The 115,343-nt window shown below is 59.9% G+C and carries 97 protein-coding genes, 2 tRNA genes, 1 pseudogene and 1 riboswitch (2 of these 101 cut by a window edge); of the genes and pseudogenes, 63 read left to right on the top strand and 37 right to left on the bottom strand.

The annotated features are described in order from the left end of the window. Positions 1-636, top strand: the end of a protein-coding gene (gene purF / locus DTI93_RS00515) for an amidophosphoribosyltransferase (protein WP_043560928.1). Its footprint begins 807 nt before the window's first position; the window shows 636 of its 1,443 coding nt (coding positions 808-1,443); its start codon lies beyond the left edge, outside the window; the stop codon is at positions 634-636. Positions 637-1,590: 954 nt separating this feature from the next. Here the strand turns inward: purF and DTI93_RS00520 are convergent. Next, entirely contained in the window at positions 1,591-1,833 is a 243-nt protein-coding gene (locus DTI93_RS00520) for a hypothetical protein (RefSeq protein WP_249079304.1), read from the bottom strand. A gap of 394 nt (positions 1,834-2,227) precedes the next feature. On the opposite strand from DTI93_RS00520, the gene DTI93_RS00525 reads away from it, so the two are divergent. The 3 genes from DTI93_RS00525 (at position 2,228) to DTI93_RS00535 (ending at position 8,354) form a co-directional block, all read left to right on the top strand. Then, positions 2,228-6,079 (top strand): autotransporter outer membrane beta-barrel domain-containing protein, encoded by a 3,852-nt coding sequence (locus DTI93_RS00525; RefSeq protein WP_249079306.1) that lies wholly within the window; start codon positions 2,228-2,230, stop codon positions 6,077-6,079. 614 nt (positions 6,080-6,693) lie between these two features. After that, the gene (locus tag DTI93_RS00530) at positions 6,694-8,028 is read left to right on the top strand and encodes a GH32 C-terminal domain-containing protein (RefSeq protein WP_249079308.1); all 1,335 of its coding nucleotides are present in this window, start codon (positions 6,694-6,696) and stop codon (positions 8,026-8,028) included. Positions 8,029-8,039: 11 nt separating this feature from the next. Further along, a complete protein-coding gene (locus DTI93_RS00535; RefSeq protein ID WP_249079311.1) occupies positions 8,040-8,354 on the top strand; it encodes a hypothetical protein in 315 nt (104 codons plus the stop codon). 118 nt (positions 8,355-8,472) lie between these two features. Here the strand turns inward: DTI93_RS00535 and DTI93_RS00540 are convergent, their stop codons facing one another. The 10 genes from DTI93_RS00540 to ccmC form a co-directional block, all read right to left on the bottom strand. After that, positions 8,473-9,879 carry a lyase family protein gene (locus tag DTI93_RS00540; protein WP_086441324.1) on the bottom strand — a complete coding sequence of 469 codons (1,407 nt, stop codon included), beginning with the start codon at positions 9,877-9,879 and terminating at the stop codon, positions 8,473-8,475. A gap of 40 nt (positions 9,880-9,919) precedes the next feature. Further along, a complete protein-coding gene (locus DTI93_RS00545) occupies positions 9,920-11,587 on the bottom strand; it encodes an NAD-dependent malic enzyme (RefSeq protein WP_249079313.1) in 1,668 nt (555 codons plus the stop codon). Positions 11,588-11,666: 79 nt separating this feature from the next. Next, on the bottom strand, positions 11,667-12,035 hold the full coding sequence (locus DTI93_RS00550; RefSeq protein ID WP_052349162.1) for a hypothetical protein: 369 nt from the start codon (positions 12,033-12,035) through the stop codon (positions 11,667-11,669). After that, positions 12,032-12,493 (bottom strand): c-type cytochrome biogenesis protein CcmI, encoded by a 462-nt coding sequence (gene ccmI / locus DTI93_RS00555; protein WP_248630349.1) that lies wholly within the window; start codon positions 12,491-12,493, stop codon positions 12,032-12,034. Before ccmI ends, DTI93_RS00550 begins: the two co-directional genes overlap by 4 nt. A gap of 3 nt (positions 12,494-12,496) precedes the next feature. Further along, positions 12,497-12,949, bottom strand: a complete 453-nt coding sequence (locus DTI93_RS00560) for a cytochrome c-type biogenesis protein (RefSeq protein WP_081562931.1) — start codon at positions 12,947-12,949, stop codon at positions 12,497-12,499. After that, complete coding sequence (locus DTI93_RS00565; RefSeq protein WP_249079315.1) at positions 12,946-13,548, bottom strand: redoxin domain-containing protein; 603 nt, start codon at positions 13,546-13,548, stop codon at positions 12,946-12,948. The genes DTI93_RS00560 and DTI93_RS00565 overlap by 4 nt, the downstream gene beginning before the upstream one ends. Next, complete coding sequence (locus tag DTI93_RS00570; RefSeq protein WP_408902095.1) at positions 13,539-15,545, bottom strand: heme lyase CcmF/NrfE family subunit; 2,007 nt, start codon at positions 15,543-15,545, stop codon at positions 13,539-13,541. Before DTI93_RS00570 ends, DTI93_RS00565 begins: the two co-directional genes overlap by 10 nt. Positions 15,546-15,564: 19 nt before the next feature. Beyond that, complete coding sequence (gene ccmE, locus DTI93_RS00575; protein WP_052349160.1) at positions 15,565-16,113, bottom strand: cytochrome c maturation protein CcmE; 549 nt, start codon at positions 16,111-16,113, stop codon at positions 15,565-15,567. A 33-nt stretch (positions 16,114-16,146) separates the two neighbouring features. Then, positions 16,147-16,338: a heme exporter protein CcmD gene (gene ccmD, locus DTI93_RS00580; protein WP_043560918.1), complete on the bottom strand. Its 192-nt coding sequence runs from the start codon at positions 16,336-16,338 to the stop codon at positions 16,147-16,149. Then, positions 16,335-17,084 (bottom strand): heme ABC transporter permease CcmC, encoded by a 750-nt coding sequence (ccmC, locus tag DTI93_RS00585; protein WP_043560916.1) that lies wholly within the window; start codon positions 17,082-17,084, stop codon positions 16,335-16,337. Before ccmC ends, ccmD begins: the two co-directional genes overlap by 4 nt. A 201-nt stretch (positions 17,085-17,285) precedes the next feature. Between ccmC and DTI93_RS00590 the strand changes: the two genes are divergently transcribed. Both DTI93_RS00590 and DTI93_RS00595 read left to right on the top strand, forming a co-directional pair. Further along, a complete protein-coding gene (locus DTI93_RS00590; RefSeq protein WP_081562934.1) occupies positions 17,286-17,705 on the top strand; it encodes an EVE domain-containing protein in 420 nt (139 codons plus the stop codon). Between the two features lie 57 nt (positions 17,706-17,762). Next, positions 17,763-18,578, top strand: a complete 816-nt coding sequence (locus DTI93_RS00595) for an EcsC family protein (RefSeq protein WP_043561605.1) — start codon at positions 17,763-17,765, stop codon at positions 18,576-18,578. A gap of 79 nt (positions 18,579-18,657) precedes the next feature. Here DTI93_RS00595 and DTI93_RS00600 read toward each other — a convergent pair whose 3' ends face one another. Next, positions 18,658-18,855, bottom strand: coding sequence for a hypothetical protein (locus tag DTI93_RS00600; protein ID WP_248630354.1), 198 nt, complete (start codon positions 18,853-18,855; stop codon positions 18,658-18,660). Between the two features lie 32 nt (positions 18,856-18,887). Between DTI93_RS00600 and aat the strand changes: the two genes are divergently transcribed. The 8 genes from aat to DTI93_RS00640 all read left to right on the top strand — a co-directional run bounded on the left by aat (position 18,888) and on the right by DTI93_RS00640 (position 30,244). After that, the gene (gene aat / locus DTI93_RS00605) at positions 18,888-19,562 is read left to right on the top strand and encodes a leucyl/phenylalanyl-tRNA--protein transferase (protein WP_081562935.1); all 675 of its coding nucleotides are present in this window, start codon (positions 18,888-18,890) and stop codon (positions 19,560-19,562) included. A 35-nt stretch (positions 19,563-19,597) separates the two neighbouring features. After that, positions 19,598-20,515 (top strand): hypothetical protein, encoded by a 918-nt coding sequence (locus DTI93_RS00610; RefSeq protein WP_249079319.1) that lies wholly within the window; start codon positions 19,598-19,600, stop codon positions 20,513-20,515. A 4-nt stretch (positions 20,516-20,519) separates the two neighbouring features. After that, complete coding sequence (locus DTI93_RS00615) at positions 20,520-21,035, top strand: peroxiredoxin (protein ID WP_249079320.1); 516 nt, start codon at positions 20,520-20,522, stop codon at positions 21,033-21,035. Between the two features lie 102 nt (positions 21,036-21,137). After that, positions 21,138-24,431 carry a DUF3971 domain-containing protein gene (locus DTI93_RS00620; RefSeq protein ID WP_249079322.1) on the top strand — a complete coding sequence of 1,098 codons (3,294 nt, stop codon included), beginning with the start codon at positions 21,138-21,140 and terminating at the stop codon, positions 24,429-24,431. A gap of 43 nt (positions 24,432-24,474) precedes the next feature. Further along, positions 24,475-25,860: a replication-associated recombination protein A gene (locus DTI93_RS00625; protein ID WP_373364564.1), complete on the top strand. Its 1,386-nt coding sequence runs from the start codon at positions 24,475-24,477 to the stop codon at positions 25,858-25,860. Next, positions 25,857-26,828 carry an RluA family pseudouridine synthase gene (locus DTI93_RS00630; protein ID WP_192847982.1) on the top strand — a complete coding sequence of 324 codons (972 nt, stop codon included), beginning with the start codon at positions 25,857-25,859 and terminating at the stop codon, positions 26,826-26,828. Before DTI93_RS00625 ends, DTI93_RS00630 begins: the two co-directional genes overlap by 4 nt. Positions 26,829-26,897: 69 nt before the next feature. After that, positions 26,898-29,510 (top strand): AsmA family protein, encoded by a 2,613-nt coding sequence (locus DTI93_RS00635; protein WP_249079324.1) that lies wholly within the window; start codon positions 26,898-26,900, stop codon positions 29,508-29,510. Positions 29,511-29,530: 20 nt separating this feature from the next. Next, positions 29,531-30,244, top strand: a complete 714-nt coding sequence (locus DTI93_RS00640; protein ID WP_249079327.1) for an ATP12 family protein — start codon at positions 29,531-29,533, stop codon at positions 30,242-30,244. Between the two features lie 99 nt (positions 30,245-30,343). On the opposite strand, the gene ispF is transcribed toward DTI93_RS00640, so the two are convergent. The 3 genes from ispF to metZ form a co-directional block, all read right to left on the bottom strand. Continuing rightward, positions 30,344-31,567, bottom strand: a complete 1,224-nt coding sequence (gene ispF / locus DTI93_RS00645) for a 2-C-methyl-D-erythritol 2,4-cyclodiphosphate synthase (RefSeq protein ID WP_052349156.1) — start codon at positions 31,565-31,567, stop codon at positions 30,344-30,346. Positions 31,568-31,593: 26 nt separating this feature from the next. Further along, positions 31,594-32,070: a Co2+/Mg2+ efflux protein ApaG gene (gene apaG, locus DTI93_RS00650; protein WP_154981641.1), complete on the bottom strand. Its 477-nt coding sequence runs from the start codon at positions 32,068-32,070 to the stop codon at positions 31,594-31,596. Between the two features lie 161 nt (positions 32,071-32,231). Continuing rightward, positions 32,232-33,443, bottom strand: coding sequence for an O-succinylhomoserine sulfhydrylase (metZ, locus tag DTI93_RS00655; protein WP_043560889.1), 1,212 nt, complete (start codon positions 33,441-33,443; stop codon positions 32,232-32,234). 78 nt (positions 33,444-33,521) lie between these two features. Further along, positions 33,522-33,602, bottom strand: a riboswitch (SAM riboswitch). 168 nt (positions 33,603-33,770) lie between these two features. Here metZ and DTI93_RS00660 point away from each other — a divergent pair. Beyond that, positions 33,771-33,844, top strand: a tRNA-Gly gene (locus DTI93_RS00660). A gap of 32 nt (positions 33,845-33,876) precedes the next feature. Here the strand turns inward: DTI93_RS00660 and DTI93_RS00665 are convergent. The 8 genes from DTI93_RS00665 to DTI93_RS00700 all read right to left on the bottom strand — a co-directional run bounded on the left by DTI93_RS00665 (position 33,877) and on the right by DTI93_RS00700 (position 44,436). Next, complete coding sequence (locus tag DTI93_RS00665) at positions 33,877-35,253, bottom strand: cytosine permease (RefSeq protein ID WP_154981639.1); 1,377 nt, start codon at positions 35,251-35,253, stop codon at positions 33,877-33,879. Between the two features lie 39 nt (positions 35,254-35,292). Further along, positions 35,293-37,743 carry a TonB-dependent receptor plug domain-containing protein gene (locus DTI93_RS00670; protein WP_408902096.1) on the bottom strand — a complete coding sequence of 817 codons (2,451 nt, stop codon included), beginning with the start codon at positions 37,741-37,743 and terminating at the stop codon, positions 35,293-35,295. A 102-nt stretch (positions 37,744-37,845) separates the two neighbouring features. Beyond that, the gene (locus DTI93_RS00675; RefSeq protein WP_249079331.1) at positions 37,846-38,826 is read right to left on the bottom strand and encodes a homocysteine S-methyltransferase family protein; all 981 of its coding nucleotides are present in this window, start codon (positions 38,824-38,826) and stop codon (positions 37,846-37,848) included. Positions 38,827-39,160: 334 nt separating this feature from the next. Further along, complete coding sequence (locus DTI93_RS00680) at positions 39,161-39,709, bottom strand: hypothetical protein (protein ID WP_052349154.1); 549 nt, start codon at positions 39,707-39,709, stop codon at positions 39,161-39,163. A 78-nt stretch (positions 39,710-39,787) separates the two neighbouring features. Beyond that, positions 39,788-40,525 (bottom strand): 2OG-Fe dioxygenase family protein, encoded by a 738-nt coding sequence (locus DTI93_RS00685; RefSeq protein WP_249079333.1) that lies wholly within the window; start codon positions 40,523-40,525, stop codon positions 39,788-39,790. Positions 40,526-40,761: 236 nt separating this feature from the next. Beyond that, positions 40,762-42,024: an NAD(P)/FAD-dependent oxidoreductase gene (locus tag DTI93_RS00690; protein WP_192847990.1), complete on the bottom strand. Its 1,263-nt coding sequence runs from the start codon at positions 42,022-42,024 to the stop codon at positions 40,762-40,764. 234 nt (positions 42,025-42,258) lie between these two features. Beyond that, complete coding sequence (argJ, locus tag DTI93_RS00695) at positions 42,259-43,494, bottom strand: bifunctional glutamate N-acetyltransferase/amino-acid acetyltransferase ArgJ (protein WP_043560878.1); 1,236 nt, start codon at positions 43,492-43,494, stop codon at positions 42,259-42,261. 3 nt (positions 43,495-43,497) lie between these two features. Further along, positions 43,498-44,436 (bottom strand): peptidylprolyl isomerase, encoded by a 939-nt coding sequence (locus tag DTI93_RS00700; RefSeq protein ID WP_249079334.1) that lies wholly within the window; start codon positions 44,434-44,436, stop codon positions 43,498-43,500. Positions 44,437-44,779: 343 nt separating this feature from the next. Between DTI93_RS00700 and secA the strand changes: the two genes are divergently transcribed. The 15 genes from secA to glmM all read left to right on the top strand — a co-directional run bounded on the left by secA (position 44,780) and on the right by glmM (position 61,295). Continuing rightward, positions 44,780-47,437, top strand: coding sequence for a preprotein translocase subunit SecA (gene secA, locus DTI93_RS00705; protein ID WP_249079335.1), 2,658 nt, complete (start codon positions 44,780-44,782; stop codon positions 47,435-47,437). A gap of 101 nt (positions 47,438-47,538) precedes the next feature. Further along, a complete protein-coding gene (locus DTI93_RS00710; protein ID WP_043560868.1) occupies positions 47,539-48,288 on the top strand; it encodes a YebC/PmpR family DNA-binding transcriptional regulator in 750 nt (249 codons plus the stop codon). Then, positions 48,285-48,791 carry a crossover junction endodeoxyribonuclease RuvC gene (ruvC, locus tag DTI93_RS00715; RefSeq protein ID WP_043560866.1) on the top strand — a complete coding sequence of 169 codons (507 nt, stop codon included), beginning with the start codon at positions 48,285-48,287 and terminating at the stop codon, positions 48,789-48,791. Before DTI93_RS00710 ends, ruvC begins: the two co-directional genes overlap by 4 nt. Then, entirely contained in the window at positions 48,788-49,426 is a 639-nt protein-coding gene (gene ruvA, locus DTI93_RS00720) for a Holliday junction branch migration protein RuvA (protein WP_043560863.1), read from the top strand. Before ruvC ends, ruvA begins: the two co-directional genes overlap by 4 nt. Before the next feature lie 29 nt (positions 49,427-49,455). Continuing rightward, the gene (gene ruvB / locus DTI93_RS00725; RefSeq protein WP_373364562.1) at positions 49,456-50,505 is read left to right on the top strand and encodes a Holliday junction branch migration DNA helicase RuvB; all 1,050 of its coding nucleotides are present in this window, start codon (positions 49,456-49,458) and stop codon (positions 50,503-50,505) included. A gap of 24 nt (positions 50,506-50,529) precedes the next feature. Next, a complete protein-coding gene (locus tag DTI93_RS00730; protein ID WP_043560860.1) occupies positions 50,530-50,964 on the top strand; it encodes a YbgC/FadM family acyl-CoA thioesterase in 435 nt (144 codons plus the stop codon). A 127-nt stretch (positions 50,965-51,091) separates the two neighbouring features. Then, positions 51,092-51,823 (top strand): protein TolQ, encoded by a 732-nt coding sequence (gene tolQ / locus DTI93_RS00735; RefSeq protein WP_043560857.1) that lies wholly within the window; start codon positions 51,092-51,094, stop codon positions 51,821-51,823. A 5-nt stretch (positions 51,824-51,828) separates the two neighbouring features. After that, a complete protein-coding gene (gene tolR / locus DTI93_RS00740; RefSeq protein WP_043560856.1) occupies positions 51,829-52,263 on the top strand; it encodes a protein TolR in 435 nt (144 codons plus the stop codon). Between the two features lie 11 nt (positions 52,264-52,274). Further along, complete coding sequence (locus tag DTI93_RS00745; protein WP_052349152.1) at positions 52,275-53,300, top strand: hypothetical protein; 1,026 nt, start codon at positions 52,275-52,277, stop codon at positions 53,298-53,300. 25 nt (positions 53,301-53,325) lie between these two features. After that, positions 53,326-54,693 (top strand): Tol-Pal system beta propeller repeat protein TolB, encoded by a 1,368-nt coding sequence (tolB, locus tag DTI93_RS00750; RefSeq protein ID WP_043560854.1) that lies wholly within the window; start codon positions 53,326-53,328, stop codon positions 54,691-54,693. 151 nt (positions 54,694-54,844) lie between these two features. Continuing rightward, positions 54,845-55,327 (top strand): peptidoglycan-associated lipoprotein Pal, encoded by a 483-nt coding sequence (pal, locus tag DTI93_RS00755; protein WP_043560851.1) that lies wholly within the window; start codon positions 54,845-54,847, stop codon positions 55,325-55,327. A gap of 131 nt (positions 55,328-55,458) precedes the next feature. Next, the gene (locus DTI93_RS00760) at positions 55,459-56,403 is read left to right on the top strand and encodes a tol-pal system YbgF family protein (protein ID WP_166651626.1); all 945 of its coding nucleotides are present in this window, start codon (positions 55,459-55,461) and stop codon (positions 56,401-56,403) included. A gap of 5 nt (positions 56,404-56,408) precedes the next feature. Next, on the top strand, positions 56,409-57,698 hold the full coding sequence (tilS, locus tag DTI93_RS00765; protein ID WP_249079338.1) for a tRNA lysidine(34) synthetase TilS: 1,290 nt from the start codon (positions 56,409-56,411) through the stop codon (positions 57,696-57,698). Positions 57,699-57,847: 149 nt separating this feature from the next. After that, a complete protein-coding gene (gene ftsH / locus DTI93_RS00770) occupies positions 57,848-59,734 on the top strand; it encodes an ATP-dependent zinc metalloprotease FtsH (protein ID WP_043560846.1) in 1,887 nt (628 codons plus the stop codon). A gap of 196 nt (positions 59,735-59,930) precedes the next feature. Beyond that, the gene (gene glmM / locus DTI93_RS00775; RefSeq protein ID WP_043561575.1) at positions 59,931-61,295 is read left to right on the top strand and encodes a phosphoglucosamine mutase; all 1,365 of its coding nucleotides are present in this window, start codon (positions 59,931-59,933) and stop codon (positions 61,293-61,295) included. 101 nt (positions 61,296-61,396) lie between these two features. On the opposite strand, the gene DTI93_RS00780 is transcribed toward glmM, so the two are convergent. From DTI93_RS00780 to DTI93_RS00800, 5 genes are all read right to left on the bottom strand, one after another. Beyond that, positions 61,397-62,140 (bottom strand): response regulator transcription factor, encoded by a 744-nt coding sequence (locus tag DTI93_RS00780; RefSeq protein ID WP_248630366.1) that lies wholly within the window; start codon positions 62,138-62,140, stop codon positions 61,397-61,399. 483 nt (positions 62,141-62,623) lie between these two features. After that, the gene (locus DTI93_RS00785) at positions 62,624-63,076 is read right to left on the bottom strand and encodes a hypothetical protein (protein WP_249079340.1); all 453 of its coding nucleotides are present in this window, start codon (positions 63,074-63,076) and stop codon (positions 62,624-62,626) included. Positions 63,077-63,098: 22 nt separating this feature from the next. After that, positions 63,099-64,337, bottom strand: coding sequence for an aminopeptidase (locus tag DTI93_RS00790; RefSeq protein WP_043561572.1), 1,239 nt, complete (start codon positions 64,335-64,337; stop codon positions 63,099-63,101). A gap of 44 nt (positions 64,338-64,381) precedes the next feature. Further along, a complete protein-coding gene (hisC, locus tag DTI93_RS00795; RefSeq protein WP_086431155.1) occupies positions 64,382-65,446 on the bottom strand; it encodes a histidinol-phosphate transaminase in 1,065 nt (354 codons plus the stop codon). Then, a complete protein-coding gene (locus DTI93_RS00800; RefSeq protein ID WP_043560832.1) occupies positions 65,443-65,946 on the bottom strand; it encodes an ankyrin repeat domain-containing protein in 504 nt (167 codons plus the stop codon). The genes hisC and DTI93_RS00800 overlap by 4 nt, the downstream gene beginning before the upstream one ends. A 371-nt stretch (positions 65,947-66,317) precedes the next feature. Between DTI93_RS00800 and tkt the strand changes: the two genes are divergently transcribed. From tkt to DTI93_RS00835, 7 genes are all read left to right on the top strand, one after another. Further along, positions 66,318-68,369 (top strand): transketolase, encoded by a 2,052-nt coding sequence (gene tkt / locus DTI93_RS00805; protein ID WP_232086305.1) that lies wholly within the window; start codon positions 66,318-66,320, stop codon positions 68,367-68,369. Between the two features lie 20 nt (positions 68,370-68,389). After that, positions 68,390-71,239 carry a bifunctional transaldolase/phosoglucose isomerase gene (locus DTI93_RS00810; RefSeq protein WP_249079720.1) on the top strand — a complete coding sequence of 950 codons (2,850 nt, stop codon included), beginning with the start codon at positions 68,390-68,392 and terminating at the stop codon, positions 71,237-71,239. 2 nt (positions 71,240-71,241) lie between these two features. Then, positions 71,242-72,246, top strand: a complete 1,005-nt coding sequence (gnd, locus tag DTI93_RS00815; protein WP_043560825.1) for a phosphogluconate dehydrogenase (NAD(+)-dependent, decarboxylating) — start codon at positions 71,242-71,244, stop codon at positions 72,244-72,246. A 71-nt stretch (positions 72,247-72,317) separates the two neighbouring features. Further along, the gene (locus DTI93_RS00820) at positions 72,318-73,154 is read left to right on the top strand and encodes a Cof-type HAD-IIB family hydrolase (RefSeq protein ID WP_081562948.1); all 837 of its coding nucleotides are present in this window, start codon (positions 72,318-72,320) and stop codon (positions 73,152-73,154) included. A 21-nt stretch (positions 73,155-73,175) separates the two neighbouring features. Then, positions 73,176-73,916 (top strand): 6-phosphogluconolactonase, encoded by a 741-nt coding sequence (pgl, locus tag DTI93_RS00825; RefSeq protein WP_043560822.1) that lies wholly within the window; start codon positions 73,176-73,178, stop codon positions 73,914-73,916. Continuing rightward, entirely contained in the window at positions 73,913-74,602 is a 690-nt protein-coding gene (rpiA, locus tag DTI93_RS00830; protein ID WP_043560820.1) for a ribose-5-phosphate isomerase RpiA, read from the top strand. Before pgl ends, rpiA begins: the two co-directional genes overlap by 4 nt. Continuing rightward, positions 74,599-75,159, top strand: a complete 561-nt coding sequence (locus tag DTI93_RS00835) for a gluconokinase (protein ID WP_043561569.1) — start codon at positions 74,599-74,601, stop codon at positions 75,157-75,159. The genes rpiA and DTI93_RS00835 overlap by 4 nt, the downstream gene beginning before the upstream one ends. Before the next feature lie 142 nt (positions 75,160-75,301). On the opposite strand, the gene DTI93_RS00840 is transcribed toward DTI93_RS00835, so the two are convergent. Both DTI93_RS00840 and DTI93_RS00845 read right to left on the bottom strand, forming a co-directional pair. After that, positions 75,302-76,771, bottom strand: a complete 1,470-nt coding sequence (locus DTI93_RS00840) for an ATP-binding protein (RefSeq protein WP_086431152.1) — start codon at positions 76,769-76,771, stop codon at positions 75,302-75,304. Further along, positions 76,768-78,009 carry a TIGR03862 family flavoprotein gene (locus DTI93_RS00845; RefSeq protein ID WP_081562950.1) on the bottom strand — a complete coding sequence of 414 codons (1,242 nt, stop codon included), beginning with the start codon at positions 78,007-78,009 and terminating at the stop codon, positions 76,768-76,770. The genes DTI93_RS00840 and DTI93_RS00845 overlap by 4 nt, the downstream gene beginning before the upstream one ends. Positions 78,010-78,147: 138 nt before the next feature. Between DTI93_RS00845 and panC the strand changes: the two genes are divergently transcribed. The 3 genes from panC to DTI93_RS00860 all read left to right on the top strand — a co-directional run bounded on the left by panC (position 78,148) and on the right by DTI93_RS00860 (position 80,627). Beyond that, a complete protein-coding gene (gene panC / locus DTI93_RS00850) occupies positions 78,148-78,978 on the top strand; it encodes a pantoate--beta-alanine ligase (RefSeq protein WP_248630369.1) in 831 nt (276 codons plus the stop codon). A gap of 284 nt (positions 78,979-79,262) precedes the next feature. Continuing rightward, positions 79,263-80,381, top strand: a complete 1,119-nt coding sequence (locus DTI93_RS00855; protein ID WP_081562951.1) for a glycerol dehydrogenase — start codon at positions 79,263-79,265, stop codon at positions 80,379-80,381. Between the two features lie 87 nt (positions 80,382-80,468). Beyond that, positions 80,469-80,627 carry a hypothetical protein gene (locus DTI93_RS00860; protein WP_249079341.1) on the top strand — a complete coding sequence of 53 codons (159 nt, stop codon included), beginning with the start codon at positions 80,469-80,471 and terminating at the stop codon, positions 80,625-80,627. Between the two features lie 11 nt (positions 80,628-80,638). Here DTI93_RS00860 and DTI93_RS00865 read toward each other — a convergent pair whose 3' ends face one another. Beyond that, entirely contained in the window at positions 80,639-82,150 is a 1,512-nt protein-coding gene (locus DTI93_RS00865) for a globin-coupled sensor protein (protein ID WP_249079343.1), read from the bottom strand. Between the two features lie 450 nt (positions 82,151-82,600). Here DTI93_RS00865 and DTI93_RS00870 point away from each other — a divergent pair, with 450 nt between their 5' ends. The 6 genes from DTI93_RS00870 (at position 82,601) to DTI93_RS00895 (ending at position 89,245) form a co-directional block, all read left to right on the top strand. Beyond that, positions 82,601-83,116: a hypothetical protein gene (locus tag DTI93_RS00870; RefSeq protein ID WP_043560806.1), complete on the top strand. Its 516-nt coding sequence runs from the start codon at positions 82,601-82,603 to the stop codon at positions 83,114-83,116. A gap of 79 nt (positions 83,117-83,195) precedes the next feature. Beyond that, positions 83,196-84,401 carry a hypothetical protein gene (locus DTI93_RS00875; RefSeq protein WP_081562953.1) on the top strand — a complete coding sequence of 402 codons (1,206 nt, stop codon included), beginning with the start codon at positions 83,196-83,198 and terminating at the stop codon, positions 84,399-84,401. A gap of 127 nt (positions 84,402-84,528) precedes the next feature. Next, positions 84,529-85,752 carry a hypothetical protein gene (locus DTI93_RS00880; RefSeq protein WP_249079344.1) on the top strand — a complete coding sequence of 408 codons (1,224 nt, stop codon included), beginning with the start codon at positions 84,529-84,531 and terminating at the stop codon, positions 85,750-85,752. 16 nt (positions 85,753-85,768) lie between these two features. Next, a complete protein-coding gene (locus DTI93_RS00885; RefSeq protein ID WP_081847739.1) occupies positions 85,769-86,905 on the top strand; it encodes an asparaginase in 1,137 nt (378 codons plus the stop codon). A 73-nt stretch (positions 86,906-86,978) separates the two neighbouring features. Next, positions 86,979-88,208, top strand: a complete 1,230-nt coding sequence (locus DTI93_RS00890) for an SMP-30/gluconolactonase/LRE family protein (protein ID WP_081562955.1) — start codon at positions 86,979-86,981, stop codon at positions 88,206-88,208. Between the two features lie 134 nt (positions 88,209-88,342). Continuing rightward, positions 88,343-89,245, top strand: coding sequence for a GIY-YIG nuclease family protein (locus DTI93_RS00895; RefSeq protein WP_086431210.1), 903 nt, complete (start codon positions 88,343-88,345; stop codon positions 89,243-89,245). On the opposite strand, the gene gpmA is transcribed toward DTI93_RS00895, so the two are convergent. Further along, on the bottom strand, positions 89,207-89,944 hold the full coding sequence (gene gpmA / locus DTI93_RS00900) for a 2,3-diphosphoglycerate-dependent phosphoglycerate mutase (protein WP_283162696.1): 738 nt from the start codon (positions 89,942-89,944) through the stop codon (positions 89,207-89,209). The genes DTI93_RS00895 and gpmA overlap by 39 nt on opposite strands. A gap of 182 nt (positions 89,945-90,126) precedes the next feature. Here gpmA and DTI93_RS00905 point away from each other — a divergent pair, with 182 nt between their 5' ends. Continuing rightward, positions 90,127-90,666 (top strand): HdeD family acid-resistance protein, encoded by a 540-nt coding sequence (locus tag DTI93_RS00905; RefSeq protein ID WP_081562957.1) that lies wholly within the window; start codon positions 90,127-90,129, stop codon positions 90,664-90,666. A 68-nt stretch (positions 90,667-90,734) separates the two neighbouring features. On the opposite strand, the gene DTI93_RS00910 is transcribed toward DTI93_RS00905, so the two are convergent. Beyond that, positions 90,735-91,793, bottom strand: a complete 1,059-nt coding sequence (locus DTI93_RS00910; protein WP_086431147.1) for an isocitrate/isopropylmalate dehydrogenase family protein — start codon at positions 91,791-91,793, stop codon at positions 90,735-90,737. Positions 91,794-92,070: 277 nt separating this feature from the next. Between DTI93_RS00910 and DTI93_RS00915 the strand changes: the two genes are divergently transcribed. From DTI93_RS00915 to DTI93_RS00925, 3 genes are all read left to right on the top strand, one after another. Beyond that, the gene (locus DTI93_RS00915; RefSeq protein ID WP_052349211.1) at positions 92,071-93,381 is read left to right on the top strand and encodes a citrate synthase; all 1,311 of its coding nucleotides are present in this window, start codon (positions 92,071-92,073) and stop codon (positions 93,379-93,381) included. 52 nt (positions 93,382-93,433) lie between these two features. Beyond that, on the top strand, positions 93,434-96,121 hold the full coding sequence (acnA, locus tag DTI93_RS00920) for an aconitate hydratase AcnA (protein ID WP_408902097.1): 2,688 nt from the start codon (positions 93,434-93,436) through the stop codon (positions 96,119-96,121). A gap of 81 nt (positions 96,122-96,202) precedes the next feature. Continuing rightward, a complete protein-coding gene (locus DTI93_RS00925) occupies positions 96,203-96,859 on the top strand; it encodes an invasion associated locus B family protein (protein WP_043560795.1) in 657 nt (218 codons plus the stop codon). A gap of 15 nt (positions 96,860-96,874) precedes the next feature. Here DTI93_RS00925 and DTI93_RS00930 read toward each other — a convergent pair whose 3' ends face one another. Then, on the bottom strand, positions 96,875-98,080 hold the full coding sequence (locus tag DTI93_RS00930) for a multidrug effflux MFS transporter (protein WP_086431146.1): 1,206 nt from the start codon (positions 98,078-98,080) through the stop codon (positions 96,875-96,877). Between the two features lie 181 nt (positions 98,081-98,261). On the opposite strand from DTI93_RS00930, the gene DTI93_RS00935 reads away from it, so the two are divergent. The 6 genes and pseudogenes from DTI93_RS00935 (at position 98,262) to DTI93_RS00960 (ending at position 105,326) form a co-directional block, all read left to right on the top strand. Continuing rightward, positions 98,262-99,530 (top strand): glutamate-5-semialdehyde dehydrogenase, encoded by a 1,269-nt coding sequence (locus tag DTI93_RS00935; RefSeq protein WP_408902098.1) that lies wholly within the window; start codon positions 98,262-98,264, stop codon positions 99,528-99,530. Between the two features lie 237 nt (positions 99,531-99,767). Further along, complete coding sequence (locus DTI93_RS00940; protein ID WP_081562962.1) at positions 99,768-100,169, top strand: hypothetical protein; 402 nt, start codon at positions 99,768-99,770, stop codon at positions 100,167-100,169. A gap of 32 nt (positions 100,170-100,201) precedes the next feature. Beyond that, positions 100,202-100,318 (top strand): annotated as a pseudogene (locus DTI93_RS00945) (NAD(P)-dependent oxidoreductase); the annotation flags it as partial. Between the two features lie 231 nt (positions 100,319-100,549). Continuing rightward, a complete protein-coding gene (locus DTI93_RS00950; RefSeq protein ID WP_249079350.1) occupies positions 100,550-101,998 on the top strand; it encodes an alginate export family protein in 1,449 nt (482 codons plus the stop codon). Between the two features lie 248 nt (positions 101,999-102,246). After that, the gene (locus tag DTI93_RS00955; protein WP_249079352.1) at positions 102,247-103,776 is read left to right on the top strand and encodes an alginate export family protein; all 1,530 of its coding nucleotides are present in this window, start codon (positions 102,247-102,249) and stop codon (positions 103,774-103,776) included. Positions 103,777-103,910: 134 nt separating this feature from the next. After that, the gene (locus tag DTI93_RS00960; protein WP_249079353.1) at positions 103,911-105,326 is read left to right on the top strand and encodes an amino acid permease; all 1,416 of its coding nucleotides are present in this window, start codon (positions 103,911-103,913) and stop codon (positions 105,324-105,326) included. 122 nt (positions 105,327-105,448) lie between these two features. Here the strand turns inward: DTI93_RS00960 and DTI93_RS00965 are convergent, their stop codons facing one another. Continuing rightward, the gene (locus DTI93_RS00965) at positions 105,449-105,877 is read right to left on the bottom strand and encodes an EamA family transporter (RefSeq protein WP_249079355.1); all 429 of its coding nucleotides are present in this window, start codon (positions 105,875-105,877) and stop codon (positions 105,449-105,451) included. A gap of 247 nt (positions 105,878-106,124) precedes the next feature. Between DTI93_RS00965 and DTI93_RS00970 the strand changes: the two genes are divergently transcribed. From DTI93_RS00970 to DTI93_RS00995, 6 genes are all read left to right on the top strand, one after another. Further along, positions 106,125-107,612 (top strand): carbohydrate porin, encoded by a 1,488-nt coding sequence (locus tag DTI93_RS00970; protein WP_081562965.1) that lies wholly within the window; start codon positions 106,125-106,127, stop codon positions 107,610-107,612. 10 nt (positions 107,613-107,622) lie between these two features. Next, on the top strand, positions 107,623-108,789 hold the full coding sequence (locus DTI93_RS00975; protein WP_249079356.1) for a hypothetical protein: 1,167 nt from the start codon (positions 107,623-107,625) through the stop codon (positions 108,787-108,789). Positions 108,790-108,799: 10 nt separating this feature from the next. Beyond that, on the top strand, positions 108,800-109,996 hold the full coding sequence (locus DTI93_RS00980) for a Dyp-type peroxidase (protein WP_249079357.1): 1,197 nt from the start codon (positions 108,800-108,802) through the stop codon (positions 109,994-109,996). Between the two features lie 193 nt (positions 109,997-110,189). Beyond that, the gene (locus DTI93_RS00985; RefSeq protein WP_249079359.1) at positions 110,190-111,047 is read left to right on the top strand and encodes a hypothetical protein; all 858 of its coding nucleotides are present in this window, start codon (positions 110,190-110,192) and stop codon (positions 111,045-111,047) included. A 21-nt stretch (positions 111,048-111,068) separates the two neighbouring features. Further along, positions 111,069-111,380 carry an STAS-like domain-containing protein gene (locus DTI93_RS00990; protein WP_249079361.1) on the top strand — a complete coding sequence of 104 codons (312 nt, stop codon included), beginning with the start codon at positions 111,069-111,071 and terminating at the stop codon, positions 111,378-111,380. A 2-nt stretch (positions 111,381-111,382) separates the two neighbouring features. Then, complete coding sequence (locus DTI93_RS00995; RefSeq protein ID WP_249079362.1) at positions 111,383-111,961, top strand: PIN domain-containing protein; 579 nt, start codon at positions 111,383-111,385, stop codon at positions 111,959-111,961. Between the two features lie 278 nt (positions 111,962-112,239). On the opposite strand, the gene DTI93_RS01000 is transcribed toward DTI93_RS00995, so the two are convergent. Then, positions 112,240-112,316, bottom strand: a tRNA-Arg gene (locus tag DTI93_RS01000). A 70-nt stretch (positions 112,317-112,386) separates the two neighbouring features. After that, positions 112,387-113,367: an alpha/beta fold hydrolase gene (locus DTI93_RS01005; RefSeq protein WP_249079364.1), complete on the bottom strand. Its 981-nt coding sequence runs from the start codon at positions 113,365-113,367 to the stop codon at positions 112,387-112,389. 97 nt (positions 113,368-113,464) lie between these two features. On the opposite strand from DTI93_RS01005, the gene polA reads away from it, so the two are divergent. Further along, positions 113,465-115,343: the 5' portion of a DNA polymerase I gene (polA, locus tag DTI93_RS01010; RefSeq protein WP_249079724.1), read on the top strand. Its footprint extends 902 nt past the window's final position; the window shows 1,879 of its 2,781 coding nt (coding positions 1-1,879); its start codon is at positions 113,465-113,467; the stop codon falls past the right edge of the window.

Raw genomic sequence — 115,343 nt, forward strand, 5'->3', positions numbered from 1 at the left:
CTGGAGGGACAGTCCGTCTATGAAGTGCGAACCCGCATCGGTGGCGAATTGGCCCGGGAGAGTGGGGTCGACGCTGATGTGGTCGTGCCTGTGCCGGATTCTGGCGTGCCTTCTGCCATCGGGTATGCTCATGAGAGTGGCCTGCCTTATGAGATGGGCATCGTGCGCAACCATTATGTGGGCCGGACGTTCATCCAGCCGACTGATCAGGTCCGTAATCTTGGCGTGAAGATGAAACACTCGGCCAATAAGGCCGTGCTGGAAGGACGCCGGGTCATTCTGGTGGACGATTCCATCGTGCGCGGCACAACATCCCGCAAGATTGTGGACATGGTCCGGGCAGCGGGAGCGAAGGAAGTGCACATGCGCATCACTTCTCCACCGACCAAACATCCCTGCTTCTACGGGATTGATACGCCCTCCGAGAAGCATCTTCTGGCCGCCCGTCATTCGCTGGAAGAGATGTGCAAGGCCATCAATGCGGACAGTCTGGCGTTCATCAGTTTCGATGGCCTCTACCGTGCCCTTGGTCATCAGGGGCGCCCGGTGGAGAACCATACAAACTGCGATGCCTGCTTCTCCGGGGATTATCCCATCACACTGGTGGACAAGGATGGCAATCTGATCCAGCAGTAAGCGAGAATTTGGCTGATTGGCTTAGGGGAAAGCCCGCATGGCGTGTCCATGCGGGCTTTTTTTGTGTGGTTGAAAAGTCACAGAATGAAATTAAGTTAACTTTATGTAAGGAATTGTCTTTCTGTGAATAGGAATGGCAATAAAATATGTATATACATAGAGTATGTCCTTTTGATTCTTTGGAGTGAGAACGGTGCCTAGGTATAATCTATTTTCTTTTAAGGGATTTGGTAATCTAGATTTTTGTTCTTCTTCTTGTAAAGGACATCATAATAAGAAAAGATATCTCGGATGTATTGGAATGTCTGTGAGCGTTCTGGCTTTGACGGTCGGGGTGATGGGTGTTGTTCAGGCTGATGTCATGCAGCCGATGGACGTTATTACGCAGGTGAATGGTCAATCTGGTACTGTAACTGTTTCAGTGCCGGTAGGGCAGGAAGTATTGTTCGGAAGTGGAAATAATAACTACGATGGACTTTCGAATAATGATTACAATAAACTGAGTGATCTTAACCTTATAAGTGGAGGGAAGAGTCCATATAATAGTTATGTGTCATACTATTCAATAAATGCTAACACTTTAAAATTAGAAGGTGGTGGCTCCCTTTCGGTAGGTGGAGGAAATATAGGATTTTCATCAAATGATATAAAAACAATAAATATAGACAATGGAATACTTATTGATATTCAGGACGGCAACAGTGGTGGGGGTGTTGCTTCTGGTTTGAAGAATTTATATCCAAACAGCAATATAAAAGAGGTGTCATATCCTGATTTGAATATTAAAGATGGAAGTTTTTTGCGCATAAATTCCGCTCAAAATAGTATTTATAATTCTTTTAATTCAATAAATGGCAGTGGAGGTATCTCTCTTATTAACACGAAGACTCCTATACAGGGAGATGGTTCTCAATTCTCTGTTGTCGGAAAATTGTACATATATGGTTCTGGGAGTCATTTTTCAGGTTCTATTAAAGGTGATGGGAACTTAGATATGGCAGGTTTCCCATCATCAAATACTAAGTACGTTTCTTCTGGTTCAAATTCGTCATATTCGGTAGTATATCCGCTTTTTTCTGTAAATTCTTCTTTTTCAGATTTTAAACAGGTAAAAATTAACAATCTTGGATTATTTGATATTTCAGGTAACGGATACCATTCGGGAGAGGATATTACGCCAAGACAGATGGGGAACACATTTCTTCACGCTGGAGCAGAGGTAGATGTTGGGGAGCTTCGGGTTGCTGGAGGGTATGATAACGGATACTTCACTGAGAGTACATCAAACGGTCCTGTATATGGTGGAGGTGGAGTTGATTCTAATAATGCAACGCTTGTTGTAAGTGATGAGGGGACGTCTTTACATACTGAACAGCTGGTTGTAGGTCAGCAGACTGGCCGTGTGCCTTCCTCCGTCATGTCTCTTTTTACGTCTAATCCTGATTTGGGTTTTACCCCGTTTTATGGGGCGTCTCATGGGACATTATGGATTGCTAATGGTGCAGCTCTTTTTGTGTCCGGCGGCGGGATTAATGGTGGTGTTTATCTCGGGAATTCAGCAGGGAATGGCCCGGATGATCGAACAAATGGCATGAATACCAATCCTTATTATTCTGAAGGTGAAGCTCATGGTGTCATTCATGTCACTGGGAATCAGGTCGGGTATGATGCGTCCGGTAATTTTGTCAATCCGGGTACGGTGGGTCAGTCTGCTCAGCTGAATCTCCAGAATGGTGGTCTCTGGATCGGCCCAGTCGATGGCGGGAAAGGGTCTGGCGACATCATCGTTGATCATGGTGGGCAGCTGAATCTGGACAGTTCCTTTGCCGTTCTGGGCGGCCAGAATGGTGCGGGTAACATAGCCATCAATCAGGGTGGTACGGCCACGGTGACGGGTATGAAGCCGCTTGGTCTCGTGCCGGAAAATCAGGGATCAACCTTCAACACGCAGCGGCAGGGCACCTTTACGGTCTCGGATGGTGGTAGCTTGAACATCGGTACGGCTACGAGTGCCGGTAGTCTGAAGCTGTATGGTGACCTGAATCTTGCCGGAGGCAGCACGACAACCTTTTATGAAGGGACGACCTCAGACAAAGGGAATAAGGGGGATGCCTATAATTCCCATGCTGAAGTCAGCGGCAATGTAACGCTGGGTGGCAACATTCAGATTGCGGGAATTGTCGGGCAGAACAGGGGGCAGAATGGTGCTGTCGATGTTGGCATCTATCATCTGATCGATTATACGGGCACGCTTTCCGGGCAGCAGCAGGCCACGCTGCTGCCAACCAGAGCCGGGCAGATGCTCAGCTACGTCCATGATGACGCAGCAAAGAGTGTTGACGTCATGGTAGCTCAGGTCACCACAGATGGGAGAGGAACAGGCGGTACAGCCAACACGTCGGGGACTGGCACGGCGACTGGTGCAGACAATACGGGTGCGGCTACGGCCCATGAGGGCACGACTGGCGGTACGGGTACGTCTGGTAGTGGGGAGAAAACACAGCAAATTACTTTGACATCATGGTCTGGTGGTGATGCCGTCATGACTTCATATGGTGTTTTTGATGGACAAATGGGTTCTCCTATAGCTCCCCCAAATTTTGTTGGATCAGGCGGGACAATTACGGTTGAAGGGAGCGGCTTGCAGCCTACTCAGGCCTCCGTCGTCAATTTCGGCTCTGGTGGCTATGCGCTGACCGGTGGGGCACTGGCAGCGGTGCCAACCAGCAATGGCCAGAACATGTTGGGCGTGAATGCCGAGGCAGGGCGTAGTGGCACGATTGCCACGTCCATCGTGGATGATGGTCCGTCCAAGACAGGCCTGATGAAAACGGGGACTGGAACCGTCACGCTGGCGGGTCGGAACGATTATGGCGGTGCCACAGGTGTGCTGGCCGGCACGCTGGACGTGGCCCGGAATGCGGTGATCTCCGACAGGAGCCAGGTTTCCGTGGCACAGGGGGCTGAGCTGGATGTGGCTGGACAGGTTGGCCGCATCGTGAACAACGGCACGCTTTCCGTGACTGGTCAGACGGGGGACGTGTCCAACAGCAGTGGTCAGGCCACCATTTCCGGTACGGGGCAGGTGGCCTCCATGACCAATATGGGCACGGTGCAGCTGAGCGGCCAGGGCAGGGTGACAGGAACGCTGGACCAGCAGTCCGGTATGGTCACGCTGGCGGACAGTGCCAGCATCGGCACGCTGAAGAGCAATGGCTCGCAGGAGCTTGACCAGGTTGCCGGACTGGACCGGACGGATGGCCGGATGAGTGCCAGCCGTCAGGCCTATGTGGAGGCGCAGCTTTCCAGAACGACAGACCCGCAGACCCGGTCCCTGCTGCTGGCGGTGCATGATAACATGACGGGAAATTCCGGAGCCGTACTGGGTGACCTGAAGGGAGCGGGAAATCTTTTCGTCGTTGCCGACAATGCGAAGGCCGGGATCGGCACCCTGACGGGCTATGGCACGGGGTATCTAGGGAACGGTTCGACGCTGACGCTGACAGGGAGCAACACCTCTTATGGTGATGCCTTGTTCGGTCAGGGCGGGCTGATCGTTCAGGGGCAGAATGTCGTCTTCAGGGGGACGAACTATTATTCTGGTGGCACGGAGATTGCCCAGGAGGCTGATGTCACGGCTGGAACGCAGTCTCTGGGCACGAACGGCATTGCCGTGGACGGTACGCTGACGGTCGAGGAGAATGGCACGGAAAGTCTCGATAATTCCCTGAGCGGTTCCGGAACCTTCAACAAGACCGGAACGGGTTTCCTGACGTTGGCCCAGTCTGTTGATGACAGTCATTTCGACGGCACGACGAACGTGCGTCAGGGCGGGCTGGCCGTGAACGGCACGCTTGGTGGTGCCACGAACGTGGCCGCCGGGGCCATGATCTCCGGCAGCGGGACGGTCCACAACCTGTCCTTGGACCCGAACGCTTCCCTTGGCGTGACGCTGGATGGCGGTAAGGGAGCAGCCACATCGCTGACGCTGGCAGGTACCGAGAACCACCTGAACGGGGCACAGGTTGCGGCTACGGTCAGCAATCTGTCCAGTATGGCCATGCGGCAGCATTACAGGACAACTATCTTGAAATTGGCCGATGGGGCCCTAGCTACCGGTAAGTTGGGTGAGAAGGCCCGGATGTCCAGCAGTGATGAGGGGGCGGTATCCCCTCTGAGCACGGCTTTCCTGAGTGGTATGGTATCGGAAGCGCAGGATGGACGCAGCTGGATTATGGATTATGTGCGTGTGGCGAATTTCAATGCCTATGCGCAGGACCGTAACGAGCGGCAAGTTGCCGGCAGTCTGGACCGGGCTGGGACATCGGCAGGCTTCATGGATGCCCTAGCCGGGTCCGCCATGCAGACGGGTGAGCAGGTCCGCGGGGCTTATAATGCCCTCTCGGGTGAGATCAATGCCAGTGCCAAGACGGCGATGGTCAATGACAGTTTCTATGTTCAGGAAACCGTGGTGGACCGTCTGGACTGTGCAGGGGATGCGCTGCGTGCCCATGCCCATGATGGCAGGGAGCAGACGAGCGGTTACTGCGATGTGGATCCGACCCGTCATGTCTCCGTCTGGGGGACGGTCTATGGACAGAAGGGTGGCCAGTCCGGTGGAGCTGCCGGTGCGGCGCATATGGGCCAGTCCAGCGTGGGCTGGATCATGGGGGCTGACACGGGGCTGAAAGGTGGCTGGCGTCTTGGCGGGCTTCTGGCCTATGGGCGTGACTGGTTCAGTGTGCAGTCAGGCCGTGGCTCTTCGGCCCATGCCAATTCCGCCACCATCGGTGCCTATGTGGGAAATGCGTGGCGTGTCGGTGGGCTGACGGACAATGCGGCCATCACCTTCAAGGGAGGCCTCAGCTATTCTTGGAACATGCTGCATACGAGCCGTCGTGTCACCTATGGTGATTATGCGGGTCGTCTGTCCTCCAACAACCGGACCGGCACGGGGCAGGCCTTTGTAGAGACGGGGTATCGCATGGTTTTTGCCAGTGAGAGCCGCCTCCCGCTTGAGGTCGAGCCTTTTGCCCGGATGACCTACCTGAACTATGACCAGACCGGCTTCCATGAACATGGAGCTGAGACGGCTCTTGCCGTGAAGGGACGCAACAGTTCCATCGGGTTCTCCACGGTCGGGGTCAAGCTGGCCACGAGCGTGAATATTGGCAGGGTTATCTTCTCGCCTCATCTGGAGGCCGGATACCGTCGGGCCTTCGGGCGGACGAACGCCTCCGTGCGGGAAGGGTTCTCCACGCTGGGTGATGGGTATGGCATGAGCGTGCAGGGGACCCCACTTTCTGTCAGTACGGCGCAGATCAACACGGGTTTTGCGGCGCATCTGACGGACCGGATCGACGTGAATGTCGATTATGTCGGTCAGTATGGCGGGCATCAGACCAGCTCTGGCGGGTCTGGGAACTTCCGTTACAAATTTTAAATTAAATGGAGGAAGGTCGTTCAGGAGGCGGCCCCTGTCTGATGGATCAAAGGGAAAGCCCGCATGGTGTGTCCATGCGGGCTTTTTCTGTAGAGGCTGGCACATGAGTATCCCTTCTGGTGGTTCATGAAAGCAATTATGAAAATTGATTTTTGTTAATATAATGTACTGTTTCATGAGTATGGGCGTTGATAGTGGTAAATTAATCTGTCAAATCATTAATTTAGAATCAACATACCAATGTTGTTTGTCATTTTATGGTCACGATTCTTATTTTTGATAATATTTGCCGTAGATGGCACAATTTTTATGGCAACGCTCTCATGAGACGGGGCCATGTGTGCCCTATCGGTACTGTCATCGGATTTTTTCGCGAAAGGTTTTTGTCTATGACGGACCTGTCCAATGTTTCGGTAGCGTATTATCCTAAGAGGCATCTGGCTCCTGTACCGGTCCCCGGCAGACACAAATGGCAGAATGACGGTCAAAACTACGTTTATGACCGGAAGGCCAGACTGTGGAGGACGTGGGCTCTGGGAAACCCGGAATGGACTCCTAACAGCGGTTTTCCAACGACGTCGTGGATTTCTTATAGCGGCCCTACCATCGATGCGATGACGTCGGATGATGATCGTGAGCCTTCCGGCAAGGATGTCTTCATCGACAAGAATAGCAGTCTTTCCGGCACGTACTGGTCCGGAAGTGTGTGGGTGGATGAAGAAGACAGGCTGGGCCGTGGTCGGGGCAGTGTCTATTATTACATATCTGGCCCGGCCCCTGTCTTGCAGGCCATATATCTCCTGGTGGCGAAGAGGCTCGGCGAGGTTCCGTACAATTTGGGGATATGCTGTTCTCCTGATCTCGTGCCGGAATCCGTGCGTGATGAGGGGCGGGACTTCAGGGACTGCCGTGTATTCTGGGATGACGATAACAGCCAGCTGGTGATGGCAACGACGATCGGAACACGATTTGCGTTCTTTCGCAGCGTTAATGGGACGTCATGGGATTTTCTTTCCAGCATGGAAGGACCAGGACCGCTGGTGGAGTGCCCCAATGTCATGAAGCTGAAAATCGTCGATGATCATGGGAATACTCTGGGACATAAGTGGGCGATACTGGGAGCCGTGCAGGGTGATTATCCTGGTGGGACCCAGTCGCATGAATGCTGTGTGGCTTGGTTGGGGGCGTGGGATGGCACGCAGTTTATTCCGGATGAGCAGGCCAAGGCCATCCCTCTGGATTACGGGCCGGATTCCTATGCGACCGTGGCAGGCCGCAATGGCAGGTCGACCTATGTGGGGTGCTGGCTGGGTAATTGGGATTACTCGCTTCTGCCTTCACCCTATAAGGGTTTCCAGAACATCCAGTCCTATCCCAGGGCTTGCTGGATACAGACTGACTACAGTGGCCGGCAGAAAGTCTACACATGTCCTGTGGAAAAAGCGGATGGTATCACTGGGATAGGGGGCCCCAGGCAGACGATAGGTGGTGAGGGCAATCCTGATTTTGCGTCAGATGAGGTAGAGACGTCGGACTGCTATCGTCTGGATGTTGTGCTGGATCAGGTTGATGGTCACTGGCCAGAGGAAGTACGCATATCCGTCAATAAGGGCCGGGTGGAAGGCACGGAGTACAGTACCGACCTGATCATCTACCGGAGCGGTCAGATCACGTTTGACAGGACCAGAGCAGGCATCCTGTATCCCGGCTATCCCAATGAACCACCTGAGGGCTGGGGAAAGACGTATTCCATTCCGGCAGGTCTGAAGAGCAATGCGACTTCCAACATGATCATCACCATCCTGATCGATACCAGCAGCCTGGAAGTGTTCATCAATGGAGGCCAGACGTCCCTGACAGGGCTGGTCTTTCCACCGAAGGGATGTACGGGGGTCAACATTACGTCAACGCAGCCTGTTCATGTGTCCGTTTCGACAAGTGATTATTGAGGTTAGGATCAATGTCTGAGATCATTACCAACACGCTCATCGTGGAGAGGGATCACATCCGTTTCAGGGTGGCTGCCGGTAACGGCGATTACATCCGGTTCCCTGTGAGTTTTCTCAGTGACAAGGTTATGGTTATTGTCCCGTCTTACTACGATGGCAATGTCTTCAATACGTGCGGTGTGACAAAAGAGCATGTCTGTGACCGTTACGGGTTCACGCTGAGCAAGCTGGCCCATAATCAGGGGCGGACTGCTTTCTGGAACAGCTCCAGAGACCCGGTTGATGTTATTGCCTATGGCCGTCTGCCTAGAAGCCATCGTGTCTGAGAGACGGATCATTCTTTTTCCTGTCGCTGCTTCATCTCGGTGACAGCAGCATGACATGGCAGAAGGGGCCTGACGGAGCAGTCCGTTGGGCCCCTTTCATTTACGTGGAGATAGATTTTCAGCCCTTGGGTGGTTTGATGTTCGGCTGGAGCATCAGTTTCGGGTCGGCCACACGGTCATACTCCTCACCCGTCATGAAGCCGAGAGCCAGCGCACTCTGGCGGGGGCTGAGACCGTTCTCCACGGCATGGTGAGCGACCTGCGAGGCTCTGTCATACCCAATGCTGGGGGACAGGGCCGTGACCAGCACAAGGGAATGGTCCAGCTGCTGGCGGATATGGTCCTCATTGGCGGTCGTGCCCTCGATGAGGAAGCGGCGGAAATTCTCCATGCCGTCATGCAGCAGGGTCAGGCTCTGCATGATGTTCTGGATCATCACGGGCTTGTAGGCGTTCATGTCCAGCATTCCGCCAGCGCCCGCCATGCCCACGACCACGTCATTACCCATGACCTGAAGGCACAGCATCGTCAGGGCTTCGGCCTGCGTGGGGTTGATCTTGCCGGGCATGATGGAAGAGCCGGGTTCATTCACCGGCAGGTTCAGCTCACCCAGCCCCGCCCGGGGTCCGCAGGCCAGCAGGCGGATGTCGTTGGCGATCTTGAAGAGGCTGCCCGCCAGCGTCCGCAGGGTAGAGGAGAGATGCACCAGAGCATCATGTGCTCCCTGCAGGGCAAATTTGTTGGCCCCGCTGGTGAAGTCCAGCTGGGTGAGGCGGGCAATCTCCTTGCAGGCCCGGGCAGCGAACTGCGGGTCGGTGTTCACGCCCGTACCAAGGGCTGTCCCCCCCAGAGCCAGCGGCAGCAGTCCGTCACGGGCCTGCTCCAGCCGCTGGAGGTTGTCTTCCAGCATCCCGGCATAGCCTTCCCATTCCTGTCCCAGCGTGATGGGCACGGCATCCTGAAGATGTGTCCGCCCTACCTTGACGATGTGCTTCCACTGTGCGGCTTTGTGGGCAATGGCCCCGTGCAGGCGTTCCAGCGCCGGGATCAGGCGGCGATGGGCCGTCAGGGCGCTGGCGATGTACATGGCACTGGGAAAGGTGTCGTTGGTGGATTGTGCCATGTTTACATGGTCATTCGGGTGCAGCGGCTTCTTGCTGCCCAGTTTCTGCCCGGTCATCTGGCTGGCCCGGTTGGCGATGACCTCATTGACATTCATGTTGAACTGCGTGCCGGAGCCAGTCATCCAGACATGGAGAGGGAAGTGCCGGTCATGCATTCCGCTCATGATCTCGTCACAGATGCGGACGATGAGCTCTGCCTTGTCCTTTTCCAGCCGTCCGCTGGCCGCATTGGCTACGGCGCAGGCCCGCTTGAGAATGGCATAGGCCTCGATCATCTCACGGGGGATGAGTTCCTGCCCGATGCTGAAATAGCGGAGTGACCGCTGGGTCTGGGCCCCCCAGAGGGCTGTCTGGGGAACGTCGATCGGGCCGAGGCCATCAGTTTCTGTACGGTTTGCCATGATGAAGAGGTCCTGCCGGAAGTAGGGTGAAAAGGGAGGGTCAGGCTGCCCGGTAGGGCTGGTAGCGGGGCCGCCAGCTCAGGGTGGAGAGGGCTTTCTGCAAGGCTTCATCATCAAGGGCAGGGCAGAGCTGTTCTTCCTGGGCCTGCCGGGCTACGGCGTGGGCAACCTTCAGGGCGACATCATGAATGGTCTCAATGGGGGGAAGCAGGTTGCTGCCCCCGGCCTGCATCGGGGAGAGGGCCGCAACAGCCTGTGCTGCGGCCATGATCATCCCCTCGCTGATGTTTTCTGCCTTGCAGGCCAGCGCCCCCAGCCCAAGACCGGGGAAGATGTAGGAATTGTTGGTCTGGTCAATGATGATGCTGCGGTCATCAAGTTCAACCGGGGAGAACGGGCTGCCCGTGCTGACGATGGCCCGTCCGCCTGTCCATGTCAGAATGTCCATCGGAGTGGCCTCGACATGGCTTGTCGGGTTGGAGAGAGGGAAGATGAGGGGATGGGAGCAGTATGACGCCATCTCCCGGATCATGGCTTCCTTGAAGAGGCCCGCCTGACCGGAAACACCAATGAGGATGGTCGGGTGATTCTTGCTGATGACCTCCGCCAGAGTCCGGCCCTGTCCATTCTGGGCTGTTTCATCCTGCCGGGCAAAGAGGGCCTGCCCTTCGCTCAGCCCGTCCATGTCATGGGTCAGCAGGCCTTGGCGGTCCACGATATAGAAACGCTTCAGGGCCTCTTCCTGCGACAGCCCTTCGGCCTTCATGGCGGCAAGGAGAAGCCCGGCAATGCCAATACCCGCCGCACCGCCGCCTGCAAAGGCAATGCACTGCTGCTCCAGTGTTTCGCCTTTGGCCTTCAGGCCGCTGAGGATGGCAGCCGTGGCAATGCCTGCCGTGCCCTGAATGTCATCATTGAAGCTGGGTATACGGTTCCGATAACGCTGGAGAAGTGGTGCGGCATTGCGTCCGGCAAAATCCTCCCAGTGCAGCAGGCAGCCCGGCCAGCGCGCCTGAAGGGCCGTTACGAATTCCTCGATGAAGTCTTCATAGTCCTGCCCTCTCAGGCGGGGGGTGCGGCTGCCGATATAGGTAGGGTCATTGCGGAGGGCGACGTTGTCCGTCCCGACATCCAGCATGATGGGCATCATCAGGGCTGGATTGATCCCGGCGCAGGCCGTGTAGAGGGAAATCTTGCCAATGGGGATGCCCATGCCATTGGCTCCCAGATCGCCCAGCCCGAGGATGCGCTCACCATCCGTGACGATGACAAGGCGGATGTCGTCATTGGGGATGGCAGCCAGCCGACCTGCCATGTGCCCACGGTCCGACCCGGAGAGAAAGAGCCCCCGTGGTTTCTGCCAGATTCTGGAGAACTCCTGACAGGCCTGCCCTACACCCGGTGTGTACACGACAGGCATGAGCTCCGTGAGATACTTCTGCAACAGGGCATAGAAGAGGGTCTCGTTCGTGTCCTGTATGGCACGGAGGCGAACATGCCGGTCCAGCATGTCCGTTTCACTCATGATGTTTTCATAGGCCTGTGCGACCTGCTCTTCCAGCGTGTGGATGCCGGGTGGAAGGAGACCATGTAGCCCCAGGGCCGTGCGTTCTTCCCAGGGGAAGGCGGTGCCCTTGTTCAGGAGGGGATCATTCAGCACTGCCATGCCACGCTGGGTGACGGGATGGGAAGATGGCGTAGCGGACATGGGTATGATCCTCCGGAATCATGCAGGCTGGAAAACGGGGCAGATGATAGGCTCATGAAGGGTGAAAAGGAACCCGCCTTCAGTCTTTGTGGAGGTGCAGCCACCGGTCTCCGGCAAAGCGGAACTGGGCAAAGATGAACCCTACGGCCAGTCCTGCCAGCATGAGCAGAATCAACCATGGGGAGAAGGGGGCGAAGAGCTGGGGAAAAAGCAGCCGGGTGAGGCCAAGGACCAGCGCCAGACCGCAGAGAGAGGAGAGCAGGACCTCCCGTTTCACAGGGCCATAATGTTTTTCGGCCCGGCAGTGCGGGCAGACACTGGCCGTGTTCTGTAGCGGCTGATGGCAGCAGGGGCAGGCACTCATGCTGCGTGGGGGCAGGCTTTGCGGGGTGCTGTCCAGACGGGTGGCCGCACTGCGTGTCAGGCGGGGGAGTGGACCGGGTTTCATGGCTGTTGGCCACTCTGGGAAGTGGATGATGGTGTCATGGTGCTGGCCGGTGGGCTGATGGGCGAGGTCCTGAAGGCGGATGCTGGAATCTGGCTGGCAGGCTGCGGTCCGAAGAAGGGCTGGCCATTGATGGCATAGAGCAGCAGGGCCAGCAGGGGGATGAGCAGCAGGGTGGCAAGGCCGATGATCTTGTGGGCATTGCCTGCACCGGAGAGGCTCTGGGGCGGGGTGGAGACATGGTTGACGATCTCCCGCTCCGTCTCGATGCGGGCTGCATCATAGGGCTGTTTTTCCAGCAGGCCGGCCTTCCGGTCCCGTTCCAGCGAATCAAGCCGACGTCTGTAGAGGGACAGGGTGGGGTCGTCCGTCTGGCTGGAGACCTTCATCCGCAGGATGAGGCTGAGGCCGATGGGCAGCCCGATGAACAGGCAGATGAGGGCAACGATCAGCAGTGACATGGGTCAGTCCTTTTTCAGCAGGCTGTCCAGAGTGCGGCGTTCTTCCGGTGTGAGGGGTGCCGGTGGCGGAGCGGGACGGTACCAGAAACGGCAGGCCAGAAGCAGGGCCACCATGAGGCCGAGCAGGGGCATGAGCCAGAGCAGCGCCGTGGCTGGCGAGAAGGCGGGGCGAAGCCGGATGAATTCTCCGTATCGCTGGACCATCCAGGCCCTGATCTCTTTTGCCGTATGTCCCTGCTGGAGCTGCTGGCGGACAGCATGGCGCAGGTCCCTGGCCAGAGGGGCAGAACTTTCCTCGATGCTTTCATTCTGGCAGACGAGGCAGCGGAGCTGCTGGCCGATCTGCTGGGCCTTCCGCTCAAGAGCCGGGTCAGACAGCATCTCATCCGGCGTGTCCACGGCCAGACAGGTCGGGCTGACGAGAAGCAGCAGGAGCAGGGTGACGGCCAGCCTCATGGTGCTGCCTCCAGATGCGGAACGACACGGGTCTGGTAGACCGCCTCCGTCAGGCCACCCGTTCCATGCCAGACAATCCGTCCGCCCATCTGCGGGTCAGGCATGATGAGAAAGGCTTCCGGCACGCCGGTCACGCCCCATTCAATGGCGGCCTGTCCATCCTGATCCAGACCAAGCCGGGTGAAAGGCTGGCCTGCCCGTTCCAGCCAGCGGGCGGCACTGGCGGGCTGGTCTTTGTAGCAGAGGCCCCAGAGGGCCAGCGGTGCATCACGCTTCTTCCGGGGAGCGGCGAGGGAGGCGGCAAGCTGGCTGATGAACGGGATTTCTTCCACGCAGGGCAGGCACCATGAGGCCCAGACAGACAGCAGGACCGGCTGCGTCATGGTCCTGAAATCTTCCCGGGTCAGCCCGGCCTGTCCGGGCAGGGAGGAGAGGGCGGGGAACTCCGGCACGGGCTGGCCCGTCAGCGGGGTGTTGATGGCTCTGGGATCAAACTGCCCCCGATCCAGTCCATGAAGCATCCTGATGAATCCAAGTCCCAGCCCGGCAGCCCCCAGGGCGGGCAGGGCGGCCAGAAGATGGCGGCGTGTCAGCGGCATGATCTGAGCTTCCCTTCCACCGGTTTCGGACGCCGCCGTGAGGGGAGCAGATGCAGCCCCCCGCCAAGGGCCATGATGATGCCGCCCAGCCATATCCATGAGGCCAGAGGATTTTCATGCAGGCGCAGGATGGCACTGTAATGGCTCTGCCCCTGTGGGTCACGCTCTTCCTTCACGCTGCCAAGGGCAGCATAGAGGTCTTCCAGCGGGCGGTGGAGGATGGCGACATGCAGTGTACGCTGCCCCTGCCGGGGGAAGAGGCGGATCTCTGGCGTCAGTTCGGTGAGAACCGGCCCGTGGGCATCGTGATGGCGGATGGTCAGGTGTGCTTCCACGGCCTCATAATTGGGGCCGTGATGGGCGGTCAGGGCGGTCAGTTCCCAGTCCCGCCCGGTCAGCGTGGCATGGGTGCCGGGTCTGGCCTCTATGAGGCGTTCCTGGCTGCCCGCCATGCCGCAGAGACCGAGGATGGTCACCCCCACGCCGACATGGGCCAGGCTGGCGGCCCAGAGACTGCGGGGCAGGCGGTGCAATTGGCGGTTGCCTTCAGGCAGGCCACGCAGACGGAGGATCAGGTCACAGAGGGCGGCGCTGATGACCCACAGGGCCAGCAGGGCCGACAGGGCCGCCAGTGGTGTGGGGAACAGCCAGAAGGCGGGCAGGATGTTTCCGGCCGTGATGAGCAGGGCCGGGGCCAGACGGGGCAGGAGCCTGTCCGCTCTGGTCTGTCGCCATGGCAGGGCCATGCTCACCCCCATGACGGCCAGAAGTGGCAGGGTGAGCGGAATGGTCGTGGCGTCAAAGAAGGGTTTGCCAACGGAGAGGGTGCGGCCAAAGAGCAGCTGCATGAAGGGGGGGTAGAGCGTCCCCGTCAGCACGACGGCGCAGAGCGTGCAGAGCAGGATGTTGTTGAGCAGCAGCGCACTCTCACGGGAGAGGGGCGAGAAACCTGCCTGCGGGGTGGGCAGGGCAGGAGCACGGATGGCGAAGAGCAGCAGGCTGCCGCCGCCATACAGGCCCAGAAGCCCCAGAATGAACAGCCCCCGGGCCGGGTCGTTGGCGAAGGCATGGACGGAATTGAGAATGCCCGACCGGACGAGGAACGTCCCGGAGAGGGAAAAGGCAAAGGTGGCAATTGCCAGCAGCAGGCAACAGACGTGCAGCAGATTGCGTTTCTCCACGACCAGAACGCTGTGCAGCAGGGCCGTGCCCGTCAGCCATGGGATGAGGGCGGCATTTTCCACCGGGTCCCAGAACCAGTATCCCCCCCATCCCAGCACGGAATAGGACCACCATGACCCGAGCGTGATTCCCAGCGTCAGCAGGGCCCAGGCACTGATGACCCACGGGCGCATGTGGCGGGCCCAGAGCGCATTAGCCCTGCCGTCCAGCAGTGCACTGATGGCAAAGGCGAAGGGCACGGCAAAGCCGACATAACCGCTATAGAGCAGCGGGGGATGCACGGCGAGGCCGGGGTCCTGAAGGAGCGGATTCATGCCCATCCCGTCGGCCGGAACGGGCCAGAGCCGCAGGAAGGGGTTGGAGGTCGTCAGGCAGAAGAGCTGGAAGCCAGCTCCCACCAGTCCCAGCAGGGCCAGAAGCCGTGCCCGCAGGCGGAGGGGCAGCCCTTCCGGCCGGGCGGCACTCTGGCCGGGGAGAAGGGCCAGCCCTGCACACCAGAGGCTCAGCAGCGTGACCCAGAGCAGGAGGGAACCCTCATGATTGCCCCAGAGACCGGCGATCTTGTAGGCCCACGGCTTGTTGATGGCCGAGGTTTCGGCAATGAGTTTCAGGGAAAAATCATTGCCCAGAGAGGCGGTGACGAGGCAGGCCCATGCGAAAAGCAGGGCAAGACATTGGCTGAGGGCCAGAGGGCGGGCCAGGGCCGTCAGGGGGCTGTCCGTCCGGCGGAGACCGGCCAGCGGCAGGACACCCTGCATGAGGGCCAGGGCACAGGCCAGAGCCAGCGCAAAATGCCCGCCCTCGGGGCAGAAGATGGTGGCCAGCATGGTCATGTCACGGTGCGGCCCCTGGCCCGGGAGGCGTGTCCGGGTGGGGCACGGTCATGCTGTTCCAGTCGGCGGCATTGGGAGGAGGGCCGAAACGGGGGTCCCACCGGCCACTTTTCTGGAGAGCATCGGCAACCTCTTTGGGCATGTAGGTTTCATCATGCTTGGCGAGAACCTCGCTGGCGGTGAAGCCGTGGCCATCATACCGGCCCAGAGCCACCACGCTCTGCCCTTCCCGGAACAGGTCCGGCAGGATGCCCCTATACTGCACGGTGACGGCAGCCTGCCCGTCCGTCACGTCAAAGCGGGCCTCTGGCGTGTCGTCGGAGGCCCTGCCAGTATGGAGGGACCCGGCCACGACCATGCCGCCCAGCCGGATGGTCCGGGTTGGTGCCGGCGGATGGGCCAGCACCTGTGAAGGAGCCATGAAGAAGACGATGGTGCTGGAAAGCGCATTGAGAACCAGCCCGACCGCCCCACCTAGGCAGAGCAGGCAGGCCAGGATGATCCAGAAACGTCCGGCCTTGCGGCGGGTGAGGGGAAATGACGCAGACATACCGTTCCCGTTTAAAGACACGAGGGCGGGCTGTTAATCCCTTTCCTGTCCGGCAGGCAGATTTGCCGTTTTCTGCTGGAGACGCTGCATGAGGGCAAGCCGCCGTTTGGCCCGGCGAAGGCGGAGCAGGCTGCTGCTGACCGTCACGGCCAGGATGACGATGACCAGCCCGTAGCTGGCCAGCACGAACCCCCAGTGCGGGGGCCAGAAGGCGGGTGCGGTCATGGTGAGATGTCCCGCAGGGCCAATGCCTGGGTGCGGCGCTCCAGCAGGGCGGCCCGGCAGCGTATGAGGAGCAGGGCCGTTCCCGTCAGTGTAAAGCCTGCCGTGCAGACGAGCAGGGGCCAGAACATGCTCATGGCCATGGTGGGGGCACCGGTCAGGGTGATGCTGTCGGGCTGGTGCAGGGTGTTCCACCACTGCACGCTGAACTTGATGATGGGCAGGTCCACCACACCGGCCAGAGCCAGCAGGGCAGCGGCCCTCTGGCCCCGCACGGGGTCGTCAAAGGCCCGGATGGTCAGGATGTGTCCGAGATAGAGGAAGAACAGCACAAGCATGGAGGTCAGTCGGGCATCCCAGACCCACCATGTCCCCCAGCCCGGCTTGCCCCAGAGCGACCCGGTGATCAGGCACAGGGCGGCGGCCGTGGCTCCCAGCGGTCCGGCTTCGAGGGCGACGATACCGGCCAGCGGATGCCGCCAGACGAGGGACAGAAGCCCGCAGGCAGCCAGCAGCACGTAACCGGCAGAAGCCAGCCACGCCATGGGGACATGCAGATACATGATGCGCACCGTCTCGCCCTGCTGCCAGTCTGCCGGGGCGAAGCCGAGGCCCCAGATCAGACCGGCAGCCAGTACCGCCAGCCCGACAAGCAGGCAGGGCAGGGCCATGGGGCGGGTGACATGCAGGAATCGGGCCGGGCTGCCTGTCCATCGTCCGGATGGTGCGGGGGAGGTGGAAAAAGACATGGGGCAAGTATGGCGGCTTCACGGAAAGAAGAGAAATGAAAAATGGTGTCATCATGGCGGCAGACGTTCCGGGAAGCTCCCGCTTTGAAAAAGCCTCAAAGTCAGGCATTGTAGAGTGGCTGGCCACACACGATATGGCCGTGGACAGATGGAGCGGAAAAACCGGGAGTGCCGCCCCGGAAAACAGGGAGATTGTGACGCATGGCCTTCTGGCTGATCAAATCGGAACCGGCCTCTTTCTCATGGGATGAGCAGGTGAAGAATGATGTCGAACCGTGGACCGGCGTACGGAACTACCAGGCACGCAACAATCTTGCCGCCATGAAGTGCGGGGACAGGGCCTTGTTCTACCATTCCGTGACGGAAAAGCGCATCGTCGGTGTGGTCGAGGTCGTGCGGGAAGCCTTTCCGGACCCGACGGCGGATGATCCCCGCTGGGTCTGCGTGGACGTGAAGGCCGATGGAGCCTTTCGCTCCCCCATCACGCTTGCGGAGATCAAGGCTGACCCGGCTCTGGAAAGCATGGCATTGCTCAAGCAGTCCCGCCTTTCTGTTGCCCCGGTGACAGAGGAAGAATTCGCCTATCTGACCCGCAAGGGCCAGTGGGAAAAAGCGCAGTAACGATGGACCCGGCCCCCTGCTGTGGTGGCCCGCTCTGGAAATGAGGAGATTCAGACCATGACGGAACAGCGTAAGGACCATGTGCCCAGTGCGAGTTTCCTGTCCCATGATCTTGATGCAGAAGCCCTGTCCCAGCTCCATGCCGTGCTGGATGGGGTGGAGAAAGGTCGGGGCACGCTGGCCCGTCTGGGTGACCTGATGGGTGGTGCTGTGGGCCGGGCAGCCCATATGGGGTTGCAGGGCCTGTCTCTGGCGCCGGGCCTTCAGGAAAAACTCCAGAAGCTGGCCAGTTCTGCGCTGGACCAGGCCTACCGTCTGGCCATTCTTGGTCTGGACCGCAAGGCAGGTGGGGCCGGGGCACGGCGTGAGAATCTGATCCAGGCCGCCGTGGCGGTTTCCGGTGCGGCGGGTGGTTTTGGTGGCTTTGCCAGCATGGTGCCGGATGTCGGGTTCACCACGCTGGCCATCATGCGGGAGATTGCCGCCATCGCTCAGGAAAATGGTGAAGACCTGCGGAGCGAGGAGACACGCCGGGCCTGTCTGGAAGTCTTCGCCCTGCGGAGCATGGGGGAGCAGAAAGGCGAGGGGGAGCTGGGCTTTTTCGCTGCCCGTGGCCTGATGCGTGGCCAGCCGCTTGTGATGCTGATGGCCGAGGTGGCGGGACATTATGGCATGGCCCTGTCCCGCAAGCTGGCAGCCCAGATGGTGCCGGTAGCCGGGGCTCTGTGCGGGGCGGCCATCAACTCGGCCTTCCTTGCTCATTATCGGGCTCTGGCCAAGGCCCATTTCACCATCCGCAGGCTGGAGCGCCTGCACGGGGCTGCTGTGCGGGATGCCGCCGAGGCGTATCGAGGTCGCAGCGCAGAAGCGTGAGCAGGGCTGTCTGCACGGCTTTCAGAGGGGCGGACTCCGGCAGGGGCCGCCCCTCTGTTTTTCTGTCCGGGTGGCGTTTTCAGCGTGGGGCCATGCGGTAGAGCTGATACAGCTCCAGTGGTCCGAAGACGAGAATACCCATGAGGGCAAAAACGCGCACGACACCCATGAGGGGAGTCAATGCAGGCCAGACCAGCTGAAGAAGGAAGGACAGGGCCAGTGCGATCGTATAGATGTAGGTCTGCGATGAAGGGCGTGAGGGAGACTGGCTGGACATGATTCGGCTTCTCTGTAGGGAAAGATTATCTGATGGAGCCTATCACATCTGACCTGCTTCTGCGTGCTTATGGGGAAGGTCTGTTCCCCATGGCACCGGATGAGCAGAGCGATGAGCTGGAATGGTTCTGCCCGCAGGAGCGGGGGATCATTCCCCTGGAGGCACCAGCCCTGCCCCGGCGGCTGATGCGGACCGTCATGGCCGGGCAGTACCGCCTGTGCAGTGATGAGGATTTCGATGGCATGATGCAGGCCTGCGCCCGCCTGACGCCCTCCCGGCCGGAAACATGGATCAGCGGGCGCATCCGCCAGCTTTATGGCGAGCTGCACCGTCTGGGCCATGCCCATTCCGTGGAGGTCCGGGACAGGGAGAGCGGAGCGCTTCTTGGGGGGCTCTATGGTGTGTCCCTGCATGGTGCCTTCTTCGGGGAGAGCATGGTGTCCCATGTGCGGGATGCGTCCAAGATAGCGCTGGTACATCTGATGGCGGCCCTGCGGCAGGGGGGATATGGCCTGCTGGATACGCAGTACGTCACCCCGCATCTGGCCAGTCTTGGCTGTGTGGGAGTGCCCTTTGCGGCTTACAGGCAGCAGCTTGCGGCGGCCATGCAGCAGCCTGCCCGATGGCCTGGAGATGTCAGCCTTGCTGCTCTGGGGCCGGAACTGGAGGCCATGGTGCAGGGCTCTGCCGGGCGGGCAGAAAGGTAACCAATTTCTCTCTGGCCCTGCTGTCATGGTCTGATATGCTTCTGCCCGTTTGCAGGCTGGGCGGTGTCCGGCGCCGGTCATGGATGGAGATGGAGGAAGACGTGCGGATGCAGTGGTGTATCAGGGAAGTCATGCCGGGGCGGGATAAGGTCGCGCGGCGGGCCGGGGGGACAGTGCTGGCGGCCCTTGGGGCTGCCGTGCTGGCCTGTGGCATTGCCGAAGCCGCTGCGCCAGCGGATCATCCCCCTCTGGCACCGATGCGGGATGCCGTGGTGACCTACCGGTTCCAGACAGAAGTGCTGCCGGGCAAGGGGAAGGAAGCCGGGCCGGAGCATCAGGTGGCGGTTTCTTTTGCTGCTTCGGGTGACCGGCTGCGGATTGATCCTGATGATGGGCAGAGCGCCACCATTCTGGACCGCCCCAACCAGATCATGACGCTCGTCAGCATGCAGGAGAGGCGCTACATCCAGTTCCGTCCCATGCATGGGCTGCACAATACGTTCCTGCTCAGTCTGGATATGACCTACCATGCTGGCGGGATGAAGCAGGTTGCTGGCGTGCCTTGCCGGGAATGGGCCATTGAAAGCCCTCGTGGCAAGGCAACGGCCTGCGTGACGGAGGATGGCCTCATCCTCGCCGAGGATGGTGTGGATGCTGATGGTCTTCAGGGCCATCTTCAGGCCGTGTCCGTGCGGTATGAGGACATTCCGGCAGACCGTTTCCAGCCGCCTGCCGGGTTTCAGAGGGTCAGTCCCTTCCTCAAGGGCAGGTCGGCATCCCAGCCGGCACAGGCCCGTCCCGTTCCGGATGCTCCACTGGATGGTACGGCGCATGGTGCCGCCCGTACCGGGGGTGAGGGCAGCAGCGTGCCGGATCAGCCACACAGCCCTGATGATTCGGTGGGAGATGGCAGTGTCTCCCATGGTGACCAGCCCAACAGTGCGGAGCAGTAAAAGCATGACACAGGCAGAAAAGGTTTCAGGTTCCGGTGAGGGGCTGGCCGTGGGGGCCCCGGTGCCCGATTTCGATCTGGCGGGGATGGGCCCCACAGGCGAGGAGAGGGTGAGCAGCCATGCCCTCCGCGGGCAGCCCTATCTTCTGTATTTCTATCCACGGGCTTCCACGCCGGGCTGCACCACTCAGGCCTGCGATCTGCGTGACCATCTGGCCGAGCTGCGTATCCCCGGTGGGGATGGTCTGCGTGTGCTGGGTGTCAGTCCCGATGGTGTGGGAGCACTGGAAAAATTCATTCTGAAACAGGCGCTCAGCTTCACCCTGCTGTCAGACCCCGATCATGCATTGGCCGAAGCCTATGGCGTGTGGGTGAAGAAGAAGCTCTATGGGCGGGAGTTCATGGGGATTGAGCGGAGCTCCTTTCTGGTCGATGCGGAAGGGCGTCTTGTCGCTTTCAAGCGGAAGGTCAGCCCCGCCAAGCATGTGGCATGGGTGCAGGAGGCTCTGTCCCGGCTCTGACAGCCGGTTTCCGCCAGTCTCCGGTCTGTTCCGGGCAGCCGCTCTCCTGTTTTTCTGTTTCAGGACATCACGGGATGTCTCTTTATCCGGGGTATCGTGGACATGACATGGCAGACAATCCTGCGCCGTGTGGCCTTGGGGCTTCTGGTGCCGCTGGTGGGGCTGCTGCTGGCGGTGGCCCTGCTGTTGGGACGGCTGGCCCAGGGGCCTCTGGATGTGACGGGGCTGTCCCATCGTTGGGGAGGGGCCCTGACCCATGCTGGTGGGGGGCGTCTCCACTGGGAGCGCATGGCCCTGTCGTGGAAACCCGGAAAGAACGGTCATTCGGCCAAGATTCTGCTCAGCCTTGAGGGTGTCCGGTATCGTGCCCTTCCAGAAGGCGGGGGGGCTGATGAGGTGGCTGCCGAAGTGCCGGAACAGCAGCTTGATCATGTCGGGGTTGTTTTCCGGCTTGCGAGCCTGCTGCATGGGCAGGTGGGCCTGCGGTCGCTGGATGTCCGGGGGCTGCGCCTTGTGGCGTTCCGGGATGCGGAGGGTCATGTCAGCCTGGGCGGTGTGAAGCCCGGGGCGCAGCATCCGGGTGGAGGCACTCTGCCACCTCTGGCTGCCATCATGCCCTGGCATCTTGATCTTCAGGATATCAGGCTGACCATAAGGGATGAGACGGCACCGGATTCTTCGCTCATTGTAACCCTGCCGGAACTGAAGGCGGATCATGACAGGCAGACCGGCTGGCAGGGGCGGATGGAGGCGTCCCTCCAGGGGGGCGGGCTGGGTGCAGGGCAGGAGGAGGCCACGGTCCATCTGGCAGGTGACATGGCTCCCGACGGAGCGGCACGGACACGCTGGCAGCTGACTGTTTCTCCGGTCCGTTTTCCGGCTCTGGCGGCCTGGCTGCCGCTGTCGCCAGCCGGGAAAAAAGGCATGGGCATCCCGAACATGCCTCTGGCGTTTCATCTGGAAGGGATTCTGGAGGGGCATGGACTGGTCGGCCATTTTGCTCACATGGCAGGGGAGGTGGACGCTGGAGCTGGCGAGATTGACCGGCCTGGCCGCATTCCGTTCCGTCTCTCATCGGGGAAGGTATCGTTCCATCTGGACCCTGCGGAGGCTGGCCAGCAGGCCCCCCTGGTTCTGGCATTGCATACGGAGCTTGCGGCACTGGACTCCCTGGGGCGGACGGTCCCTTTCATCATTGATGCCCATGGGCGGCTGGATCATCTGGACAGGCCAAAGGATGTGGAGCTGTTGGTGGATGGCCATGTGCCAACATTCGATTTTGCCACATTGGCGAGTGTCTGGCCGGATGGCACAGCCCGTGGAGCCCGTCGCTGGATGACCACCAACATGACGGCAGGACGTGGTGAGAATCTGCATCTTCAGCTTGATTTTACCAGCAATACCGGTCTCGACGGGTTGGATGTCAGGGCGCTGGGGGGTGAACTGACAGGCCATAGTCTGAGCGTGACATGGATGGAGGGTATGCCACAGGTCACGGGGGAGGATGCCTACGCCCATTTTGTGGATGATGACCGTCTGCTGATCGACGTGCAGCATGGTCATCTTGCGGATGGTCGAGGGGGCTCGGTGACCGTACCGACGGGGCATATTGTTCTGAGTGATCTTCTCAAGCGGGAGCAGACAGGTGAATTCTCGCTGGGGATGGAAGGTCCCCTGTCAGCTTTTGTGGCGGTCCTTTCCTATCCACGGCTCAATCTGCTGTCCCGTCATCCGGTCAATCCAGCCAATACGGGCGGGATGCTGAAAGGCACGCTCTCGCTGAAGCTGCCGCTCAACAGTCACCTTCTGATGAAGGATGTGGGATATGGGGCAGAGTTTGATTTCCAGAACATCTGGTTCGCTCTGCCGTCCCTGGGGCGGATACAGCAGGGGAATGGGCACTTTTCGGTCAGTGAAGCCGGACTTGCCGTGAAGGGAGGTGCCCGGTTCCGTGGCGTGATGATGACGGGCAGCTTGTTTGACAGTTTTCAGGCCAATGTGCCGGGACGCCTGATGTTGAAAGCAGATCTGCAGGCCTCATTGGGGGCAAAGGAGTTGCGCAGTCTCGGGGTTCCGGCGGGGCTGGCGCAGGACTCCATCATGCAGGGCAGTGGCGTGGGGCATGTTGTCTACAGCCAGTACGGTGGGGGCCCCGGCCATAGTCGGGGGACTGCCTCGGTGCAGGTGGACCTGAGAGGTTTGGGTGTCCGGGCCCGTTTCTGGCACAAGCCTGTTGGTGTCCCTGCGGGCTTGCAGGCAGGAGTGACATGGCAGGATGGGCAGATGATCCGTCTGGATGATGTTCGCGCCCATGGTCCCCAGCTGGCCCTTCAGGCAGAAGGGCGCATGAGGTCTGGTCAGCTGGGAGGGATCAACCTCACCCATTTCCAGTTTGGACGGACGAGCGGCAGTGCCGTGATGGACTGGCCGGTGCGGGACGGAACGGCGGATGACCGGCGGTACCAGATATCCGTGCAGGCCAGTACTCTGGACCTGACCCCCTGGTTCGGGCATCCGGCCACCGGAAAGTCACGCTCACAGCCTATTCATCCCGTGGAGAAAAAGGTCAGACGGGCACCCGGCAGCGCCAGCCAGGCATCCATCCTGCCGGAGGGGATATGGGCTATCGGGTTGCGGGCTGACAGGGTGATCTATGGAGCTGAACAGACAGCCAGCCATGTGTCAGCCAACCTTCGCTGGGCAGCGCAGCGGGTGCAGGGGGCTTTCCTGCATGTGGCCCAGCCGTCCCTCACGTTTGATCTCGCACAGGATTCCAGACGGATAGGCGTGCTGGATGTAAGGCTCATTGCTACTGATCTGGGCAGGATTCTGGCGTCTCTTGGTGTGTATGGCCAGCTGGCTGGTGGCACGGTGGACCTCCAGGGCCATTGCCAGCCCGTGGCGGCCGATGCGCATGTGACCAGTGCCGAGCGTACCATGGGGCTGGGACTGGGGCTGCCGCCCTTTGATGGCACGCTGGCCGTGGACCATCTGACGCTGAAAAATCCGCCGACGGCTCTTGTCATTGCCACGCTGGCTGCCCCTCTGCATTGGGGGCAGATTTCCCGCAAACAGTTTGAAGATGTCCAGTTGCGGGCGTCCTTCCGGGTAGCGGGGGAGCGGCTTGATCTGGCAGAGGCGCGGGCCGGCAATGCCATTCTGGGGGTGACGATGAAAGGGCAGATGGATTTCGGGCAGGCCATGATGCAGATGCAGGGCACCATCTCGCCATTCTTTGGGATCAATCAGGCTGCGGGCAGTTTTTTCGGGGCCCGGAAGGGAAGTGGCATCATGGCCATGACCTACAGGCTGGATGGCAGTTTGGCCAAGCCACAGATGCATGTTAACCCTTTCTCCGCCCTGCTGCCCGGTGGGCTGCGGCGTCTGTTCGAATGAGAGGCTGCCGGGTCTGGCAGTGGTGGGAAAGGCAGGAGGGATGATGATGTCGGATACCATGCCGGATCTCTTTGGGGGTTCCTCATCGGGTGGTGTTTCCCGGCATGAGGAGGGGGCACGTCGGTCAGAGTCCTCTCCGTCACGCCGTGCTGCGGGCACCCAGCCGCTGGCGGACCGTCTGCGTCCGCAGTCATTGGATGAGGTGCAGGGGCAGGTCCATCTTCTGGGGCCGGAGGGTACGTTGACCCGGATGCTGGGAAGTGGCCATCTGTCCAGCCTGATTCTCTGGGGTGGGCCGGGATGCGGCAAGACAACCATTGCCCAGCTGCTCGCCGAACGGGTGGGACTGTTTTACACGAAGATTTCCGCTGTTTTTTCCGGTGTGGCGGATCTGAAAAAAGCCTTTGATGAAGCCCGCCGCAAGGCCGAGGCCACCGGGCGTGGCACGCTGCTCTTCGTGGATGAGATTCACCGCTTCAACCGGGCGCAGCAGGATGGCTTTCTGCCCTATGTGGAACGGGGAACGGTCGTGCTGGTGGGAGCCACGACCGAGAATCCGTCCTTCACGCTGAACTCTGCCCTGTTGTCACGCTGTCAGGTTCTTGTCCTGCACAGGCTGGATGATGCTGCGCTGGAGCAGCTTCTTGTGCGGGCCGAAACGGCCACGGAGCGGACCCTGCCCCTGACGGATGAGGGCCGGGCCTCCCTGCGGGCCATGGCGGATGGGGATGGGCGCTATCTGCTGAACATGGTCGAGCAGCTTCTTTCCCTGACGAAGGATGGAACCCGCCCGCTGGGGCCGGAGGAGCTGGCCCGGTCCCTGTCCCGGCGGCCTGTCCTGTATGACAGGGACCGGGACGAGCATTACAATCTGATTTCCGCTCTGCACAAATCCCTGCGGGGGAGTGACCCTGATGCGGGACTTTACTGGTTCGCCCGTATGCTGGAAGGCGGGGAAGACCCCCGCTACATTGCCCGCCGTCTCGTCCGCTTTGCCAGTGAGGATATTGGCGAGGCTGATCCGACCTCCCTGCCGTTGGCACAGGCCGGAGCGATGGCTTATGAGAGGCTCGGCTCTCCAGAGGGGGAGGTGGCCCTGGCGCAGGTTGTGGTCCATCTGGCGGTCGCCTCCAAGTCCAACGCAGTGTATCGGGCTTATAATGAGGCCAGGGCATTGGCGAAGCAGACGGGCAGCCTCATGCCTCCGGCCCATATCCGCAATGCTCCGACAGCCCTGATGAAGGAGCTGGGTTACAAGAAGGGCTACGAATACGATCATGACTGCGAGGATGGTGTTTCCGGCCAGAACTACTTCCCCGACGGCATGGAACGGGTGACGCTTTACAGGCCGGTCGACCGTGGATTTGAAGAAAGAATCAGGAAACGGCTGGACATGCTGGCGCAGAAACGGGCATCTCGCCAGTCATGAGTGTTGAGAATCGTATTGTCAGCGAAGATGAGGCCGATCTGCGTCTCGACCGCTGGTTTCGCCGTCATTATCCCAACCTGACACAGGGTGGGTTGCAGAAGCTGTGCCGCAAGGGGCAGGTGCGGGTTGATGGAGGGCGGGTGCAGCCCAATAAAAGGCTCAATCCCGGCCAGAGCATCCGTATCCCCCCTCTGCCGGACCAGAGCCGCCCGGCCCCGCCGCCACCGCCCAACCCGGAACTCGTCCAGCAGCTGCGGGACATGATCCTTTATGAGGATGACCATCTCATCGTGCTGAACAAGCCGTCCGGACTGGCAACACAGGGTGGCCCCGGCATCACCGTACACGTGGACATGATGCTGGAGGGGCTGAGGCCGGAGGGAGGCGACAAGCCCCGCCTCGTGCATCGCATTGACCGTGATACGTCCGGCATCCTGCTGCTGGCCCGCACGCCTGGTGTGGCGGCAAAACTGGCAGCGGCCTTTCGGGGGCGTGAGGTGAGCAAGACCTACTGGGCGGTGGTTGTCGGGCGGCCCAGCCCTGCTGAAGGTGTGATCGACCAGCCTCTGGCCAAGGTCGGGGCTGGGGGTGCCTCGCTTATCGTGCCTGTCTCCCGTGGGGAAGAGGATGCGATGAGTGCCAAGAGTTCTTACGAGACGCTGGATGCCACAGGCAAGCGTTTCAGCTGGCTGGCCCTGTCCCCTTGGACGGGGCGGACGCACCAGCTGCGTGTCCATACGGAGAGTCTGGGCACGCCCATTCTGGGTGATCCCCGCTATGGGGGCGAAACGGCCCATGTGGAGGGTTTCCCGGACAGGCTGCACCTCCATGCAAGGATGCTGGAGTTCCCTCATCCGGCGGGGGGAAGGTTGCAGGTGGCGGCTCCCTTGCCGCCCCATATGCGTGAGACGTTCCAGACGCTGGGTTTCATTGCTGGTGACACACCAGCACCACGCCGGACACGGTGAAAGACTGACAGGGACGGCTGGCCCTTTGCAGGGGGACCTGGCCGCCTGAGAAAACGAGGACACAGGCAGATGAAAAAGCTGGCAGCAATCCTGATCGGGCTGGTGGTGGTGGTGACAGGCGTGAGCCTTGCTCCGCAGTTTCTGATAGACCAGAACAGGCTGCGGCAGCGTGTCACGGAGGCCTTCCAGCAGCAGACGGGGCTGGAGCTGAAGATGGGGGAAACGTCTTTCCAGCTGCTGCCATGGCCGTCTTTTCAGGCAACAAATGTCGTACTGACAAGACCGGGCTGCACGCCCTTCGTGGCGGCCCGGTCCGTCCATGCGGACCTGTCTCTGCTGGCGATACTGAACCGGGAGATTTCCTTTCAGGAATTCACGGTGAGGGGCGCGGGCATCATGCTGCATCGGGCCAGCGAGAAACAGTGCTCCACGTGGCTCCCTGTAATCTCGCAGGATCAGAGGGTCGCAGCGCCTGTGGCCGGTGATGCCGTCACCCCCCGCTGGAAGGTCAGCTTCGGAGGGCTGCATCTGACTGATGCTGAACTCTCATGGCAGGATGATCTGTCGGACAGTCATGTCCCGGAAGGAGGCCACCTTCATCTGGCCAGTCTGGAGATGGCGGGCATGCGCAGTGTGAGCCCGTGGGTGGATCTGCGGGGCACATATGGGCACACGCCTTTTACGCTGCGGGGACGGCTTGGCCCTCTCCATCAGCTTCTCTCTGCGTCTGCCGGACAGAAAGACCCGTGGGCTTTCAGCCTGGGGCTGACGCTGGGGACCGGCGAGCACCAGGACCATGCCACGCTTGATGGCCTCATGCGGGACGCCCACCGGCTGAAAGGTGTGAATTTCACGCTGTCCGGTCGCTGGACATCCCTGCGGGGCCTGCGGCATCTGCTCTCACGGGCGATGCCGGTTGATCTGGGGCAGCTTGAGGGGACAGTCCGCTTCCACAGTGATGATGACATGGTGGCTGCCAGCAACGGAACGGACATGGCTCTGACGGATGCCCTGCTGCATCTGCCCCGGCGTCTGGTGCTGGATCAGGTTCATGCCCATTTGGGCAGTGCGACCCTGCCTGCGGGCATGTGGCATGTGGCGGCACCGCTGCAGCTGAGCGACATCCAGATTGATGCTGACAGTGCGCAGGCACCATTTGTCCTTCAGGGGCAGGCTGCCTGGGGGCGTTATGCCTGGCTGTTTCATGGTGAGGCAGAGAGTTTGCAGAGGGCACAGTCTGCTCTTTTGGGCCGTATCCCGGCATCTGTCGGGCTGAAGCTGAACGTGCAGGGGCAGGACAGAACATTATCCAGCCTGTTCAGCCGGGGTGATGCCGCCAGAACGGATGCCAGACAGGACAATGTGTCTTTCGACCTTCAGGGACAGGCCGGGCGGCAGGGCAGTACGCTGGCTTTTTCCGGCCAGGCAGCCCTGTTCCAGTTTCCTGACATCAGGGGAATTCCGGGCCTGCTGGTGCATGATGGTCATGTGAAGGGGCAGCTTGTCTTGGGGCCGGTGAAGGATGCAGGCCTTTCTTCCCTGTCGCTTCAGGATGTGGTGTTTGACAGTCAGGAAGCGGGCGGAAACCTGTCGGCGGACCTGCCCATGCAGCCGGATGCGGGGCTTGTGGGCAAACTGCATCTGATCCATCTGGAGGGGGAGCGTGTCTCTTCCGCGTCGCTCACACCTGCTGCCGAGCCGACAGTGCAGGCGGGGCCTGTGCCCGCTGCGGGCAAGGGAGAGCCCGGTGATGCTGCGCAGGCATCCCGGCCGCCAGAGGTGGCCCCCGCGGAAGGAAAGGCGTCTGAGATCCGGCTGACGCAGTGGTTCGGAAGCATGGCGGGGCGACCGTTCGATGTGGATATGACGGCAGATCAGCTCCATGTGGCAGGCATCGCCTATCAGGGGCTGCATCTGCATCTTCTGGGGCTGGAGGGGCGGTTGAGTCTTTCCGTGCTGGGAGGGAGCGTGCAGGACGTGCCGCTTGCGGGTGAGGTTGTGCTGGATGGCACGGCTGACCCTCTGCGGATGGGCATGAAGGCGCATCCATTCATTCTGCCGGCCAGCTGGGTACAGAGCCTGCTGGGGCAGCCTGTGATGTTTGAGGGACCTGTGCAGCTGGAAGGGGCTCTCGGGACGGAAGGCGCCCAGCCTGAGGCCCTGTGGCAGGCCCTGGATGGCCAGATGGGCCTGTCCCTTGTGGATGGCCGTGTCCAAAGGGAGGTTCTGGCACCATTGGCAGGTCCTGCGGCCAGTCTCCTCAAGCTGGGTTCTGGCACGATGGGGCTGCGCTGCTTTGCCGGGACGGCGACATTCGGGCATGGTCAGGCACATTTCAGTGACATGGCTCTGGAGGTGAAGCATCTTTCCCTCATCGGGCAGGGGACGATGAAGCTGGGTGACATGAGCTACACGTTCCAGCTCATGCCGCATGTCACGCTTGTAGGGGCGGATTTTTCCACACCACTGGCCCTTTCAGGGCAGAATGGCACGGTTCATATAGGAGCGCAGGACAAGGATCAGGCTGTTCTGGATACAGCCCGTTTTGGCAGTGATGCTTGTGCTCATGCTGTCCAGCAGGCTCGTGGCGGGCAGAAGGGTCTGGCCCTGCCTGCACGGGATGATGGCCATTCTGGCGGGGCAGGCGGTATTCTCCGGGCCCTTGGTCTTGGTGGCAACTGACAGGAAGGAAGAGCAGTGTCATGGCACAGTTGCACAGGCGTTTCTGGAAACAGGTGACAGTGGGGCCAGTCGGTGAGTCTGGCCAGCAGGGACCATTGCTGGATGGCAGGCCCGTGAAGCTGCCTGCCGGAACGGCCCTGGCCGTGTCATCTCCTGCTCTGGCAGAGGCCCTTGCGGAAGAATGGCGTCAGATTGCCGAGGGTGCCCAGTTCACCCCGGATGATCTGGTCCTGACCCGTATGGCGGGCAGTCATATCGAGCGCATCCTGCCCGATCGTGCAGCGATGGAAGCCGCCCTGCGCGCTTATGGCATTGATGACAATCTCTGCTACCGGAGCGTGGCGCAGGATGATGCCGTGACGGCCCGCATCCGGGCCTGGGCAGCGGAACAGGGGCTGCATCCGGCCATGACGGATGGTCTCATGCCTCTGGAGCAGCCTGCCGCCTATGGCGAGGCCCTGACGCATTACCTGTCGCAGCTGGAGCCTGCCCAGCTGACGGCTCTGGGTGTCATGGTGCCCATCATGGGCAGCCTGCTTCTGCCGCTGGCTCTGGTGCATGACGTGGTCAGCTTTGACGAGGCCGTGCACCTTGCCCACGCCGACGAATACCGTCAGCTGGAAAAATGGGGCCACGACAGGGAACTCGCCACACTGCTTGAGAAGCGGAACACGGACATTGCCGATGCGCTCCGTTTCCTGAATCTGGCGCAGGGGCGGGTGAAAGCAGCCTGACCGGACAGGAAGCGTGATTTCATGGAACGGAAAAGCCCCTCCAGAACGGGTCTCTGGAGGGGCTTTCTCATGACTGGCCCTGCGGAAGGAGGGAGCGTCTTACTCCCCGCTGTCCGGCACCATGATGCTGACGGCAGCCGTGGCGGCGATGCCTTCTTCCCGCCCCGTGAAGCCCAGACGCTCGGAAGTCGTGGCCTTGACGGAAATGCGGCTGGGACTGACCTTCAGCAGCTCGGCAAGACGGGCACACATGGCCTTGGCATGAGGGCCGATCTTCGGGCGCTCGCAGATGATCGTCAGGTCCGCATTGACCAGCATTCCTCCTTTGGAGCGGATCAGCTCTCCGGCATGGATGAGGAAGCGGGCGGAATCCATGTCACGCCATTTCTCATCCGTGGGGGGGAAGTGACGGCCAATGTCGCCCTCATTCAGCGCACCATAGATGGCGTCGCAGAGTGTATGGATGCCCACATCGGCATCGGAGTGACCGGCAAGGCCCTTTTCATGGGGAATCTCGATGCCACAGAGGATGAGCTTGCGGCCCTCGGCAAAGGCATGAACATCATAGCCCAGACCGACACGGGGCAGCAGAACGGGAGCCTGCGCAGGCTGGGTCTTCTGGTCCTCAATTACACGTTCAAGCCGCATCAGATCCTCCGTAACGGTCAGTTTGATATTGTCTTCCGAACCCATGACGATCGCCACCTTGTGGCCTTCCGCCTCCAGCAGGCCGGCATCATCGGTCAGGGCGGTGCGGTGCCGGGCATGCAGGTCCCGCAGCAGCGGGAAGGAGAAGCCCTGCGGGGTCTGGGCACGCCAGAGGCCCTCCCGTGAGACCGTCCCGGTGATGAGGCCATTCTCCACCTTCTTCAGCGTGTCGCTGACAGGCAGGGCCGGGATGACACCCTCATGGGTCTCCAGTGCCTCAAGGGTACGGGTGATGACAGCAGCCGGGACGCAGGGGCGGGCCCCGTCATGCACGAGAACGACATCAGGCGGCTCGGGCAGTTTTGCCAGGGCCTCCAGCCCGGCCCGCACGCTGTCATGCCGTTCGGCTCCGCCCTCGACCGGGGGAAGGACATCCAGCCCTGCCAGGGCCTCGGGCAGGAGCGGGTCGCTGCCAACCGGCTGGAGGACATCGACATGCGGCAGCAGGGCCATGGCGGCGTGCCGGATGACCGGCTGCCCGGCCAGAAGATGGAACTGCTTGCTTATGCTGGCCTGTTCCTGCGGGGCACCGGCAGAGAACCGCCGCCCACGCCCCGCCGCCAGAAGAAGGGCGGCAATGCGTCTGTGTTTCGGGCGGGCATGAGGGGCGTTCAAGATGGCGGGTCCTTTTCTGCTGTCCGTCAGTGGGTCATGCCCATGTGATGGGGACTGTCCAGACTGAATACGGGCACGGTGACATCAAAACGATGGCCGCTGGCCGGGGTGACCATGTGGTAGAGGCCCTCCATGAAGCCGCTCGGTGTTTTGAGTTCAGCTCCGGATGTATATTGATAGCTGCTGTCTGGGGCAATGACGGGCTGCTCGCCCACCACGCCTTCACCATGCACGTCTTCACGCCCACCCCGATCATCCGTGATGGTCCAGCTGCGTGAGAGAAGCTGGATGCTCTCCTTGCCTCTGTTTTCAATCAGCACATGATAGAGCCAGACATAACGGTGTTCTTCCGGGTCGGAATGTTCATCAACCCAGAAAGGGCGGACATTCACGGTCACGTCGCCGGTATGGGCCGTAAAGGCGGGCAGGGACGTGATGGGCTCCATCTCGAGGGTTTCCGTCTCGGCCATCGGGCCTTCCGGGGGGAGGGAATTATCGGACATGGGCCTTTACTAGAATCATTATGGGGATTTGTCAGGTCATTCTGTCAGGAGCGGCGGATTTTCCCTTACTGGTATTCTGGAATGTCTTCATATGTCTGACCTGTCGTGGCCGCCCGTCCCGTTCACGGGGAGTGCGGGGACGGGCTTGCAGGCCGGGTCGTTCAGCCTGCCTGCCGGGCGGCTTCGGCCCCACGGCGCAGGTCCTCGATCAGGTCCTCCACATCTTCCAGCCCGACCGAGAAGCGGATGGACCCATCCGTGATGCCCAGAGCATCACGCTGTTCCTGCGTCAGCTTGCGGTGGGTGGTGGTGGCGGGGTGGGTGGCAAGGCTGCGGGCATCCCCCAGATTGTTGGAAATGGCAATGAGCCGGAAAGCGTTGAGGCAGGCAAACGCCCCTTTCTTGCCATTGGCGACGCTGAAGGCCACCAGTGTTCCGCCATTGCTCATCTGTTTCCGGGCAAGGTCGGCATGGGGATGATCCTTGCGGCCGGGATAGCGGACGGACGTGATGCCGGGCAGTTCGCTCAGGGCGTCAGCAAGGCGGGCGGCATTGCGGGCCATGGCCTCCACACGCAGGCGCAGCGTTTCCAGCCCCTTGGACAGCACCCAGGCATTGAAGGGAGACAGCGTGTTGCCTGTATTGCGGACGAAGGGCTGGAGTGTTCCGGTGATCCATTCCTGACTGCCCAGAATGGCCCCGCCCATCACACGGCCCTGACCGTCAATATGCTTGGTACAGGAGTAGATGACGACATCCGCCCCGAGTTCCAGCGGCTTCTGGCCGACAGGTGTGGCGAAGACATTGTCCACCATGAAGATGGCCCCCGCCTTGTGGGCAAGGTCGGCAATGTGGCGGATGTCCAGAACATCCAGCATCGGGTTGGAGGGGGTTTCGATCAGCACGGCCTGGGTGGGTTTGGAAAGGGCCTCCTCCCAGGCCTTGAGGTCGGTGCCGTCCAGCATGACGGTCTCGATGCCATAGCCGGGCAGCAGCGAGTCCAGCAGCCAGTGTGTGGAGCCGAAGAGCGCACTGCTGGCCACGACACGGTCACCGGCCTTCAGCTGGGCCAGCAGGGCACAGGAGACGGCCCCCATGCCGGTGGATGTCGTCTGGCAGGCCTCGGCCCCTTCGAGCAGGGCGAGCCGGTCCTGAAGCGCATCAACCGTGGGGTTCCCATAGCGGGAATACTGAAGATGCTGGATCGTCCCTTCAAAGGTGGCCTCGGCCTGTTCTGCACTGTCATAGACAAAACCGGAGGTCGGGAAGATGGCGTCCGACGTTTCACCATGTTCGGTGCGGTTGCGGGCCTCGTGCAGCAGACGCGTGTCGGTGCGGCAGGAGGAGAGGAAGGACTGGTCGGTAGAGGGCATGGGTTCCTCCAGCTGAAGAGGCAGACCACCCGGCGGCCTGCCCGATTAGGATGGAGGCCGTATGAAGTCCTGATTCTGCGGGAGAGAAACAGGGCCTCTTTAGCGCATGTTCTTTTACCTCGCCGCAAGCCGGCCTATCAAATCACGAGGGTGGGTTACCATCCAGCAACGCCACACCCCGACTATGCGCCCGGTGGAAGGGGGCGTCAAGGAGAACCGGTCACGGTTCGCCGGAAGATGTTCGGGGAAGGGCGATACTCTGCTGGAAAATATGATGGAAAGGGGATTGCGCAGGGTTTTGCCAGCCGGTATAAGAGGCCCCACGAAGCGGATGTAGTTCAATGGTAGAACGGCAGCTTCCCAAGCTGCATACGGGGGTTCGATTCCCCTCATCCGCTCCAGTCTTTCCCCTGAAAATCAGAAGGTCGTCTCTTCATCCGCCCGGTTGTTGGGTGTGGTGGGCTTTTCCGTACCGTGCCAGCAGAAGATAGCTGAGCGTGGAGACGAGCAGGGCCGTCAGCCATGAGATGTCCACGCCATGCAGCCGCTCCAGCAGCGGGCCATGATAGAAGGACAGGTTCAGGAAGGGAATTTCCGCCAGAATCCCCAGCCCGTAGCTGAACAGGGCCGGGCCGTTCACAAGCCCATAGACCCCGCCATCCCGTTCGAAAAAGGATGGGACATGATAGTCCCCTTTGCGGATGAGGTAGAAGTCCGCAAGGTTGATGGCTGTCCACGGGATCATGACGGCCATGAGCAGGTCCAGCAGGGCGCTGTAGGCGGCATTGAAGGACTTCGCCATGAAAAGGGCCATCGCCGTGGCTGTCAGGATGATCAGCAGGGTGATGATGAGGCGGCTGCGCCCCCGTGGCTGCCAGCTGGTGCGGCAGCTGTGCAGCAGCGTGATGAGGGAGAGCGTGCAGCAGTAGAGGTCCATGGCATTGGCGAAGGCGATGGACAGCCCCAGGACGAGGATGATCAGCCCTGCCCATGGTCCCGTCATGTGGGTGATGGCGACGGCGGGTGATAGCCCTGTGGCGGCACTGAGGAAGGCCCCCGCTGCCATCGCCAGAAAGGTTCCGCCGATCGTGCCGCCATAACAGGCGAGGAAGATGCGGGGATAGCTGGCCTTCTCATCCGGCAGGTAGCGTGAGGAATCGGAGACATAGGGAGCCGTGGCGATCTGCCAGAGCACGGCGATGGAAAAGGCCTGGAGAAACCCGGCAAAGGAGCCGTGCATGTCTGCCAGAAAGGCCTGCCCGTGTGGCAGGCTCGCCAGCCCGACAAAGAAGCAGAGCAGGATGACGGCCGTCGTGATGAAGGAAACCGCCGAGGAGAATATCTCGATCGTCCGGTAGCCGATGATGCAGGGCAGCAGGCTGAGGACGGCCATGATGAGGATGGCCGGATGTGCTCCCAGCGAGGGCAGGACACTCCGCAGCGCATCGCCGCCCACCACGCAGTTGGAGGCGACGAAGCTGACATACATGACGACGACCATCAGGATGACCGGCATGGCCCCCCATGCACCGAACTGCCCCCGGCTCTGGATCATCTGCGGCACCCCAAGCCGTGGCCCCTGCACGGCATGAAGGGCCATGAAGACAGCCCCGAGCAGGCTGCCAAGCAGGAAAGCGAGGGCCGTTAGGGTGAAGGAGATGTGGCACTGCAACGGCCCCAGCGCACCCGTCACGACCGTCAGCAGCGTCATGTTGGTGCTGAACCAGATGGTGAACTGGTCCCGCGGGCGGCCCCGCCTGTCCGAGGCGGGGATGGGGTGGATGGTGTGCTGCTCGATCGCTGAGAACATGGTGGTCTGCCCTGTCGTGGTCCGTGCCTGTCTCCGGGGTTACAGGCTGATGTTGATGCGCCCGTAGTAATAGCCGCCCGTCATGGGGATACCGGCGGAATTGTTGTCGTAGAACAGTGAGCCGGTGTAGGAGTTTTCCAGCGGCATCCGGCGGGGCCGGACGTTGAAGAGGTTGTTCCCGCCGACGGCCAGATGGATGCGCTTCGTGGCCTGGAAGCCGACCTCAAGGTCCGTCAGCCAGGCAGGTGTGTTCACGAAGCGGTGGAACTGGCTCTGCGAATATTGCAGGGCCGCCGGGGCCTGGTCCTGATAGGTCACGTTGTTGACCGTCTCGCCATAGCGTGTCTGGCGGAGGTTCACATTCCAGCGGTTCAGCTTCCAGTATGCGTTGAGAACGATCTTGCTGCGGGGTGACGCCGTGGTGAGGTAGCCGATCTGCTGGGCATTGAGGATGGGCGATCCGTCCGCATAGGTGTTGAGATGGTGGATGCGGGTGCGGTTCAGATTGAGGGCCAGGCTGAGATTGAGTGACCCGTAGCGGTGCAGCTTCAGGGCGTAATCGGCCATGATGTCCAGCCCCTGCGTGCGGGTGCTGGCCCCGTTGGTGAAGTAGGTGGCCGTGACGTTGTCCGGGTCCAGCCCGCCGGGCAGGGAGGCCCCCATCAGGGCGATGGCATTTTCTGCCGCACTGCCCTGGAAGCTGCCGCCCGGTGAGATGCGGTTGCGGATGTTGATCTGGTACACGTCAGCCGAGACATGAAGGTTCGTGACGGGTTCCAGCACGATGCCGCCGCTGGCGTTGGTGGAGCGTTCCGCCTTCAGCCGCTGGGCACCGAGGGAGCTGGCCGCTGCGGAATTGACGGGCAGACTGGCCGAGGCCCCGTTGGGGATGACGCTGAGCACGCTGTAATGCTGCTCCAGCAGGGTGGGAGCACGGTAGCCGTTGCTGATGGTGGCCCGCAGGGCAAAGCGTTTCGTCACGTCATACCGGGCGGCGATCTTGCCCGTCTCGGCATTGCCGGAATCGGTATAATGCTCATACCGCCCGCCGAAATCGACATCGAGATGCCGGAGCGGGTGGAAGTCCGCATCAATGTAGCCCGCCCAGACGTTGCGGGTCCATGATCCCGCATTCTGCGGCATCAGGCCCGCAAAGCCCTGGAGACCACCCTTGTAGTAGGAGGCAGGCTCACCGGCCCCGATGGTGTATTTCTCCAGCCTGTGCTGGGCGCCGAAGGAGAGGTCCAGCGAGCGGCCGGGAGCAAAGGCGAACCTGCGGCTGATGTTCAGCGTGTTGTTCCACTGTTCGTTCTTGAAGCGTTCCGTCCGGACCTTCGTGGGGGATGTGCCATAATCGGCATAATAGGCCGGGCTGCCACTGTTCTTCAGGGTCATGTGGTCATCATCGGCCCCGTATGTCGTGTTGGCATCCCAGTGGAACCCGGCAGGCAGGCGGCCCTTCAGCCCCAGTGTGACGGCGTAGTCCTGTTCCTCCATGGCCTCGATGGGAGAAAATCCGTCGGGATAATATTGCGGGAACGTGTCCGGCGTCCGGTAATCCTGGAAGCCTTCACCGTGACGGTGGGCATAGGTGACAAAGCCGTAGCCTTCCAGGGATTGGGTGAAATGCTTGCCGAAATTGAGGCTGAGGGTCTGGCGGGTTTCCTCGGCAAGGCTGAGGGCCGGGTCGTCATAACGGTTCGTGCGGACGTCCAGACCTTTCTGGATGAAATGGTCGGTATGGTACATCTGCCCGGCCAGATTGACGTACCCGTCCTCGCCCAGGGCGAGGCCCTTGTCGAAGCCGAACTGGTACTGCCAGCCATCGCCGTTATAGGCATTTGCGCCTGTCTGGGCATCAATGTCGGAGCTTCTGACGTCCTTTTTCAGCACGATGTTGATGACACCGGCCAGCCCGTCCGCCCCGTAGCGGGAGGCGGCACCGTCCCGCAGGATTTCGATATGGTCGATGGCTTCCGGGGGGATCATGTTCAGGTCCACCGGGCTGGAGCCTTCCTCCGGCCCGCTGTCGGCACTGATGTTCGCCGTGGTGTGGCGGCGTATGCCGTTGACGAGCACGAGCGTGTGGTTGGGGTTCAGCCCCCGCAGGCGGATGGAGGAGGTCAGGGCCGAGGCGTCATACCCTGCTGCACTGATGGTGATGGACGGATTGATGCGGGCCAGAGCTTCCGCCACGTTCAGCTGCCCCGTTCGCTGGAGCTGCTGTGCCGTGACGATATCCACCGGTGAGGTGCTGGCCCGTGCCCGTTTCAGCGGTGTGTTTGTCCGGTGGACAGTCAGATGTTCGGCTGATCTGGCATTGATGGCATGGGGCCTGTGGCGGGTTGTGGATGTGCTCTTGCGGGCCTGTGTCTTTTTGCTGGCCGCTGGGGAGGTCGTGGTCGTGCCTGTCACTGTGGCGGCTCTGGCGGTGGATAGTGAGCCTGACAGGGCCGTGGCGAGGCCGAGGCTCATGCCGCATGACCCCATCAGGCAGGAGAGGGACAGCAGGGAGGCAGGCAGACGGTAAGAGCCATGCAGGCGGGGCATTGTTGTGTCTCCAGAGTGCGAAATGGGCGGTGGGTCAGCAGGTCAGGAAAAACGGGCGGCGAGGGCGGCGACATGCTCCGGCCCGATGCCACAGCAGCCCCCGATGATGTCGGCCCCGGCAGCAAGCCAGTGCTGGGCGAAGTCGGCGTAACGCTGGGATGTCAGCGTGCCATCCAGTGGAGTGATGCTTTCATTGGCTCCTTCGCCTTCGCCGTCATGATGGTTGTGGGCGAAACCGTTGGCATACACGCCCAGTTTCAGGGTGGTGGAATCACCGTGGGTCTTCAGCACCTTTCGGGCTGTGTGCAGGGCCGTTTCCATGATGCGGGGGTCGCTGCAGTTGAAGAGCAGGGCCTCCAGCTTCAGCTGAAGGGCGGCTTCCACGGCTTCTTCCAGCAGTTCACCCGACCGCAGGCGGACCGGGGCGTGCTGGTGGATGAGAGCGGCGGGATCGGAATCATCCAGCGTGAAACTGCCCCAGAAGGGGCGTGCATCGTCCGTGCTCTGCTGGACGAGGCTGTGGGCTGTCTGAAGTTCGGCGATGCTGCTCTGTGTTTCTGCCAGCCAGAGATCGGCCGAGGGTGCCAGCCCACGGATGAGCGGCGTCAGGATAGCCTCTGCCTTCTGGGGGGTGAACAGGTCGGGACGGTAAGAGCCGCCTGCCGGTGGCAGGGAGCCGGCCAGAAGAGACGGCTTTCCACCCTGGGCCTGTGCTGCAATGGCCTGCCGTCCCAGATGGCCGGAGAGGCGGGCCAGTTCCTCGCCCCGTGCGGCAAAACGTTCCTCACCGATATGGAATGGCACGACGGCATAGCTGTTGGTCGTGATGACATGCGCCCCGGCCTTGAGGAAGTTCTCATGGGCCTGCTGCACCAGATCGGGCCGCTCCATCAGGCTGAGGGCTGACCATTCCGGCTGGCGGAACGGAGCTCCCATGCGGTGCAGCTCCCGCCCCATGCCACCATCAAGGATGAGGGGTGTCCGGTCAGCTACGGAAGAGAAGGGCGTGGTGGAAGAAGGCATGGCGCTGGCTCATTGGGGGGCTGTGGTCTGGTCCCCGTTTTCTGTCTGTTGAAGGAGCGCCATGGGTAAAAAAACTTGATGAAAATATCAATCCCATACACATATAAGCATGATGTTATATGTAAAGTATAGAAGTGGGCGGAGAAGGGTATTATTGAGAGCTAAAGGTGACGGCAAGTTAATGTATTGTATTTATCACATAATGATATGATTATATCCATATAAAAAACTGTAAAAAATATTTTCTCCGGTATCAGCCGGATTTTGTCATTCCTTTGCAGAAAGATGAAAAAGGGCCCCAGCGCCTGCCAACATGACGGTGGGGCCCGAAGAATCAGGGGCTGTTGAGAGTGTCCTCGTATTTCTGCCCGTCAAATACCCAGCGGTCGTTGCCATCAATAATGATGTCAGCCAGACCGTTGTGACGCTGGCGGGCAATACGGATGGAACCGTTCACGCTGTCCAGCAGTGTGTCCCATTTGTTGCCATTCCTGCGATAGATGGAGGTGGTACAGCCTGCAGACCCGCAGAGGCGGTATGATTGCAGCTGCACGAACAGGATCATGTTTTTCTGCTTTGGGGCGAGTTTGGCTGTCCCTGTCAGGACGATGGGTGTCTCGTTGTGGCGGGCCGCATCGTCCAGAAGGTCTGCATTCAGGCTGCGGGCCTGCCTGTCCAGCTCCGTGCCGGGCTGGGCTTTCAGCTCCACGGGTGTCGTGCTGGAGTGCTGTGCTGAATGATGATGACGTGACGGATGCTTCTGGCTGGCCGCCTCGGCCGGGCTGGTCTGGATGAAACCGAAGAGACCCATGACGATGGCGGAACGGCACAGGTTTCCGGCAAGGCCACGGAGGCGGACAGGAACAGGTGATGAACGGGTCATGGCGTCGTTATCCTCTGGGGGACGGGTCAGGAAAAGACAGGGAAGCCCGCCATGAATGGCAGGGTAACGGGGTTGTGTTCATTCATACCGCAAGGTGACGACGAGCACGTCACGGTAGGCGGGCAGGGTGGGGTCTTCCGGTTCTACCGCCGTCACACCGTGATAGACACGGTGATCGTCCACAATGGCAGTATCCAGCGGCTCTGTCAGGGTGAAGGACCCCAGTACGGTCTGCTGGTCCAGCGCATGGATGCTCGTGACGCCTTCCCGTATGTTGCAGCGGTTGACCATGAAGACGAAAACCCAGTCCACGCCATCACGATGCATCCCTTCCGGCGTGGGAAGAGCCTCTGCATCGCTGGCGGCCTCGATGCGGAACTGATGGACCTCCACATGCCACGGGGCTGGCTGGGGTCGTTCCGGGGAGAGGTGGTCCGCCATGGTGGAGGTGGCCTGGAGAATGGCCGCAAGGGCCGGATGTCGCCCCATCTCGTCAGTGATGGGACTGAACCAGCGTTCTACCCCGCCATTGAGCAGATTGTAATCCCGGCTCTGATAATGGGGCTGATGGTCCTTGCGGGTCAGGCTGTTCCCGGTGATGGAAAAAGTCCCATAGCGACGACGGCGGTAGCGCCCGCCATCAGCCATGTAGAGGTCCATGCCCAGATCATTCCAGCTTTCAGCAAAACCCTGCCAGTCTTTCAGGCCGCAGGGCTCCAGCCACGCTCTGGCCTGTCGAGCGGGGAGAAAGGCAAAACCGTTTTTGATGATCTGCTGTTCGATAGAACCGGTGGAAGCTGTACAGGATAGGGTCATGGCAGGCGTTCCCCTGTCGCCGCAAGGGGAGCAGACTGGGGCTGCCCTTTTCTGGCGGTACGGATCATGATGGCACAGAGCCCGAGTATAAAAGGTCTCCCGGCAACTGTCTTGCGCCTTGTGCCGTCCTGGTGAGAAACCTTGATGGTGGAGTGTACAGGCCTTTTGAGCCCCCGCAGGGCAAATCCCCTTCACCTGCTGTGAAGGGGGCTGCCGGGTTGGGGGGAAGGGCCGCTTCAGTCCTGTTCCGGCTGTGCTGACGGTTTCTTGCCGTTCAGATCAGGATTGTTGGGCTTGAAGCGTTCGCCGAGGGCTGCGCAGACGGTACGGAAAAGACCGCTGATGCCCATCTGGTGCTGGCGGAACAGACCTTCATGGATGAAGCGGGCTAGCTGGGCCCCAAAGCCATGGCCGCCGAACCCCTTCTTGGAGGGCCACATGCCCCAGGCATTGTACCGCCCCAGAGCCACGACGGCGCCACGGTCGTTATAGACGAACGGGACCGCTGCCTTGCCAGCCAGCTGGCGGGGAATGGCAACCCGGCCGACATAACGGCCTTCCTGCCGGGCGGCCTGCGCCGTGGGGGCTGTGGGGTTGACCTCCATGCGGGCGCAGTCACCGATGGCATAGATGGACGGGTCTTTCGTGGTCTGGAGCGTGTTGGTGACCATGATCTGCCCGCTGCGGCTGAGCTCAAGATTCTTCAGGAGAGAGGTCGCCACGCAGGCTTTCACCCCAGCAGCCCAGATGGGGAAGTCGGACTCGATGCGCCGGCCATCCTTGAGGGCGATGTATCCGCAGCCGACCTCACTGACCATGCCGCCGGTGATGACATCGAATCCCAGCTTCTCCAGTTCGGCCTTGGCCTCGGCCGAAACCTGCTCGGGGAAAGGCGGCAGCAGTCTGTCCTGCGCCTCGATCAGCGTGGGCCTGAGCAGCCTTTTGCGGGCAGAGGGGCCAAGGCCGGGAGTGCTGTCGATGGCCTGGCAGAGTTCGGCAGCCAGCTGCACCCCAGTGGCACCACCCCCAACAATGTTCAGGTGGACAGGCTTGTTTGTCAGCTGCGCCCGCTCGATGAGCGTACGGAAACGGTCGTGGATGGCGTTGGCATCAGCCAGGGAATTGAGGAAGAGGCAGTTTTCTTTCGCCCCGGGCGTGCCGAAGTCGTTTGCGCAGGAGCCCAGAGCCACGACGAGCAGATCGTAATTCAGGACCTGCCCGTTTTCCAGGTTCAGCGTCTTTGTTGTGCTGTCGATGGTGTCCAGCGTGCTCTGGATGAAGGAGAAGCCGAAACGTTTGGAAAGCTCATTGAAGGCGAACAGGTTGCCTTTCTGGCCGATCGTGCCGGATGCCAGCTCATGCAGGACAGGCTTCCAGATATGGACGGCGTTCTGATCAATCAGGGTAATGCGGACATGGGAGTTGTGGCTGAGCTGGGTTGCGGCTTCCAGCCCGCCAACACCACCTCCCAGAATGACGACATGTTTCTTTGCGGACATGGAACCGTTCCTCGTTTTTCCGACGTGACAGGCGCAAACAGAACGCGCAGCAATATCTGAGCTCTAGCGGTCCGCCCTGCCATATACAAGCCCTGTCATGGTCATCGATGTTGTTTTCTGATTGTCCCGGTCCCCTATCACCCCGGGGGGTACCGGTGCCTGCCGGGGCAGGGCCTGCCCCCGTCCGCAACTGGGGGTTGACCCTGCCGGATATGGGCGGAAATGCCCCCGGTATCAGCTTCTGTATGAGCCGTTTATGTCGATGTAACCGTGTGTCAGATCACAGGTCCAGACGCTCGCACGGCCGGATCCAAGCCCCAGATCTGCCGTGATCGTGATCTCCTGCTGGCGCATGTAGGCATTCAGCGCCTCGACATCATGGTCCTTCACACTGCCCTGGCTGGCCACCCAGTGGTCCCCGATGGCAATGGAAAGGCGGTCCCTGTCGGCAGGCTCACCACTCTTGCCAACGGCCATGACAATACGCCCCCAGTTGGCATCCTCTCCGGCAATGGCGGTTTTCACCAGCGGAGAATTGGCAATGGCCATGGCGATCCTGCGGGCGGACCCGTCATCCTGAGCTTCCTGCACATCGACACGGATCAGCTTGGTGGCACCCTCGCCATCACGGACGACCAGCAGAGCCAGCTCATGGAGCAGGTCCTTCAGGGCCGTGCGGAATTCCGCCAGGGCGGCATCCTCATGACTGCCGATCTCTTCATGCTCGGCCTGCCCGGTGGCAAAAAGCATCAGCATGTCGGATGTAGAGGTATCAGAGTCCACCGTGATGGAGTTGAAGCTCGGCCCCACGCCTTCTTCCAGCAGGGCCTGAAGGACCGGCTGGGGCAGGGAGGCATCTGTGGCGACGTAGGCCAGCATGGTGGCCATGTCCGGCGCAACCATGCCCGACCCCTTGGCTATGCCCTGGAGGCAGACCGTTGTGCTGCCGATCTTCACTTCACGACGGGCCGCCTTGGGGAAGGTGTCCGTGGTCATGATGGCCCGGGCCGCTTCTTCCCATCCATCAACATGCAGGGCTTCAATGGCTGCGGGCAGGGCAGAGAGGATCTTCTTGTAGGGAAGCGTCTCGCCAATCACCCCGGTAGAGGCCAGGAAGACATCCTCGACAGGGCAGCCCAGCTGATGGGCGACCTCTCCGGCACAGGCTACCACGGCCTCTTCCCCGGCACGACCGGTGAAGACATTTGCATTGCCGGAGTTCACCAGCAGCGCCCGGGCATGGGGCGTGCTGGCGAGCGCACGGCGACACCAGGGGATGGGAGCCCCCGGGCAGAGATTGCGGGTATAGACACCTGCGGCCGTCGTGCCAGGGGCGAACTCGACCAGCATGAGGTCGGTCCGCCCGCTGTAGCGGATGTTGGCCTCCACACCACTGAGCCGCACCCCGGCAATCGAGGTCAGCTTGGGCAGTGAGAGTGCCAGTGGGGAGCGGGGGTATGGTTTGGCCATGGCTCAGTGTGTTGCCTGTGCCGGGGCAGCGGCAGGTGCCGGTGCACTGGTGATGGGCTGGCCCTTGGCATCATAATGCACGATTCGGGCCTGCTTCTCGGCAGCTTCCACCACCTTGCGGACTGCCTGGCGTATCAGGTCGCGGCGGATCTGGTCACGCACCTGCTCAAAGCTCGGCACGGGGGCCGTGCGGGTCCCCAGAACCTGGATCACGTGCCAGCCATACTGGGTATGGACCGGCTTCTGGGTGATGGTGCCGGACTTCATGGCAAAAGCGGCGTTGGAGAAATCCGGGATCATGTCCCCACGCTTGAACCAGCCAAGATCGCCACCATTCGTGCCGCCGGATGCCTTGTCCGTGGAGAGACGGCCAGCCAGCTTGGCAAAGTCGGCCCCCTTGTTCAGCTGCCGGATGATCCCTTCAGCCTTGGCCTCGCTATCCACGAGGATGTGGCGGGCATGGACTTCCTCTTCAGGCTTCTTGGAGGCGAAATGCTCCTGATAGTAGGCCTTCAGGGCATCGTCCGTCAGCTTCGGTGCAACCTGCTCTTCCAGATAGGCATTCTGGAGCACATTGTTTGCTGCTGCTTCCATGGCAGCCTTGACAGCCGGCTTGCTGGCCAGACCGGCCTTGTCCGCCTGGAGCTGGATGGCCTTCTGGTCGATGAGCTGGTTGATCAGGAGCGGAATGATGACGGCCGGCTGGAGCTGGCGCGCCTCCGGCGGCAGGGTGGCAGCAGCGCGCTGGACATCGCCCAGGGTGATCTTCTGGTCATTCACGGTGGCGAGCAGCATGTTCGGGTCTGCTGCGGGCTTGGCCTGCGGCTGTGCGGCGGGGGCCGGCTGGGCGTCGGCGGCCACGGCCTGCGCTGTCAGCGAGGCAGAAGAGGAGACACCCCCGATAAGGGCCGTGCACAGGAGAAGAGAGCGGGAAAGCCGCATGTAAGACCTCATCATTTCGATCTGTTAAAACTCAGCCCTTTCACCATGACAAAGCCTGCCTGCCCTAGCAAGGGCTTTGGTGCCGGAAAGGCGAAGTATTGCCTATATTTTATGTTGGTACGGGCGTCAGGTTGGGCTGCTGGTGCCTGACAGGGGAAAAAGCGGAGAATTGCGCTGCGCCCGGAAGCCGGACGGGGGCTTTCCCATTGACCATGATGACGAGGGCCCTTATGTCGGACATGATATGAAAAGCGTTGTGACCATCCGCAGCGGGCGTTTCCTTGTTTCCCACAGGGGAGAGGGGCGCACATGGTTGCTGGTGGCAAAATTTTCAGGGTAACTCATGCTTTCACGCCTTGCTCGCGCCCTCTTCGGCCACTCCAACGACCGCTCACTCAAGAAGTATCAGCGGCGCGTGCCGGAGATCAATGCTCTGGAGCCGCAGATGCAGGCTCTCACGGATGATGAACTGAAGGGTAAAACTGCGGAATTCCGCCAGCGTCTGGCTGAGGGTGCCTCCCTTGATGATCTTCTGGACGAGGCCTTTGCTGTCTGTCGTGAGGCCTCCCGCCGTGTGCTGGGGATGCGTCATTTTGATGTGCAGCTCATCGGGGGCATGGTCCTGCATGATGGGCGGATTGCCGAGATGCGGACGGGTGAGGGCAAGACCCTTGTCGGGACCCTGGCTGTCTATCTGAATGCCTTGTCTGGCAAGGGCGTGCATGTTGTTACCGTCAATGATTATCTGGCGAAGCGTGACGCTGAGGAAATGTCCCGCCTCTACGGCTTCCTTGGCCTGACCACCGGCGTGATCATCCCGAACCTGACGGACGACCAGCGCCGTGCGGCCTATGGAGCGGACATCACATACGGCACGAACAACGAGTTCGGCTTCGACTATCTGCGGGACAACATGAAGTATTCGCTGGATGAAATGGTCCAGCGTGCCTTCAGCTTTGCCATTGTCGATGAGGTGGACAGCATCCTCATTGATGAGGCCCGTACGCCGCTCATCATTTCCGGTCCGGCGGATGACAGCTCCGACCTTTATCGCCATGTGGATGCCGTGATTGCCCAGCTGGTGAAAGAGCCGGATGTTTATGACAAGGATGAGAAGCTGCGTACTGTCACGCTGACGGAAAAAGGCTCCGATCGTGTCGAGGAGCTGCTTCAGGAGGCGGGCCTGCTGCGTGAAGGCGGTCTGTATGACCTCCACAACGTCTCGGTTGTCCATCATGTCCAGCAGTCTCTGCGGGCCCGGACGCTTTTTACGAGGGATGTCGATTATATCGTCCGTGACGACAAGGTGATGCTGATTGACGAGTTCACGGGCCGCATGATGGATGGCCGCCGGTACTCTGATGGCCTGCATCAGGCGCTGGAAGCCAAGGAAGGTGTGGAAATCCAGCAGGAAAATCAGACGCTGGCCTCCATCACTTTCCAGAATTATTTCCGTCTCTATCCCAAGCTGGCTGGCATGACCGGTACGGCCATGACGGAAGCTGACGAATTCGCCGAGATCTACAATCTTCAGGTCGTGGAGATTCCGACCAATCTGCCCGTGCGCCGCAAGGATGCGGATGACGAGGTCTATCTCACGGCGGAAGAGAAATATGAGGCCGTGGCTGAACTCGTCCGCAAGGTGCATGAGACAGGCCAGCCCATTCTTGTCGGTACGGCCTCCATCGAGCAGAGCGAGGTTCTGTCACACCTGCTGCGGCAGAAGCGTATTCCGCATAATGTGCTGAATGCCCGGCATCATGAGCGTGAGGCCAGCATTGTCGCACAGGCCGGTGCGCCGGGTGCCATCACCATCGCCACGAACATGGCAGGGCGTGGTACGGACATCAAGCTCGGTGGCAATGTCGAGATGCTGGTGGCTGAAAAGACTGCCGGTATTGAGGATGAAGCTGAGCGGGCTGCCATTGCGGAACAGGTCCGGGCGCAGGTGGCCGTTGACCACAAGCGGGTACACGAGCTTGGTGGGCTGTATGTCATCGGGACGGAGCGGCATGAGAGCCGCCGGGTGGACAACCAGCTGCGTGGGCGGTCTGGCCGTCAGGGTGACCCGGGCAATTCCCGCTTTTTCCTTTCCCTTCAGGATGACCTCATTCGCATTTTCGGCTCCGACCGCATGGGGGCGATGATGCAGAAGATGGGTCTCAAGCGGGGTGAGGCCATCGTGCATCCGTGGCTGAACCGTGCGCTGGAAAAGGCGCAGAAGAAGGTCGAGGCCCGCAACTTCGACATGCGCAAGAACACGCTGAAATACGATGATGTCATGAATGCACAGCGCAAGGAGGTCTATGCCCAGCGCCGTGAATATATGGCATCCGCCGATGTGTCTGGCGTGATTGCCGAGATGCGGGGGAAGGTGATTGAAGAGCTCGTCCATGCCCATATTCCGGAGAATTCCTTTGTGGAGGCCTGGGATGTGGATGGCCTTGCTGGTGAGCTGCATCGCATCCTGAATCTGGACATGCCGATTGCCGACTGGGCAAAAGAAGATGGCATGGATGAGGAGCATCTGATCGACCGCATCGAAGAAACAGCCACGAAGGCCCATGCAGCCCGTTCAGCGACTGTTGGCCCGGAAATGATGCGGTTGATCGAGAAGCATATTCTTCTGACGTCATTCGATGCGGCATGGAAAGAACATCTGCACGGGCTGGACCAGATGCGTCAGGGGATTGGCCTGCGGGCTTATGCCCAGCGTGACCCGCTGAACGAGTACAAGCAGGAAGCCTTCCAGATGTTCACATACATGCTGGAGGACTTGCGGCTGCGTGTCGTGCAGTCTGTCGGGCATGTCCAGCCTGTCAGCGAGGCACCGTCCATGCCGCCGGGGCCGACTGCCTTCATGGAGGAGGATGGTCCCGCTGATGAGGAGGCGCTGGATACGGCCACGCTGGCCCGCTGGCTCAATGAGGTCCCCCGCAATGCTCCCTGTCCCTGCGGGTCCGGGCAGAAATTCAAGCACTGCCACGGCAGGATGATCTGAGAAGGCGGGCTGCTTCCTGCTGGGGGCAGCCCCTTCTGATGCACGGTGTGCTGGTGCATGGTAATGGGTGTTTCAACATTGTTTTGGGAGAAGTAAGGTCCATGGCAGGACATTCACAGTTCAAGAACATCATGCACCGCAAAGGTGCGCAGGATGCCAAGCGCGCCAAGCAGTTTGCCAAGGTCATCCGTGAGATCACGGTGGCCACACGGTCCGGCATGCCAGACCCGGCCATGAACCCCCGCCTGCGTGCTGCCATCACGGCAGCCCGTGAGGTCAACATGCCCAAGGATACGGTCGAGCGTGCCATCAAGAAGGCCAGCGGTGCCGGTGGTGGTGAGGATTATGTGGCCGTCCGTTATGAGGGCTACGGTCCGGCTGGTGTGGCCATCATCATCGAGGGGCTGACCGATAACCGCAACCGTACGGCCTCCGAAGTCCGGGCGGCTTTCTCCAAGCATGGTGGTTCCATGGGAGAAACCAATTCCGTGTCCTTTGGCTTTGACCATATCGGCGTGATCACCTATCCGCAGGATGCTGCTTCTGAGGATGACATGCTGGAAGCCGCCATTGAAGCCGGGGCTGATAACGTGGAGACCACGGAAGACGGCCACGAAATCACCACGGCCATGGAGGCCCTGATGAGCGTGCGTGATGCGCTGGAAGGCCGTTTTGGCGAACCCCGTTCCGCCAAGCTGGACTGGCGTCCGCAGACGACCGTCACGCTGGATGAGGATCAGGCCCGCTCCGTTCTCAAGCTGATTGACGTGCTTGAGGAGAATGACGATGTGCAGGCCGTCTATGCCAATTTCGACCTCCCTGATGAGGTGGCCGAGGCTCTGGCAGCTTGATCCGTCTCATGGGGATCGATCCCGGCCTGCGTTTCATGGGCTGGGGTATCGTGGATGTGGAGGGGAACCGCCTGCGCCATGTGGCTGATGGTGTGCTGGCGACCCAGAGCGGTGATGACGTTCCCCGCCGTCTGTGCGACCTGCATGAGGGGCTGATGAGGCTCATCCAGCAGTATGGTCCTGCAGAAGCTGCCGTTGAGGAAACCTATGTGAACCGCAACGGCTCCTCCACGCTCAAGCTGGGCTATGCCCGTGGCGTGGCCCTGCTTGTGCCCGCCCTTGCCGGGCTGAGCGTGCATGAATATGGGGCCATGGCTGTGAAGCGGGCTGTGGTTGGTACGGGGGCGGCCACGAAGGAGCAGGTCAGCATGATGGTCCGCCGTCTGTTACCGGGGGCGGAGGTCCGGCGGGCTGATGCGTCCGATGCACTGGCTATCGCCATCTGCCATGCCCATCATCGGGCCAGTGCCCGGCATGTAGCCGCAGGAGTACGCATGGCATGATCGGACAGCTGACAGGCCTTGTCTCTCATATCGATGGTGATCACTGCCTCATTGATGTGAATGGGGTGGGGTATGTTGTCTCAGCCTCCAGCCATACGCTGGGGCTGCTGCCCCGCCCGCCGGAAGTCGCCCGTGTACTGGTGGAAACGGTTGTGCGGGAAGATGCCATCCAGCTTTTTGGTTTTGCGGAGGCGGATGAGCAGGCATGGTTCCGTCTTCTCACGACCGTTCAGGGTGTAGGGGCCCGTGTGGCTCTGGCCATTCTGTCAGTCAGCCGCCCCAGTCTGCTCTGGCAGGCTGTCCATGCTGAGGACAGGACAGCCTTTACGCAGGCTGCCGGGGTTGGCCCCAAGCTGGCAGTCCGCCTCCTGACGGAGCTCAGGAGCAAAGTGGCCAAAATGCCGGCTCCTGCCAGCATGAGTGGGACGTCCATGAGTGCTGGGGGGGGCGGAGCAGCCATCAGTACCAGCCTGCATGGCAGTGCCGGGCTGGAGCAGGATGCCCTCATGGCGCTGGAAGGGCTGGGCTTCCGTCGGGCTGAAAGCTGGCCCATCATCAGCCGTCTCATTGGAGACCACGTTGGGGAAGGGCTGGATGTCATCATCCGTCTTGCTCTCAAGGAACTGGCCCGGTAGGCAGAGGGTAGAGGGAAAGAACGGGGCCGATGAACCAGTTTGTGCCAGATATGCCGCCCGGCCGTGCGCCGGAGACGGATGCCACACGCCAGCCGGAGGATGTGGCCGATGCTACCCTGCGGCCGCAGACCCTGGCCGACTTTACGGGCCAGAAAGCCAGTCGGGAAAATCTCTCCATCTTCATCGAGGCAGCCCGCAAACGGGGTGATGCGCTGGACCACGTCCTGCTGCATGGCCCGCCGGGGCTGGGAAAGACGACTCTTGCGCAGATCGTCTCCCGTGAGCTTGGCGTGGGCTTTCGTGCCACGTCCGGGCCGGTGATCCAGCGGGCTGGAGACCTTGCGGCCATCCTGACAAATCTTCAGCCTCGTGATGTGCTGTTCATTGATGAGATTCATCGTCTCCAGCCAGCGATTGAGGAAATCCTCTATCCGGCGATGGAGGACTTCCAGCTGGACCTCGTCATCGGGGAAGGCCCCGCGGCCCGTTCCGTGCGGATTGATCTGGCGCCTTTCACGCTCGTGGCAGCCACGACACGGTCCGGCCTGCTGGCCACACCATTGCGGGACCGGTTCGGCATTCCGTTGCGTCTGGTGTTCTATACGCCTGATGAATTGCGGCAGATCGTCAGCCGGGGGGCGGGGAAGCTGGGCATGGCCCTGACAGATGAAGGAGCCGAGGAAATTGCCCGCCGTTCCCGAGGGACGCCGCGCATTGCCGGAAGGCTGCTGCGCCGCGTGCGGGACTTTGCGCTTGTGGCGAAGAAAGAGATTGTTGACCGTGCGCTGGCAGATGCAGCCCTCTCCCGGCTGGAGGTGGACAGTCATGGTCTTGATGCGATGGACAGGCGCTATCTGCGCCGCATTGCCGAGCATCACAGGGGTGGCCCAGTAGGGGTGGAAACTCTGGCAGCAGCTTTGGCAGAAGCCCGTGATACGCTGGAGGACGTCGTGGAACCCTATCTGATACAGGAAGGGCTCGTCCTGCGGACCTCACGGGGGCGGATGCTGGGTGAACCGGGCTGGCGTTATCTCGGTCTCACACCGCCATCAGACAATCTGGCACCACGGTTCCTGTAGGGGCCGTCATCGGGGGAGAACAGCATGGCGGCACATCACTGTCAGTTCCGTATCTATTATGAGGATACAGATGCAGGGGGCATCGTTTATCATGCCCGGTATCTGGGTTTTGCCGAACGGGCCCGGGCCGAGGCCTTGCGCAGCCTTGGGCTTGGCGTCGGAGAGATGGCAGAACAGGATGGAATCGGTTTTGTCGTCAGGCAGCTGGGTATCCGGTATCATGCGCCCCTGCGGCTGGATGAACTGATGGATGTGGAGACGGTGCTGCTTCAGATGTCGGGAGCCCGGCTGAATCTGCGGCAGGTCATCACCAATCTTTCCCGTGAGGGGCAGAAGTCAGTGGTGATTGAGGTGGAACTGGCCTGCCTGAAGCTGGCTGGCATGAGCCCCTTGCGTCTTCCGGCATCCTACAGGGAAAAACTCTCAGGACTGACGGTGCCGGAAGAACGTTCCGCCTGACAAAAGATTTAAAGATAAAGATGTTTGCTCTTTCTGCGTCCTGTGCCATTGAAAAAGGAGCATCCTGCCGCAACATGGGGCAGTAGTCCTTTATCCAACAGAACCATAGAAAACAGGAGAAAGCGGAGTGGATCAGGCTGTGAATTCGAGTGCTCTGGGTGCTGCCGGGGCAGCGGGGCTTTCGCCCTTTCATCTGTTCCTGAATGCTTCGCTGGCTGTGCAGCTGGTCATGATCGGGCTGGTGCTGTGCAGCATTTTTGTGTGGGCGGTGATTGTGGAGAAGGTGCTTCTCCTCCGCCGGGTCAATCGCGAGGCCACGGGGTTTGAGGACAGATTCTGGTCCGGCGGGTCTCTGGATGATCTTTATGACAGCGAGGGTGCCCGGCCTGTCCATCCGATGGCTGCCGTTTTCGGGGCGGCGATGGGGGAGTGGCGTCGGTCCTCCCGTATTGCGGGCATTGACGTGATTCATGGGGGTACGTCCGAGCGCATCGACCGGGCCATCAGCATTACGGTCGCTCGTGAGACCGAACGTCTGAGCCGCTACCTCGTCATGCTGGCCACCATCGGCCCGGTAGCTCCGTTTGTCGGGCTGTTCGGGACGGTCTGGGGTATCATGCACGCATTCAGCTCCATCGCTTCCATGCACAATACGAACCTCTCCGTCGTGGCACCGGGCATTTCCGAGGCCCTGTTTGCGACGGCCATCGGTCTGCTCACGGCCATCCCGGCCTATGTGGCCTACAACCTCATCAGCCGTAGCGTGGACAATTTTGCTGAGCGGATGGAAGGCTTCGGGACCGAGTTTGCAGCCATCCTCTCCCGCCAGTCCGAAGAGCGCGGCAGCGGGAGGGGCTGAGCATCATGGAGGCTTCATCACGCAGTGGACGCAGGGGCAGGCGGCGGAGCCAGCCTGAAGCTGGCATCAATGTCACCCCGCTGGTGGATGTCATGCTCGTGCTGCTCATCATCTTCATGGTGACGGCACCGATGCTGACCAGCGGTGTGAATGTCGATCTGCCGCAGACAAGCGCCAAGCCGGTCAACTCGGACGACAAGCCCATTACGGTATCCATCAAGAGCGACGGCAGCCTGTATCTGGGGGATGACCCTGTCAGTGGGGATGACCTCGTGACACGGCTGAAGCAGATGGCAAGCGATGATCCTGGCCGTCGCATCTTTGTGCGGGCCGATGCCCATATCGACTATGGCAAGGTGATGAGCACGATGGGGCAGATCACATCTGGCGGCTTCACGCATGTTGCCCTGCTGGCACAGCAGCCGCAGGGCGGCCAGTAAGGAGAGACTGTGTGAGCCTCTCTGCGTCATCACCGTTTGACGAAACACCACCGCCCTATCAGCGGCGGGAAAGGAAGCAGTCCAGCCTGGTGACGGGCGGGGTGCTGGCTTCCCTGCTGCTGCATGGGGGAGTGCTGGGCTTTCTGCTCTGGCATCCACAGCCACCGCTGCCGGAACCTCAGCCGGACGAGCAGACGGTCACCATGGTGTATGAGACGACCGGCGGGGCCCGGCCAGCGGCCCGGTCTTCTCACAAGGCCGAGGTTCCGGCGCCGCAGGCACCTACGGAGACAAAGGCCCCACCGGCGCCACAGCCGCCCAAGCCGAAGCCGGTTGAGCCACCTCCGCCCGCTCCGCCACCACCCCGGCCTGTACAGGCTGCGCCGGAACCTTCCCATGTGGCGGTGAAAACGCCGGTCCAGCAGCGTGCTCCCGTGCAGGAAAAGGGTGAGGTGAGTGAACAGGCAAAGCCGAAGCCGGAGCCCGTGCATAAGCAGGCACAGGTCAAGGCGCCGGATCACAAGGTGGAAAAGCCCCCTGCCAAGCCGCAGCTCTCCCATACCCAGCAGGAGCATGAGGCCAAAAAAACGCAGGAGGACAGCCGCTCCCTGCTGGCCACGCTGGATGAGTACCGGAGCCAGGAGAAGCAGGAGCGCCCGCCCAAGGCGATGCCCAATCAGGCGCAGGGTGGGTCACCCCGTGGTGGTGGCCGTCCTGATGGCGATACCGGGGCGCTGACAAGTGGTGAGCAGAATGCCATCGGGTCGTCCGTGCAGCGCTGCTACCAGGAGGATACGCTGGCCCGGAATTACCAGAATTTCTCTGCCCGCATGATGGTGACGGTGGATGCCTCCGGCGAGGCCCGCATGGTCACATTTCTGCCGGAGACCCGTGCCCGTATGGCAGCGGATCCGACCTATCGGGTCCAGGCCGAGCGGGCGAGGGATGCCGTGTTGAGTCCAACCTGTTCCCGCCTGCCCGTGCCGAAGCGCCTGCTGGGGCAGGTGCGGCAGTTCCGTTTTCTGTTCAAGCCCTGAGGCTGGATTTATCTGAGGTTGTTTCATGTCGTTTTTTTCTGATACCGAAGCCGGCATCCTCCAGCGGCATCTGTCCCGCCGCTCCCTTCTGGGCGGTGCTGCCGCCAGTGGTGTGCTTGTCACGCCGCTGGCTCTTCTGGGCGGGACGGCCCGGGCAGCAGGTGACAGCGCTCCGGCAGAGATCACGGTCGCTGGCGCCCATCAGGCCCCCATTCCCATCGTGATTCCTGATTTCGGGCCGGGGCTGGGGAACCAGATTTCTGGCGTCATTTCGGCCGACCTGTCCAGCACAGGGCTTTTCCAGGTCATGGGGGGAACGGTACCGGCTTCCGTTCAGCCGGATTTCTCGGCACTGAAGGGCCGTGGGGCCCGTGTGGCCGTGGCCGGCAGTGCCGCCGGGTCTGACAGCGTGCGGGTCGAGATGCGCCTTTGGGACGTTGTGGCGGGCCAGCAGATGGAAGGTCGGGCCTATACGGCCTCCCAGAGCAACTGGCGCCGCATTGCACACATCATTGCGGATGCCATCTACAAGCGCCTGCTGGGCGAGGATGGTTATTTCGATACCCGCATCGCCTATATTTCCCGTACAGGTCCCCGGCGGCATCAGTCCACCCGTCTGGCCATCATGGATCAGGATGGGGCCAATGCCCACATGCTGACCAATGGCAGCTGGCTGACGCTGGAACCCCGCTTCAGCCCGATCAGCGAGCAGCTGGCATTTCTGTCCTATGCCAACAATCGGCCCCGTGTGTATGTCTATGACCTCAATACGGGACAGCAGACCATTCTGGGCACGTTTGAGGGGATCTCTTTCGCTCCCCGCTTTTCTCCTGATGGGCGGAGCATCATCCTGTCCGCCACGACAAGGGATGGCGGGGCGGATCTGTATCTGATTGATCTGGCGACCCAGCATCGGCGTCGTCTGACATCGGCCCCGGGTGTGATTGATACCAGCCCGTGCTTCAGCCCGGATGGCCAGAACATCGTCTTCAACTCTGACCGTGGCGGTTCGCCACAACTTTACGTGATGAGCGTCAATGGTGGAGATGCCCGGCGCATTTCCTACGGCCATGGTCACTATGGCTCGCCCGTGTGGTCACCAAGAGGGGACCAGATCGCTTTTGTCCGCATTGGTTCAGGGGGGTTCACCCTTGGCGTGATGGGGCCGGATGGCGTTGGTGAGCGGTCTCTGACACAGGGCTTCACGGTGGAAAGCCCAAGCTTTGCCCCCAATGGCCGTGCGCTGGCATTCTGTCGCCAGAATGCGGCAGGGGCTGGGGGAGCGGGCTTCAGCTCTTCCATCGCCGTGATTGACGTGGCAGGCTTCAATGAGCATATCATTCCTACTACGACCGGGGCTTCTGACCCGGCCTGGTCGCCGCTGCGGCGCTGAGCGCAGGGAATGTTTTTCTGGTCATGGGAGACCTTGTGCTTCCATGGCATCGGTGGCCTTCGGGCTGCCAGCCGCCTTTCCCCATCTGCGTCTTGCAGGTGGGTGAAAAACTCCCCATCTACTGGGGTGCATCTTTTTGCAGGAGATTGTCATGAAGTTGAAGATGTTCGCCGTGCTGGGCATGGCCTGCGCTCTGACCGCCTGTAGTGGTAACCACAAGGACCACGACAACAATGGCGATGGGCAGAACATGCAGCAGATGAGCCAGGGTCCCGTTCCGGGCAGCCAGGCTGATCTGGTCGCCACTGCCGGGGACCGCGTCTATTTCGAGCTGAACAAGAACCAGCTCAACAGCGAAGGCCGTGCCACGCTGGACAAGCAGGCTGCCTGGCTTGCCCGTTACCCGCAGGTCAACATCCTGGTGGCTGGCAACTGTGACGACCGTGGCACCGAGGAGTATAACATTGCTCTGGGTCAGCGTCGTGCCAATGCCGCCCGTGAGTATCTGGAAGCCAAGGGTGTGGCGCCGTCCCGTATCATGACGATCTCTTATGGTAAGGACCGGCCGACGGCTGATGGTGATACGCCGGAAGCATGGGCACAGAACCGTAACGCCATTACGTCTGTCCGTTAAAGCAGGCCCGGTTCCGGGAAACCTGTAGGAAGGGGCAGATGATGCCCTTTCCGGGAAAGGTCGGGCCGGTTGAGGAAACCGGCCCGATTTTTTTATGTGTGATGATTGCCTGTCCGTTGGGAGATGAGATCATGGGTCATTCTGCTCGGCCTGTTCTGGGGCCTGTTTCAGCCATTCTGAAAAGTGCGCTGGGGGCCGTGCTGCTCTCCTGCACGGCAAGCGCAGCATTTGCTCCGGCATGGGCGGAGGATGGTCTCTCCCGCGAGGCCATCATGCGGCAGCATCAGGCACTGGCCCGTCAGCATGATGGTGGTGGCCTGGGTGATGGTGTGGGCAGTGTTGATGAGCAGGGTGAGGATCTTTCCGCTCCCCTTCCGACATCCAGCGGTGATGACAGCAACCGGTCTTCGGGTGTTTCATCAGGGCGTAGCGGAGGCGATCTTGTGGCCAATCTGCTGGAGCGTGTGAATTCTCTGGAGAGCCAGGTGCGGGAGATGCATGGCCAGATGGAGCAGATGAGCAATCAGCTTCATCAGGATGAGGCTGCGGTGGCGAAGCAGATGGGGGACATGCAGTTTGCCCTCGAGAATGGTCATCATGCTGCGCCCCGTCCGGCTCCCGAAGCCGGGGAAGCGGCGGCATCAGCCCCGGCGGCGGTCGTAGCGGCGCCGCCGGCAACGCCACAGGCAACCTCCGTGGCCGATACCCTCAAGGCAGGTCGTGCGGCTCTGAAGGCCCATCAGTATGAGGCTGCGGAGACACAGGCCCGGCAGGCCCTCAAGCAGAGCAAGACAGGCTGGAGCCGCACGGAGGCCCAGTATCTGCTGGCGCAGTCGCTGGCCGGGCAGAAATCCTACAAGAATGCCGCACTGACCTACTACGATGTGTACAGCCATTCGCCTGATTCCCCACGGGCACCAGAGGCCCTGCTGGGTGTTTCGGCGTCCATGCTGGCACTGGGCAACAGGACGGCATCCTGCGAGGCCCTGCAACGGCTGCACAAGGAATTCCCCAATGCTTCGGCCCGGGTGAAGTCGTCCGAGAAAATTTTCAGCGAGCGGGCAGGCTGTCATTAAGGAGCATGGTGGGGACGACGGAGCTGGATGAAGATGGGGTGAGGCCCGTCACGCCCGGTGAGTTTGCTGACATCATGTCCCGGATCGGTCCTGTGGGGCCGGATGAGGTGACGCATCCACTCTGCATCGCCGTGTCTGGTGGAGGCGATTCCATGGCATTGGCCCTGCTGGCCCGGGGGTGGAGGCGCCATGTTCTGGCGCTGGTCGTGGATCATGCCCTGCGGCCTGAATCGGCCGGGGAAGCTGCTCTGACCTGCCAGCGTCTTGCGGAACTGGATATTCCGGCACGGCAGCTCACGTTGGCCCCTCTCAGACCCGGCGGGATACAGAACCGGGCCAGAGAAGCCCGTTTCGGTGTTCTGGAAAGTGCCTGTATCGACGCTGGAGGCTCCGTTCTGCTGGTGGCGCATCATGAGGCAGACCAGGAGGAAACACTCTGGATGCGTCAGGAGCGGGGCAGTGGACCCCGGGGACTGTGTGGCATGGCGGCCCGGACTGTGCGGGGGCGGATCACTCTGCTGAGGCCGTTATTGGGGATTCGGCCGGAACGGCTGAAAATGACGCTGCGCACCGCTGGGGTGTCCTGGTGTGAGGACCCATCAAATCAGAACCGCCGTTTCCGCCGTGTGGAAGTCCGGCAGGATCTGACAGATGCCGGGCGGCGGGCGATGCATGTTCTCAGGCAGGATGCCTGTGCCAGACAGAAGAGGGTTGAGGATCGGCTGGCGGCTCTCATGGCCTGTGGGGTGGCCTGGCAGCCGGAAGGATGGCTGAAACTTGCACCGGAAATTCTTCAGCTGGGGGGCGGTGAGGATCATGACACGGAGCCGTTGCTGGAGGATGAATTGCTGGGGCGGCTGATCCGCCTTGTGGGGGGGCAGGATTATGTGCCTTCCCGTCAGGCTGTTGTGGCCCTGCGGCGGGCTGGAAAAGGCTCTCTGGGGCGGGTCTGCCTGCATCCTCTCCGGGGGCGGGAAACAGGCTGGATGCTGTACCGCGAGGCCAGGAATCTGACGGAAAAGCGTCCGGCCCGGCATGGGCAGTGCTGGGACGGGCGCTGGCGGTATCTGGGGCCTGATCATGCGGATGCGGTCGTGGCGGCTCTGGGGCCGTGGCAGCGGGCGGGCCGGGCCGTTCCGGCCTGTGTTCTGCCCGCTCTGCCTGCCCTGTGGGTTGGGGGTGAACCTGTTGCAGTTCCAGAGGGCATGAGAGGGCTGCGGCCCGACCTGCCCCGTGTGACTTTTGTCTGGGATGGGGGAACGCCCCTGACAGGGGAACGGGACTGGACGGGATGAAACAGGCCGTGCGAATGAGGCGGAATCAGGGTTTTTCATCCATTTTGGCCTGATGGGGGTGGGAACGCTGCCAGAAATACCTATCTTGAAGGCACTGAGTGTGACGCCGGCCCGGCCTGTGCGTCCCGATTTGTGAGGTTTTTGAAGAGATGAAAAACATTGGCCGTAATGTTGCGATCTGGGTGGTCATCGTCCTGGCGGTCATCGGCATGTTGGCGGCATTCCAGCCTGGGGGCAGCCGACAGGCCGTTCAGAAGATCGCCTATTCTGACTTCGTGCATGATGTGGAGCGTCATGAGGTCCGGTCCGTTACCATCCGGGAGCAGAACATTTCCGGCGTGCTGACCAATGGTACGTCGTTCGAGACCTATGCTCCGTCCGACCCCTCGATGGTGTCCCGGCTGACGGCGGCTGGAGTTGAGGTGACTGCCCACCCGCCCCAGAGTGATGACAATCCCGTTCTTCGTTACATTGCGGCTTATCTGCCGATCATCCTGATGCTGGGCCTGGGCTTCATGGTCTTTCGCCAGATGCAGAATGGCGGGGCCGGGCGGGGGGCGATGAGCTTCGGCAAGTCCCGTGCCAAGATGATGGTGGAGAAGAAGGGGCGTGTCACCTTTGCCGACGTGGCCGGGGTGGATGAAGCCAAGGAAGACCTTGTCGAGATTGTCGACTTCCTCAAGGACCCGCATAAATTCACCCGTCTGGGGGGACGCCTGCCCAAGGGTGTTCTGCTGGTTGGTCCTCCCGGTACAGGGAAGACCCTGCTGGCCCGTGCCGTGGCTGGCGAGGCCAATGTGCCGTTCTTCAGCGTTTCCGGATCCGATTTTGTCGAGATGTTCGTCGGTGTTGGTGCATCCCGTGTCCGTGACATGTTCGAACAGGGGAAGAAGAATGCGCCCTGCATCATCTTCATCGATGAGATCGATGCCGTAGGCCGCCAGCGTGGTGCTGGTCTGGGAGGTGGCAATGATGAACGTGAGCAGACACTGAACCAGATGCTTGTGGAGATGGATGGTTTCGACAGTAACGAGGGGGTCATCCTCATTGCAGCGACCAACCGTCCCGATGTGCTGGATCAGGCTCTGCTGCGTCCGGGCCGGTTCGACCGGCAGGTCGTCGTGCCCAACCCGGACATGCTGGGGCGTGAAAAGATTCTTCAGGTTCATCTGAAGAAGCTGCCCCTGTCTGCGGATGTCAACCCAAGGGTGATTGCACGGGGCACGCCGGGTTTTTCGGGTGCGGAACTGGCCAATCTTGTCAATGAGGCCGCCCTGTTTGCGGCACGGCAGAACAGGAAGGTCGTCTCCATGGCCCAGTTTGAGGAGGCCCGGGACAAGATATGGATGGGTGCCGAGCGCCGGTCTGCCGTCATTGAGGAGGAAGAAAAGCGCATGACAGCCTATCACGAGGCTGGCCATGCCATTGCTTCCGTGCTGACCCCGGGGACAACCCCCATCCACAAGGCTACGATCGTGCCTCGTGGGCGGACTCTTGGCATGGTGATGAGCCTGCCGGACAAGGACCCTGATGTCATATCCCGTCGGGAGGCCTATGCCCGCATCGTCGTGGCCGTGGCCGGGCGTGTGGCGGAGGAGATCATTTATGGTCATGATGCCGTGACCAGCGGTGCGGCCTCCGACATCAGCCAGGCGACCAGCACAGCCCGGTCCATGGTGGCACAGATCGGCATGAGCGAGCTTATCGGCATGGTGGACTGCACGGACAGGAGTCAGATTTCCGGCCAGACAGGTCGTGAGATCGACCAGGAAGTCCGCAAGCTGATCGATCAGGCATATGGCCAGTGCAAGCATACTCTTCTGACCCATATTGATGCCCTTCATGCCCTTGCTGCGGCGCTGGTGGAATATGAGACGCTGACGGGCGAGGAAGTGAAAAAGGTCATCCGGGGGGAACCGCTGGGCAAGGAAGAAGAGGAGGAATATTCCTTCAATGGGCGTCGTCCGTCGGTGCCATCTTCCGGTGCCATGTCGGGCGCTGCCAGTGGGGGAGAAGTGGCCTCCCAGCCGGCCTGATCGGGCTGAGGCTATTCTGGTCTGACTGACAGGGATGACGGGCGCATGGCAGCATTGGCCATGCGCCCGTTCTGTTTATGAAAGGCTTGCGTATCGGGGGAATGGCTGGCATTGCAGGGAGCATCTGGTGCAGGAAGGCAAGCCCTGTCAGCTGTTGGCAGAAGCCGCATATGGTATGGAAGACGGAGGGGAAGTCATGGCAGACGGGCGGAAGTTTTTCGGGACTGACGGGATCCGTGGCGAGGCCAATACGGCACCCATGACGGTGGAGATAGCCCAGAAGCTGGGGCAGGCGGCGGGTCTGTATTTCTGCCGGCAGACAGGGCGCCAGCATCGCCACACGGTTGTGCTGGGCAAAGATACGCGTCTTTCCGGTTACATGATCGAGTGTGCCCTAGTGTCCGGTTTTCTCTCGGCAGGTGTGGATGTCGTCCTGCTGGGGCCGCTGCCTACGCCTGCTGTTGCTTTTCTGACCCGCTCCCTGCGGGCTGATCTGGGTGTCATGATTTCGGCATCCCACAATCCTTTCACGGATAACGGGATCAAGCTGTTCGGTCCAGACGGGTTCAAGCTTTCCGATGCTGTTGAGGCAGAGATCGAAGCCCTGATGGGGGACGATCTGAGCGGACAGCTGGCATCGCCTGCGGCCATAGGGCGGGCCTCCCGCCTGAATGATGCGGCAGGCCGGTATATTGAGAGTGTCAAATCGTCCTTCCCGCGGGGACTGCGGCTGGATGGCCTGAAAATCGTGCTCGATTGTGCGCATGGTTCTGCCTACCGTGTGGCACCTGCAGCCCTTTGGGAGCTGGGGGCAGAGGTCATAACCATAGGGGCCTCACCGGATGGGTTGAACATCAATGATGGTGTCGGCTCTACCCATCCGCAGGCACTCTGTGAAGCTGTGCGGGCTCATGGGGCAGATTGCGGTATTGCGCTGGATGGGGATGCGGACCGTGTCCTGTTCACCAATGAGCGGGGCGAGCTGGTGGACGGGGACCAGATACTGGCTCTCATCGCTACACTCTGGAAGCGCATGGGGCGGCTGAATGGTTCCGAGATCGTGGCGACTGTCATGTCCAATATCGGGCTGGAGGATTATCTGGCAACGCAGGGGCTAAGCCTGTATCGAACGGCTGTCGGGGACCGTTATGTTGTGGAGCGCATGCGCCAGACGGGAGGCAATCTTGGCGGGGAGCAGTCCGGCCATATGGTGCTGTCCGATCACGCCACAACAGGGGATGGCCTGCTGGCGGCGCTTCAGGTTCTGGCAGCTCTGGTGGAATCCGGCCAGCCAGCCAGTGAGCTGTGTCATCTTTTTGAGCCTTATCCCCAGACCCTGAAAAATGTGGCCTACAAGGGTGATAATCCCATGAAGCATCCGGCCCTTGGGGAGATTGTCAGCTGGGCGGAAGAACGGCTGAAGGGGAAGGGGCGTCTTGTACTGCGGGCCAGCGGGACAGAACCGTTGATCCGCGTGATGGTGGAGGCCCGGGACAGGGCTCTGGTAGCCGAGGTCGTGGACCGGGTCAGTGCCCATATCCAGACGTTGGCCGGAGCCTGAAAAGCCTTTCCCTTTCAGTAAGGAAAAAGCCCCTGCACCATGGGGCAAGGGCCTTTTTCTTTACTTCACGGGAGATGGGAGGGCTGCTCCGTGCCTGGATTTCAGCCTGCCTGACGCAGGGGAGCTGACCCTTCGGTAAAGCCTTGCGAAGAAGCAGAGGTACCAGCCGCCACGGCCGGATCCTGAAGGATGTAACCCCGACCCCAGACGGTGGTGATCATGTGTTCGGCACCGAAGCGCTGAAGCTTGCGCCGCAGCTTGCAGATGAAGACATCAATGATCTTCATTTCGGGTTCGTCAATGCCACCATAGAGATGGTTCAGGAACATGTCCTTGGTGAGGACTGCACCCTTGCGCAGGAGCAGCAGCTCCAGAATGGAATATTCCTTGCTGGTGAGGTGCAGGAAGTGACCATTGACGCTGACCATCCGGCTTTCAAGGTCCAGTTCCAGCGGGCCAACGCGCAGGCGTGATTCAGCGATGCCGTAAGAACGGCGGGTCAGAGCCTGGATGCGCGCCTGGGTCTCGCTCATGTCGAAGGGTTTGGTAACGTAGTCATCAGCCCCAGCTGAGAAGGCGGCCACCTTGGTCGGGGAGTCTGTCCGGACGGACAGAACCATGATGGGCGTGGAGATCCGGGAGCGTCGGACCTGACGGATGAGCTCTTCTCCCGGCAGGTCGCTCAGCACCAGCTCGGTTATGAAGAGATCATATTCATAGTGCTTGAACATGTTGAGGGCTTCATCGGCGGTTTTGACATGGTCGACCGCGTAAGAGGACTTCCCCAGTACCTTTACCAGATGGCTTACAGCGCCGCTGTCGCTATCAGCGATGAGAATACGCATAATTTCAACTCCCCTTGGAACGGTTGTATTATGGAAGAGATTTTTTATGAAATGCAACCTTTGATTGTTTTTTTAGCAATCCATACAACCAGAACTTTCGTCGTATATGTCAGGATCATAGGACTTTTTTGTGTCAAATAAGGGGTTTTTTGATGTTTTTCTTTACAGAAAAGAAGAATATGATAGGCTTCTGATAAGGTAATATGAAGTTATACTTACATTTAATTTATAATTTTTTTTTACATACTGAAATTATTCTCAACAATTACCATAGTAAAAAATTTTATTTAAATATAAGTGAAAAATTAAGCAACAATATAGTTTTGCTAAATGGGCCTGTCGAACAAGGGTTATAGAACGTTCCTAATTTTTTTTATGGGAACGGGGCAGGTCATCAATTCTTTTAATGATAAAATAAAACTGTTTTAATCCTATTTCGAGGGTAAAACATTTGGAAATAGGATGTATGAGGTCCGAATCGTTTCAGGCTTCACCGCTCTTCGTATCGGTGGAGGCCAGAAGCTGGGTGATCTGTTCTGGCGTGCCGATCAGGGCGCAGGCAACGGGATGGGTCCTGTCTGCAACCAGGACAATGCGTGTCTGCGTAGAGCTGGGGAAAAGGTCTGTTTCCACGGTAAAGACGGAGGCATCCTGCCTGTCCTGTGCCTTTGCCCCACGGGCCGCCTCGTTGAGGAGGCGGGCGCAGATGCGCTCCAGTGCGGGGAGCAGGCGGTTGGCTGTCTGCTCCTCCGTTTCAATTCCGTCGGTTGTGGAGCGACGGTGATGGGTGACCAGCTCGACCCAGCCTGACCGGGTCAGGAAACTGGGGATACCCGTATCGGGTGTCTCCCGCTCGGCACGGAGGATGAGGCCGGTCCGGGCGAGGGAGAGGATGTCCAGCTTTGGCAGGCGGGCGGGGTCAAGAGCAATGGTCACGGTTACTGTTTCCTTGGAGGGGTCAGACCCATTCGCCAGAGCGCATGAGGGGTGTGCGCTGGCCATCCTTCAGGCCGTCAATGTTGATCCTGTCGGAACCGATCATCCAGTCGATATGGATGATGGAATGATTGGCTCCACGGGCGATCAGCTCTTCTTCACTCTGCCCTTCAGGGTTGGTCATGCATTTCGTGTAAGCCTGCCCAAGAGCGATGTGGCAGGCGGCATTCTCATCGAACAGGGTGTTCTGGTACAGGATGCCACTCCGGGAGATGGGGGAGGAGTGGGGTACGAGGGCAACCTCGCCAATGCGGCGTGCGCCTTCATCACTGTCCAGAATGCGTTTCAGCACATCTTCGCCTTTGCTGGCATGAGCCTCCACGATGCGCCCCTTTTCGAAGCGGACCCGGATTCCGTCAATCAGCGATCCCTGATGGAAGAGTGGCTTGGTGCTGGAGACGGTCCCTTCCACACGGGCACAGTGTGGGGTGGTGAAGACTTCCTCTGTCGGGATGTTCGGGTTGCAGACAATGCCATTCTTGGCTTCTTCGGCACCACCGGCCCAGAGGTGGCCATCCGCCAGCCCGACCGTCAGGTCTGTGCCCGGTCCGGTGAAGTGCAGGGCGTCGAAGCGGCGGTCATTCAGCATGGCAGCACGGGCATGGAGGGTCCGGTTATGGTCCGCCCAGGCCGCTACCGGGTCGGCCACATCCACGCGGGAGGCCTGGAAGATGCCATTCCACAGGGCGGTGAGGGCTTCCTCTGCTGGCAGATGTGGAAAAACCTGCTCGGCCCAGGCCGGTGTGGCGCAGGCAATGATGTTCCAGTTGATGTCAAAATTGGTGATGCGTTCCATGGCCGGACGATAGGCCGTGGAGCTGGCCCGGCTGACACGGGAGATGTGGTCCGGGTTCTGGTCCTTCAGCAGGGTCGGGTTCCCCCCCGTGATGGCCATGCGGGCGGCTCCTTTGCCAAAGGCTTCCGCCATGCCGTTGGCCAGCCAGCCCGCTGCCGTGTCAAAGCTGTCTTCATGACCGTGCTGGAAGCGGGCCAGCGTAGTCTCATCATCCTGATACAGGGTTGTGACCAGTGACGCTCCGGCCTTGTATGCATGGGCCGTGATGCGCCGGATGAGGGGTACGGCTTCCAGCCCTGCCGTGATGATGAGCTGCTGGCCAGGTGTGATGTTCAGCCCCGTACGGACGGAAACTTCGGCCAGACGGTCCAGAAGCTGGTCATGTGTGAAAGAGGATGTGGGCATGGGTCTGTCCTGTTAATCTGTAAAATGATGAGGGGGCTGATGCGTCAGCGGGGCAGCAGGTCATCCAGTGCGGCCAGCAGGGCGTCCATCTCCTCATCCGTGCCGATGGTGATGCGGAGCCAGTCGCTGATGCGGGGGCTGCCGCCCTGATGGCGGACGATGATGGCCCGCTCCCGCAGGCCGGTGAAAAGCGTGTCAGCTGGGCATGAGGGGTGATGGGCCAGAATGAAATTGGCCGTGGAGGGCAGGACCGTCATGCCACGCTCCCGCAGGGCTGCCACGGTGCGCTCCCGTGTGGCGATGATGCGGGTGGTGGTCTGTTCCAGCCACTCCGTGTCCCGGATGGAGGCTTCAGCCCCGGCCTGTGCCGGGCGGGACAGCGGATAGGAGTTGAAGCTGTCTTTTACCCGTGTCAGCCCTTCCACCAGCTCCGCCGAGCCGATGGCATAGCCCACGCGCAGCCCCGCCAGACCGGAGGATTTGGAGAAGGTACGGACGATGAGAAGGTTGGGATAACGCTGTGTCAGGGCCACGGCGCTGGTCCCGCCGAAATCGACATAGGCTTCATCGATGATGACCGTCTGGGCATTGAAGCGCTTCAGAAGTCCTTCAATGGCTGGCAGGGGCAGGCTGATGCCGGTGTTGGCATTGGGATTGGCGATTATGACACCACCAGCCGGACCGTCATAATCGTCTGGTGCGATGGTGAAATCATCCCGCAGGGGAATGGTGCGGTAATCCAGCCCGAACATCTGGCAGTAGATCGGGTAGAAGCCATAGGTCACATCGCTGAACAGGACCGGCGCATCGTCACGGAAGAGGGCCCGGAAGGCGTGGGCCAGGACCTCGTCAGAACCGTTGCCGGTGAAGACGCACTCGACCGGAACTCCTTCCTGTTCAGCAATGGCCGTGCGCAGGGCCAGGGCTGTCGGGTCTGGATAGAGGCGCAGGTCATCAGTTACGCTGGCCTTCATCGCTTCCAGCGCACGGGGGGACGGACCGTAGGGGGACTCATTGGTGTTCAGCTTGACCAGATTGGTCATGCGGGGCTGTTCACCGGGGATGTAGGGCTGGAGGTCGTGGACCTGCCGGTTCCAGAAACGGCTCATGGGGCGGTGGCCTCCGCAAAGAGGCTGCCAAGGCCCTGGCGGTGGGCAAGGTCTCTGGCGGAAAGGCCTTCCGTATCCCGGATGTCCGGGTTGGCGCCACGTTCCAGCAGCAGGCGGGCCATGCCCTGCCGTCCGAACATGATGGCAAACATGAGCGGCGTGCGCCCGGCATGGTTGGCCTGGTCGATATTGGCGCCACGCTCCAGCAGCAGGCGGGCAATGGCCTCATACCCCTTGAAGGCCACACCGGAGAGCGCCGTGGCCCCCTTGGCGTCCACGCCGTTCGGGTCGGCCCCGTTGTCCAGCAGCAGGCTGGCCGTGTCGAGCTGGTCGTTGTAGGTGGCGACGATGAGGGGTGTATAGCCCCGGCTGTCGGCACAGTCTGCCGGCATGCCGGCCTCAAGAAACTGCCTGACCAGATCATTCTCACCATTGCGGGCCGCATCGATGAAGAGAGCGGTGATCTGCTCCGGGGTGAAGGACATTTCGGGCTGCGTCATGGATGGGCTGCCTTTGCGGTAAAAGAATGGGTCGTGTCAGAGGCCTCTGAATGTCCTGCCTGCCGGTGGTCAGGTCAAGGGGGAAAAGGCCTTTCTGGCGTGCAGGATATGTGGTTGCGGCAGGCCTGATGGAAGAGGGCAGGCTGACCGGAATCTGCCGCCGGGTCTGACAGGTCCAGCCTGTCTGTAAGGGATGGGTAGGAAAATTGATCTTATTTGCCGGTAGGGCATTGCGTTCTTTCGCAGGATAAGGCCACTTGTGAAATATCCGGACTGCATCGGGCCGTGTTAAGGGGCATGAGCCTGCTGTGGGTGATCGGATGATTGTTTGAATTGAGGACGTTAGATCAGTGAACAGTATGCTGTCGAAAATGAGCATAGACACGATCCGCACATTGGTGATGGATAGTGTGGAGCGTGCAAAATCCGGCCATCCGGGTACCGCAATGGCTCTGGCCCCGGCCATGTATGCTTACTGGCAGTTTACGATGTATTATAACCCGGCCGATCCCTTTTGGCCGGGGCGTGACCGATTTATTCTCTCGGGTGGGCATGCGTCCATCCTCCTCTATGCCACGGTGTTTCTGGCCGGGGTGAAGGATATTGAGAACGGGCAGGTGGTCGATCGCCCCGCCCTGACGCTGGAAGACCTGAAAAATTTCCGCCGTTTTGAATCCCGCACACCGGGCCATCCCGAATACGGGCTGACAGCCGGGGTGGAGATCACGACCGGCCCGCTGGGGCAGGGGTGCAGCAGTGCGGTGGGCATGGCCATGGCCGAGCGATGGCTTGCCACACATTACGGCCGCCCGGGGTTCGACCTCTTTGGCTATCACATTACCTCTTTCTGTGGTGATGGGGATATCATGGAGGGGGTTGCGGCCGAGGCCGCATCCTTGGCCGGACATCTGAAGCTGGGCAACCTGACATGGGTGTATGACAGCAACCGCATTTCCATTGAGGGCTCCACGGATGTGACCTTCACGGAGAATGTGGCCATGCGGTTTGAATCCTATGGCTGGCAGGTGCTGGAAGTTGCTGATGGCAACGACGTGCCTGCCATCTGTGAAGCCCTGAAACAGGGACGGGAGGAAACCTCCCGCCCGACCCTGATCATTCTCAGGACGATCATCGGTTATGGGGCACCGGGCAAGGCGGGAACGGCCTCTGCCCATGGTGAGCCGCTTGGCATGGAGGAGCTGGCAGGGGCCAAGAAGGCCTATGGCTGGCCCGAAGATGCGCCGCATTTTACCGTGCCGGATGGCGTGCAGGAGCATTTCGAGGCACTGGCCGGGCAGCGTGGTGCCAGAGCACAGGCGGAATGGGAGGCACGGTTTGCCGAGTACTGCGCCCGGTATCCGAAGGAAGGGGACGAGCTGCGGCACATTTTTGCCGGAACCCTGCCAGAAGGCTGGGAAACGGAGCTGCCTGTCTATCCGGCGGATGAGAAAGGGCTGGCCTCCCGCCAGAGTTCCGGGGAGGTGCTCAATGCCGTGGCATCCCAGTTCCCCTGGCTGGTTGGCGGGGCGGCGGACCTTGCGCCTTCTACCAAGACACTCATCAAGGGCGCCCGGTCGGTGCAGGCCCCTTCGAACATGGTGCAGGAAGGGGCTGGCTATGATGGCCGCAACATGCACTTCGGTGTGCGTGAACATGCGATGGCCGCCATCTGCAACGGCTTGGCCCTGAGTGGCCTGCGGCCTTTCTGTGCGGGCTTCCTGATCTTTTCTGATTACATGAAGCCCGCCATCCGTCTGGCAGCGCTGATGCACCTGCCGGTGATCTATGTGTTCACGCATGATTCCATCGGCGTGGGGGAGGATGGCCCGACCCATCAGCCCATCGAGCAGCTCGCCCAGTTCCGGTCCATGCCGGGGCTGACCATGCTGCGTCCGGCAGATGCCAATGAGGTGGTGGAAAGCTGGCGTGTGGCCATGCAGCATCGTGCTGGCCCCGTGGCCCTTGCCCTGACACGGCAGAACCTGCCAACGCTGGACCGTACCCGGTATGCCTCGGCCGAGGGTGTGGCCCGTGGTGGCTACGTTCTGGCGGACTGTGAGGGTGAGCCGGAGATTCTGTTGATGGCGTCCGGCTCCGAGGTTTCGCTCGTGGTCGGTGTCTATGAGCGGCTGAAGGCTGAAGGCGTGCGGGCCCGTGTGGTCTCCATGCCAAGCTTCGATCTGTTCGAGAGCCAGGACAGGGCCTATCGTGACACCGTCCTGCCACCTTCTGTCCGTAGGCGTGTCGGTGTAGAGATGGCTTCCGGCTTTGGGTGGGACCGCTATGTGGGGCTGGATGGTGTCGTCATTGCCATGAACAGCTTTGGAGAATCCGGCGCAGCAGCAGAGCTGATGGCGAAGTTCGGCTTTACGGTAGACTCTGTTTATGAACAGGCCCGCCAGTTGTTACAGAAGGCAGACTGACTGGATAAGGAGTGAGAGTGATGGAAAACACCCCGCCAGAGACACCTTTGACCCGTCTGGTCAGCCATGGGCAGTCCATCTGGCTGGATTTCATCCGGAGGGATTTCATCGAGGATGGCCGTCTGGCAGCCATGGTGAAGGAGGACGCCCTGAAAGGGGTGACCTCCAACCCGGCCATTTTCGAGCAGGCCATTGGCCATGGTGCGGAATATGAGGAAGCCGTGCAGGCCCTCCTGGCCAGCGGCAGCCTGACAGCCGGTGCGCTTTATGAGGCGCTGGCCGTGGAAGATATCCGTCAGGCCTGCGAGGTTCTGCGGCCCGTGTTTGACGAAACCGGCGGACGGGATGGCTATGTCAGTCTCGAGGTTTCTCCTTACCTGGCATATGATGCTGAAGGCACGCTGGCAGAAGCCCGCAGGCTCTGGCAGCGTGTTGGTCACCCCAATGTGATGATCAAGATTCCGGCGACGGAAGAGGCCATTCCAGCCATTGAGCAGGCTACTGCCGAGGGCATCAACGTCAATGTCACGCTCCTTTTTGCGCTGGGCATGTACGAGAAGGTGCTGGACGCCTATCTGCGGGGGCTGGAGGCCAGGGTGAAGGCCGGTCTGCCGGTGAATCACGTTGGTAGTGTGGCGTCTTTCTTTGTCAGCCGGATTGATGGGCGCATTGATGCCCGCATCGACCGCCGTCTGGCCGCCGGTGACCCGGAAACCGAGGCGTTGAAGGCCCTGCGGGGGCAGGTGGCCATTGCCAATGCCCGCATGGCGTATCAGCATTATCTCAGGGTAACGGAAAGCCCGCGCTGGAAAGCTCTGGCAGGGAAAGGAGCGCAGACTCAGCGTCTTCTCTGGGCCAGTACGAGCACGAAGGACAAGGCCTATCGTGACGTGCTGTACGTGGAGGAGCTGATTGGCGCTGATACGGTCAATACATTGCCACCCCGTACGCTGGAAGCCTTCCGGGATCACGGTATCCCGGAGGAGCGCCTTGCGCAGGGTGGAGAGAGCGCCAGCCTGATTCTGGCAGAAGCAGGGCGATTGGGGCTTGATCTGGACAGTGTGACCACCACCTTGTTGGAAGAAGGTGTGACGGCTTTCGAGGTCGCTTTTGATGGATTGCTCGGTGCGGTGGCAGCCCGCCGGGAAGCTGTTTTGGGGGAACGTCTTATGCGAGTATCCTTGGCATTGTCGGGTGAGTTGGAAAATGCCGTGGTTGCGGCGGGCAAGAGCTGGAGCCAGGATGGCAAGGTGCGGCGCATCTGGGAGCGTGATGCGTCCGTCTGGACCGGTGGGCCGGAAAGCCGATGGCTCGGCTGGCTGGATGTGGTCAAGAATGGCCGTGCGGCTCTTGAGTCTTATGAGACCTTGGGCCGTGAGGTGAAGGAACGTGGCTACAGCGACGTGCTGCTGCTGGCCATGGGCGGTTCCAGCCTCGGACCGGAAGTGCTGGAGGAAACCTTTGGCCGAGCCCCCGGTGGCCCAAAGCTGCATGTTCTGGACAGTACGGACCCTCAGCAGGTTGCCAGCTTCAGCCGGGCCATCGACCCGGCCAACACGCTGTTCATCGTGTCCAGCAAGTCCGGCAGTACGCTGGAGCCGAACATCCTGTTCGCCTATTTCTGGGATCAGGCGGAGAAGGCCCTTGGCCGTCAGCCCGGTGAGCGTTTCGTCGCCGTGACGGACCCCGGCTCATCGCTGGAAACACTGGCCAGAGACCGTGGCTTTGCCCATATCTTCCACGGCAACCCGGAGATCGGCGGGCGGTATTCCGTTCTGTCCGCCTTTGGTCTCGCTCCGGCGGCGGCAGCAGGGTACGATGTCCGGGCCCTGCTGGACAGCACGCAGCTGATGATCGAGGCGTGCGATGCTTCCGTTCCGCCTGTGACAAACCCTGGTGTCAGTCTGGGGCTGGCCCTTGGGGTGGCGGCCACAAGTTTCCGGCGGGACAAGGTCACGTTCGTGGCTTCGGAAAAGATCGCCTCCCTCGGTGCCTGGCTGGAGCAGCTTCTGGCTGAAAGCACCGGCAAGAATGGCACGGGGCTCATCCCTATTGATGGCGAGCCGCTGGGGGCGCCGGAGGTTTATGGTGATGACCGCATGTTCGTGGAACTGCGGCTGGGGCATGAGCCCGTCAGCCCGGGGATCAAGGCCCTGCGGGAGGCGGGACATCCTGTCGTGACCCTGCATCTCGAGGATGTCGGGCAGATCGTGCAGGCGTTCTTCGTGTTTGAATTTGCCACGGCGGTGGCTGGCTCCGTTCTGGGAATCAATCCTTTTGACCAGCCTGATGTGGAATTCAGCAAGGTTGAGACCCGCAAGCTGACCAAAGCCTATGCCGAGACGGGCCATCTGCCGGAAGAGACGCCGTTCGCCCAGGATGGAAACCTCGCTTTTTACGCTGATGAGCGCAACCGTGAGGCGCTGGGCAGCGGTAGTGCAGAAACCATTCTGAAAGCTCATTTTGACCGTGTGGGCAAGAACGACTATATTGGCCTCCTCGCTTACATTGAGCGGAACAAAGCCCATATCGCCTGGGAGCAGACGGTGAGAACAGAGTTGAGGGATCGGCTTCATGTCGCCACGGCGGCGCAGTTTGGTCCACGGTTCCTCCACTCGACAGGTCAGGCTTACAAGGGGGGCCCCAACAGCGGTGTCTTCCTGCAGGTGACGGCGGATGATGCTGCGGACCTGCCCATACCGGGACACGCTTACAGCTTTGGTGTCGTCAAGGCCGCTCAGGCCCGGGGGGATTTCGACGTTCTGGCCGCTCGTGGCCGTCGTGCGCTGCGTGTGCATGTTGTCGGTCCCCTGCATGAAGGACTGGACCGTCTCGCTCAGCTGGTGACAGATATTCTAAAAGGAGCTTGAGGATGCGTATCGGAATTATCGGACTTGGCCGCATGGGTGGCAATATTGCCGTCCGCCTGACCCGCAAGGGGCATGATGTTGTCGTGTTCGACCGGACTCCCGCTGTCACCGAGAAGATTGTCGAGCGGTCAGAGAAGGGGCGTGCCCAGGGGGCCGAGACCTTCGAGAAAATGGCCGAACTCCTTTCCAGTGAGGAGCGTCGTGTCATCTGGGTCATGCTGCCAGCTGGCAAGGTGACGGAAGACTGCATACAGAAGCTCGCCCCGCTGTTGGGCAAAGGTGACATCATCATCGATGGTGGCAACACCTATTACAAGGAAGATATCCGCCGGGCGAAAGAGCTGGGCGAGCGTGGCATCGATTATATCGATGTCGGGACCTCTGGTGGTGTCTGGGGGCTGGAGCGTGGCTACTGCATGATGTATGGCGGCGAGAAGCACGCTGCGGATTATGTGGACCCCATTCTGGATGCGCTGGCTCCGGGCATGGGTGATGTGCCCCGCACGCCGGACCGTGAGGATGATGGCCGCCACGACCCGCGGGCCGAGAGGGGGTATCTTTATTGTGGTCCGGCCGGGGCTGGTCATTTCGTGAAGATGATCCATAACGGCATCGAATACGGCATGATGCAGGCCATCGCTGAGGGTTTTGATGTGCTGGCCAGCAAGAACTCCGAAAAGCTGCCGGAAGATGAGCGTTATGACCTGCATCTGGCTGATATTGCCGAGGTGTGGCGCCGTGGCAGTGTCGTGTCCTCCTGGCTGCTGGACCTGACAGCCGAGGCGCTGGCCCGTTCTGGTGATCTGAGCGAGTTCAGTGGCGAGGTGCAGGATTCCGGTGAAGGCCGCTGGACGATCGAAGCCGCCATTGAGGAGGCCGTGCCTGCCCCGGTAATGACCGCAGCCCTTTATACCCGTTTCCGGTCCCGTACCGGCAACAATTTCGCCGAGAAGGCTCTTTCGGCCATGCGGTATGGATTTGGTGGCCATACCGAGCGCAAGAAATAAACTGTTCTGGAGAATGGGGGATGCGGTAGGGGGCCGCACCCCTTCTTCCCCCGTGAGGGAGGAAGATACTCATGACAGAAACATCCCCCAGGATCAGGCTGGTGCTGTCCGATATGGATGGCACCATTCTTGGTTCTGACAGAACCATTTCTCCCACAACAGGCACGGCCGTCCAGCATCTGGCAGAGCGGGGTGTGGCTCTGGCGCTCGTCAGTGCCCGCATCCCGGCGGCTGTGCTGCCTTATGTCCGGCAGCTCGGGCTGAAAGGGCCCTGTGCCGGATTTAATGGGGGCGTCTTTTTCATGCCGGATGGCACCATTCTGAAGAGCCACCATTTTTCTGTCGGGGATCTTGCGGCTATTCTCGAAGCTCTGTCTCCTTTCCCTGTGGAGGTCTGGTTTCAGACAGAACAGGAATGGCTGGTGCGTGACAGTCAGACGCTGCTGGCAAAGCGGGAGCAGGAGTTGACGGGCATCACGCCCCGGGCAGTATCTTCATGGCCCGTCACGCCGAAGACCGTGAACCGCCTTATGGTCTGTTCTGACGATACAGCCCTGATTGCCCGGCTGGAAGCCGAGCTGGCGGCTCCTTTTGCCGGGCGGGCGAGCCTGCTGCGTTCGGCCCCACACAAGCTGAACATCACACCTGCCCTGGCCACGAAGGGCAAGGCGGTGGCAGAGCTGGCCAGACTGTATGGCGTAACACCGCAGGAAGTGGCTGCTCTTGGCGATGCCCCCAATGACATCCCGATGCTGCAGGCGGCTGGCATGGGCATCGCCATGGGGCAGGCGCCGGATTCCGTGAAGAAAGAAGCCACCCATGTGACCGGAAAACCTGATGAAGGTGGCTGGGCATATGCTGCCGAGACGTTCATTATGCCGCTAGCCCCCTGCCAGCAGGGGAGATGACGTGATTCGGAGGGTACGGGTATGACGACAGACATGCGCCATGCGGTCGTAGAGGTTCTGAAGGACTCAGAAGCCGTGGCTATGGAAATGGCCAGACTGCTGATCAGGACGGTGAAAGAAAAGCAACAGGGCAGGGTGCGCATTGCTCTCTCTGGTGGATCCACGCCCAAGCAGCTTTTTGCGATTCTTGCCCAGCCCGACATGGCCCGGCAGGTGGACTGGTCCCGTGTCGAAATTTTCTATGGGGATGAACGTCACGTGCCCGAGGGCCATGCGGACAGCAACCATGCCAGCGCCCGGGAGCTGCTGCTCTCCAGGGTCTCCATCCCGGCGGCTCAGGTCCATCCGATGCCGACAGCCGCTACGGTTGCGGAAGATGCTGCCAGCTACCAGAGCGTTCTGGAACAGGCCTATGGTGCCACGAAGCTGGAAGCAGGCCGCCCGCTGTTTGATATCGTCATGCTTGGCCTGGGTACGGATGGGCATACGGCATCCCTGTTCCCGGGGGAGCCTGTCCTTGAGGAAAAGAAGGCCTGGGTTGGCGTCGCAGCGCCCCGTACGGCCCCGCATGAGCGCCTTACGCTGACCTACCCGGCCATTGCCTCCAGTGCACTGGTCGTTTTCCTTGTCACCGGGGAAAATAAAGTACCAATGCTGGCCCGTTTGCGTCAGGGGGATGGCAGCATCCCATCAGGGCGTATTGTTTCCGAGGGGAAAATCCTCATACTGGCCGATGAAGCCGCTGCTGGAGAGCTTTCATGAATGTAGATGACTGTAAACGTGCTGCTGCCCATCTTGCTGCAAGCCTCGTCAAACCGGGGATGGTCGTCGGGCTGGGGACAGGCAGTACCGCAGCATTCATGATTGAAAGGCTCGGTGAGCGTGTTGCCGGGGAAGGGCTGGATATTCATGCCATCCCGACCTCCGAGGAATCGACAAGACTTGCCCGTGCAGCGGGGATTCCGATCACGACGTTTGCAGAACATTCCGTAGTCGACATCACCATTGATGGCGCAGATGAGGTGGAGCGCAAGACGCTGAATCTCATCAAGGGGCTGGGGGCTGCTCTGCTGCGTGAGAAGATCGTTGCCCAGGCGTCACGGCGTTTTGTCGTGATCGTGGATGTAACCAAACCGGTTGACCAGCTTGGCCAGCGGGTGCCTGTACCAGTGGAGGTTGTTCCATTTGGCTACGAGGCAACGGCAGCCCGTCTGGAGGCTCTGGGGGCAAAGGTCATCCGTCCCCGTCGGCATCTGACAGGCGAGCTGCTTATTACCGATAACGGGAACAGGATACTTGATTGCGCTTTCGGTCCGATCAGTGACGTGCAGGCTCTCGCCACGCGTCTGGATGGTACGGTAGGCGTGGTGGAGCATGGTTTGTTCCCCAATATGGCAACCGATGTGCTGGTTGCCACCGAACGGGAGGTTGAACAATGGACGCCATGACAGAAAAAGAAGCCGCCAAGGCTGCATCGGGTATTGCTCCGCATTACATTGTGGTGATGGGGGTTTCCGGCAACGGCAAGACCACTGTGGCTGAGCTGCTTTCCAAGAGCCTTGGCTGGCCGTTTCAGGAAGGTGATGACCTGCATCCCAAAGCCAATGTGGAAAAGATGCGCAGTGGCCACCCGTTGACGGATGAAGATCGTGCCCCCTGGCTGGAGCTGTGCCACGACTGGCTGGCCAAGTGCGCCGAGAAGGGGACCGGTGCCGTGCTGACCTGTTCCGCCCTGAAGAAGAAATATCGTGATGCGTTGGCCAAGCATATTCCGGTCCAGTTCGTCTACCTGAAGGTGGACCCGAAGATCATAGAGGACCGGCTGAAGCACCGTGTCGGGCATTATATGCCGCCGACCCTTCTGCCGAGCCAGCTGGCCACTCTGGAGGAGCCGACAGATGACGAGCCGGTGATCCGTGTTCCTGGTGATGCAACGCCGGAAGAGCTGCGGGACCGTGTGATTGAGCGTCTGCGTGTTGTCCCCCCGCCGAAGGTGGTGGACTGATACAGGGTCGGTTATTACCGGTTCAGTGATGGCCCTTTCTTTGGGCATCAGGAAATGGCGGGGCCTCTGGCTCCGCCATTTTTCGTGGGGAAAGGAGACCCTTGCCCGGGCGGCTCCTTCCCATGGGGGCTGTTCAGGGGGGTCAGGCCGGGGAGGCTGTCTGCCAGCCCGGGCCAATAATGGCGATCCGACGGTGGCGGCCCGTGCCCTGAAGGATGATGGCCTCGCATTTCTCAAGATAAGTAAGCTGCCGCCGTGCCCGCCCTAGAGAATGGGTGCCATAGGCCCGGGCCAGAGCGGCATCATCCGGGCAGGGTTTGCCTTCCATGGCTGCATGGGCGAGCAGGAAATAGACAGGCTGCATGTCGTCCGGCAGGCGGCTGGCCCGCTGCTGGATGTCCTGCCAGGCCTCGCTCTCGGCCCGTTCACGGGTGATACCGCAGCGGATGGTGCTCAGCATGGTCTGGAACTGCGGCATGGGCAGGATGTTGCGGGAGAACCCGGCCAGCCGTGCCCTCATCTGGAAGTCCTGATACAGGGTGGCGAGTGGCCGGTAGGCGGCATCCTCATCCTGTCCGGCTTCGGCGACGAGAGTCCAGAGAGTTTCCGGGTCTGGTGCAGCCATCTGCTGGCTCTGCTGCTGCTCTCTGGCGTCACGGGAGGAGCTGTAGGCATCAAGCTGCGCCAGCAGGTCCGGTTTGGGGGCAGCCGGTTCCTTGCGGGGGCGGGAAGCGGGTTCCGGCGGGGCCTCGAGGATGAGATCCCGCAGCTCATCCACAGGAATGTTGGGCTGTTCAAGCGGCATGAGGGCAGGGCCACCTGCATGGCTGGCTGTCTCGACCGGACCGATGGTGACACGTTGGGGGCGACGGGCGAGGGCGGGTCCCAGCGCCATGAACTGCCCACGGGCAAGGTCCCTGAAGCCTTCGGCAGCACGGCGCTCCATGCCCAGAAGGTCGGCGGCACGAGCCATGTCGATATCCAGAAAGGTCCGTCCCATCAGGAAGTTGGAAGCCTCGGCGGCGACATTCTTGGCCAGCTTGGCCAGACGCTGGGTGGCAATGATGCCTGCCATGCCCCTTTTGCGTCCCCGGCACATGAGGTTGGTCATCGCATTGAGGGAGAGGCGGCGTGCCTCGTCAGAGGTATCACCCCCGGCAATGGGGGCGAAGAGCTGGGCTTCGTCCACCACGATGAGGACAGGATACCAGTAGGCCCTTGGCGCTTCGAACATGCCGGTCAGGAAGGCACCGACAGAACGGAGCTGCCCTTCCGGCTCGCTCTGCTCAAGATTCAGCACGACAGAGGCCCGGTGCATCCGGACCCGTTCCCCCGCACTTCGCAGGCTGGCTTCGGACTGTGTGTCCGTCTCGATGACGAGATGGTCGTATTTTTCTGCCAGCGTGACGAAATCCCCTTCCGGGTCGATGATGACCTGTTGGACGAGAGTTGCGCTCTGCTCCAGCAGACGCCGGAGGAGGTGGGATTTCCCAGAGCCGGAATTGCCCTGCACGAGCAGGCGGGTAGCCAGCAGTTCAGGCAGGTCGATGTGGGCATCCTCACCACGGGCTGTGGTGCCAAGAAGAAGGGGGCCAAAATGTGATGAACTCATGGCGCCACTTTACCGGGCAATGGACGGGAGAGCCAGTGATGAACAGCCTCTGCACAGAAGCAGGCGGTGGAAAAACAGCCCTGGAGCAGATAGCCCCCTGTAGGAGCATCCCAGTCCAGCATTTCACCACAGGCGAACAGGCCGGGCTGGTGGCGCAGCATGAAGCCTTCATCCAGCGCTGCCTGTTTCAGCCCTCCGGCGGTGGAAATGGCCCTGTCCAGCGCAGCAGGAGCCACAAGGTGCAGGGGGGCCTGCGTGATGGCGTCTGTCAGCTCACCGGGTGTGCGGGCGTCCGGGCAGAGCTGGGTGAGCAGCTCCCGCATGGTACGGTCCAGCCCCAGAGCCTTGCGCAGCCTGTTGCTCCGGCTTTCACGGAGACGCTGGCGGGCGAGGCGTTCCAGTATGCGTTCCTGCGTCAGAGTCGGGCGGAGATTCAGGTGGACGGTTACGGTGTCTCCGCCTGATTTTGCCAGAGCCTGTCGCAGTGGAGCTGAAAGGGCGTAAAGTGGCGCTCCCTCCAGCCCCCGTTTCGTGATGATGAGATCGCCACGATGTGTCTGGCCGGCGAAGTTGAGCGTGACTCCCCGCAGGGTCTCGCCTTCGTGGCGGAGCAGGAATTCGGCAGGCCAGTCCGGCATGAAGCCGCAGTTGGAGGGGGCAAAAGGCGTGCAGTGCTGTTCCAGCAGCGATGCCCATTGCCCGTTACTGCCCAGTCGTGCCCAGCTGCTGCCCCCCAGGGCGAGGATGACGGCACGTCCTGTCTGCTGGACCGGGCCTTCCGGTGTCTGGAAGGTGAGAGACAGGCCCTGCATATCTGTCAGCCTGTGGCGGGGAAAGAATTGCACGCCCTGTTCCTGAAGGCGGACCAGCCAGCGGCGCAGCAGGGGAGAGGCCTTGAGGGATTTCAGAAAGACCCGGCCAGAACTGCCGGTGAAGCAGGGTTCGCCCAATCCTTCAGCCCAGAGGCGGAGAGCCTCGGGCGGGAAGTGGCGGATGGCAGGTTCCAGCCAGTCCCGTGCTGTCCCGTAGCGTTGCAGGAATGGTTCCAGCGGTTCACTGTGGGTGAGGTTCAGGCCGCTGCGGCCTGCCATGAGGAATTTCCGTCCCGGCCTGGCCATGTGGTCGAACAGATGGACCTCATGGCCCTTCCGGCTCAGACATTCAGCGGCAAACAGCCCTGCCGGGCCAGCCCCGATGATGGCAATGGGGAGTGTACGGGCCGTACTGGTGTCGGGCATGGGCAGTCCGTTCTGGCTGGGTGTGGCGGCGGTGAGGTGTTGTTAGCCTGTTCCGGCCTGTCGGGGAAGACAGACAGGAGGCAGACAGGGTATGGAAAGGCGTAGCCTGCGAGGGCAATCATCCGGGAAAGGGACGACATGAAACTCTGCACGACGGTTCAGGAGATGCGGCAGGAGCGGGCGCAGCTTGGCAGGGTCGGCTTTGTACCGACGATGGGCTTCCTGCATGAGGGGCATCTTTCGCTTGTTCGCCGTGCCCGGGAGGAGACTGATGCTGTTGTCGTCAGTCTCTTTGTCAATCCCATACAGTTCGGGTCGGCGGATGATCTTGCCAATTATCCCCGGGCGCTGGAACGGGATATTGCCCTGCTGCGCAGGGAGGGCGTGGCCTGTGTTTTTACGCCGGAAGCGGCAGAATTCTACCCTGAAGGGTTCGCCACGCAGGTGGATGTTGGTGGTGTGGCGCTGGAGCTTGAGGGGCCGTCCCGTCCCGGCCATTTTGCGGGTGTGGCGACGGTGCTGGCGAAATTTTTCAACATCATCCAGCCGCAGCGGGTCTATTTTGGGCAGAAAGATGCCCAGCAATGTGCTGTTGTCCAGCGGTTCGTGCGGGACCTGAATATTCCGGTAGATATTGTGACCCTGCCAACATGGCGGGAGGCGGACGGTCTTGCCGGGTCGAGCCGCAACAGTCGTCTGACGGAGGCGGAACGCCACAGGGCCCCGGTGCTGCATCAGGCTCTCTGCCGGGGCCGGACCCTGGTGCAGGCTGGTGAACGCCGCCGTGCCGTGCTGGAGGGGGCCATGCGGGATGTGCTGGTGCAGGCCGGGCTTGTGGATATTGACTATGTCACCATCGTGAATCCGGATACGTTCCAGGCTGAAGAGGAGGTCCGGGAGGGGGCTCTGGCCTTGCTGGCCGTGCAGCTGGGGGCCGTGCGGCTGATAGACAATATGCCGCTGTTCTGAAAAGTGGTCCTGACCTTTTGTTGAGAACAGGATGCAATAATTCTCATATTGGTAATTGCGTTTGCCGGATATTCATCCCTCAATAAAGAGGGTTGTATTTGTCCTGTTATTTGCCAGCCATGAGGTGAGATCAGAGAGGAGGCGGGACACGCCTGTCACCTATGCATGGCAATACATGCTGGCATGTTGTGAAAGCCAGTAATGTCTTCTGGTCAAGTGGCGGGCGAAGGGGTAGCGTGGCGGGGTAACAAGGCATTTACATATGCTTGAAGGAGATATCGAGCATGGTTGAGAAAACCCCGCGCACCGTTTCAGCCCCCAAGAAATTCATCATCGGTACGGGTCTGCTGGCCCAGCTGCATGACTATGTAAAAGATTTTGGCGACAACGCTTTCATCATCAGCGATGAATTCTTTGTGGAGCGTGTCCAGAAGGAATCCGTGGCTGGGCTGGAGAAAGCCGGGCTGAAAGGCACAGCCGAGAGGTTCGGCTGTGAATGTACGGATGCCGAGATCAAGCGTCTGGGCGAGCTGGCCAAGACACGTGGTGCCAATGTCATTGTCGGTATTGGTGGTGGCAAGACGCTGGATACCAGCAAGGCCGTTGCCCATTATTACAAGCTGCCACTCATCCTCTATCCGACCATTGCCTCCACCGATGCACCCTGCATTGCGCTGGCTGTGATCTATACGGAGAAGGGCGAGTTCGACCGGTACCTCTTCCTGCCGCAGAATCCCGATGTCGTTGTGGCTGATACGGGTGTGATTGCCGGTGCCCCGGTGCGCTTCTTTGCTGCTGGTATCGGTGATGCCCTTTCCACATACTTTGAGGCCCGCGCCTGCTACCGGTCTGATGGGGTGAACCTTTCCTGCAAGCGTCCGTCCCGTACGGGACTCGGTCTGGCCCGCATGTGCTATGACCTGGTCTGCAAGAATGTTGATCTCGCCATGGATGCCGTGCGCAACAAGGTGCCGACCCGGGCTCTGGAAGAAATGGTCGAGGCAACCATTTATCTCAGCGGGACCGGTGCCGAGACGGGTGGTCTTGCCGCTGCTCATGCCGTGCATAATGGCATGACCGCTATCGAGGATCTCCATCATGCCCAGCATGGTGAGAAGGTGGTCTTTGGTCTGATGACCCAGCTGGTGCTGGAGAATGCACCGAAGGAAGAGATTGAAGAGGTGCTGCGTGTCGTGCGGGCAGCTGGCCTGCCGATGACCCTCAAGGAGCTGGGTGTCAAGGAGTTTGTGGAGGCTGACTGGCGCAAGGTGGCCGAGATCGCCTGTGACAAGGACGATACGATGGGCAATCTGCCCTTCAAGGTCACGCCGGATGATGTCTATCATGCCATGGTGGCTGCGAACGCCCTTGGTGAGCGCTATCGTGCCGCCCATCAGGCCTGAAAAGGTCCGACAGGGTGAGGTCATGGCAACATGACCCATTAGGGAAAAGGTCCGGGGTGCCAGGCTCCGGACCTTTTTTCATGGGGGATGGACACCATCAGTGATCTGTTGTTCAGCGGGACCGTCTTCCGCTGTCTGGCCAGTGCGACTTCAGGTCGGGTGGATGGTCAGAGAAGGGCGTTTGTTGTCCTGTCTGTCCTGTACTGCTCCATGGTGCAGTATGCCGACCGGCTGGAGGGGCACTGAGGCCCCCCGTATCATTTCTGTCCCCGGAGAACGAACCCATCCAGCAGCTGCCGTAGCTGGCGTGTCCGCTGGGCCATGTTGGAGGTGGCCGCAGAGGTTTCTTCCACCATGGCGGCGTTTTCCCGGGTGCCCTGGTCGATGGTGACGACGGCACCATTCACGTCCCGCAGGGCCGATGCCTGCTCAGATGTGGCCTTTGAGATCTCTCTGAGATGTGTGCCGATATTGGCCACGCTGGAGATGATGGTGTCGATGGCGCTGCTGGCATCCTTCATGATGGCTGAACCGGAATCAACATGGGTCTGGGAGGTATTGATGAGGTCCTTCACCTCTTCGGAAGCATCGCCCACCCGGTTGGCCAGTTTGCGGATCTCCTGCGCCAGGACACGGAACCCGCTGCCAGCTTCGCCCGCATGGGCGGCTTCAACACCGGTGTTCAGTGCCAGAAGGTTGGTCTGCGTGGCAATGTTGGAGATGACGTTGGTGATCTTGTTTACGGCTTCGGCAGAACGTTCAATCTCTTCCATGGCCGTGCTGGCACGGCGGATCATGGTGCCGAAACGTTCCGTGATGGCCTGGCACTCCTCAACGAACTGGGTCGCCTCGCTGACACGGGATTCGGTGGAAGATACCGTAGCGGTGATCTGCTCCACGGCAGCGGCCGTTTTTTCGACAGAGGCAGCCTGCCGTTCCGTGCGCTGGGCGAGGTCCTGTGCCGCGCTGTTGATCTCATCAGCGGTATTGTCGATGCTCTCCGTTGCCTCGCTGATGGTATGAAGCGTCTGGCAGAGGGACGAGATGGCGTGATTGAGGTTGTCCCGCATGGGGAGGTAGGTATTGGGGAAGTTCCCATCCACCGTGTGGGAGAGGTTCTTGTTGGCAAGGGCGTCGATGATGTGGCCAAAGCGCTCAGTCACAAACCGGCGTTCTTCTTCAATGGCCTCATCCAGTTTGCTCATTTCTTCCTTGTTGAGCTTTCTGGCTTCATCAATGTAGATGGAAATGGTGAGGTCCATGTCCAGGAAGACGGCCTTGCTGAGGCTGGCGAGGGAGTCCGTCAGCTTGGAGAAGGGCATCTTTGGGGGCAACAGCGGTGCCGGAGGGGCCAGCTGATTTGAGACATCTGCGATGATGTTGGCAAGCAGCAGGGCGTAGCCGCCGATGTACCAGCGTGGTTCCAGCCCGATTTCGGCGTGGGTCCGGCCGATGCGGCGCACCGTATTGGCATATTGCAGGCCGAAATTGGCACCTGCGATGTTCTTCCAGTAAGTCAGCTGCGCCTTTTTGGCTTTCTGTATCTGTGCTTCTGAGGAAAAAAAGCTTCTGGTCTGGGGGGTCCGGCGGACCGTGTCATAGAAGGCATCCAATGCCTTGGGCAGGCATCTGATGACGTATTTTTCAATACGGCGGATGGCCAGGCAGTCCTGTTCATCCAGCTGGAGGAAATGCAGCCGCTCTCTCAGGTCGTCAGTATCCTCAAGGCTTTCATTCGGGTTATGCATGATAGCTGAAAATTTTGACATGATTCCCTCGTGAAGTAACAGATATCACCATGGATAAGACTTAAAAAAGCCTTTTTAAAGCCTTGTGGCGGATGGAAGCTTTCTGAAGTATTAAAAGAAATCTTATTTTAATATATTTGGTGTTCGTGTAGCCTGATGTTACCTTCTTCAGCATGTTGCGTTAACCATCTCATGCCGTTCCCTCTCTGAGGGCCAATCCCATCGGCTGTGTGGCTGTTGGCGAGGGCGAGGGGCATGAGGCTGGCCCATCAGCAACCATGTTACGTTTTTGTAACGCAGGTGTGTTTTATGGCGTTCATGTCATGAATTGCCAGTATTCATCAGGGAAAAAGCCAGATTCCAGCATGAGGATGAGGTTGTGCGTGGGGCGTGACTGACCCCTGAGGGGGTGTGCGAGGCCCCCTGTTCTGGTAGAATGGGCCCCGGCAATTTTTTATCCAGGAGGGGGCCATGGCCACAACTGCCAAAATCAGTGTTACTCTTGATCGTTCCAAGATGCTGAATTTCAATTCATCCATGTATGGGCCTGAGTTCCTTGAGCGTATTCTGGAGGCTGTGAAGGCGATTGCGCCCGAGCCTTATCAGGTGCAGGCCAATTTCGGGTCCGACATTGCTACGGTGGATGTCACCACGACAGAGGATGTTGAAGAATTTCCCGATACGGCAGCAATCTATGCGGCCATCCGGAAGACCTACGAAGAATGGAACCATGCCGTCCGTCAGATCGACGAAGAAAAGCTGGCTGACCTGCCGTTCGCCAAGGACCAGAAGCTGGTGAAGACGGAAGAGCATCGTGGTGAAGGCGATGCGTCCGACCGCTTCCTCGTCATCGATGTACATTATGATGATGAGGGTTTCATTGTGTACGAGATTGAAAAACTGGACCACGAGGGCAAGCCCATTCCCGATACCCGGGAGGCTGTCTCCCTAGAACATCTCGAGGAAATTTTTACAGCAGCTGAGTAAAAACGGGTCGCAGAAAAGCCACCATGGGCCGTGATACGTGTGTGGCTTTTCATTGAGTGTTTGGGAGAAAGGTCCCGAAATGTTCCAGTTTCTGTCTCACGGTCTGTCGTCGCTTTTTGCGCAGAGTCCGGAGCTGGCTTTTTTTCTTTCCATCGGTCTTGGTTTTTGGATAGGTCAGATAAAGATTGGTACGTTCCAGCTCGGCGGTATTGCAGGGTCGCTGGTGATGGCGGTCCTGATCAGCCAGTTTGGCGTCAAGATGGATTCTGACCTCAAGATCGTTCTTTTCGTTCTTTTCATCTATGCGGTGGGGTATAGCAGCGGGCCCGATTTTTTCCGCTCTCTGGGGCGGCAGTCCCTGCGAGAGATCATGCTGTCTGTCATTCTGGCTGTCAGCGGGTTTGCAACGGTTGTCGGGGTAGGGCGTCTGTTCCACCTGGACAAGGGCATGGCGGCCGGTCTGGCGGCAGGAGGGCTGACCCAGTCTGCCATCATTGGTACGGCCAGTTCGGCCCTTGCAGAGCTGGGATTGTCCGCTGCACAGTTGCAGCAGATGCAGGCCCATGTGGCTGCAGGTTATGCCGTGACCTATATTTTCGGTTCCATCGGTACCATCATTTTCTGCGTGGATATCCTGCCCTTCTTCATGCGGCGTGACATGAAGGCCGATGCCTTGGCGGCAGAGGCAGGGGGACTGCCGGAGGATGTGGGGGGTGAGACCGAGCAGCGTGGCGTTGTTCCAGCGGCGACCGATCTCGTCTACAACATGCTCGGCGTGGCTGTCGGGCTGGTCATTGGCCTTGTGGTCATCCGTGTGTGGGGTATGTCCCTGACGCTCGGTTGTGGGGGTGGGGCACTGATGTCCGGCCTGCTGTTCGGCTGGTGGCACAGGCGGCACGCCGGTTATGGGGAGATGCCGTCGTCTGTCTGTTCCTTCTGGGGCAATTTCGGTCTGGCTGGCTTCGTGGTGGTGACGGGGTTGCAGACAGGCCGGGAGGCTGTGGAAGTCATTGTCCATCAGGGGGTGCTCCTCCTGCTGCTCGGTATGGTGGTGACGATCCTGCCGCTGGTCATTACGGCGCTTATTGGCCGTTTCTTCATGGGGTACCGGAATGTCGCCCTGTTTGCCGGGGCCCTGTCGGGGGCACGTAGTGCCAACCCGGCCTTCAGTGAGGTCCTGGCCAAGGCAGGCAACAACACACCGGCCATCCCTTTTGTCATTACCTATGCCGTGGCCAATGTGCTGCTGACTCTTCTGGGGCCGTTCATTGTGGCTTTCGGGTAGGCTGTTCGCTGGCATCCATCCCGTCTGGATGGAACGTCCCATAATCGGTAAGTAATGTTCTGTAGAGAAAGCCTGGTTGGGAAACCGCCAGGCTTTCTCCATGACTGTTTGGAGAAAAGGTCACGGCATGTTCCAGCGTCTGTTTCACGGGTTGTCTCATCTTTTTGGAGAGAATCCAGAGCTGGCTTTTTTCCTGTCCGTCGGTTTTGGCTTTCTGATCGGGCGCATAAGGATAGGCGTGTTTCAGCTTGGGGGCGTGGCAGGGTCATTGTTGATGGCCGTGCTGATCAGCCAGTTTGGTGTGCATGTGGGGTCCAGCCTCAGGACAGTACTGTTCATCCTGTTCATCTACGCTGTGGGATATCGCAGTGGCCCAAACTTTTTCCGCTCTCTGGGGCGGCAGTCCCTGCGGGAGGTGGCACTGGCGGTCATTATGGCCATCAGTGCGTTCGGGACCGTTATCGGGGTTGCGCGGCTGTTCCATCTGGACAAAGGCATAGCCGCCGGTCTGGCGGCAGGGGGGCTGACGCAGTCTGCCATCATTGGCACTGCCAGTTCCGCTCTGGAGAAGCTTGGCCTCCCTCTGGCTCAGGTGCAGCAGATGCAGGCGGATGTTGCTGTCGGCTATGCCGTGACCTATATCTTCGGGTCCATCGGCACCATCATTTTCTGCGCCACCATTCTGCCACTCTGCATGCGTCGCAATTTGCGGGATGATGCGCTGAAGGCAGAATCCCTGACAGAAGATGCGACGGAGGATACGCTGCCTGCTGTCCAGAATGGGACGGTCCAGCGGACTGCCGTGCCGGTTACGACGGACCTTGTCTACAACATGCTGGGCATGGCGCTGGGGCTGCTGTTCGGGCTTGTGGTCGTCCATCTGGGCGGGGTGCCCATCACGCTGGGCAGTGGTGGTGGGGCCCTGCTGTCCGGCCTGCTTTTTGGCTGGTGGCATGGGCGACATCCGGGCTACGGCGCCATGCCGTCTTCTGTCTGCCTGCTCTGGGGCAGTTTCGGTCTGGCAGGTTTCGTCGCAGTGACAGGCCTTCAGACAGGTGGACAGGTCGTGGCGATCATTACCCGCCAGGGGGGAACGATTCTGCTGCTGGGCATGATCGTCACCATCGTGCCATTGGTGATCACGGCTCTTGTCGGGCGTTTTCTGCTGGGGTATCGGAATGTTGCCCTCTTTGCAGGGGCTCTTGCGGGGACACGCAGCTCCAATCCGGCTTTTGGTGAGGTTCTGGCCAAGGCTGGCCATGGCAGCCCTACTGTTCCCTTTGCCATTACCTATGCCGTGGCCAATGTGCTGCTGACCCTGCTTGGTCCGCTCATCGTGGCTTTCGTGTAAGAAAGGGCCGTCCGTCATGACCATCCGACACACGCTGAACAGTCTGAAACCCCATAAGGGGGCCCGGCGCTGCCTGAAGCTGGTTTTTTCCGCTCTCAGGGTTCTTCCGCTTGGTACCGGGCTGGTGGCCGCCACCCCGGCTTCGGCGCAGGCAGGGCAGGGCATGGGGCGGTTGCCCCGTGTGCTCGTTCTGGCCACGGGGGGGACCATAGCGGGAAAGGCGGACCCACGTTCTGCCATCGGTTATGATGCAGGCTCGACAACGGGGCAGCAGCTTGTGGCCGCTGTGCCGGGTGTGGACAGGCTGGCCCAGCTTCAGGTGGAGCAGATCGCCAACATTCCTTCGCAGGACATGAATCACAAGGTCTGGTTCCGGTTGATGGAGCGTATCAATCAGGCTTTTGCCCGGCATGAGGCCGATGCCGTAGTCATCACCCACGGGACGGATACGATGGAGGAGACAGCCTTCTTTCTGGATACCGTCCTGCATCATGACCAGCCTGTGGTGATGACAGGGGCCATGCGTCCGGGCTCGGCCATCAGTGCGGATGGTCCGGCCAACATTTATGAGGCAGTCAAGGTGGCAGCCCATCCGCAGGCGAAGGGGCGGGGGGTGCTGGTCGTGCTGAATGATACCATCCATGCGGCCCATTGGGTCAGCAAGGCGGACAGCACGGTCCTGCAGACCTTCGTGTCCCGACAGACAGGGCCTGTGGGTATTGTGGACCCTGCCGCCGTACGCTTTTACGGGCCGCCGCGGCCCCGTCTGTTCCTGTCCCTGCCGGATGGCGCAACGCTGCCTGCTGTGGATGTGGTGTATGCGCATGCGGATATGGATGGTCGCCAGATTGATGATGCCATCCGTGCCGGTGTGAAGGGGATCGTCATTGCTGGAATGGGGGATGGCAATGTGTCGGCCCAGGCCATGCAGGCGTTGGACAGGGCCGTCCGGGCGGGGATTGTAGTCGTACGTTCCAGCCGTGTCGGTGACGGGTTTGTCAACCGTGATGTGGAAGTGGATGATGAGGCCCATCACTTCGTGGCGTCGTATGACCTCAACCCGCAGAAGGCCCGTCTGTTGCTGCAGCTGCTCCTGGCCGGTGGGGTGCAGGATGTCCAGGCCGTGCAGCGTGCTTTTGCCTTCGGGTATTGATTGCGTCGTGCTGAGTTCTACCTTGGTGTGAGTGCTGGATGTCGCATGAAACGGGCCGGGGGAGGATGTGAATATGGATGAACCGATGCGGGATGGAAAAGCAGGGGCTGGTGGTTCTGCCGGCCGTCTGACACGCCGCGGTCTGCTGGCGGGTCTTGCAGGGGTAGCGGCGTCTCCCGTGGCGGGACATGCTCTTGGGTCCATCGTGTCGGGCCCGAGTGTGATTTCCTCCCCGCCCCGGACATGGGGTGCGGAGGAGACACCGGTCAATCTGCCCGACCCTGACGTGCTGGCGCTTGATCCATCCTTCGGGCTTGTGAATTACGGCAATGCTCCCTTGCGGAAGCTCTGGCAGGGGGCTGGCTGGCTGGAAGGCCCGGCCTGGTGTACGGTCGGGCGTTTTCTGCTGCTGAGCGATACGATTACGGGGTGCCAGTATCGCTACGACCCGGAGGATGGGCCGCAGGGCCATGTGAGCCTGTACCGGCGGGAAAGTTTTAATGCCAATGGCAACACGTTTGATGCTGAAGGGCGGCTGGTGACCTGTGAGCATGGGATGCGCCGGGTCATACGCTGGGAGCATGATGGCAGTGTCACCGTGCTGGCGGACCGGTACAGGGGCAGGACGCTCAACTCTCCCAATGATGTCGTGGCAGCACCCGATGGCAGCATCTGGTTCACAGACCCGGCCTACGGGGACGGAGTGGTGGAAGGCCACGCCGATGTGGATGGCCCTGCCAATCCCCAGCGTCATCTCAATCCTTATCTGGATGCGGAGCTGACAAGCCAGTATGGCGGGTTGCGTCGGCAGGAGGATCATACCTTCCGGGTGGATGCAAAAACCGGGAAGGTGGAGGCCGTGCTGGGGCAGAAGGATGTGGCAGGGCCCAATGGTCTCTGTTTTTCCCCTGATGGTAGCCGGCTCTATGTGGCGTCCTCTGGTGTGGGCCCTGGTGCGCAGCCGCCTTTGCCGGACCATGCCATTCATGTGTTCGACCTGAAACAGGGGCGGCCGACCAACGGGCGTCTCTTCACGGATTTTACGCTGGCTGGCCGGGCCATGCGCCCTGATGGCCTGCGCACCGATGTGGAGGGCAACCTCTGGTGCGGTGCCTGGGGGCCGCTGGGGCTTTGCGGTGTGTTCATCTATAATCCACATGGCCAGATGATTGGCCGTATCCGCCTGCCTGTCGGCTGTTCGAACCTCACTTTTGGGGGGCCGAAGCGCAATATCCTCTATATGTGCTGCGGGACGGCCCTGTTCAGCCTCATCACCGCCACGCAGGGTGCGGGGCACAGCTGAAGTCCTTTGTAGAGTTTACCCACAGTTTCCGCGGATGGAATGGTGGATGATCTGGGGATGAGCGTGTGAATAGCGGGTATGGAAAACGGCAGTCCGTTTTCTGATGTTTTTTGGAAGGACAGGACGGAATGCTCATGCCACATCCTCAGACCATCGAGATTTTTTTGCCGTCTGGGGATCCCCAGAGTCTGCGTGTCGCCTCGGTTGTGACCCGTACTGTCAGTCTGGTTGAAATTCCCCGGTCACAGCTGCGTCTTTTTTTACAAAGACCGGAAGCAGGGCGGGTGGGTCTTTATTTTCTTTTCGGGGAGGAAGATAAGACGGAACGGCCGAAAGTATATGTTGGTCAGACCGGAAAGTTGGGGGAGCGGCTGAAGCAGCATAACGGGGAAAAGGATTTCTGGAACAGGGCTGTGGTGGCTGTCACGTCGACGGATGTCTTGACCGAGGTGCATGCCCGTTTTCTGGAGGTGTGGTCTCTCAGGCAGGCAGAGGCGGTCGGCCGGTATGTGCTGGACAACAGACAGAAAGGCGGGGATTTCCCGCACATGTCTCCCTCCATGAGGGCTGTCTGTGATGAACTCTTTGAGACCATCAGCATTCTGTTGACGACTCTGGGGTATCCTGTTTTTAAACCGGTCCTGGAGCAGTTTCCTTTAGGTGAAGGGCAGGTTGCCCAAGTGCAGGATGATGTACCGGAACTGTTTTTCTGTCGAGGGACTGGTGTTGAAGGGCGGGGCCACTATACCGAAGAAGGCATGGTGATTTTGGCAGGGTCTTATGGACGCAGGTCTTCTCCGAGATATGAGGAATATGCTCCCCGTGCGGCGGAGGGGCGTCAGGAAGCTCTTGACAACGGTCTTTTGCGGTTGGAGGGAGAAAGGCTGGTGCTGACACGGGACACGCTTTTCAAGAATCCTTCGCCAGCTGCCAGCTTTTTGTTGGGACGTTCTGCCAACGGTTGGATAGAATGGAAAGATGGAGAAGGGCGTACCCTGTCACAACGGATGCGGGATGTCGTCGAGGATGATGTCTGAAGGTTCCAGATAGTGGGGCTGTTCAGGGTTGCCGGTATCATCCATTTCATAGACAAGTGGCGTGCCTGTCGGGATTTCCAGCGTCTGCGTTTCCTCGGGGGACAGGCCGTCCAGATGGCCGATGAGGGCCCGCATGACAGTCCCATGCGTGATGACAAGCAGGGACTGGCCCTGCCGCAGGGCTGGCAGCAGCGTATCCTGCCAGTAGGGCAGCACCCGCTTCATGGTCATGGCCAGACTTTCGGCGCAGGGAAGATCGCATCTAGGGATGGAGGCATAGCGGGGGTCGTTCCCCGGATGGTGCGGGCTGTCCGGCTTTACAGCTGGCGGTGTGACGTCAAAACTCCGGCGCCATTGCTGCACCTGTTCCCGACCGTAGCGTGCGATGGTGTCGTCCTTGTTCAGCCCCTGCAGGGCACCATAATGGCGTTCATTCAGCCGCCAGCTCCTGTATTCCGGCAGCCATGACTGGTCCAGCTCGTCCAGACAGTGATGCAGTGTGTGGATGGTTCTTTTCAGCATGGAGCTGTGGGCTGCATCGAAGAGGAAGCCGTGGTGCCGCATCAGGCGGCCTGCCCTGCGGGCTTCCTCATGGCCGTTGGCGGAGAGGTCCAGATCATTCCAGCCCGTGAACAGGTTGGCCTCATTGCCCAGGCTCTGCCCGTGGCGCATCAGCACCAGCTTTGCCCCCGTCATCATGAGGGTCCTCCTTTCTGCTCCATGCCGTACTGTCATGCATGTGCGCATGGCAGGCCAAGATGGCAGGATATGTCAGGCTGGAAAAGATGGCAGGCATCATTATTACGCATGGCTTCTGATACTTGTCAGAAATGTGAATATACGTCATCCTTTTCAGGGAAGATTATGGAGGGATAAGGCTCATGACTGATAATCAGCAGAAAAATCTGGTAAAGCAGGAAGGTAATTGTGGAATCGTCATGGGGGCCCTGATCGTCCTCACGGGTGTGCTTGTGGCCATGACACCCGTGCTGAGCATCATCTCTCTTACGGCCCTCATTGCGGTCGGGCTTCTGTTCGTCGGGGTTTTCACGCTGGTGGATGTGTTCCGCCGGACAGGTATGGAACGCCGGATGCTGGATGGTCTCCTGGGTATTTTCTTCATCATCCTGGCCATCCTGATCTTCTTCAATCCCGTAGGGTCGGCCATCGGGCTGACGATCTGGGTTGCTGCATGGTTCATCGTGCGTGGCGTGATGGAGCTGGCCGGAATGGGGGCTTCGCCTTATGGCCGCAGCTTCATGGCGCTGGATGCCATCGTCAATATTGTTCTGGGCGTGACACTGTTCTGCATCAACCCGATCACGGCACAGGCGGCGCTGGGCTATTATGTGGCTATCAGCCTGATGTTCTGGGGCTTTTCGGTCATCCATCGCAGCATCCTGCTCAAGCATCTGGTCTGAGCCCTGCTTTCAGGCCTGGATGAGGTCAGAACCCGGCCAGAAAAGGCCGGGTTTTTTCATGTTCCGGTTCAGGGTTTCTCCAGGGCGTTTATGACGGCTCTGGTGAACTGGTCTGTTGTGGCCGTGCCACCGAGGTCGCCCGTGCGTGTGCCGTTCTGGAGTGTCTGGATGATGGCGGTTCTCAGGCGGGTGGCCAGGGCTGCATGGTTTGTGTGGTCCAGCATGAGGGCGCCTGCGAGCAGGAGAGCCGTGGGGTTCGCCCTGTTCTGTCCGGCAATGTCGGGAGCGGAGCCATGCACGGCCTCGAAGATGGCCATGTCTTTTCCAATATTGGCCCCCGGAGCCAGTCCCAGCCCACCTGTCAGACCGGATATCTGGTCGGAAAGGATGTCACCGAACAGATTGGTGGTGACAATCACATCAAACTGGGAGGGGTCGAGGCAGAGCTGCATGGCGCAGGCATCCACGATCCGTTCATCACAGGCGATGCGCCCTTCATAACGGGCGGCAACCTTGCGTCCTGTTTCCAGGAAAAGGCCGCTCATCAGCTTGAGGATGTTGGCCTTGTGGACCAGCGTTACCTTTCTGCGACCATGGGCCAGTGCATAGTCAAAGGCATGGGTCACGATGCGTTCGCATTCGGCCCGTGTTGTATAACCAGCTGAAAGAGCCATGCCCTGCGGGTCATCGCCCTGGGGAAGATAATAGTCACGGGCGGCGTAATAACCCTCGATATTTTCCCGGATGAGCACGATGTCCAGCCCGTCATAGCGGCGCAGGTCATCCCGTGGGAGAAGAGTGCGGGCAGGGCGTATGTTGGCGTAAAGGTCGAATTTCTGGCGCAGTGTGACATTGACGGAGCGGAATCCCGTGCCGCTGGGCGTGGCCAGCGGTGCCTTGAGGGCAAGGCGGGTGCGTTCCAGGCTGCGGAGGGTGGCGTCCGGCAAAGGGGTTCCTTCGTCTTCCAGAGCATGGACTCCGGCTTTCTGCTCGTCCCAGAGGAAGGGGGCGCCAAGGGCCGCCAGAACCTCTTTTGTGGCCCGTGTGATTTCCGGGCCGATTCCATCACCGGGAATCAGTGTTACGGGTATGGGTTGTCCTGCTGTGGAGGATGTGTGGGCTGACATGGGGGAATTCTCCCTGAAAATGGGGCTGTGTGCCCTCTTCATGCCCGTGGTGGGTGAACCTTTCTGTCTGGCCGGTGGCATGATCCGCCAGAGAGCACCAGCTCATCATGCTTCATGGGAATGTGACAAGAGCTGGAAGATAAAGATTTTTTTGTAGAGCATGATGCTTGCGGGGGCAGGAACTATGTGCGTTACTCAAATATAACGATACCGAAATTAAATGGACTGTTCCGGTGTCGTTTCGCAGGGAGGTCACATCATGGGGATCCGTGAAGTAATGGCAGCACAGCAGGATGCCGGGCAGTGGGTGCTTCGCAGGGTGGAGGGAACCGCGCAGGAGGTGCCGCTGGGCAGCATGAAGGGGCAGCTGGGGCCGGATGTGGTGGACATGCGGACCCTCTACCGGCGGGCGGGTGTGTTTTCCTATGACCCCGGTTTTGCCAATACGGCATCCTGCATGAGTGCCATCACCTATATTGATGGTGAGGCCGGGATATTGCTGCATCGTGGCTACCCGATTGAGCAGCTTTGCCAGAAAGCGAGTTTCCCGGAAGTCGCCTGGCTGCTGTCGCACGGAGAGCTGCCTGATGCACGGCAGAAGGCCCGTTTCGAACATGGGTTGATGGCTGAGGCACATCTGCATGAGCAGATACGCAACTTCTTCAACGGGTTCCGGCGGGATTCCCACCCCATGGCCATGCTCTGCGGGACGTTGGCTGGCCTCTCCAGCTTCTATGGCAATCAGGGAGCGGACCAGCGGCACCGTATCACATCAGAGGAGCGGGAGATGTCTACCCTGCGGCTTGTGGCCAAGATGCCGACTCTGGCAGCCTGGGTCTACCGCTACAGCCGGGGGTTGCCGCTGATCTACCCCCGTCCGGGACTGAGCTATGCGGAGAACTGTCTGCACATGCTCTTCTCCATGCCGGAAGCAGCCTGGGAGGTGAATCCGGTTCTGGCACGGGCCTTCGAGAGGATTCTGATCCTTCATGCCGACCATGGGCAGAATGTTTCTACATCCACCGTGCGGACGGTGGGGGCCACGGGGGTCAATCCTTTTGCGTGTGTCGCTGCTGGTGTGGCGGCGCTCTGGGGGCCAGCACATGGCGGTGCGAACGAGGCCGTGCTGGATATGCTGGATGAGATCGGTACGGTGGACGGCATTCCGGATTTTATGAACCGTGTCAGGAATCAGGAGGATGGTACGCGGCTGATGGGCTTTGGCCACCGTGTTTACAGGAATCTGGACCCACGGGCCGGGCTGATGCGGAACATCTGCCATGAAGTGCTGGCAGAGCTCGGGATGGATCATGATCCCCGTCTCGAGCTGGCCATGAAGCTGGAAGAGACAGCCCTGAATGATGAGTATTTCATCTCCCGGCGGCTTTATCCCAATGTGGATTTCTATTCCGGAATCATCCTCCGGGCGATGGGGATTCCGTCCTCCATGTTCACGGTGTTTTTTGCTGTGGCCCGTACAGCGGGATGGGTTGCCCAGTGGAAGGAAATGCTGGAGAGCCGCGCAGGCATCAGCCGTCCCCGTGCCCTTTATGTCGGGCCGGACAGGCGGGATGTGCCGGCGTCCTGAGGAGCAGCCGGCTGAAGAAACAGGGCACGAGACTGGCAAGCGGGAGGGCATGATGACTGGAACAGACAGGACAGCCGGGCAGGGGGGCATTCCATGGCAGAGGCTGGAGCATGAGGGGCAGAGTTATCGATATGTATCGCTCCCCCAGGCTCTGGCCGGAGCGGGGGAGAAGGCGCGACGCCTGCCTTATGTGTTGAAGATCGTTCTGGAGAACGTGTTGCGGCAGGGGCAGCATGATGCGGCGGCGCTGGTGACGGGTTGGGCTGAGACCTGCCATGCCGAAGGTGAGATTCCGTTCCGTCCGGCCCGTATCCTGATGCAGGATTTTACAGGTGTTCCCGCTGTGGTCGATCTTGCCGCCATGCGTGACGGCATGAAACGGCTGGGTGGTGATCCGGAGGAGGTCAATCCGTTCATCCCTGTAGATCTTGTGATCGATCATTCCGTGACAGTGGATGTGGCGGGGCAGAAAGATGCTCTGGAGCAGAATGTGGCCCACGAGTTCAGCCGCAACCGGGAGAGGTACAGCTTTCTGCGCTGGGGGCAGCAGGCATTCGACAATTTCCGGGTCATTCCGCCAGAGGCCGGCATCTGCCATCAGGTGAATCTGGAATATCTGGCTCCGCTGGTCATGTGGAAGGAGGAAGAGGGCGTGACGACCCTTTTCCCGGATACGGTCTTCGGAACAGACAGCCATACGACCATGATCAACGGCCTTGGTGTTCTGGGCTGGGGTGTTGGTGGCATCGAGGCCGAAGCCGCCGCTTTGGGAGAGGCCATTGCCATGCGTCTGCCCGATGTGGTGGGGGTGTATCTGGAGGGACGGTCCGCTCCCGGCGTGACAGCGACGGACATCGTGCTGACCCTGACAGAACAACTCCGGGCGGAAGGGGTTGTCGGCAAGTTTGTGGAGTTTTTCGGTCCGGCGCTGGATCACCTGCCGGTGGCGGATCGGGCCACCATTGCCAACATGGCACCTGAATATGGAGCGACCTGCGGCTATTTTCCACCCGATGCACTGGCCATGGACTATCTGACCCTGACAGGCCGTTCGCCGGATCATGTCCGGCTCGTGGAAGCGTACCTGCGGCAGCAGGGACTGTTCCGGGAGAGTAATGAAACACCGCTTTTCACCACTGTGCTGAGTCTGGACCTGGGGACTGTGAAGCCTTCTGTTGCCGGGCCGAAAACACCCTCCCAGCGTCATGACCTTCCTGCCGTGGCAGAGACCAGCCGGGCCGCCTTGGCGGCTGAAGGACAGGGGGATGTCCGTTTCCCCATCTGCACGAAGGATGCCGCCCTTGCGGGGGAAAGCCTTGGTGCCGGGGATGTCGTGCTGGCAGCCATTACATCCTGCACCAATACATCCAACCCTGCGGCCATGCTGACAGCAGGGCTTCTGGCCCGGAAGGCCCGTCAGCGGGGCATGAAGGTGGCACGGCGCATCAAGACCTCTCTGGCCCCGGGCAGCCAGGCCGTAACCCGGTATCTGGAACGGGCCGGTCTGCTGGAGGATTTCAGTGCGTTAGGGTTTGAGATCGTTGGTTATGGCTGCACGACCTGCATCGGCAATAGCGGCCCCTTGCAGGCTGACATTGCCCGGACGATCACGGAGCATGATCTGACAGTTGCCGCAGTGCTGTCCGGGAACCGTAATTTCGAGGGGCGTGTTTCCCCTCATACGAAGCTGAATTACATCACCAGCCCACCGCTCGTGATGGCCTATGCCTTGGCCGGGACCGTGACACGGAATCTTGCGGTGGAACCTCTTGGCCATGATGAGGCCGGTCAGCCTGTCATGCTGGCCGATATCTGGCCCGGCGGGGATGAGGTGGCGAATCTCATGGCGCAGTCCGTCGTGGCGGAGGCCTTTGCCCGTGGCTATGCGACTGTGGAGCAGGGGCCTGCCCAGTGGCAGGCACTGGGAGACGGCAAGGCCGGTGCAACGTTTGCGTGGGATGGGTCTTCAACCTACATCCAGTCACCGCCGTGGCTGGAGGAGGCTGCCGGCGTGACGGGGCCAATCCGCAAGGCCAGGATTCTGGCCCTGTTCGGGGACAACATCACGACGGATCATATTTCTCCGGCCGGAACGATTGCCATCGGTTCGCCTGCTGCCCGGTATCTTGAGGAGCATGGCGTCTCACCGGCGCAGTTCAACTCTTATGGCAGCCGCCGTGGGAATGATCGTGTCATGGCACGGGGGACATTTGCCAATATCCGTATCCGTAATGAGATGATCCCCGGTAGTGAGGGTGGCGTGACCCGGCACTGGCCAGATGGGGAGGAAGGAGCCATTTTCGATGCTGCTGCCCGGTATCAGCAGGAGCAGGTACCGCTGGTGGTGGTAGCGGGGCGGAATTACGGCATGGGGTCATCACGGGACTGGGCAGCGAAAGGCCCCCGTCTCCTGGGGGTAAAGGCTGTCATTGCCGAGGATTTCGAACGGATTCACCGGGCCAATCTGGCAGGGATGGGGGTTCTGCCCCTTACCTTTCCCAAGGGGGTGACCCGTCAGACGCTCGGCCTGACGGGGCAGGAAGAAGTGAGCATCGACCTTCCGGCCCGGCTTGAGCCCCGGCAGCCTGTCCGTGTGTGTTTTACGGCACCGGATGGCATGGAGCAGGTCGTGCAGGCCACCCTCCAGCTGGAGACGGAGGCTGAGCTGGCCTATGTCGCCCAGGGGGGTATCCTGCCTTATGTGTTGCAGCGCATTGCGGATGGCGGGAGCGTGCGGTGACGGCATGGTCCATGTTTTCCTGATGATGTGTGTGCCGGTTGGTGTTACGGTGGCGGCATGACCGTAGAAGGAGAAAGAAAGATGTTCAGACGCCCTCATGCCGTCATGGTGATGACACTTGGTCTGCTGTCTGCCGTGCCAGCTTCTGCGGCTGGGCCGAAGGATGGTCGGGCCGCAGCTGTGGAAGCCGTGACGGAAAAAGGGGGAGGTCTGCCGGAAATCATGGCGGCTGAACATCCGGGAGTAACGGCCCGGTCCGCCTTTGCCGGGCCATGGCGCTATGGTTGTGCCTATCCGGCCAAGGGCAGCCGACAGGGGACGCAGTTCTGCACCATCCAGCTGGAACGCATGACGGGGACGACGATGGATAGCGGATTTTTCCTGCTGGCTCATGCCACGCCAGACCTCATCAGGAAGCCGCTGGCCCAACAGCCCTGGCAGATCAGCCTGAACCTGCCGACACGCTTGCCGTTCGACATGAAGGCCACTCTTCAGCTGAGCGTGGATAACGGGCAGGCCGTGCCTTTGCCCCTGCAATCCTGTGACGAGACAGGCTGCATGGCCCAGCAGGAGCTTCCGGCCAGTGCCGTGCAGGCTCTGTCATCGGGGAAGACGGCACAGCTGACGGCGAAGACGAAAACGGGCGAGACATGGGCCTATGAGTTCCCGCTCTCCGACATCCAGACGGGGATGCAGCAGATCGCAGGCTGGCTGGAGCGGGGCGAGCTGAACCCGTAAGAAGCGGGCCGGCCTTCAGCCCTTCCTGCCATCACGGATGAGCAGCAGGAAGACGAGGCTGAACAGCGAGGCCACGCAGATGATCGTGGCCATGGGGCGGGGTGTGGCATCCGCCAGCAGCCCCACCAGCCCGGACCCGATGATGCCGCTGCCATAATGGACGGCTCCCGTCATGGCGGAGACGGTGCCCGCATGGGCGGGGTCATCATGCAGGGCACCGGAGAGGGAATTGGCCACGATGAATCCGGCCATGGCGACATAGAGGAAGAGCGGCAGGAACAGCCCCCACAGCCCGCCATAATCAGTCCAGACATCAGCGACCAGCCAGAGCGAGACCAGAACGCTGATGATGACCCCCATGACAAGCAGCCTGTCGCTGCCCCAGGCGTGGACCAGCCGGGCATTGATCATGTTGGCCGTCATGATGCCCACGATGCCCATTCCGAAGAGCAGCGCATAGAGCAGGGAGGAGGCGTGGTGGTAGCTGATATAGGCAAAGGGGGAGCCGGAAATGTAGGCGAAAGTCCCCGCATAGTAGCAGCCGCCGGCACAGGCATAGCCCAGCAGGCGGGGGCGGCGGATGAGGTGGGCATAGTGTGAGAAGGCATGGAGAACGGAGTGGGGGCGTTCATCCCGCTTCGGCAAAGTCTCCGGCAGGAAGAACAGGCTGCCGAGCATGATGAGGCCCACACAGACCAGACTGACGAAGATGGCCCGCCAGCCCCAGAAGGCCAGAATCTGTCCGCCAACCAGCGGGGCCAGCAGAGGCGTGATGGCCGTGACGGTCATCAGTGTGGAGAGCATCTGGGCGGCACGGTGGCCGTGATAGAGGTCCCGCACCATGGCCCGGGCGATCACGACATTGGCGCAGGCCCCGATGGCCTGAAGGAGGCGGAAGGCGATGAGCGTCGTGATGGAACCGGCAGCGGCACAGCCTGCCGACCCGAGAGTGAACAGGACCAGCCCGATGGCAATGGGCAGCCGTCGGCCATAATGGTCACTGACCGGCCCCCAGATGAGCTGGCTGAAACTGAACCCCACCAGATAGCCGGAGATCGTCCAGGCCATTTCACCCCCCGGCGCCTGCAGGGCCTGCGCCATGGTGGGCATGGCTGGCAGGTAGAAATCGGTGGAGATGGCCGCAAACCCCATCAGGACGCTGAGAATCCCCAGCAGGCGGAGGGAGTGGACGGTTGGTGGCTGTGTGGCGGTGGAGGACATGCCTCAAGAGATGCGGGGCCGTTGTCGGCCTGTCAAGCAGGGGCGGTATATGGGCATGACGGGTTTCTGCCGGAGTGACCTTGCCATGCCGGTCCAGATCGGCACGATGGGGCTGGTGATGGATGGTGCGGATCATCCGGCAGCGGGAGGCCGGGCCGATGGAGATGGAGGAGAAAGACCCATGCCGACAGGAACGCAGACGGACACTCACGTCCCGCCCATGCATGTGCTGGCACGGCGTGCCCGTGAGGCAGTCGGGATTCTGGCCGTATGTCCGGCAGGGCAGCGGACGGCGGCACTGCGCCATGTGGCCGCAGGCTTGCGGGACGGAACGGAAACCTTGCTGGCTGCCAATCGCCGGGACCTTGAGCAGGCCAGTCTCAGCCCGTTCTTTCAGGAGAGGCTGACCCTGACGGCGGAACGGCTTGAGGGCGTGGCCCGCAGCGTGGACGCCCTTGCGGGCATGGAAGACCCGGTCGGACAGGTTCTGGCCGCATGGCAGCAGCCGAATGGCCTGAAGCTGCGCCGTGTGGCCACGCCACTTGGCGTGCTGGGGATGATCCATGAGGGGCGGCCCACCGTCGGGGTGGATGCGGCCACTCTGGCCATCCGGTCCGGCAATGCCTTGCTGCTGCGGGGCGGGCCGGAGAGTTTTCACAGCACACAGGCCCTGCATCATGTGATCCAGCAGGGGCTGGCCCGTGCTGGCCTGCCGGAGGATGCCGTGCTCATGGTGCCGGATGCCGGACCGGAGCATGTGGGAGACATGCTCCGTGCGGCAGGGCTGATCGACGTGACTGTGGTCCGTGGCGGGCGTACGCTGGTGGAGCGTGTGCAGGCCGAGGCACGGATGCCGGTTCTGGCCCATGCGGCGGGGCTGTGCCACAGCTACGTCCATGCGGCGGCGGATCATGAGCTGGCCCGGAGGGTCGTGCGCAATGCCAGGCTGCGCCGTCCCGGCATCTGTGGGGCCACGGAAACGCTCCTGATCGACGCTGCCATTGCTCCGGGTCTCCTGCCGCAGCTTGTGGCCGATCTGGCAGCGGAGGGCTGCACCTTCCGGGCTGACGAGGCCGCCCGCAGCATCCTGCCGGAACTGCCCGCTGCCACGGAGGAAGATTTTGCCACGGAATGGCTGGACAAGGTTCTGAACATTTCCGTTGTGGCAGGGGTGGATGCGGCACTGGCGCATATTGTCCGCTTCTCGTCCCGTCATACGGAGGCGATCCTGACGGAAGATGAGGCCGTGGCGCAGTATTTCATGCAACGTGTCCCCAGTGCCATCGTGATGTGGAACACCTCGACGCAGTTCAGTGATGGTGGTGAATTCGGACTGGGTGGGGAAATCGGCATCATGTCAGGCCGCCTGCCGCCCCGTGGCCCGGTTGGCCCGGCCCAGCTCATGACATGGCGTTATGAGGTGCACGGAACAGGGCAGCTGCGCCCGTGACGGACCGGGATGACCCTTCCAGACCATTCCTGAACCGGAACGGGCCGTGCATGGTCATGTAAACGGATCGTGACGTGAAACCGTTTGATGCGCTCCGGGAGGGCAGTTGACGTGCGGGGCGGGGCAGAAGGTGGTCTTCATCAGGAAGAGCTGTTGAACTGAAACAGCTTGACGTGATGGCCGATATTCGCAGAAGGTCGTCTTCATCAGGAAGAGCTGTTGAACAGGAGATGCCCCATGTTCCGAGATGAGATGGATACGACCCGGCCAGGTGAGGCTGCTGCCAGCCATGAAGGCGAGGGCGTGTCATCCGTGGGCAGGTGGGCGTTTTTCTCCGGTGTGGCGGCTTTTGTCATTGGTTTGCTTCTCGCCGCTCCTGTAGTTGCCGAAGCTGCTCCCCTCTCCATTCCTGCCACCATTACCATGACCATGCCCAAGGGTAGCGAGACAGTCATGGTCTGTACGTCCAAGTTGAATCTTTCGGACGTACAGGTTGCTTGTCGTCCTACTGAGAAGGTCGTCAAGAAGTTCCTGATAATGGCAGGGATTTTCGAAGTGGTTGGCATCGTCCTTCTTGTTCTTCTGATTGAGGGCATTGCCTTCTTTCTTCGGAAGCTGTGGTCACGGAGGAAGTCATGACGTTCTTGTGTGAACAGGAGACACCCTAGTACCGTCCCGGACAGCCGGTGGAGATTGCGCCGGTCTATGTCACCCTGGCCTCTCAGGAGAGCAGCTACGTGACTGGGCAGGTCTGGGGCATCACCGGCGGTGACGGCGTACCGGGCTGAGGGAAGGCGGGCTGCCTGTGGAGAACATGAGGCGCAGGCTCTTTCGAAATATTTTTCCGAGATCGTAACATTCTCTGGGCTGCATTCTCTGGATTATACGGCAGACATGAGGTAATAAGCCGCCAGAACAGCCTGAGAATAAGGATGGTCATGGCGGCAAGGGTGCGGAAACTGCTTTGTACAGCTGCAATGTCGGCTGGTGTTTTTACCGCTTCTGAAGCATCTGCGGACGTGACCCTGTTGTCCCGCAAGGATATCACCCTGAATGCCGCTCTCGATATTGGGGGTGATGCCTTTTATTTCCCCAATGCCAATTTTGGCACGGGCTCTTATGCACCGCACAAGGCGGGTTATTACACACGCACGAAAAATGTTGGTCTTGGTGAGCTGTATGGCCAGCCCATGCTTTCAGGCACATGGCAGACCCCGTGGGGTTTTTCGGTGTTCGGGTTGGTTTCGGCCATCGGGTCCACGACGTTGGGTGACGGCGATGCAGAGAGCGTGAGCCAGACCTCCGGCACGCCCCGGCAGGTGAATCTTGAGGATGCCAATCTGGGCGTGAAGATTCCGCTGAATGGGAAAAGACGTCTGATCATCGAGGGGGGACGGCAGAAATTCCAGATTGATGACGGTTTTCTCATGGGGAAGGGAGCCTACAGCTCTGGTGAGCGTGGGGCCTGGTGGTATGCGCCCCGGTTTGCTTTCTCCGGGCCGGGGGTCATCAAGTATGAGGGGACATCCATCCGGTCCGATGTGTTCATGCTGGAGAACAACAGCAACAACCGGCAGACCTACGGCAATGACAAGCCGGAAACGAAGTTTGTCGGTTTTGACGTGACGCTCTTTCGCAGCCGTCCGGATGGAGATGGCGGCTCGTCCTACGGAGACCGGGCGGCCTATGTCACGCTGACCTATTTTTATGTCCGCCATGCCGACAAGGGAGCGGCCTACGATTACTCCAACAGGGCGGACCGGCAGGGCATGAGCGTGACGGCCCTGAGCTGGGGGGGAACGCCCTTTGCGATGAAGAGCCGCCCCTTCACGAAGAACATCACCTTCTATGGCAATTTTGTTTCCGAGCAGAACAGCCACGCAGGCAATGGGTACAAGGGGGTCAGTGCCTATGCCGTTTATGTGGAACCGGGCTATACGTTTTCCCGGGTTCCGTGGCGGCCTCATGTTTTCTACCGTTACACCCGCTTCAGCGGGGGGCGGGATCCCCACAGCCGGACGAAGCACAATTACGATACGTTTTTTCTTTATGATGGTGCCCGTTACACGTACGGCGGTTACTGGCCGGGGGAGATTGTGGGGAACAACATGTCCCCACTCTCCAACATGGAGGTCCATCAGTTTGACATTACCGGTGTGCCGCCCGTCCATCTGCTGAAGAAGGATGATGAGCTGAAGCTTGGCCTGCATTTTTACGATCTTGCCTATCTGTATCCCACGGGCGCAGGCCTGCCTGCGGGTACGAAGCGACATATGTCGGATGAAGTCAACGTTTCAGCAGAATATGCTTTTGATGCGAATACATCCGGTGCGATTGCAGCGGGTGCTGCCTTTTCTGGTCCAGCAGGGCGGGCACTGGCCAAGGCTGGCGTGCCGGATGGACAGACCATGCCGAAGATCCATGGAGCTTCCGGTGTAATGGAAATTTATTTTTATAAACATTTTTAATATTAGCGCCCATCATTCCGTTTCTGTTCTTCTGTCCGGTTTGATACGGAACAGGGCGTGGAAGGGTTAATAAACTGCCATTTAGAGCGTGTTTTCGTGAGGCAGTATCGTCATGATGAAGAAAAAGAATAAATTTTATATTGTCTCCATTTCATAGACCGTACTGATAAACAAGTCAGACGGTCGATAGACAAGGAACGGTTCTTCTGTAATAAAATTGTGAGGAAAATTTCCAAAAGGTTCCTCATATGTCATCAAAACTGCGGAAACTCTTCGTTTCGTTGGCCGCTTTGGGCAACGTTTATGTGATTTCTGACGCTTATGCTGACCAGACACTTGTTGCGACCAGAAACATTTCTCTCAAGGCCTCTCTGGATATTGGGGGTGATGCGTTCTTTCTGCCCAATACCAACTTCGGGACAGGGTCGTACCGTGAAAAGCGGACGGGCGGCTATGCCCTCATCAAGGATACGACGTATGCCGAGCTGTACGGCAAACCCATTCTTGCAGGGCAGTGGAAAACGCCCTGGGGGTTCAGCGTATTCGGGCAGGCATCGGCCATTGGCTCCACGACATTGGGGGATGGCGATGCCGAGAGCATTTCCCAGACGACACGGACCCCTCGTGCAGTCACGCTGGAGGAGGCCAATCTGGGCATAGACCTGCCCTTCAACAAGGAGCGGAAGCTGATCATTGAGGGAGGACGGCAGAAGTTCCAGATTGATGATGGCTTTCTGATGGGGAAGGGTGCTTACAGCTCCGGGGATCGTGGCGCCTGGTGGTATGCGCCCCGGTTTGCCTTTTCCGGCCCTGGTGTCATCAAATATCAGGGGAAGGCGCTGCGGGCGGATGTCTTCATGCTGGAGAACAACACCAACAACAAGCAGACCCGCAATAATGACAGGCCGGAGACCAAGTTTGAGGGGTTTGACATCACATGGTTTCGCAGCAGGCCAGGAGGGGATGGCGGGTCCGTCTACGAGGACAGGGCGGCTTATCTGACCCTGACCTATTTTCATGTGCGGAAGGCGAATATCGGTTCAGCCTACGACTACGCCAATCGTGGGGACAGGCAGGGGATGAATGTCAGTCAGCTGAGCTGGGGTGGTACGTTCGTGCCCATCCGGGCGCTGGGTATCTCAAAGCACTTCACGCTCTATGGCACATTCGTTTCCGAGCAGAACAGCCATGCGGGCAATGGTTACAAGGGGGTCAGTGCCTATTCGACATATATCGAGCCAGGCTATACGTTCACCAGCCTGCCATGGAAGCCGCACGTCTTTTACCGTTATACCCGTTTCAGCGGGGGGAAAAACCCACATAGCCGGACGAAGCACAATTATGATACGTACTTTCTGTACGATGGGCGCCGGTATACCTATGGTGGCTACTGGCCGGGGGAAATCACGGGCATGTATCTGTCTCCCCTGTCCAATATGGAGATCCATCAGGTGGATCTGACAGGTGTCCCACCCGTCCATCTGTTGCGCAAGGCGGACGAGCTGAAGCTCGGCCTGCATTTCTACGACCTGTCTTTTCTCTACCCAACAGGGTCGGGTTTGTCCCGCAATGTGGGGAGCCACATGTCGGATGAGCTTGATTTCTCCGCAGAATACACGTTTGATGGCAACACATCAGGAGCGATCGCTGGTGGTGTTGCTTTTGCGGGGCCAGCGGGAAAGGCACTGGCAAAGGCCGGTGTTCCGGGAGGCATGCCTATGCCGCCCATACATGGGACATCAGGTGTGCTGGAGCTTTATTTTTACCGTCACTTCTGAGAAGGAACGGAGTTTTAATCTGTTCCGGCTTCCATTTTGACAGTAGATGTTACAAAATGGGAATGACTTAGCGGAGAACCCGTCATCTACTGGATGGGCGATTTGCACAGCCAACTATTCATAAGGACCTTTTCATGAAGGAACCCACCACTGACCAGGCTCAGGCCGAAGATAAGGGGCTCTCGAGTCGTCATATTGCGATGATTGCCCTCGGCGGCGTGATCGGCGCCGGGCTTTTTGTTGGTAGCAGTGCCGCCATTGCCAAAGCGGGACCAGGCATTGCGCTTGTTTTCGTGGCCGTCGGATTCCTGATCATGGGGATCATGCGGATGCTTGGCGAGATCGTTGTCAGCGACCCGGGGCGTGGCTCCTTCGTGGAGTATATCCGCCTTGCGCATGGTGACCGGATCGGCTTTGCCTCCGGCTGGCTCTACTGGTTCTTCTGGGTGGTCGTGATCGGCTCGGAAGCCATCGCTGGTGCCATGATGCTGCGGGACTGGATCGACCTGCCTGTCTGGCTGCTGTCGATCATCCTCATCCTCAGCATGAAGTTTGTGAATTTCTTTGCCCCGAAGATTTTTGGTGAGTGCGAGTTCTGGCTTTCCAGCATCAAGGTTTTCACCATCGTGGCCTTCATCCTGCTGGCGCTGCTGTATGTCTTGCATGTTTTTGGTCCGGGTGTGCCGGTCCATCACAACCTGTTTGGTCGTCGTGGGCTCTTCCCCAACGGGATCGTGCCGCTGCTGGCGCTGGTGCCGACCGTGCTGTTCACCATGATGGGCTCCGAGATCTCCACCGTGGCGGCGTCCGAGACGTCTGATCCGGGGCAGAATGTCTCCCGTGTGACGCGGACACTCGGCCTGCGCATCATGATGTTCTACGTTTCCTCCATCTGCCTGATCACGATGATCGTGCCGTGGTGGAGCCTGTATCCGGGCAAGTCCCCGTTCGTGGCCGTGCTTCAGACCATGGGTGTGCCGGGTGCTGCGCTGATCATGCAGATCGCCATTCTCAGCGCCGTGCTGTCCTGCCTGAACTCCAGCATGTACATCACGTCCCGCATTCTGACAGAGCTGGCCATCCAGGGGGATGCTCCGGCGTTTCTGGTGCGTACGTCGCCGGACAAGGCGCCCCGCATGGCCATTACCATCAGCTCCGTGGCTGGTCTTCTGGTCGCCTTCTCCTCGATCTTTGCACCGAGCGAGATTTTCGGCTTCCTGTTGAACTGTAGTGGTGGTCTGATCCTGCTGACTTATGCGCTGATTTCCACGACGTACATCGTGCTGCGCCGCCGGAGCAAACGCTCTGGGACGAGCAAGCACTTCACCCTGCCGCTTTTCCCGTATCTCAGCCTCCTGTGCCTGGGTGCCATCATTCTGGTATTCGTGGCCATGCTGATCAATCCGGGTGAGCGCAACACGGCTTTTGCTTCTCTCGGTACGGCGGTCGTCTGCTACCTGATGGCCTGCAACTTTGCCAGCCGTCTGGCTCCCGTAACGACGGAAGAGCCGGCTGCGGTTGAAGAAGAAACCGGTAAAGAAGGCGAGTAAGCTGGAGGAAGAGGGAAGGCCTGCCTCCCTCTTCTGACAGAAGAGTCTTTTCTGAAGAAAACGGACCTGCCCTCTGGGTGGGTCCGTTTTTTTTTGTGGCGACTGATAAAGGGGAGAAAGGTCTACCCCAGGGAGACCAGAATGGCTCCCAGCCCGATGAACAGGACTCCCAGCCAGCCCTTGAGGGAGAGTTGCTCCCCGAGGACGGTGACACCGAGTATGGCCACGAAAACAACGCTCAGTTTGTCAAGGGGGGCAACACGGGCAGCATCGCCCAGCTTTAGGGCACGGAAATAGCAGAGCCATGAGGCCCCCGTCGCCAGACCGGATAATAGCAGGAACAGGCAGCCCCGCATGTTGAAGCCTCTGGTCTCGTGAAATTTGCCTGTAATCAGCAAGATCATCCCCAGTACGCCGAGTATGACCAGCGTGCGGATGAAGGTGGCCAGGTCGGAATCAATGTTGTTGACGCCAATCTTGGCGCACAGAGCTGTCAGTGCAGCAAAAACTGCTGAAAGCAGAGCCCAGAAGACCCATGAGGTGGAAAGCATGATGATGTGTCCTCCTGATATTGTGGCAGAGACGTTCTGAAAGATGATCGGATGGGCCTGCGGGCTGTCTTTGTGTTTCAATCATGGTGGGGAGTAGACATCATGGCAATTCTGCTTCTTTGATGGGAATGGGCTGTTCAGAGTGCTGGTAACGTCTTTCAATTGCGAATGAGAATCAATTTTTAATTGAATCGAAAAATTTTTCCGATATCAATAATAAGAATCATTAACAGTTATCGGAGCCGCCATGCCCACCCTTACTTTCAGAAGGCTGTTCACCCGGTCCCGTTATTGTGCTGTGCAGGTTGCAGTGATTGGCCTGCTCTCGTTTTTCATGGAAAGTACAGCTCAGGCCCGTGCCCCCGTGGTCAATCTGGGCAATGCCGCAGCGGCAGGGGATGAGAGTGCAGACGGCCTCTTCGGGTTTCTGTCAAACTGGAAACGGGATTCCAACCTGCTCGGCAGCATGTGGGGCCTGCGGACAGCCATGGGGAAGGCGGGGCTGGTTTTTGCCCTTCAGGAGACGTCGGAGATTTTCGGCAATGTCACGGGGGGAACACGGCGGGGAGCCGCCTATGACGGCCTGACTGTTGCGGTGCTGCAACTGAATACGCAGCGGGCCTTTGGCTGGTACGGCGGTACCTTTCAGGTCAGCATGGAACAGATACATGGGCGCAGTCTCAGTGATGACAATCTTCAGGTGGCCCAGACCATCAGCGGGATCGAGGCAGACCGTTCCACCCGCCTGTGGGAAATGTGGTTTGACCAGAAATTTCTGGACCAGCAGGCTCTGGATATAAAGATCGGCCAGCAGAGCCTGGACCAGGAATGGATGGTGAGCAGCAATGCGCTCGTGTTTGCCAACACCATGTTCGGCTGGCCCATGGTGCCTTCGGCGGACATGCCCGGTGGCGGACCGGCCTATCCGCTCTCCTCACTGGGGGTGAGGGCGAAATACTGGATGGCCACACCATTATATGTGCAGGCTGGCGTGTTCAGTGGCAGTCCTGCTCATAATGTCAGTGTGGATGCTCAGAAGAGCAATCCATCCGGGACGAGTTTCGTGTTGAACCGGGGTGTGCTGGCTCTGGTGGAGTTCCAGTATGTCTATCCCGCCCTGGGGGCCATGGTCTCGCCAGATCAGGCCGATGCGCTCTCACGGGTCTATCGCATCGGGGCCTGGTATGATTCCGAGCCTTTTGCGGACCAGTACTGGGACAACATGCACGTGCCGCTTGCGTCTCCGGCCAGCAGTGGCGTGGCCCGCCGTCACCGTGGCCTTTTCAGCCTGTATGCGGTGGTGGACCAGATGCTGTGGCACAGCCATTACGATCCCAACCGGACATTCAATGTCTTTGGCCGGGCGATGGGGACGCCGCAGTCCGACCGTGCGCCCAACGATTTCAGCCTGAATTTCGGCTTCACGTTCAAGGACCCGCTGCCATACCGGCAGGATGACACGCTGGGGCTTGCCATGGGCTACACGCATTTCAGCAAGGCGCTGGCCAAATTTGACAGGGCGACCCGGTTCTACAACGGGAGCTACATGCCGTCCCAGAGCGGGGAAACCTACATGGAGCTGATGTATCAGTGCCAGATGACAGGCTGGCTCCAGCTCCAGCCGGACTTCCAGTACATTTTCAATCCGTCAGGTGGGGTGCCGAACACTCTTCACCCTGACAGGCGCGTGAAGGACATTGCTGTCCTTGGTCTGCGTGCGATCATTGCCCTGTAGGAGGTGCTTCATGAAACAGTTTCTACGCAGAATGCTGCCCGGCCTGGCCTGCCTCGCTTTCGCCGCCGTGTCTGCTCCACAGGGAGGGGAGGCTGCTCCGAAGGGATTTCTGGAGACCATCCACCGCCATGCCATGCTGGCCTCCACAAGTCCGGGCAATGGCGATCTCAATCCCTATGCGATCTATCTGGTGCCGCAGGACATGGGCAGCCTGAAGAAGGATGAGGTGCTCATCACCAACTTCAACAATGTGAACAATCTTCAGGGAACCGGCACGACCATCGTGGCCTATTCGCCCGTGACAAAAAACATACGCCTGTTTGCCAGTGCCCCTGCCAATCTGGCAGCCTGCCCGGGGGGGATCGGCTTCACGACAGCCCTGACGGTGCTCAAGGCGGGTTGGGTCATTGTTGGCAGCACGCCAAGCAAGGATGGGACAACAGGCACGAAGGGGGATGGCTGCCTTCTGGTTTTTGATGCCAACGGAAAATTCGCCACGGCGTGGAAAGGACCGGACATCACGGGGCCGTGGGGGAATATTGCCAGCATTGATAACGGAGACACGGCCACGCTTTTCATCTCCATGGCGGCGGCGGGGCTGCCAAGCCCCTATGTTCTGGACCCGGCAACGCATTATCCACCCATCCTGCACAATGCGACGGTCATGCGTTTCAATCTGCATGTTCCGCCGGGTAAGCCCCCTGTGCTGGACAGACAGTCAATCATAGCGACCGGGTTTGCCGGTCGTGCCGATCGTGACAATTTCCTTTTTGGGCCAACCGGACTGGCTCTGGACAGTGACGGCACGCTGTATGTCACGGATGGCTATGATGAGGAGGTCACGGCCATTGATGATGCCGTGAACCGCACGACCCCCGTGACACGTCAGAATGATGCCGTGGGGCGCATCATCACCAGAGGGCAGCTGCTCAACTGGCCACTGGCGATGATCTGGGTGCCGGGGCATCACCTGCTGGTGGCCAACGGGCGCAACGGGCAGGTTGTCGAGATAGACCCCGTGGCGAAGAAACAGCTCTATGCCCAGTGGGTGGACAATGACCAGGCCCAGCAGCCCCCGGGCAATGGCGACCTGTTCGGTCTGGCGATGACCCCTGACAACAGGGGATTCTATTATGTCGAAGATGACATGAACACGCTCAATGTTGCCCTTCCGTGAAAGTAGAACCATGACATTTTCTCTTTCCCGCCGCACTCTTCTGGGGGGGGCGCTGGGGCTGGCAGGGCTGGAGCTGATGCGCCCCGCCACCAGCCTTGCGATGGCCTCTTCCCTGCGTCATCAGCCTGGCATCATGCTGCCGCAGCTGCCGTTCCTGTATTTCATCACGTTTGATCTCACGGCGGAGAAGAAGGCCGATGTGGCCGACATGATGAGGGCATGGACGGAGGCCGCCGAGGCCCTGATGGCGCACCGGCCCGCCCCGCATCTTGTTGATTCCGGTGATGTGGATGGTCTGGAGCAGGCGAGCCTGACCCTGACCTTCGGCTTCGGGCCGGGGTTGTTCACGAAGGAGGGGAAAGACCGGTATGGTCTTGCGGACCGGCGTCCGGCTCCGCTGGCCGACCTGCCCCGCTTTACGGGGGATCAGCTCGTTCCGGCCCATACGGGGGGTGATGTCTGCATCCAGAGCTGTGCGACGGATCCGCAGACGGCCTTTCATGCCATCCGCATCCTGGCCCGTCTGGCCGACGGCAGGGCAACCCCACGCTGGGCACAGACCGGTTTTTCACCGGAGTTTGGCCGGCATCAGACACCCCGCAATCTGATGGGCTTCAAGGATGGCACCATACAGCCCGATATAGCCAATCCCGCCGTGGCGAAGCGGGTCCTCTGGGCAGCCTCGACGGACGAAGCGTGGATGCAGGGGGGAACCTATCTTGTGGCCCGCATCATCCGCATTGCCCTGGAGCATTGGGACCGTACGAGGACGGGCTTTCAGGAGGAGACGATGGGGCGTCAGAAGCAGAGCGGTGCCCCCATTGGGGGGCATCATGAATATGAACCCCTAACGCTGAAGCAGACGGATAAAGACGGTAACCCCATTACGCCTGAAAATGCACACGCCCGCCTTGCCGCCCCGCAGGAGAATGGCGGTGCGGAGCTGCTGAGGCGGTCTTATTCCTATGACAACGGTTTGAGCTACATTGCCGAACGCTGGCCCCCGTGGCGGCAGGGCAATGAGTTTGACGCCGGGCTGATGTTCCTTGCCTATCAGCAGGACCCCCGCACGGCCTTCACCAGGATATTCGAGCGCATGTCGAAATTCGACATGATGAACCAGTACACGACCCACATAGGCAGTGGCCTGTTCGCCTGCCCGGGGCGTCTTGATGACCATTACATAGGTCAGGAGCTGCTGGGGTGAGGGAAGGGTCTTTCCTTGTTGGTCTCGTTGTGGGGATAAGGGGATATCAGGTTTAGGCTTGCCATAACTCCCATGCTGGGTAGAGCATGGAGCTTGCAGGGTTTCATTTTGGGTATGAGATGTCGGTCTTGTTTAGTATTGAATAACGCTACGCACATGTATATTAACATCTAAAATAGGAGATGACTTGAAAATGAATAGATTTTTTCTAAAAAATATTAATAGTCCCAAGCAAGCTTTTGCTTGTTTGGGTGATATATATAAGTTTTTTTTATCATGCCCATATAATGAAGTGATACTAGATTTTTCACGTGTTCGATGGATTGAGTCGCATTTTTCAGCTCTTCTTTTTGCAATAGAAATATTGTGTAATGATAACGATAAGAAAATTGTTTATGATGAGCTTACTTCTAATGTGAGGGATGTTTTTGAAAGAATAGGCCTTTTGAGGAGTGATTCTTCTTGTGAAAGGAATGTACGGAATATTATACCTTTAAAGTTTTTCAACGTAGAAGATGAGAATTCTTCTAGAGAATTTGCAAAATATACTGAAATTAATTTCTGTCGTATACTAAGTATATCAGAGGTTTCTGTGGTGTTGGAAAATATTAGAGACGAAATTTTAGACGGAATGAATGAGTTGTTTTCTAATGCTGAACTGCATGCGAAAGCTGAACGTGGAATTGTAACGGCAGGACAATTTTTCCCAAAGAAAAAGAAATTCGATTTTGTTATCGTAGATTTAGGAATAGGTTTTCAAGAGTGTATTCAGAATAGTAAACGGATAGATGATCCTTCGTTTTCTATAACTCCGAGTGCGGCTATCGAGTGGGGCTTCCAAGATGGGAATACGACCCGAAGAGGGGATATTCCGGGTGGTTTAGGGCTGAAAAGTTTAAAAAGTTTCATTGTAAAGAATAGAGGAGCTCTCAGCGTATTTTCACATGGAGGTTTTTGGAGCTATACAAAGGGTACAACTGAGAAAGTTGAGATGGAGTGTAATTTGCCATTAACGGTTATTGTCGTTGAGGTAAAGACTGATAAAATTTAATATTCTGTGAGGAGAGTTAAGGTGAGAAATATAAAATTGACGGACTTTGTTGAGGGCCCTTTCTGTGTATCTGACAGTGATGGGAAGAGATTAAATAAAGAAATATATAGACATTTATCTAAAAATGAGCCTGTTTCTATATCATTTTCGGGTGTGATTAGACTTACGACGGCATTTTTGAATGCTGCTATAGGTCAATTATGTGATGATTTTTCGATAGGATATATTCAGGAATATCTTAAGCCTGTAGATTTATCTACTTCCCAGCGTGAGAAATGGGATAGGACTGTCCGTAATGCGGTGGCTTTTTTTTCTAGGAATAGAAATAAATGATCGTGAATAAACTTGCTGTTGGGGCAGATTTTTTTTGTAACGGAAAAAAGATGGAAAGGGTAATGTTTGATACTAATGTTTTAAGTTTTATTTATAATCCGGATATGGATTCTAGTAGTCGTAATTCTGAAAGGCATAAAAGATATTCGGATCTATTTGATTTTTTTTTAAGAGAGGAAATAGAAATTTTCATCCCAGAAATTGTTCTTTTGGAGTATATAAACATTTCTTTAAAAGAGAAAAAAAAGAGGGATGATCGCGATAGGGGTGTGGTTTATAAGGGTAAAATTCACACCCACCCCAGATATAAAGAATGGTATAAAGAAGTGTTGTGTGATATAGAAGATATTATAGAAGCGATGAATATTGTTTATTCTTCTAGCAACCCTAATGATTTTTTGTCTTTTTTGGAGGACAATTTGGGGGAAAGAATAGATGTTAATGATTTAACAATATCAATTTTATCTATAGAAAAAGATATTCCATTAGTGACAGACGACGGTGACTTTTCTTCGCAATCTGATAAGGTGAACATAATATCGTTTAATGAACGAATAAATTCATCCAAGAAGAAACATTGATATTTTTATATGTTGCTGTTTACTATACAGGGAAGGTTTTTGTAGGTCTCTGTCTATTCAGGCAGAAACGGACCTTAATGGAATAGTGGTCACGAGAATGATAGTCTTCATGGCTTTTTAAGTAGTGATTGAATTGGTTTTTCTAGGATAAACGTTGGCAGCCCTCCAAGGGCGTCAGACAATCTCTCGATCTGATAGTGTTTGAGCAGCGTAGCCTAGATTAAATTTCTGCGGGATGCTTTTGAACTCGACATTAGAAAAAGTCGGAAGAAAGTTCATGGTGGACCCGGCGCGATTCGAACGCGCGACCTTTGCCTTCGGAGGGCAACGCTCTATCCAGCTGAGCTACGGGTCCCCGTTGACGGTACTTTTAACGGCAAGTGGCGTGCTTGCCTAGCCCTTGCGGCACTCTTTTTTTATCCATGTCAGTGTGTCTGTTCCAGCCAGAGCCACATGGTGGCGGCACTGTCTCCGCCAGAGGGGAGAAAACGGTCCGGCCACTCGATCCATGAGATGATGTCTCTGGCCGGACGGTCCTGCGGTTCACGGGTGATGAGGTGATACCCACGGGGCAGCTCATCCAGCCGGAAGAGGGACGGTGGAGCCTGTCGTATCAGCCGACGTGTGGCAGAGGCGGGGACGAACTGGTCCCTGTCTCCCCAGATGAGCAGGGTCGGTATCTGTACGGAGGGTGCCTGCTCCAGCGCACGGGCCATCAGATGCGTCAGCCCTCTCAGGGCGTGCACGTTCGTGCCGTGGCGGGTCAGCGGGTCGAAGAACATGCGGCGCATGGCCCTGAGATTGGCCGTGGCGACATGATGCCCCGGCATATGCGCACCCGTCAGCCGTGCCTGTGGCGTGATGAGGTTCCAGCCTTCCAGAAGGGTCTGCCAAGGCTCACCAATCGTCATGATGGCCGGGGCCAGAAGGATCAGCCCGTCAGGGCGGGGAGCCGTCAGGGACGTGCTGGTCAGGAGGGCAAGGGCCCCCCCCATGCTTTCCCCCATCAGATGGAGGGGCTGGCCGGGCCAGCGCTGCTGGCACCAGCGGGCTTCTTCCACGGCATCGGCAACCATCCTGTCGGTCGTGCTCCATCCCCCTTTGGCGGGGAATTCGCCAAAGCCACGCACGTCCGGTGCGACGATGAGAAAGCCCGCCCTGTTGAGGGCCGGGGCCATGACTTCCCAGGCGTCCCGGCTGTCTCCAAAGCCATGAAAGGCCAGAATGATACCACGTTGGGGAACAGTTGCCGGGTAGAGCCGTACCGGTGCCCTGCGGCCATCGGAGAGGGCAATTGTCGCACTGGCTGGGACGTAAGCCGCCTCGGCCGGGCGGTGGGGCAGGCTCCGGGGGGCTGGGGGTGTCTGGCATCCTCCGGGCAGGCCCATGAGCAGAAATGCGGACATGACGGACAGGGAGCCGTTTTTAAAACGGCGGAAATCGGCTAGAGAAGAAAGCATCTGCAAGACTGATCTGCCAGCACGGGCAGGGGAGAAAGACGGCGTGACGTCAGAAAACACACATCTGGTTCTGGTGGATGGTTCGGGGTTCATTTTCCGTGCCTTCTTTGCCATTCCCCCCATGAGCAGTCCGGAGGGTGTGCCCGTCAATGCCGTCTATGGCTTCACCAACATGCTCTCCCGGCTCATCAAGGAGCATGAAGGCCAGCCGATGGCCGTGATCTTCGATGCAGGCCGCAGGACATTCCGTAACGACATTTACCCTGATTATAAAGCCCATCGCCCCGAACCGCCGGAAGACCTGCGCCCCCAGTTCGACCTCATCCGTCAGGCGACCGACCAGTTCGGGATTCCGGCCATCGAGCTGCCGGGCTGGGAGGCGGATGACCTGCTGGCGACCTATGCCCGCCTGGTCGTGGAGCAGGGCGGCAGCTGCACCATCATCTCGTCAGACAAGGACCTGATGCAGCTTGTCCGCCCCGGTGTCTCCCTGAAAGACCCGATGAAGCAGAAGCCCATCGGTCTGGCCGAGGTTGAAGCCAAGTTTGGCGTCACGCCGGACAAGGTGGTGGATGTGCAGGCCCTCATGGGGGATTCCACGGACAACGTGCCGGGCGTGCCGGGCATCGGCCCCAAGGGAGCGGCGCAGCTGATCAATGAATATGGATCGCTGGAGGCCGTTCTGGCAGCAGCCCCCGGGATGAAGCCTTCCAAGCGGCGGCAGAATCTGATCGATCACGCCGAAGGTGCCCGCATCTCCCGGCAGCTTGTCCTGCTGGCGGATGATGTGGCCGTGCCGACACCTGTCGATGAGCTGCGTCCCCGTGAGCCGGACGCCGAAACGTTGCGGAGCTGGCTGGAGAGCATGGGGTTCTCTTCCATTCTCCAGCGCATGGGTTTTGGCGGCAAGGCCCGTCACCCGGCACAGCGCAGGCCCGAGGCCAGCCCGGCCTCAGCTGCGGCAGAGGGGCAGGATGCCGGGGAGATACCCCGGAGTGAGGCTCCTTTCGGTCCCTATGAGACCGTCACGGACAGGGACACGCTGGCCCGGTGGATCGACGCCGCCCGTGCCGCAGGACGTGTGGCCGTGGATACGGAAACAACCGGCCTGAACGCCCGCACGGCTGAAATTGTTGGCCTGTCTCTGGCCGTGGCTCCGGGCAGGGCCTGTTATGTGCCGTTCCGTCATGAAGGCACGCTGGAAGCTCCCGTGGGCGACCAGCTGGACGTGAAGGCCACGCTGGATCAGCTGGCCCCGCTGATGGCCGATGAGGCCGTCCTGAAGATTTTCCAGAATGCAAAATATGACCTCACCATCCTGCGGCAGGCCGGTCTGGAGGTCATTGCCCCGCTGGATGATACAATGCTGCTGTCCTACGCCCAGTCCGCCGGGGCGCACGGGCAGGGCATGGATGAACTCTCCCGCCTGCATCTGGATCATACCCCCATTCCCTATGATGACGTGACGGGCAAGGGGCGCAACCGGGTGCCTTTCACGCAGGTGCCGCTGGATAAAGCGACTGCCTATGCAGCGGACGACGCCGACGTGACGCTGCGCCTCTGGGAGGTGCTGCGTGTGACGCTGCCCCGCCAGAAGGCGGCGGCCCTGTATGAGGAAATGGAACGCCCGCTCATCACCGTTCTGGAGCGCATGGAGGAAGCTGGCGTGCGGGTGGACGCCGATGAGCTGCGCCGCCTGTCGGAGGATTTCGCCACCCGCATGGCGGAGATGGAACAGGGGATTCATGATCGGGCGGGGCGGCCCTTCAACATCGGGTCGCCCAAGCAGCTGGGGGAAATCCTGTTTGATGAGATGGGCCTTCCCGGTGGCAAGCGCACCAAAACGGGCTCGTGGGGAACGGATTCCCGTGTGCTGGAAGAGCTGGCCGAGCAGGGCCATGATCTGCCGACGGCAATCCTGA

The sequence above is a fragment of the Parasaccharibacter sp. TMW 2.1884 genome (assembly GCF_023337695.1).
In the GTDB taxonomy this organism is placed as follows: Bacteria; Pseudomonadota; Alphaproteobacteria; order Acetobacterales; family Acetobacteraceae; genus Bombella; species Bombella apis.

Excerpts from the sequence above, each read along its gene's own strand:
- DTI93_RS00525 (WP_249079306.1), top strand. The coding sequence starts at position 2,228 with ATGAATACCAATCCTTATTATTCTGAAGGTGAAGCTCATGGTGTCATT.
- DTI93_RS00530 (WP_249079308.1), top strand. The coding sequence starts at position 6,694 with ATGACGTCGGATGATGATCGTGAGCCTTCCGGCAAGGATGTCTTCATC.
- DTI93_RS00535 (WP_249079311.1), top strand. The coding sequence starts at position 8,040 with ATGTCTGAGATCATTACCAACACGCTCATCGTGGAGAGGGATCACATC.
- DTI93_RS00540 (WP_086441324.1), bottom strand. The coding sequence starts at position 9,879 with ATGGCAAACCGTACAGAAACTGATGGCCTCGGCCCGATCGACGTTCCC.
- DTI93_RS00545 (WP_249079313.1), bottom strand. The coding sequence starts at position 11,587 with ATGTCCGCTACGCCATCTTCCCATCCCGTCACCCAGCGTGGCATGGCA.
- DTI93_RS00550 (WP_052349162.1), bottom strand. The coding sequence starts at position 12,035 with ATGAAACCCGGTCCACTCCCCCGCCTGACACGCAGTGCGGCCACCCGT.
- ccmI (WP_248630349.1), bottom strand. The coding sequence starts at position 12,493 with ATGTCACTGCTGATCGTTGCCCTCATCTGCCTGTTCATCGGGCTGCCC.
- DTI93_RS00560 (WP_081562931.1), bottom strand. The coding sequence starts at position 12,949 with ATGAGGCTGGCCGTCACCCTGCTCCTGCTGCTTCTCGTCAGCCCGACC.
- DTI93_RS00565 (WP_249079315.1), bottom strand. The coding sequence starts at position 13,548 with ATGCCGCTGACACGCCGCCATCTTCTGGCCGCCCTGCCCGCCCTGGGG.
- ccmE (WP_052349160.1), bottom strand. The coding sequence starts at position 16,113 with ATGTCTGCGTCATTTCCCCTCACCCGCCGCAAGGCCGGACGTTTCTGG.
- ccmD (WP_043560918.1), bottom strand. The coding sequence starts at position 16,338 with ATGACCGCACCCGCCTTCTGGCCCCCGCACTGGGGGTTCGTGCTGGCC.
- ccmC (WP_043560916.1), bottom strand. The coding sequence starts at position 17,084 with ATGTCTTTTTCCACCTCCCCCGCACCATCCGGACGATGGACAGGCAGC.
- DTI93_RS00590 (WP_081562934.1), top strand. The coding sequence starts at position 17,286 with ATGGCCTTCTGGCTGATCAAATCGGAACCGGCCTCTTTCTCATGGGAT.
- DTI93_RS00595 (WP_043561605.1), top strand. The coding sequence starts at position 17,763 with ATGACGGAACAGCGTAAGGACCATGTGCCCAGTGCGAGTTTCCTGTCC.
- DTI93_RS00600 (WP_248630354.1), bottom strand. The coding sequence starts at position 18,855 with ATGTCCAGCCAGTCTCCCTCACGCCCTTCATCGCAGACCTACATCTAT.
- aat (WP_081562935.1), top strand. The coding sequence starts at position 18,888 with ATGGAGCCTATCACATCTGACCTGCTTCTGCGTGCTTATGGGGAAGGT.
- DTI93_RS00610 (WP_249079319.1), top strand. The coding sequence starts at position 19,598 with ATGCTTCTGCCCGTTTGCAGGCTGGGCGGTGTCCGGCGCCGGTCATGG.
- DTI93_RS00615 (WP_249079320.1), top strand. The coding sequence starts at position 20,520 with ATGACACAGGCAGAAAAGGTTTCAGGTTCCGGTGAGGGGCTGGCCGTG.
- DTI93_RS00620 (WP_249079322.1), top strand. The coding sequence starts at position 21,138 with ATGACATGGCAGACAATCCTGCGCCGTGTGGCCTTGGGGCTTCTGGTG.
- DTI93_RS00625 (WP_373364564.1), top strand. The coding sequence starts at position 24,475 with ATGATGTCGGATACCATGCCGGATCTCTTTGGGGGTTCCTCATCGGGT.
- DTI93_RS00630 (WP_192847982.1), top strand. The coding sequence starts at position 25,857 with ATGAGTGTTGAGAATCGTATTGTCAGCGAAGATGAGGCCGATCTGCGT.
- DTI93_RS00635 (WP_249079324.1), top strand. The coding sequence starts at position 26,898 with ATGAAAAAGCTGGCAGCAATCCTGATCGGGCTGGTGGTGGTGGTGACA.
- DTI93_RS00640 (WP_249079327.1), top strand. The coding sequence starts at position 29,531 with ATGGCACAGTTGCACAGGCGTTTCTGGAAACAGGTGACAGTGGGGCCA.
- apaG (WP_154981641.1), bottom strand. The coding sequence starts at position 32,070 with ATGTCCGATAATTCCCTCCCCCCGGAAGGCCCGATGGCCGAGACGGAA.
- metZ (WP_043560889.1), bottom strand. The coding sequence starts at position 33,443 with ATGCCCTCTACCGACCAGTCCTTCCTCTCCTCCTGCCGCACCGACACG.
- DTI93_RS00665 (WP_154981639.1), bottom strand. The coding sequence starts at position 35,253 with ATGTTCTCAGCGATCGAGCAGCACACCATCCACCCCATCCCCGCCTCG.
- DTI93_RS00670 (WP_408902096.1), bottom strand. The coding sequence starts at position 37,743 with ATGGGGTCATGCGGCATGAGCCTCGGCCTCGCCACGGCCCTGTCAGGC.
- DTI93_RS00675 (WP_249079331.1), bottom strand. The coding sequence starts at position 38,826 with ATGCCTTCTTCCACCACGCCCTTCTCTTCCGTAGCTGACCGGACACCC.
- DTI93_RS00680 (WP_052349154.1), bottom strand. The coding sequence starts at position 39,709 with ATGACCCGTTCATCACCTGTTCCTGTCCGCCTCCGTGGCCTTGCCGGA.
- DTI93_RS00685 (WP_249079333.1), bottom strand. The coding sequence starts at position 40,525 with ATGACCCTATCCTGTACAGCTTCCACCGGTTCTATCGAACAGCAGATC.
- DTI93_RS00690 (WP_192847990.1), bottom strand. The coding sequence starts at position 42,024 with ATGTCCGCAAAGAAACATGTCGTCATTCTGGGAGGTGGTGTTGGCGGG.
- argJ (WP_043560878.1), bottom strand. The coding sequence starts at position 43,494 with ATGGCCAAACCATACCCCCGCTCCCCACTGGCACTCTCACTGCCCAAG.
- DTI93_RS00700 (WP_249079334.1), bottom strand. The coding sequence starts at position 44,436 with ATGCGGCTTTCCCGCTCTCTTCTCCTGTGCACGGCCCTTATCGGGGGT.
- secA (WP_249079335.1), top strand. The coding sequence starts at position 44,780 with ATGCTTTCACGCCTTGCTCGCGCCCTCTTCGGCCACTCCAACGACCGC.
- DTI93_RS00710 (WP_043560868.1), top strand. The coding sequence starts at position 47,539 with ATGGCAGGACATTCACAGTTCAAGAACATCATGCACCGCAAAGGTGCG.
- ruvA (WP_043560863.1), top strand. The coding sequence starts at position 48,788 with ATGATCGGACAGCTGACAGGCCTTGTCTCTCATATCGATGGTGATCAC.
- ruvB (WP_373364562.1), top strand. The coding sequence starts at position 49,456 with ATGAACCAGTTTGTGCCAGATATGCCGCCCGGCCGTGCGCCGGAGACG.
- DTI93_RS00730 (WP_043560860.1), top strand. The coding sequence starts at position 50,530 with ATGGCGGCACATCACTGTCAGTTCCGTATCTATTATGAGGATACAGAT.
- tolR (WP_043560856.1), top strand. The coding sequence starts at position 51,829 with ATGGAGGCTTCATCACGCAGTGGACGCAGGGGCAGGCGGCGGAGCCAG.
- tolB (WP_043560854.1), top strand. The coding sequence starts at position 53,326 with ATGTCGTTTTTTTCTGATACCGAAGCCGGCATCCTCCAGCGGCATCTG.
- pal (WP_043560851.1), top strand. The coding sequence starts at position 54,845 with ATGAAGTTGAAGATGTTCGCCGTGCTGGGCATGGCCTGCGCTCTGACC.
- DTI93_RS00760 (WP_166651626.1), top strand. The coding sequence starts at position 55,459 with ATGGGTCATTCTGCTCGGCCTGTTCTGGGGCCTGTTTCAGCCATTCTG.
- tilS (WP_249079338.1), top strand. The coding sequence starts at position 56,409 with ATGGTGGGGACGACGGAGCTGGATGAAGATGGGGTGAGGCCCGTCACG.
- ftsH (WP_043560846.1), top strand. The coding sequence starts at position 57,848 with ATGAAAAACATTGGCCGTAATGTTGCGATCTGGGTGGTCATCGTCCTG.
- glmM (WP_043561575.1), top strand. The coding sequence starts at position 59,931 with ATGGCAGACGGGCGGAAGTTTTTCGGGACTGACGGGATCCGTGGCGAG.
- DTI93_RS00780 (WP_248630366.1), bottom strand. The coding sequence starts at position 62,140 with ATGCGTATTCTCATCGCTGATAGCGACAGCGGCGCTGTAAGCCATCTG.
- DTI93_RS00790 (WP_043561572.1), bottom strand. The coding sequence starts at position 64,337 with ATGCCCACATCCTCTTTCACACATGACCAGCTTCTGGACCGTCTGGCC.
- hisC (WP_086431155.1), bottom strand. The coding sequence starts at position 65,446 with ATGAGCCGTTTCTGGAACCGGCAGGTCCACGACCTCCAGCCCTACATC.
- DTI93_RS00800 (WP_043560832.1), bottom strand. The coding sequence starts at position 65,946 with ATGACGCAGCCCGAAATGTCCTTCACCCCGGAGCAGATCACCGCTCTC.
- tkt (WP_232086305.1), top strand. The coding sequence starts at position 66,318 with ATGAGCATAGACACGATCCGCACATTGGTGATGGATAGTGTGGAGCGT.
- DTI93_RS00810 (WP_249079720.1), top strand. The coding sequence starts at position 68,390 with ATGGAAAACACCCCGCCAGAGACACCTTTGACCCGTCTGGTCAGCCAT.
- gnd (WP_043560825.1), top strand. The coding sequence starts at position 71,242 with ATGCGTATCGGAATTATCGGACTTGGCCGCATGGGTGGCAATATTGCC.
- DTI93_RS00820 (WP_081562948.1), top strand. The coding sequence starts at position 72,318 with ATGACAGAAACATCCCCCAGGATCAGGCTGGTGCTGTCCGATATGGAT.
- pgl (WP_043560822.1), top strand. The coding sequence starts at position 73,176 with ATGACGACAGACATGCGCCATGCGGTCGTAGAGGTTCTGAAGGACTCA.
- rpiA (WP_043560820.1), top strand. The coding sequence starts at position 73,913 with ATGAATGTAGATGACTGTAAACGTGCTGCTGCCCATCTTGCTGCAAGC.
- DTI93_RS00835 (WP_043561569.1), top strand. The coding sequence starts at position 74,599 with ATGACAGAAAAAGAAGCCGCCAAGGCTGCATCGGGTATTGCTCCGCAT.
- DTI93_RS00840 (WP_086431152.1), bottom strand. The coding sequence starts at position 76,771 with ATGAGTTCATCACATTTTGGCCCCCTTCTTCTTGGCACCACAGCCCGT.
- DTI93_RS00845 (WP_081562950.1), bottom strand. The coding sequence starts at position 78,009 with ATGCCCGACACCAGTACGGCCCGTACACTCCCCATTGCCATCATCGGG.
- panC (WP_248630369.1), top strand. The coding sequence starts at position 78,148 with ATGAAACTCTGCACGACGGTTCAGGAGATGCGGCAGGAGCGGGCGCAG.
- DTI93_RS00855 (WP_081562951.1), top strand. The coding sequence starts at position 79,263 with ATGGTTGAGAAAACCCCGCGCACCGTTTCAGCCCCCAAGAAATTCATC.
- DTI93_RS00860 (WP_249079341.1), top strand. The coding sequence starts at position 80,469 with ATGGACACCATCAGTGATCTGTTGTTCAGCGGGACCGTCTTCCGCTGT.
- DTI93_RS00865 (WP_249079343.1), bottom strand. The coding sequence starts at position 82,150 with ATGTCAAAATTTTCAGCTATCATGCATAACCCGAATGAAAGCCTTGAG.
- DTI93_RS00870 (WP_043560806.1), top strand. The coding sequence starts at position 82,601 with ATGGCCACAACTGCCAAAATCAGTGTTACTCTTGATCGTTCCAAGATG.
- DTI93_RS00875 (WP_081562953.1), top strand. The coding sequence starts at position 83,196 with ATGTTCCAGTTTCTGTCTCACGGTCTGTCGTCGCTTTTTGCGCAGAGT.
- DTI93_RS00880 (WP_249079344.1), top strand. The coding sequence starts at position 84,529 with ATGTTCCAGCGTCTGTTTCACGGGTTGTCTCATCTTTTTGGAGAGAAT.
- DTI93_RS00885 (WP_081847739.1), top strand. The coding sequence starts at position 85,769 with ATGACCATCCGACACACGCTGAACAGTCTGAAACCCCATAAGGGGGCC.
- DTI93_RS00890 (WP_081562955.1), top strand. The coding sequence starts at position 86,979 with ATGGATGAACCGATGCGGGATGGAAAAGCAGGGGCTGGTGGTTCTGCC.
- DTI93_RS00895 (WP_086431210.1), top strand. The coding sequence starts at position 88,343 with ATGCCACATCCTCAGACCATCGAGATTTTTTTGCCGTCTGGGGATCCC.
- gpmA (WP_283162696.1), bottom strand. The coding sequence starts at position 89,944 with ATGATGACGGGGGCAAAGCTGGTGCTGATGCGCCACGGGCAGAGCCTG.
- DTI93_RS00905 (WP_081562957.1), top strand. The coding sequence starts at position 90,127 with ATGACTGATAATCAGCAGAAAAATCTGGTAAAGCAGGAAGGTAATTGT.
- DTI93_RS00910 (WP_086431147.1), bottom strand. The coding sequence starts at position 91,793 with ATGTCAGCCCACACATCCTCCACAGCAGGACAACCCATACCCGTAACA.
- DTI93_RS00915 (WP_052349211.1), top strand. The coding sequence starts at position 92,071 with ATGGCAGCACAGCAGGATGCCGGGCAGTGGGTGCTTCGCAGGGTGGAG.
- acnA (WP_408902097.1), top strand. The coding sequence starts at position 93,434 with ATGACTGGAACAGACAGGACAGCCGGGCAGGGGGGCATTCCATGGCAG.
- DTI93_RS00925 (WP_043560795.1), top strand. The coding sequence starts at position 96,203 with ATGTTCAGACGCCCTCATGCCGTCATGGTGATGACACTTGGTCTGCTG.
- DTI93_RS00930 (WP_086431146.1), bottom strand. The coding sequence starts at position 98,080 with ATGTCCTCCACCGCCACACAGCCACCAACCGTCCACTCCCTCCGCCTG.
- DTI93_RS00935 (WP_408902098.1), top strand. The coding sequence starts at position 98,262 with ATGCCGACAGGAACGCAGACGGACACTCACGTCCCGCCCATGCATGTG.
- DTI93_RS00940 (WP_081562962.1), top strand. The coding sequence starts at position 99,768 with ATGTTCCGAGATGAGATGGATACGACCCGGCCAGGTGAGGCTGCTGCC.
- DTI93_RS00955 (WP_249079352.1), top strand. The coding sequence starts at position 102,247 with ATGTCATCAAAACTGCGGAAACTCTTCGTTTCGTTGGCCGCTTTGGGC.
- DTI93_RS00960 (WP_249079353.1), top strand. The coding sequence starts at position 103,911 with ATGAAGGAACCCACCACTGACCAGGCTCAGGCCGAAGATAAGGGGCTC.
- DTI93_RS00965 (WP_249079355.1), bottom strand. The coding sequence starts at position 105,877 with ATGCTTTCCACCTCATGGGTCTTCTGGGCTCTGCTTTCAGCAGTTTTT.
- DTI93_RS00970 (WP_081562965.1), top strand. The coding sequence starts at position 106,125 with ATGCCCACCCTTACTTTCAGAAGGCTGTTCACCCGGTCCCGTTATTGT.
- DTI93_RS00975 (WP_249079356.1), top strand. The coding sequence starts at position 107,623 with ATGAAACAGTTTCTACGCAGAATGCTGCCCGGCCTGGCCTGCCTCGCT.
- DTI93_RS00980 (WP_249079357.1), top strand. The coding sequence starts at position 108,800 with ATGACATTTTCTCTTTCCCGCCGCACTCTTCTGGGGGGGGCGCTGGGG.
- DTI93_RS00985 (WP_249079359.1), top strand. The coding sequence starts at position 110,190 with ATGAATAGATTTTTTCTAAAAAATATTAATAGTCCCAAGCAAGCTTTT.
- DTI93_RS01005 (WP_249079364.1), bottom strand. The coding sequence starts at position 113,367 with ATGTCCGCATTTCTGCTCATGGGCCTGCCCGGAGGATGCCAGACACCC.